At 58.3% G+C, this 115343-nt stretch carries 84 protein-coding genes, 1 tRNA gene and 7 pseudogenes (1 of these 92 running past the window's edge); 56 read left to right on the top strand and 36 right to left on the bottom strand.

Translation table 11 applies throughout. The features are described 5' to 3' along the window. Together BF12_RS0109610 and BF12_RS19510 are read right to left on the bottom strand one after the other, a co-directional pair. Positions 1 to 531 carry the 5' portion of an ion transporter gene (locus tag BF12_RS0109610; RefSeq protein WP_024952088.1) on the bottom strand. 480 nt of this gene lie to the left of the window's left edge, so 531 of the gene's 1011 nt are visible here — the first part of the coding sequence; its start codon is at positions 529 to 531; the stop codon falls past the left edge of the window. 105 nt (positions 532 to 636) lie between these two features. Further along, positions 637 to 1617 carry a CYTH domain-containing protein gene (locus tag BF12_RS19510; protein WP_024952087.1) on the bottom strand — a complete coding sequence of 327 codons (981 nt, stop codon included), beginning with the start codon at positions 1615 to 1617 and terminating at the stop codon, positions 637 to 639. A 489-nt stretch (positions 1618 to 2106) separates the two neighbouring features. Between BF12_RS19510 and BF12_RS0109600 the strand changes: the two genes are divergently transcribed. The 6 genes from BF12_RS0109600 to glrR all read left to right on the top strand — a co-directional run bounded on the left by BF12_RS0109600 (position 2107) and on the right by glrR (position 10386). After that, entirely contained in the window at positions 2107 to 2787 is a 681-nt protein-coding gene (locus BF12_RS0109600) for a TIGR00153 family protein (RefSeq protein ID WP_024952086.1), read from the top strand. Between the two features lie 40 nt (positions 2788 to 2827). Next, the gene (locus tag BF12_RS0109595; RefSeq protein WP_024952085.1) at positions 2828 to 4111 is read left to right on the top strand and encodes an inorganic phosphate transporter; all 1284 of its coding nucleotides are present in this window, start codon (positions 2828 to 2830) and stop codon (positions 4109 to 4111) included. A 212-nt stretch (positions 4112 to 4323) separates the two neighbouring features. Continuing rightward, positions 4324 to 5634 (top strand): amino-acid N-acetyltransferase, encoded by a 1311-nt coding sequence (gene argA, locus BF12_RS0109590; RefSeq protein WP_024952084.1) that lies wholly within the window; start codon positions 4324 to 4326, stop codon positions 5632 to 5634. A 1122-nt stretch (positions 5635 to 6756) separates the two neighbouring features. Continuing rightward, a complete protein-coding gene (locus tag BF12_RS0109585) occupies positions 6757 to 8286 on the top strand; it encodes a sensor histidine kinase (RefSeq protein WP_024952083.1) in 1530 nt (509 codons plus the stop codon). 44 nt (positions 8287 to 8330) lie between these two features. After that, positions 8331 to 8897, top strand: a complete 567-nt coding sequence (locus tag BF12_RS0109580) for a hypothetical protein (protein WP_024952082.1) — start codon at positions 8331 to 8333, stop codon at positions 8895 to 8897. A gap of 121 nt (positions 8898 to 9018) precedes the next feature. Next, positions 9019 to 10386 (top strand): two-component system response regulator GlrR, encoded by a 1368-nt coding sequence (gene glrR, locus BF12_RS0109575; RefSeq protein WP_024952081.1) that lies wholly within the window; start codon positions 9019 to 9021, stop codon positions 10384 to 10386. 156 nt (positions 10387 to 10542) lie between these two features. On the opposite strand, the gene xseA is transcribed toward glrR, so the two are convergent. The 4 genes from xseA to BF12_RS0109555 all read right to left on the bottom strand — a co-directional run bounded on the left by xseA (position 10543) and on the right by BF12_RS0109555 (position 15004). Next, positions 10543 to 11922: an exodeoxyribonuclease VII large subunit gene (gene xseA / locus BF12_RS0109570; protein ID WP_024952080.1), complete on the bottom strand. Its 1380-nt coding sequence runs from the start codon at positions 11920 to 11922 to the stop codon at positions 10543 to 10545. Between the two features lie 134 nt (positions 11923 to 12056). Beyond that, positions 12057 to 13559, bottom strand: a complete 1503-nt coding sequence (locus tag BF12_RS0109565; RefSeq protein ID WP_024952079.1) for a tripartite tricarboxylate transporter permease — start codon at positions 13557 to 13559, stop codon at positions 12057 to 12059. An 18-nt stretch (positions 13560 to 13577) separates the two neighbouring features. Then, positions 13578 to 14018 (bottom strand): tripartite tricarboxylate transporter TctB family protein, encoded by a 441-nt coding sequence (locus BF12_RS0109560; protein ID WP_024952078.1) that lies wholly within the window; start codon positions 14016 to 14018, stop codon positions 13578 to 13580. Further along, on the bottom strand, positions 14015 to 15004 hold the full coding sequence (locus BF12_RS0109555) for a Bug family tripartite tricarboxylate transporter substrate binding protein (protein WP_024952077.1): 990 nt from the start codon (positions 15002 to 15004) through the stop codon (positions 14015 to 14017). The genes BF12_RS0109560 and BF12_RS0109555 overlap by 4 nt, the downstream gene beginning before the upstream one ends. A gap of 194 nt (positions 15005 to 15198) precedes the next feature. On the opposite strand from BF12_RS0109555, the gene BF12_RS0109550 reads away from it, so the two are divergent. The 7 genes from BF12_RS0109550 to BF12_RS0109525 all read left to right on the top strand — a co-directional run bounded on the left by BF12_RS0109550 (position 15199) and on the right by BF12_RS0109525 (position 25492). Beyond that, complete coding sequence (locus BF12_RS0109550) at positions 15199 to 15873, top strand: response regulator (protein WP_024952076.1); 675 nt, start codon at positions 15199 to 15201, stop codon at positions 15871 to 15873. Continuing rightward, entirely contained in the window at positions 15870 to 16706 is an 837-nt protein-coding gene (locus tag BF12_RS22805; RefSeq protein ID WP_248623663.1) for a sensor histidine kinase, read from the top strand. Before BF12_RS0109550 ends, BF12_RS22805 begins: the two co-directional genes overlap by 4 nt. Further along, positions 16703 to 17272 (top strand): sensor histidine kinase, encoded by a 570-nt coding sequence (locus BF12_RS22800; RefSeq protein WP_248623662.1) that lies wholly within the window; start codon positions 16703 to 16705, stop codon positions 17270 to 17272. Before BF12_RS22805 ends, BF12_RS22800 begins: the two co-directional genes overlap by 4 nt. Then, positions 17265 to 18362, top strand: coding sequence for an ABC transporter substrate-binding protein (locus BF12_RS0109540; RefSeq protein WP_024952075.1), 1098 nt, complete (start codon positions 17265 to 17267; stop codon positions 18360 to 18362). Before BF12_RS22800 ends, BF12_RS0109540 begins: the two co-directional genes overlap by 8 nt. A 368-nt stretch (positions 18363 to 18730) precedes the next feature. Further along, on the top strand, positions 18731 to 20200 hold the full coding sequence (guaB, locus tag BF12_RS0109535; RefSeq protein ID WP_024952074.1) for an IMP dehydrogenase: 1470 nt from the start codon (positions 18731 to 18733) through the stop codon (positions 20198 to 20200). 137 nt (positions 20201 to 20337) lie between these two features. Further along, a complete protein-coding gene (gene guaA / locus BF12_RS0109530) occupies positions 20338 to 21912 on the top strand; it encodes a glutamine-hydrolyzing GMP synthase (RefSeq protein WP_024952073.1) in 1575 nt (524 codons plus the stop codon). A gap of 241 nt (positions 21913 to 22153) precedes the next feature. After that, positions 22154 to 25492, top strand: coding sequence for a VPA1262 family protein (locus tag BF12_RS0109525; protein WP_024952072.1), 3339 nt, complete (start codon positions 22154 to 22156; stop codon positions 25490 to 25492). Between the two features lie 258 nt (positions 25493 to 25750). Here the strand turns inward: BF12_RS0109525 and BF12_RS0109520 are convergent, their stop codons facing one another. The 3 genes from BF12_RS0109520 to BF12_RS0109510 all read right to left on the bottom strand — a co-directional run bounded on the left by BF12_RS0109520 (position 25751) and on the right by BF12_RS0109510 (position 28604). Then, positions 25751 to 26380: a hypothetical protein gene (locus tag BF12_RS0109520; protein ID WP_024952071.1), complete on the bottom strand. Its 630-nt coding sequence runs from the start codon at positions 26378 to 26380 to the stop codon at positions 25751 to 25753. Beyond that, positions 26377 to 27570 carry a DUF3500 domain-containing protein gene (locus BF12_RS0109515; RefSeq protein ID WP_211242420.1) on the bottom strand — a complete coding sequence of 398 codons (1194 nt, stop codon included), beginning with the start codon at positions 27568 to 27570 and terminating at the stop codon, positions 26377 to 26379. Before BF12_RS0109515 ends, BF12_RS0109520 begins: the two co-directional genes overlap by 4 nt. A gap of 143 nt (positions 27571 to 27713) precedes the next feature. Further along, positions 27714 to 28604 carry a pseudouridine synthase gene (locus BF12_RS0109510; RefSeq protein WP_024952069.1) on the bottom strand — a complete coding sequence of 297 codons (891 nt, stop codon included), beginning with the start codon at positions 28602 to 28604 and terminating at the stop codon, positions 27714 to 27716. Positions 28605 to 28851: 247 nt separating this feature from the next. On the opposite strand from BF12_RS0109510, the gene BF12_RS0109505 reads away from it, so the two are divergent. Further along, the gene (locus BF12_RS0109505; protein ID WP_156941160.1) at positions 28852 to 30147 is read left to right on the top strand and encodes an FAD-dependent oxidoreductase; all 1296 of its coding nucleotides are present in this window, start codon (positions 28852 to 28854) and stop codon (positions 30145 to 30147) included. A 55-nt stretch (positions 30148 to 30202) separates the two neighbouring features. Here the strand turns inward: BF12_RS0109505 and BF12_RS23695 are convergent. The 4 genes and pseudogenes from BF12_RS23695 to BF12_RS0109490 form a co-directional block, all read right to left on the bottom strand. Continuing rightward, positions 30203 to 30966: pseudogene (locus tag BF12_RS23695) on the bottom strand (AAA family ATPase). A 43-nt stretch (positions 30967 to 31009) separates the two neighbouring features. Then, the gene (locus BF12_RS22355; protein ID WP_211242419.1) at positions 31010 to 32371 is read right to left on the bottom strand and encodes an AAA family ATPase; all 1362 of its coding nucleotides are present in this window, start codon (positions 32369 to 32371) and stop codon (positions 31010 to 31012) included. A 229-nt stretch (positions 32372 to 32600) separates the two neighbouring features. Further along, the gene (locus tag BF12_RS0109495; RefSeq protein WP_024952067.1) at positions 32601 to 32915 is read right to left on the bottom strand and encodes a hypothetical protein; all 315 of its coding nucleotides are present in this window, start codon (positions 32913 to 32915) and stop codon (positions 32601 to 32603) included. A 502-nt stretch (positions 32916 to 33417) separates the two neighbouring features. Next, complete coding sequence (locus BF12_RS0109490; protein WP_024952066.1) at positions 33418 to 33840, bottom strand: hypothetical protein; 423 nt, start codon at positions 33838 to 33840, stop codon at positions 33418 to 33420. A 326-nt stretch (positions 33841 to 34166) separates the two neighbouring features. Here BF12_RS0109490 and BF12_RS0109485 point away from each other — a divergent pair, with 326 nt between their 5' ends. Continuing rightward, positions 34167 to 34607: a hypothetical protein gene (locus tag BF12_RS0109485; protein WP_024952065.1), complete on the top strand. Its 441-nt coding sequence runs from the start codon at positions 34167 to 34169 to the stop codon at positions 34605 to 34607. Positions 34608 to 34965: 358 nt separating this feature from the next. Here the strand turns inward: BF12_RS0109485 and BF12_RS0109480 are convergent, their stop codons facing one another. Then, positions 34966 to 36453 (bottom strand): hypothetical protein, encoded by a 1488-nt coding sequence (locus BF12_RS0109480; RefSeq protein ID WP_024952064.1) that lies wholly within the window; start codon positions 36451 to 36453, stop codon positions 34966 to 34968. A 940-nt stretch (positions 36454 to 37393) separates the two neighbouring features. On the opposite strand from BF12_RS0109480, the gene dbpA reads away from it, so the two are divergent. From dbpA to BF12_RS22210, 3 genes are all read left to right on the top strand, one after another. After that, positions 37394 to 38794: an ATP-dependent RNA helicase DbpA gene (gene dbpA / locus BF12_RS0109475; protein ID WP_024952063.1), complete on the top strand. Its 1401-nt coding sequence runs from the start codon at positions 37394 to 37396 to the stop codon at positions 38792 to 38794. Positions 38795 to 38997: 203 nt separating this feature from the next. Beyond that, positions 38998 to 39570 (top strand): GNAT family N-acetyltransferase, encoded by a 573-nt coding sequence (locus tag BF12_RS19495; protein ID WP_024952062.1) that lies wholly within the window; start codon positions 38998 to 39000, stop codon positions 39568 to 39570. 202 nt (positions 39571 to 39772) lie between these two features. Beyond that, complete coding sequence (locus BF12_RS22210; protein WP_169734518.1) at positions 39773 to 39940, top strand: hypothetical protein; 168 nt, start codon at positions 39773 to 39775, stop codon at positions 39938 to 39940. A gap of 258 nt (positions 39941 to 40198) precedes the next feature. Here BF12_RS22210 and BF12_RS0109460 read toward each other — a convergent pair whose 3' ends face one another. Further along, on the bottom strand, positions 40199 to 41557 hold the full coding sequence (locus tag BF12_RS0109460; RefSeq protein WP_024952061.1) for an MFS transporter: 1359 nt from the start codon (positions 41555 to 41557) through the stop codon (positions 40199 to 40201). Between the two features lie 529 nt (positions 41558 to 42086). Here BF12_RS0109460 and BF12_RS0109455 point away from each other — a divergent pair. The 3 genes from BF12_RS0109455 (at position 42087) to BF12_RS0109445 (ending at position 44734) form a co-directional block, all read left to right on the top strand. After that, a complete protein-coding gene (locus BF12_RS0109455; protein ID WP_024952060.1) occupies positions 42087 to 42710 on the top strand; it encodes an ANTAR domain-containing response regulator in 624 nt (207 codons plus the stop codon). Positions 42711 to 42765: 55 nt separating this feature from the next. Then, positions 42766 to 43908, top strand: coding sequence for a CmpA/NrtA family ABC transporter substrate-binding protein (locus BF12_RS19490; RefSeq protein WP_051510896.1), 1143 nt, complete (start codon positions 42766 to 42768; stop codon positions 43906 to 43908). A 205-nt stretch (positions 43909 to 44113) separates the two neighbouring features. Then, positions 44114 to 44734, top strand: a complete 621-nt coding sequence (locus tag BF12_RS0109445) for a TetR/AcrR family transcriptional regulator (RefSeq protein ID WP_024952059.1) — start codon at positions 44114 to 44116, stop codon at positions 44732 to 44734. Between the two features lie 142 nt (positions 44735 to 44876). Here the strand turns inward: BF12_RS0109445 and preA are convergent, their stop codons facing one another. From preA to BF12_RS0109425, 4 genes are all read right to left on the bottom strand, one after another. Beyond that, entirely contained in the window at positions 44877 to 46241 is a 1365-nt protein-coding gene (gene preA / locus BF12_RS0109440) for an NAD-dependent dihydropyrimidine dehydrogenase subunit PreA (protein WP_024952058.1), read from the bottom strand. Further along, positions 46241 to 47614, bottom strand: coding sequence for an NAD(P)-dependent oxidoreductase (locus BF12_RS0109435; RefSeq protein WP_024952057.1), 1374 nt, complete (start codon positions 47612 to 47614; stop codon positions 46241 to 46243). Before BF12_RS0109435 ends, preA begins: the two co-directional genes overlap by 1 nt. Positions 47615 to 47762: 148 nt before the next feature. Continuing rightward, positions 47763 to 49205 carry a dihydropyrimidinase gene (hydA, locus tag BF12_RS0109430; RefSeq protein ID WP_024952056.1) on the bottom strand — a complete coding sequence of 481 codons (1443 nt, stop codon included), beginning with the start codon at positions 49203 to 49205 and terminating at the stop codon, positions 47763 to 47765. A gap of 132 nt (positions 49206 to 49337) precedes the next feature. After that, positions 49338 to 50240: a nitrilase-related carbon-nitrogen hydrolase gene (locus BF12_RS0109425; protein ID WP_024952055.1), complete on the bottom strand. Its 903-nt coding sequence runs from the start codon at positions 50238 to 50240 to the stop codon at positions 49338 to 49340. A gap of 685 nt (positions 50241 to 50925) precedes the next feature. Between BF12_RS0109425 and BF12_RS0109420 the strand changes: the two genes are divergently transcribed. Next, on the top strand, positions 50926 to 52443 hold the full coding sequence (locus tag BF12_RS0109420; RefSeq protein WP_035159736.1) for an NCS1 family nucleobase:cation symporter-1: 1518 nt from the start codon (positions 50926 to 50928) through the stop codon (positions 52441 to 52443). A 122-nt stretch (positions 52444 to 52565) separates the two neighbouring features. On the opposite strand, the gene BF12_RS0109415 is transcribed toward BF12_RS0109420, so the two are convergent. Then, a complete protein-coding gene (locus tag BF12_RS0109415; RefSeq protein WP_024952053.1) occupies positions 52566 to 53459 on the bottom strand; it encodes a LysR family transcriptional regulator in 894 nt (297 codons plus the stop codon). Between the two features lie 169 nt (positions 53460 to 53628). Here BF12_RS0109415 and BF12_RS0109410 point away from each other — a divergent pair, with 169 nt between their 5' ends. The 11 genes and pseudogenes from BF12_RS0109410 (at position 53629) to BF12_RS0109365 (ending at position 67492) form a co-directional block, all read left to right on the top strand. Then, positions 53629 to 54738, top strand: coding sequence for an S-(hydroxymethyl)glutathione dehydrogenase/class III alcohol dehydrogenase (locus BF12_RS0109410; RefSeq protein ID WP_024952052.1), 1110 nt, complete (start codon positions 53629 to 53631; stop codon positions 54736 to 54738). Between the two features lie 59 nt (positions 54739 to 54797). Then, positions 54798 to 55661 (top strand): S-formylglutathione hydrolase, encoded by an 864-nt coding sequence (gene fghA, locus BF12_RS0109405; RefSeq protein WP_024952051.1) that lies wholly within the window; start codon positions 54798 to 54800, stop codon positions 55659 to 55661. Between the two features lie 583 nt (positions 55662 to 56244). Further along, a complete protein-coding gene (gene gbdR, locus BF12_RS0109400) occupies positions 56245 to 57405 on the top strand; it encodes a choline metabolism transcriptional regulator GbdR (RefSeq protein WP_035159756.1) in 1161 nt (386 codons plus the stop codon). A gap of 360 nt (positions 57406 to 57765) precedes the next feature. Next, positions 57766 to 58536, top strand: coding sequence for a monofunctional biosynthetic peptidoglycan transglycosylase (mtgA, locus tag BF12_RS0109395; protein WP_051510894.1), 771 nt, complete (start codon positions 57766 to 57768; stop codon positions 58534 to 58536). 393 nt (positions 58537 to 58929) lie between these two features. Next, positions 58930 to 59943 carry a dipeptidase gene (locus BF12_RS0109390; RefSeq protein WP_051510892.1) on the top strand — a complete coding sequence of 338 codons (1014 nt, stop codon included), beginning with the start codon at positions 58930 to 58932 and terminating at the stop codon, positions 59941 to 59943. Positions 59944 to 60029: 86 nt separating this feature from the next. Further along, positions 60030 to 60566 carry a DUF5943 domain-containing protein gene (locus BF12_RS0109385; RefSeq protein WP_024952047.1) on the top strand — a complete coding sequence of 179 codons (537 nt, stop codon included), beginning with the start codon at positions 60030 to 60032 and terminating at the stop codon, positions 60564 to 60566. Positions 60567 to 60787: 221 nt separating this feature from the next. Continuing rightward, a pseudogene (gene dgcA, locus BF12_RS19485) lies at positions 60788 to 62865 on the top strand (dimethylglycine demethylation protein DgcA). A 35-nt stretch (positions 62866 to 62900) separates the two neighbouring features. Continuing rightward, entirely contained in the window at positions 62901 to 63809 is a 909-nt protein-coding gene (locus BF12_RS23135) for a DUF3483 domain-containing protein (protein WP_156941159.1), read from the top strand. Between the two features lie 202 nt (positions 63810 to 64011). Beyond that, positions 64012 to 65106, top strand: a pseudogene (locus BF12_RS23130) ((Fe-S)-binding protein); the annotation flags it as partial. Further along, on the top strand, positions 65103 to 66569 hold the full coding sequence (locus BF12_RS0109370; protein WP_024952046.1) for an electron transfer flavoprotein subunit alpha/FixB family protein: 1467 nt from the start codon (positions 65103 to 65105) through the stop codon (positions 66567 to 66569). The pseudogene BF12_RS23130 and the gene BF12_RS0109370, both read left to right, overlap by 4 nt. Before the next feature lie 47 nt (positions 66570 to 66616). Then, positions 66617 to 67492: an adenine nucleotide alpha hydrolase family protein gene (locus tag BF12_RS0109365; RefSeq protein ID WP_024952045.1), complete on the top strand. Its 876-nt coding sequence runs from the start codon at positions 66617 to 66619 to the stop codon at positions 67490 to 67492. A 143-nt stretch (positions 67493 to 67635) separates the two neighbouring features. Here the strand turns inward: BF12_RS0109365 and BF12_RS21150 are convergent, their stop codons facing one another. Next, a complete protein-coding gene (locus tag BF12_RS21150) occupies positions 67636 to 68370 on the bottom strand; it encodes a DUF4174 domain-containing protein (protein ID WP_084488052.1) in 735 nt (244 codons plus the stop codon). A gap of 458 nt (positions 68371 to 68828) precedes the next feature. Here BF12_RS21150 and BF12_RS0109350 point away from each other — a divergent pair, with 458 nt between their 5' ends. After that, positions 68829 to 69221, top strand: coding sequence for a DUF4168 domain-containing protein (locus BF12_RS0109350; protein ID WP_024952042.1), 393 nt, complete (start codon positions 68829 to 68831; stop codon positions 69219 to 69221). 126 nt (positions 69222 to 69347) lie between these two features. On the opposite strand, the gene BF12_RS0109345 is transcribed toward BF12_RS0109350, so the two are convergent. Beyond that, positions 69348 to 70922, bottom strand: a complete 1575-nt coding sequence (locus BF12_RS0109345; RefSeq protein ID WP_024952041.1) for a BCCT family transporter — start codon at positions 70920 to 70922, stop codon at positions 69348 to 69350. Between the two features lie 392 nt (positions 70923 to 71314). On the opposite strand from BF12_RS0109345, the gene BF12_RS19470 reads away from it, so the two are divergent. The 5 genes from BF12_RS19470 to BF12_RS0109330 all read left to right on the top strand — a co-directional run bounded on the left by BF12_RS19470 (position 71315) and on the right by BF12_RS0109330 (position 76473). After that, a complete protein-coding gene (locus BF12_RS19470; RefSeq protein ID WP_248623661.1) occupies positions 71315 to 72754 on the top strand; it encodes an NAD(P)H-dependent oxidoreductase subunit E in 1440 nt (479 codons plus the stop codon). Then, positions 72715 to 73077 (top strand): NADH-ubiquinone oxidoreductase-F iron-sulfur binding region domain-containing protein, encoded by a 363-nt coding sequence (locus BF12_RS22790; protein ID WP_248623660.1) that lies wholly within the window; start codon positions 72715 to 72717, stop codon positions 73075 to 73077. Before BF12_RS19470 ends, BF12_RS22790 begins: the two co-directional genes overlap by 40 nt. A gap of 2 nt (positions 73078 to 73079) precedes the next feature. Next, the gene (locus tag BF12_RS19465; RefSeq protein WP_248623659.1) at positions 73080 to 75590 is read left to right on the top strand and encodes a molybdopterin-dependent oxidoreductase; all 2511 of its coding nucleotides are present in this window, start codon (positions 73080 to 73082) and stop codon (positions 75588 to 75590) included. A 26-nt stretch (positions 75591 to 75616) separates the two neighbouring features. After that, entirely contained in the window at positions 75617 to 76096 is a 480-nt protein-coding gene (locus BF12_RS22785; protein WP_248623658.1) for a molybdopterin dinucleotide binding domain-containing protein, read from the top strand. 137 nt (positions 76097 to 76233) lie between these two features. Next, entirely contained in the window at positions 76234 to 76473 is a 240-nt protein-coding gene (locus BF12_RS0109330) for a hypothetical protein (RefSeq protein ID WP_024952040.1), read from the top strand. 180 nt (positions 76474 to 76653) lie between these two features. Here BF12_RS0109330 and BF12_RS0109325 read toward each other — a convergent pair whose 3' ends face one another. Beyond that, positions 76654 to 77289: a flavin reductase family protein gene (locus tag BF12_RS0109325; protein ID WP_024952039.1), complete on the bottom strand. Its 636-nt coding sequence runs from the start codon at positions 77287 to 77289 to the stop codon at positions 76654 to 76656. A gap of 991 nt (positions 77290 to 78280) precedes the next feature. Next, entirely contained in the window at positions 78281 to 78610 is a 330-nt protein-coding gene (locus BF12_RS22205; protein ID WP_169734517.1) for a hypothetical protein, read from the bottom strand. 47 nt (positions 78611 to 78657) lie between these two features. On the opposite strand from BF12_RS22205, the gene cyoA reads away from it, so the two are divergent. From cyoA to cyoE, 5 genes are read left to right on the top strand one after another with little or no spacing between them, the layout of a single operon-like run. Then, positions 78658 to 79656: a ubiquinol oxidase subunit II gene (gene cyoA / locus BF12_RS0109315; RefSeq protein WP_024952037.1), complete on the top strand. Its 999-nt coding sequence runs from the start codon at positions 78658 to 78660 to the stop codon at positions 79654 to 79656. 3 nt (positions 79657 to 79659) lie between these two features. After that, a complete protein-coding gene (gene cyoB / locus BF12_RS0109310) occupies positions 79660 to 81669 on the top strand; it encodes a cytochrome o ubiquinol oxidase subunit I (RefSeq protein ID WP_024952036.1) in 2010 nt (669 codons plus the stop codon). A gap of 2 nt (positions 81670 to 81671) precedes the next feature. Continuing rightward, the gene (cyoC, locus tag BF12_RS0109305) at positions 81672 to 82298 is read left to right on the top strand and encodes a cytochrome o ubiquinol oxidase subunit III (protein WP_024952035.1); all 627 of its coding nucleotides are present in this window, start codon (positions 81672 to 81674) and stop codon (positions 82296 to 82298) included. Further along, on the top strand, positions 82295 to 82624 hold the full coding sequence (gene cyoD / locus BF12_RS0109300) for a cytochrome o ubiquinol oxidase subunit IV (RefSeq protein WP_024952034.1): 330 nt from the start codon (positions 82295 to 82297) through the stop codon (positions 82622 to 82624). Before cyoC ends, cyoD begins: the two co-directional genes overlap by 4 nt. A gap of 13 nt (positions 82625 to 82637) precedes the next feature. After that, entirely contained in the window at positions 82638 to 83492 is an 855-nt protein-coding gene (gene cyoE, locus BF12_RS19460; protein WP_035159735.1) for a heme o synthase, read from the top strand. A gap of 92 nt (positions 83493 to 83584) precedes the next feature. On the opposite strand, the gene gbca is transcribed toward cyoE, so the two are convergent. Continuing rightward, entirely contained in the window at positions 83585 to 84868 is a 1284-nt protein-coding gene (gene gbca, locus BF12_RS0109290; RefSeq protein WP_024952033.1) for a glycine betaine monooxygenase oxygenase subunit, read from the bottom strand. Between the two features lie 392 nt (positions 84869 to 85260). On the opposite strand from gbca, the pseudogene gbcB reads away from it, so the two are divergent. After that, positions 85261 to 86360, top strand: a pseudogene (gene gbcB, locus BF12_RS19455) (glycine betaine monooxygenase reductase subunit). A 192-nt stretch (positions 86361 to 86552) separates the two neighbouring features. After that, positions 86553 to 88093: pseudogene (gene nhaC / locus BF12_RS19450) on the top strand (Na+/H+ antiporter NhaC). Between the two features lie 563 nt (positions 88094 to 88656). Here nhaC and BF12_RS0109270 read toward each other — a convergent pair. Continuing rightward, positions 88657 to 89547 (bottom strand): AEC family transporter, encoded by an 891-nt coding sequence (locus BF12_RS0109270; protein WP_024952031.1) that lies wholly within the window; start codon positions 89545 to 89547, stop codon positions 88657 to 88659. Positions 89548 to 89874: 327 nt separating this feature from the next. Here BF12_RS0109270 and glyA point away from each other — a divergent pair, with 327 nt between their 5' ends. The 6 genes from glyA to purU all read left to right on the top strand — a co-directional run bounded on the left by glyA (position 89875) and on the right by purU (position 97804). Then, a complete protein-coding gene (gene glyA / locus BF12_RS0109265; protein WP_024952030.1) occupies positions 89875 to 91185 on the top strand; it encodes a serine hydroxymethyltransferase in 1311 nt (436 codons plus the stop codon). Between the two features lie 93 nt (positions 91186 to 91278). Next, positions 91279 to 92529 carry a sarcosine oxidase subunit beta family protein gene (locus tag BF12_RS0109260; RefSeq protein WP_024952029.1) on the top strand — a complete coding sequence of 417 codons (1251 nt, stop codon included), beginning with the start codon at positions 91279 to 91281 and terminating at the stop codon, positions 92527 to 92529. Positions 92530 to 92554: 25 nt separating this feature from the next. Beyond that, entirely contained in the window at positions 92555 to 92923 is a 369-nt protein-coding gene (locus BF12_RS0109255) for a sarcosine oxidase subunit delta (protein WP_024952028.1), read from the top strand. After that, a complete protein-coding gene (locus BF12_RS0109250; RefSeq protein ID WP_024952027.1) occupies positions 92920 to 96015 on the top strand; it encodes a sarcosine oxidase subunit alpha family protein in 3096 nt (1031 codons plus the stop codon). The genes BF12_RS0109255 and BF12_RS0109250 overlap by 4 nt, the downstream gene beginning before the upstream one ends. Then, entirely contained in the window at positions 96008 to 96709 is a 702-nt protein-coding gene (locus tag BF12_RS0109245) for a sarcosine oxidase subunit gamma (protein ID WP_051510890.1), read from the top strand. The genes BF12_RS0109250 and BF12_RS0109245 overlap by 8 nt, the downstream gene beginning before the upstream one ends. A 219-nt stretch (positions 96710 to 96928) precedes the next feature. After that, on the top strand, positions 96929 to 97804 hold the full coding sequence (gene purU, locus BF12_RS0109240; RefSeq protein ID WP_035159734.1) for a formyltetrahydrofolate deformylase: 876 nt from the start codon (positions 96929 to 96931) through the stop codon (positions 97802 to 97804). Between the two features lie 124 nt (positions 97805 to 97928). Here the strand turns inward: purU and fhuB are convergent, their stop codons facing one another. The 9 genes and pseudogenes from fhuB to BF12_RS0109190 all read right to left on the bottom strand — a co-directional run bounded on the left by fhuB (position 97929) and on the right by BF12_RS0109190 (position 112051). Beyond that, the gene (gene fhuB / locus BF12_RS0109235) at positions 97929 to 100067 is read right to left on the bottom strand and encodes a Fe(3+)-hydroxamate ABC transporter permease FhuB (protein WP_084488051.1); all 2139 of its coding nucleotides are present in this window, start codon (positions 100065 to 100067) and stop codon (positions 97929 to 97931) included. Beyond that, positions 100054 to 101079 carry an iron-siderophore ABC transporter substrate-binding protein gene (locus BF12_RS0109230; RefSeq protein WP_024952023.1) on the bottom strand — a complete coding sequence of 342 codons (1026 nt, stop codon included), beginning with the start codon at positions 101077 to 101079 and terminating at the stop codon, positions 100054 to 100056. Before BF12_RS0109230 ends, fhuB begins: the two co-directional genes overlap by 14 nt. Then, positions 101076 to 101842, bottom strand: a pseudogene (locus BF12_RS19445) (ABC transporter ATP-binding protein). The gene BF12_RS0109230 and the pseudogene BF12_RS19445 overlap by 4 nt, the downstream one beginning before the upstream one ends. Before the next feature lie 85 nt (positions 101843 to 101927). Beyond that, positions 101928 to 102500, bottom strand: coding sequence for an RNA polymerase sigma factor (locus BF12_RS0109220; RefSeq protein WP_024952022.1), 573 nt, complete (start codon positions 102498 to 102500; stop codon positions 101928 to 101930). Between the two features lie 225 nt (positions 102501 to 102725). After that, entirely contained in the window at positions 102726 to 105419 is a 2694-nt protein-coding gene (locus BF12_RS0109215) for a GNAT family N-acetyltransferase (protein WP_024952021.1), read from the bottom strand. Beyond that, a pseudogene (locus BF12_RS19440) lies at positions 105416 to 106970 on the bottom strand (lysine N(6)-hydroxylase/L-ornithine N(5)-oxygenase family protein). The gene BF12_RS0109215 and the pseudogene BF12_RS19440 overlap by 4 nt, the downstream one beginning before the upstream one ends. Beyond that, positions 106963 to 108651, bottom strand: coding sequence for a pyridoxal phosphate-dependent decarboxylase family protein (locus tag BF12_RS0109205; RefSeq protein ID WP_024952020.1), 1689 nt, complete (start codon positions 108649 to 108651; stop codon positions 106963 to 106965). The pseudogene BF12_RS19440 and the gene BF12_RS0109205 overlap by 8 nt, the downstream one beginning before the upstream one ends. Before the next feature lie 360 nt (positions 108652 to 109011). Then, on the bottom strand, positions 109012 to 111144 hold the full coding sequence (locus BF12_RS0109195; RefSeq protein WP_051510888.1) for a TonB-dependent siderophore receptor: 2133 nt from the start codon (positions 111142 to 111144) through the stop codon (positions 109012 to 109014). Between the two features lie 211 nt (positions 111145 to 111355). Beyond that, positions 111356 to 112051, bottom strand: a complete 696-nt coding sequence (locus BF12_RS0109190) for a hypothetical protein (RefSeq protein WP_024952017.1) — start codon at positions 112049 to 112051, stop codon at positions 111356 to 111358. A gap of 342 nt (positions 112052 to 112393) precedes the next feature. Here BF12_RS0109190 and BF12_RS0109185 point away from each other — a divergent pair. Next, positions 112394 to 112470: transfer RNA gene (locus tag BF12_RS0109185), tRNA-Ile, on the top strand. Positions 112471 to 112626: 156 nt separating this feature from the next. Here the strand turns inward: BF12_RS0109185 and BF12_RS0109180 are convergent. Continuing rightward, a complete protein-coding gene (locus BF12_RS0109180) occupies positions 112627 to 113184 on the bottom strand; it encodes a PRC-barrel domain-containing protein (RefSeq protein ID WP_024952016.1) in 558 nt (185 codons plus the stop codon). 523 nt (positions 113185 to 113707) lie between these two features. Here BF12_RS0109180 and BF12_RS0109170 point away from each other — a divergent pair. From BF12_RS0109170 to BF12_RS0109160, 3 genes are all read left to right on the top strand, one after another. Next, positions 113708 to 113938: a hypothetical protein gene (locus BF12_RS0109170; protein ID WP_141103641.1), complete on the top strand. Its 231-nt coding sequence runs from the start codon at positions 113708 to 113710 to the stop codon at positions 113936 to 113938. Between the two features lie 512 nt (positions 113939 to 114450). Beyond that, positions 114451 to 114771 carry a hypothetical protein gene (locus BF12_RS0109165; RefSeq protein WP_024952014.1) on the top strand — a complete coding sequence of 107 codons (321 nt, stop codon included), beginning with the start codon at positions 114451 to 114453 and terminating at the stop codon, positions 114769 to 114771. Positions 114772 to 115043: 272 nt separating this feature from the next. Then, complete coding sequence (locus tag BF12_RS0109160) at positions 115044 to 115271, top strand: hypothetical protein (RefSeq protein WP_024952013.1); 228 nt, start codon at positions 115044 to 115046, stop codon at positions 115269 to 115271. Positions 115272 to 115343: the final 72 nt, after the last annotated feature.

Raw genomic sequence — 115343 nt, 5'->3', positions numbered from 1 at the left:
CTTGCGCCGGCTACGTGCCAACGCCTCTATCAGCATGCGGCCCTCGCCGACAAAGGCCATCAGGCGTAGCACGCGGAACAGTCGCAGTACGCGCAGTACGCGCACGACCAGCAGTGCCTGTGCACCGGGAATCAGCAGCGATAGCCACGTCGGCGCAATGGAGAGCAGATCGAGCAAGCCGTAGAAGCCTTTCGCCCAGGTCCCGGGATGCTTGAGGCAATAAAGGCGGACGGCGTACTCCAGAGTGAAGATGATCGTGAAGGTCCATTCCAGAATGTTGAACAGTTCGCCGTGCTGCGCATTGAGGGAGGGGACACTGTCGAGCATGACCACCGCGACACTGGCGAAGATCATGATGATCAGGCCGATATCAAAGGCCTTGGCCGCCGGTGTGTCAGATTCGAATATCCAGTGGAATAGCCGGGCGCGAAAGCGGCCAGTGGCGGGCTCGAAACCGCTGGTACGTGTCGGTGACGTCTCGACATGCGAGGTGCCGCCATACTGGTTGGCCGGGCCTTGACGCTCTGGCATGGCAAAATCCTTCAGTCACCGCCGTGCTATTTGCACGGCGGAAGAATAAGAGAAGCGTGCCTCCACGAGTAAGTGGAAAGGAGCGCGGGAGGTTGTCCAGAAAGATCAGTCGCGCAAGGCAGCCAATAGCGACAGGCTGTGTTGACCGAAGGCGAGGGTGGCCCAGGTAGTCTCTGTGCCCGTGCTCTGCTCCAGCGCTTCGACGAGTGCTACAGCATGGATGTGCCCATGGTGCTGGCTGACGGCCAACCGTGACGCCAGTGCCGACACGGCGGCGAGCGCATGGGCCAGCCAGCGCTCGCCATCCTGAGATTGTCGATCGGCATGCGCATCGAGAGCATCTATGGCGGCGGCAAGCAGGGCGCGGAGGTCTGTCGTGTCCAGAGAACGTTCGTGCCAGTCGTTATCCCGCAGCGCCGCACCGCGTTGAGCTTTGCTGGCATCTGCCGGGCGTAGTGCCAGTCGACTGGCCAGTGCATCCGCCAGCGTCCACAACACTGCTTCACGACTCTCGATCGGCAGCTGGTCGTTGCCGGTCAGTTCAAGCTCCAGCTCCTGAATCGCGACCTCACGGCCCTCAACCTTGACGGCACCGAGATCGAGGGCCAGTTCGACGCCCACGCTGCCCCCGGCGACCGCGACCTCTATCTGCCAGGCATGGCGTTCGAAGTCAGTGCTGAAGGTCGGTGATAGGGCGTGAAGTAGCTGTTCACGCGAGGGCTCGTTCAGCGCTTGTAGCGGGGGGAGCGCACGCAGCCCATCGAGGTCGAGAGTGGCCTGATCCTCGGGTAGCGCCCATTCCCACTCGCCACGTGAATGCAGTCCGCCGTGACTCTCGCCACTGGTCTTCAGGGTTTGACGTAACGGGGCGTTGCTATCGGCGTCTGTGCCGCTACGCCGGAGACGCAGTGCCATGCGCGCACGTTCCAATGCATGTTCGGGGGTATCGAAATAGGTATTGGCCAGCCAGCGGCGCTTGGGCGTGAGGCCAGTGAGCTCGGGAATGCTGGATAAGGTTTCCAGTAAGGACAGGCGATCAACGACCGGCTGCGATAGCGCGAGCTTGAGTTCAATTTCCTGGGCCATGACGGGGCTCCGCAAACAAACAATAGAAAAGAAAATAGGGGGTGCTGATGGCAGACCCGACCCGAGAAGCCGCGCGATGATGCGCTGGCGGATAAACATCGAGTAAGCACCTAAAGGTGCCCATGGCGTTCATGCTCGCGCCTGACTGATGGCAAGGCAAGCATGGCGAGCGTTCTCTGCCCCAGCGTCTGTGGCAGAAGACGTCATGAATCATGAGTCAATGACGATGTGATGGCGACACGATGGCGTGGATTGCCTGCCAGTAAGGCCTTGGTTATATTAGTAAGCGATGTGATATGCGAGTGACTGAAGGTCCCGCCGATGCACGACAATCTCTCCTCGGAGTCGTTCTGACTCCTCTCCCGCTGCCGCTGATGTTACGAAAATTACAACAGCATGGCGGCGTTGTGACGCCATGATGAAAGTGATGTGATCACTTCACAGCCTTTGCTACACTCCGCGCGTCAATCCTTAACGCCGACGGCCACTATGGTAACGACTAACCCTTTTTCTTCGATGTTCGGGCGCTCGCCTTTCAAGGCGCTGCACACCCACATCATCAAGACCGACGACTGCGCCAAGCATTTGCTGACATTCTTTGACGCCTGTGAACAGGGCGACTGGGATCAGGCGGCCAGCATTCGTCAGACCATCAGTAAGCTTGAGCGTGAAGCCGATGAGCTGAAAACACAGTTACGGCTCAATCTGCCCAACTCACTGTTCCTTCCGGTGTCGCGTTCCGACCTCCTCGAGCTGATCCATGTCCAGGATTCCATCGCGAATGTCACCAAGGACATCGCCGGTATCATGCTGGGTCGCCGCATGCAGATTCCTGAAACGCTGGTGCCCGCCATGCGTATCTATCTGAAGACTGCGGTGGAGTCGGTTTGCCAGGCGCGACGTGCGCTGGGTGAGCTTGAAGATCTGGTTGAGTCCGGTTTCGGGCGCAACATGAGCGTGCTGGTCGAGAAGCTGATCAACGAGCTGCATGAGCTCGAGAAGCAGTCAGACGAACAGCAGGTCGAGATCCGGCAGACGCTGTTCTCTCTGGAAGCTAGTCTGCCTCCGGTCGACGTTGTCTTCCTTTACAAGATTATCGACTGGGTTGGTGATGTCTCCGACCAGGCTGAAAAAGTCGGTACCCGACTGCAGATCCTGATGGCGCGTTAAGCGCTGTCAGGACGTCCTGCCATCTGCTCAAGAGTTCCCTATGTCCATCATTGCTCAATACGGCGATGTCCTCGTCATCCTGGCCTGTGTGTTTGGTTTCTTCATGGCATGGGGTGTCGGTGCGAATGATGTTGCCAATGCCATGGGTACATCGGTCGGTTCCAAGGCCATTACCATCAAGCAGGCGATTCTTATCGCCGTCGTGTTCGAATTCCTCGGGGCCTGGCTGGCGGGCGGTGAAGTTACTGACACCATCCGCAAAGGCATCATTGATCCCGCCCTGTTGATCGAAAATCCGCAATATCTGGTCTATGGCATGTTGGCCTCGCTGCTCTCGGCGGGTATCTGGTTGTTGATTGCCTCGATGAAGGGTTGGCCTGTTTCCACCACGCATTCCATCGTCGGCGCCATCGTGGGCTTTGCCGCGGCAGGTCTGGGCGTGGATGCGGTGCAGTGGGACAAGGTCGGGCAGATCGCCGCCTCCTGGTTGGTCTCGCCGTTGCTGGCAGGTTCCATTGCCTTCGTGCTGTTCAAGTCCGTGCAGACGCTGATCTTCGATAACGAAGACCCGTTCGCGGCTGCGAAACGGTACGTGCCGATGTACATGTTCCTGGTTGGCTTCATCATTGCGATGGTGACGCTGGTCAAGGGGCTCAAGCACGTCGGGCTGAATCTGAACTTCGAATCCAGCCTGCTGCTGTCCATCGTCATCGGTGCCATCGTCATGGGTATCGGGGTGTTGATGGAGCGCAAGGTGGCACGCTCGCGCCTTTCAGAGAAAAATCGCGCCACGGGTGATGATTTCGACTTCAGCGGTGTGGAGAAGATCTTCGGCTTGCTGATGATGTTCACCGCGTGTGCGATGGCCTTTGCCCATGGCTCCAACGATGTGGCCAATGCGGTTGGTCCGTTGGCAGCCATCATCAGCGTGGTGGACTCTGCTGGCCAGATCGGCGCCAAGGCGAGCATGCCGTGGTGGGTCCTGGTGCTGGGCGGCGGCGGTATCGTCTTCGGTCTAGTCACCTATGGTCGCCGTGTCATTGCGACCGTCGGCTCCGGCATCACTGAACTGACACCGTCGCGTGGCTTTGCGGCCACACTGGCCGCCGCTTCTACTGTGGTACTGGCATCTGGCACTGGCTTGCCAATCTCCACCACCCACACCCTCGTCGGTGCGGTGCTGGGGGTAGGTCTGGCACGCGGCATGGCAGCGCTCAACCTGCGCGTGATCGGTACCATCGTCATGTCGTGGCTGATCACTCTGCCGGCAGGCGCTATCCTGTCGATCCTGTTCTTCTTCATGTTCAAGGGCATGTTCGGCTAAGCCGACCTATGCAAATGAAGTCAGACAGCACGCAGTGATCACGACAAGAAAGGCGGCCTTCGGGTCGCCTTTCTTGTCTCTAGCCATCGATATCAGGGGCGCTGCTCGCGGTGCAGGCGGCGGCGCTGATATGATGAGTTGATGATGGCGGCCGTGTCGTGGGCTGATCCATTGTCATCCTTTTCCCCTCCCTCCTGTACTGGAGCTGGCTCTTGAACACGCGTTTCCCCTTCGCGGACTGGTTTCGCAATTCCTCGCCTTACATCAACGCTCATCGTGGGCGGACCTTCGTCATTCTGATTGAGGGCGATGCCCTGTCATCTTCACGACGAGCACAGCTGATTCAGGATCTGGCGCTGTTGCACACGTTGGGCGTTCGACTGGTGGTGGTGTTCGGTGTCAGGCCACAGGTGAGAGATGCGCTGGAAACCGCAGGTATCGAGGCAGAGCGCCATCAGGGGCGCTGGATAGTCACGCGGGACATCCTGGGTCATCTGGAGCAGCAGGTCGCCACGCTGCGTCTGCGCCTGGAGGCCAGTCTGTCGCTGGGTCTTCCCAATACGCCACTGCATGGCGTCGAGCTTTCTGCTGTCTCGGGCAATTTGGTGATGGCCAAGCCGCTGGGTGTACGCCATGGCGTCGATTTTCTTCACGGTGGCGAGGTACGTCGCGTACGCAGTGAGGCCATTCAGGGGCTGCTCTCTCAGCAAGCGATTGTCGTGCTGCCGCCGCTGGGCTTTTCCAGCACTGGCGAGGTGTTTGATCTGGACGCCGCCGAGGTCGCCGAGCATGCGGCAATCGCACTGGCGGCAGACAAGCTCATCCTGCTGGGCGAGGGCGAGGGCCTATTGGGTGATGACGGAGAATTGCTGCGTCAGCTCAATCCTGATGAAGCTGCGGCGCTGGCACCACCACGTGAAGATGATAGCGAGTTGTCACGCCATCTGGCTGCCGCATGTGGCGCCGCACGGCATGGCGTTGGGCGTACGCACCTGCTGAGCTGGCGTGACCGTGATGCGCTGTTGGGCGAGCTATTCACCCGTGACGGTATTGGCACGATGATCACCCGGCAGGGCTATGAGCAGTTGCGCAAGGCACGCCTTGAAGATGTCGGCGGCCTGTTGGCGTTGCTCGGCCCCCTTGAGCAACGCGGTATTCTCGTTGCCCGCTCCCGCGAGCGACTTGAGCATGAAATCGATGACTACGTGGTGCTGGCGCGCGATGGCATGATCATTGGCTGTGCAGCATTGCATATCAGTCGTGATGCCCAGATGGGCGAACTTGCGTGTGTCGCCGTGCACGATGACTACCGGCGCGGCCAGCGGGGTGAGCAGTTGCTGGCCGATATCGAGTTACGCGCGCGCCGGGCGGGGCTGACTCGGTTATACGCGCTGACAACGCACACTGTGCACTGGTTCATCGAGCACGGCTTCGTGTCTGCTGTGCTGGAAGACTTGCCGCCCATGCGCCGTGAAGCTTACAACTCGGCACGTAAATCCAAGGTGTTGCTCAAGACGCTGTGAAGAGGGAGGCGCTTCTTTTGCCTCGCTTGCCTTGCTTGCACCCGGCATGTGCTTGCCTTCCTGCCTGAGGAAGGTGGAGTACTTGCCGGGTGTTTTTCGTTGTGAGATTGCACTTTCACGACGGTAATCTTGCAATGTCTTGCAAAGGAGACGCTATAAGGTACTGATATTTAATCTATAATGGCCAAAACCTATATATGTGTTGTCATTTTGCGACGAAAAGCAGGGCGAAAATGTCTCAATCACGAGGAAGCGCGCGATATGACAGACAACGTGGTCATGTGTTCTTTTTAACATATTGATTTTTAATGTATTTTACGTTTTATGGCACGTTGCTCGCTATATACGTTGTGAGCAAGAGTTAGTGGCCGTGTAATTAGCCCTTTCTCGGGTCTTACAGCGATGACGGTACTCACTACCCTGTGCGCTCCGTGATCGCTGACAGGCCAAGCGTCTGCTCCACGCGATGTGTGACTTCAGGTTGCGATGAGACAGGTACGGCCCTTCGCGGGCAAGGAAAGTATCTTGAGGGCACGGACGCCCGGGCATGGATGCCCGATACCGGATGTGGTGGCTGTTTGGATATGCCGCCATCATCTTCAGATCAAGGTTGATGCTTTCAGTGTGGATCAAGCACAAGTCATTGAAGTGCTCTGCTGATCGAAAGCCTCAACGAGTAGCATTGTGATGTGTTGCCCCCTGCTTCACATCCGATAGGGAGCGCGGACCTTGTCCGTCGTGAATGTCGGTTAACCTGGAACGACCACCAGGTGACATTCTTTCCTCCCGGGCCTGACAGGCAGACCACCTGACAGGCCCACCAATCACAACGCGTCTCTAGAGACACGTTGTGATGACTGACCCTTCAGTTCCCTGCGTACTTGGGCCGGCCCTGCCGGCCCTCTTTTTTTGCGCGTCTCGCTGTGCGTCTAACGACGATGGGTCATTGGCATCATCCTTAATACCGGTCGTGAGGCTGTCTGTCTCGTGGCAGTGTAATGATTTAAATCAGAATCATATTTATTAACGAACTGGCAACCGCGATGGAAGCTGGCGAACTCTGGTATTCTTGGAAGACGTGATTCGATGATGACCACCCCTTTCCTGCATAGAGTTCTCTCAATGGCCTCCACGGTGTCACGACGTTGGCGTCCCCGCTCTCTGCCTCAGCTAGTGCTGATGGCCTTCCTTGTGGTGATGCTGCCGATCGCAGTCCTTATGTTCCAGGCGGGACAAGCGCTATCAGAACTGTCGGAACTTGCCGACGTCAGCGCCCGTCAGGCAGTTGACCAGACTCGGCGTGCCCGTACGCTGACCAATCTCGCCGTCGAGATGGAGCGTAGCGCTCGCCAGTACGCCGTACTGGAAAATCCCGACCTGATGAAAATCTATGCCGACAAGGCCAGCGCTTTCCGTGAGCTGCTGGACGCACAGGCGCGTCTGCTTGGTGAGGGAGACCCGCGCGTCAGTGAGCTGAAAGGCACTCTGTCGGAACTGGAGCGCATGCCCGAGATGAGCGTGGCGCAGGTCAGTAGCCATCTGGGGGACTTTGGCCCCTTCTCGATACAAGCCAGTGGTTTGCTCAATTCCACCCGTGAACTCGTCGATGCCCGTATCGAGGGTATTCGCGCGCGTGCGACTCAAGTCAAAAGTCAGTTGTGGTGGCAGACAGCAGCGCTGGTCTCTATCAGTTTGATGCTGATGCTGTTCTTTACCTGGTTGATCATTCGCCCCATCCGTCAGCTGGAACGTCGGATCAATGGCCTGGGGAGTGGTCATGACAGTGAGCGGCCGGTCGTGATCAAGGGGCCTGCCGAACTGGTGCAGCTGGGTGAGCGTCTCAACTGGTTGTCGATGCGCCTTGATGAACTGGAAGAGCAGAAGCAGCAATTCCTGCGTCACATGTCGCACGAGCTCAAGACGCCATTGGCCAGTATCCGCGAGGGTACCGGACTGCTGATTGATGAAGTGGCAGGACCGCTGAGTCCGCATCAGGCAGAAATCCTTGGACTGCTGGACGATTCCAGCAAGGAATTACAGAAGCTTATCGAGCAACTCCTCGACTATAATCTGTTACAGCATAATCAAGGGCTTGAAAGAAGCCGCTTTGATGTCCATGAGGTCTTCAAGGAAGTACTGGCCAAGCATCGGCTGGCACTGGAAAAGAAAGGCATGAAAGTGCATCTTCCGCCTGCCAGCTTGAGCTGGGATGCTGACAGGCCACGCACGGGACGCATTCTCGACAACCTGATTTCCAATGCCATTGCTTACGGCGAAGATGGTGGCGATCTGTGGCTGAGAGCGCGCAAGGAGCGCCGTCAGCTGGTCATCGAGGTCGCCAATAGTGGTGAGCCGATTGCCGACAAGGATCGCGATCACCTGTTCAAGCCTTTCTATCAAGGCGCGGTGAAGCGTAAAGGGCCGCTCAAGGGCTCTGGCATTGGTCTTTCGGTCGCTGCTGATAGCGCCCGTGCCCAATTTGGTCAATTGGTGCTGATAGACGATACCAGAGCGGATGTCTGTTTCCGGCTGACATTGCCCACACTGGCTCGTTCGCTGCCGTCAGGGGAGGGTAGCGAGCATGATCTGCCGCCAGGCACCCATGTTGCCAATGATGATCATCCGTCATTACCCCCTATCCATACCACATGAAATGACACCAATGAGTGCCATCAAACACGCAAGGAACTGAAGTAATGAAGGGTCAACGACTACTGATGGGCCTTACCGTTTTCATGCTGGTCAGTACGCTCAGTGCCTGTGGAGCCCTGTCAAATATCACCTTGCCGGGCACTGAGTCCGCGGCGGTGAGTCCTGATGTGAAGAACAGCTGTCTTGGCGCCGGTGGCTTGCCGGACTTCATTGAGGAAGACTGCCTGCTGGATGAATGGGTTGCCTTCTCCCTGCAAGCGCAGCGTGGTAACAGCGACTGGCGTCGAAACACGCTGGAGCAGCTGGAAGGCACCCGTCACGATCGTCGTCTCGCACGCGCAGTGCTGTTGAGCTGGGGTGACGAGTCGGACTGGAAGCATGCATCCGACCTCTTCAAGGCCGATCTGCCGACGGCACCGAGTCGTCTTCAGCCGCTGCTGCGTCAGTGGCTGAATGGACTTGAGGAGCGTCGTGACCTGATTGTTGAGCGTGACAAGAGCGATAGTGCTCGCCGCAAGCTGAGCGCCGATAATGCTCAGCTCAGCAAGAAGCTCGAAGCATTGACTGCCATCGAGGAATCGATCAATTCTCGCCGCCAGAGCACGCCCTGAAGTCTCAGCGGCTGCCTCTGGCCACGATCTGTCATCGGCCCCTTCGGCTAGATGACGCAAGACTGTGCGGGCCTGATGGCTGGTTGTCCCCAAGCCGTCAAGTGACGCAAGGAGAGTTAGTGTGAAATACGCTCAAGCGCATATTCTGCTCGTTGATGATGATGCGAGCCTGCTCAAGCTGCTCGGCATGCGTCTCGAAAGTCGTGGCTTCAAGGTCACTACCGCTGGGAGTGGCCGTGAGGCGCTTAATCGTCTCGAAACTGCACGTCCTGATCTGGTCCTGTCCGACCTGCGAATGGATGAGATGGATGGCATGGCCCTGTTTGGCGAGCTGCAAAAGCGTCAACCGGGCATGCCGGTTATTTTGCTGACGGCGCATGGTTCGATTCCAGATGCCGTCAGCGCGACACGCCAGGGGGTGTTCAGCTTCCTGACCAAGCCGATCGACAAGGATGAGCTGTTCGCGGCCATCGATGAAGCGCTGGCACAGGCGCCGCCGGTCAAGGAAGGCGATGATGCCTGGCGTGCAGGTATCATCACGCGCTCCCCGCAGATGGAGCAGATTCTCGAGCAGGCGCGCATGGTCGCGGCCTCGGATGTCAGCGTGCTGGTCACGGGCCCGTCCGGTTCCGGTAAGGAGCTGATGGCCAAAGCGATTCACAATGCCAGCCCTCGCGCTTCCAAGCCGTTTGTCGCCATCAACTGTGGCGCACTGCCGGAGCAACTGCTGGAAAGCGAATTGTTCGGGCATGCCAAGGGCTCATTCACTGGTGCCGTCAGTGCGCATCAGGGGCTATTCCAGGCAGCAGATGGCGGCACCCTGTTCCTGGATGAAATCGGCGATATGCCGTTGGCGCTACAGGTCAAGTTGTTGCGTGCGCTGCAGGAGCGTCAGATTCGTCCGCTGGGGTCGACCACTTCGATTGCCATCGACGTGCGCATCATCTCGGCCACGCACCGCAATCTCGATAAAGCGATGCATGACGGCGACTTCCGTGAGGATCTCTACTATCGCCTCAACGTGGTCAATCTCAAGCTGCCAGCTCTGCGTGAGCGTGCCGAAGATGTGCCGCTACTGGCCAAGTACCTGATCAATCAGGCCGCTGCGCGTCACAAGCCTTTCGTGAAGGGCTTCTCGCCGGAAGCGCTGAACCTGCTGGCGTCCAGCGCCTGGCCGGGCAACGTGCGTCAGCTGGTCAACGTGGTCGAGCAATGTGTCGCGCTTACCAGCTCCTCGATGATTCCAGAGGCGTTGGTCTCTCAGGCGCTGGCCGCAGAAGAGAATGCACTGCCGTCCTTCTCCGAGGCACGTGCTGGCTTCGAGCGCAGCTACCTGATCAAGGTGCTGAAAATCACTGAAGGCAATGTGACTCAGGCTGCGCGCATCGCGGGGCGTAACCGCACCGACTTCTACAAGTTGTTGGGTCGTCACGACCTCGAGCCGGGCGTCTTCAAGCCGGGCGCCGAACAGGGCCCGCCTGACTTCTAGGTTTAACGCGCCGCTTCTTGCAAGCCCACGCGCGAAGGGCCTGAGCCAGCAGCAGCTTGACGTGTCAGTGGAAAAAAGCCCATGAAAAAGCCCCGTTACCTGTTCAGGTAGCGGGGCTTTTTTCGGTCTGGCAGCGCATCAGTGCCGATCAAGTGCTCAGGGCTTTGGCTTGAAGCGGCGTTTGACCTCCACTGCCAGCCGACCTTCTCCGAGCCGGATCGACAGCATCTCGCCGGGCTGGGTCTGATGCGCGGCGCGGATGACCTCATTGCCTTTCTGCTGCGCCCGCGGCGGGCTTTGTGAACCGACACGCTCGACAATCGCATAGCCACGCCCGAGCACATTGAGTGGACTGACTGAATTCAGCGCGCGCATGGCCGCTTCCAGCCGCTCGCGATCCGCTGCCAAGCGACGTGGCAGGGCAGTGTTGAGGCGCGGCGTCAGCATCGCCAGTTGCTGACGATGACGCTGGATATCACGCGCGGGACTGGCCTGCTTCAAGCGCCGCTCCAGCTGGGCCGCTTTCTCCTGTTCACTCAGCAAGCGCTGACGCAGGGCAGTGTGCAGGCGGCGCTCCAACTCACTGGCACGTTCACGTTGTAGCGTCAGGTCGCGTGCCGGATGGCGCAGGCGTGAGCGAGCATGATCGAGACGCTGTGCAGCCTGGTCGAGCAGGGCACGTTGAGTGCGCCACAGTCGTTGGGAGAGGGCATCCAATTGATGCGCCAACGCGCGCTGATCGGGGAACAGCGCCTCCGCGGCAGCTGATGGCGTAGGCGCACGCAGGTCGGCAGCCAGCTCGGCCAACGTGGTGTCGGTCTCGTGGCCGATGGCCGCGACCACCGGCAGGCGCGAATGGAAGATGGCGCGTGCCAGATGCTCATCATTGAATGCCCACAAGTCTTCCAGGCTGCCGCCACCACGAGTGATCAGCAGTGCATCGCAGTCACTGTCACGATTGGCCATCGCCACCGCGCGAATCAGTTGTGGCACCGCTTGCGGTCCCTGTACTACGACGGGCAACACGCTCAGATGCGCTTGCGGCCAGCGTTTACGGGTCACGGCGATCACATCCTGCAGCGCCGCACCGGTCGCCGAGGTGATCACACCCAGATGCTGCGGCGGATAAGGCAGGGTACGCTGATTGGCAAAGATACCCTCGGCTGCCAGCTGCTCCCTGAGTCTTGCCAACCGCGCCAGCCATTCACCCAGCCCCGCCTGCTGCAGCGCCTCGACAATCAGCTGATAGTCGCCGCGTGCCTCGAACAGCGACACCTTGGCGCGGACACGGACACGATCGCCATCCTTCGGCTTCTCGCGTAGAAACTGGGCGCGACTCTTGAACAGCGCGCAGCGCACCTGTGCGCCGTCATCTTTCAGCGTGAAGTAGCAGTGACCAGAGCGCGGCTGCGAAAAGCCTGAAATCTCACCCTCGATCCACAGCTCGCCCAACCCACGCTCCAACAGGCGCTTGGCCTCGCGGTTGAGCTGAGTCACGCTGATGGCGTTGGCGGCAGAAGAAGGCGGTTCGAACACGCGCGAATCCTTGAGTGGAGGGCTGGACGGAAGAGAGCGCCATGATGCCACAGGCGACTGGCTTGCCACCAAAAAGCCCCCGGCCTCTTGAACGAAGGCGGGGGCTTGAGTGACTGCCAGCAGGTGTGTCCTGATCAGGCAGTCTGTGCCTTGCGCTTGCTAAGGCGTGACAGCAGAAAGGGCACGAGTATCAACAGCAACGAGGCGGCCCACAGTCCTTGCGAGATACCAGATTGCCACAGAATGTTGGTGTCGCCACCACTGATGGCCAGTGCTCGGCGCAGGTTTTCTTCCATCAGCCCGCCGAGCACGAAGCCCAACACGATGGTGGCCAGCGAGAAGTTGAGCTTGCGCAGCAGGTAGCCAAGGATGCCGATGCCCAGCATCAGGTAGATGGCACCCATGTCCGAGTGCAGCTGATACACGCCGACGAAGGACAGGATGACGATGCCGGGCACCAGTGCCCAACGCGGGATGGTCAGTACGCGCGCGAAGAAACCCGCCAGCGGCAGATTGAGCAGCAGCAGCACGATGTTGCCGATATAGAGTGATGCGATAAGGCCACCGGCCACTTTCGGATGTTCGCTGAACATCATCGGGCCCGGCGTGATGTTGTAGAGCATCAGTGCGCCCAGCAGCACGGCAGTGGTACCAGAACCGGGAATGCCGAGTGTCAGCATCGGCACGAAGGAACCTGCTGCCGAAGCATTGTTGGCCGCCTCCGGGGCGGAAAGTCCGCGCATGTCACCGGTGCCGAAGGTGTTGTCCTTGTCACTGATGCGTTTTTCGGTGGTATAGGCCACGGCCCCTGCGACCGAAGCACCGGTGCCCGGCAACACGCCGATCAGAAAACCGATCAGGCTGGAGCGCAGCATGGCGCCCTTGCAGTAGAGAATTTCCTTCATGGTCACGAAAACGCGGCCTATGACGGGCAGCTCGCCTGTCTTGCCGTGTTGCAGTCGGCTTTCCAGCATCAACAGAATCTCGCTGATCGCGAACATGCCGATGATCAGCACCACGAAGTCGATGCCGTCGTAGAGGTCGGGGATATCGAAGGTGAAGCGCTGGATGCCGGTGCCGGAATCGACGCCGACGGTGCCGATCAGCACGCCGAGAATGGCGCCCAGCGCCGTCTTGACCGGGTCCTTGCCCATCATCACCGACATGGACGCGAAGGCGAACACCATCATGGTGAACAGTTCCGCCGGACCGAACTGCACGGCCACCGTGGCCAGCAGCGGGGCGAACAGGGTCAGACCCAGGATCGCAATGCTGGCGCCGACGAAGGAGCTGATCGCCGAGATGCCCAGCGCCGGCCCGGCCAGTCCGCGCTTGGCCAGCGGATAGCCATCCAGCGTGGTCATGACGGCGCTGGCATCCCCCGGCACGTTGAGCAGGATGCTCGACATCCGGCCGCCATATTCGGCGCCGGTATAGATACCCGCCAGCAGAATCAGTGCCGATTCCGCCGGCAGGCCGAGGGTATAGGCCAGCGGCATCAGAATGGCGATGCCGTTGATGGGGCCGATGCCCGGCAGGGCGCCGAACAAGGTGCCCAGCAGTGCGCCACTGAAGGCCAGGCCAAGGTTGAGTGGCGTCAGTGCGACGCCAAAGCCCTGGATGATGAAATCAAACATGAGAAAGCCCTCTCGGAATCAGGAAAACCACAGCCCGGTCGGCAGCGAGATTTCCAGCACGGCGGTGAACAGCACATAGCTTGCGCCGGCCATCAGTACGCCGGTCACGCCGGCGGCGCGCCAGCTGGCACCGAACAGTCGTGCGATGGCGGTGATGGCGGCGACGGCTGTGATGGGGTAGCCGAGACGCACGAAGAAGAAGGCGAAGGCGATCAGGATCACCATCACCAGACCTAGCTGTAGCATCACGCTGGCCGATGGCCAGTCACCTTCCGGGCCGGGGCGCAGGATCAGCACCAGCGAGAAGATGGCCATCAGGATCGAGAGACCGATGGGAAAGGCCTTGGGGCCTACCGGGTCGTAGGCGAAGGGCACTTCGATACTCAGGGACTGGGCGACGATGAACGCCGCCAGTCCCATCAGGGCGAAGCCCAGGATGCGATCGGCGGCGATTTTCATTGGGTCAGACCTACTTCTTGGGCGAGAGTCTTGAAGTCGGTGATCTGCGCTTTCACGTACTGATCGAAGTCAGGGCCGAACTTCTGGATCGGAAACAGACCGCGAGCTTCACGAATCTTGGCGAATTCAGGCTTCTCGCTCAGCAGCTTGAGGCGCTCGACCCAGGTGTTGTAATCAGCATCGCTGACATCCTTGCCCATGTAGTACCCGCGCCAGATTGGCCAGGTCACGTCGTAGCCCTGTTCGGTGGCGGTGGGAATATCAGCGAAGGCCCCTGGCACGCGTTCTTCCGACAGCGCAGCCAGCACCCGAATCTTGCCGCTGGACAGCTGTGACTGAAGCTCGGAAAGGTCGCCGGTATACACCTTGATGTGATTGCCCAGCAGGGCTGCCAGCGCTTCACCGCCACCCTCGAAGGACACATAGCGCAGCTTGCGCGGCGAGACATCGATCGACTTGGCGATCAGTGCCGCCTTCATCCAGTCCTGGCTACCGATGGTACCGCCGGCGCCGAAGGGGATTTCGCTCGGATGTTTCTTGAGGTCGTCCATCAGCTCATCCAGTGTCTGCCACGGAGAGTCGGCATTCACGACCACGGCGCCATAGTCGACACCCAGCGCACCGACCCAACGCACGTCATCGGCGGTGAACTTGCCGAATTTACCCAGCGCCAGATTGACGGCGGCGCCAGTGCTGGCGGCCACGATCAGGTTCGGATCGTCGCTGCGTACTCCGATGACATGGTTGTAGGCGACAGCGCCGATACCGCCCGGCATGTAGGTCACCATCATCGGGGAATCGATGACGCCGGTTTCCAGCAGGCCATTGGCAGCCAGGCGGCAGGTCAGGTCATAACCACCACCCGGTTTGGCGGGGGCGATGCACTCGCTTCTGTCAGCGGCCATGACTGGCAATGACAGCAGGCTGACGGTGGCGATGGCCAGCGGTGCTACGAGGGCGGCGGCGAGACGTTTTGTGGATGGCATGGTGTGCTCCTGATGCGTCTTGTTGTTGTCCAGATTGTTTTTTGTCCACAGAGCGCCTTTTGCTTTATGTTCAAGGCGAAAGCTGGCGCTCTTGTGGTGATGCATCGCGAATGCTGAGGCGATGAAGGCATGGTAGGAGCGCGACCTTTCATCAACCTGTCAGATTTCCCTAACCCTCATGAGACATTCGACGCATGCGCCTGCTAGTGATTGAGGACGATCCCCTCATTTCCAGCGCCCTGGAGCGCAGTCTTTCTGCGTCGGGATTCGCGGTGGATACCTTCTCAAGCCTGGCCTCGGCCCGCGATGCTGCGCGTCAGGGTGGCTTCGATCTCGTGCTGCTCGATCTGGGCTTGCCGGACGGGCAGGGCATGGAATTGCTGGCAGAGCTACGCCAGCGCGGTGATCTCACGCCGGTGCTGATCATCACTGCCCGCGATGGGGTGGATGACCGCGTGCGCGGGCTGGATCTCGGCGCCGATGATTATCTGGCCAAGCCGTTCTCGCTGGTGGAGATGGAAGCGCGCGTGCGTGCGCTGCTGCGGCGCAGTCAGGGGCGCAGCGACAACAGCATCCGCTTCGGGCCACTGACGATGTCCTCTGCCGGTAGCGGCACCTTGACCCTGCAGGACGCGGTGCTGGACCTGCCCCCGCGTGAGCGCCGCCTGCTGGAAAGCCTGATGCTGCATGCCGGCAAGGTGGTGTCGCGAGAAGTCATCGAGGGCAAGGTGTTCGGCTATGGGGAGGTCGGCTCCAATGCGCTGGAGGTGTATATCAGCCGCCTGCGCAAGCGGTTGGCGGGCAGCGATGTCCAGATTCGCACCCTGCGTGGGTTGGGCTATCGCCTCGAGATGACAGGCGCCGGATGATCATCCAGGGCAAGCTGCGCAATCGTCTGCTGGGCTGGCTGATGAGCATGATGCTCATCGTCGGCGGCCTGCTGTTGATCGACGCCTGGGTGACCAGTCAGCGCTCGGCGCAGCGCGCCTTTGACAGCCAACTGGAAGATGCCTTGCTGGCGATGTCAGAGGCCATCCAGTGGCAGGACGACATGCCGCGCATCATGATGCCGCCCGCCGCGCTCAGCATTCTGTCGACCCGCCATCAGGAGCGCGTCTTCTATCGCTTGATTGATGACCAAGGGCGGGTGCTGGCCAACAATCTCGACATCCCCCTGGCGAGCAAGCTCAAGCGCGAAGCCAGAGAGGGGGATGTCTGGCTGGATACCGACTACCAGGGCGTGAAGTGGCGACTGCATGCGCGCAGCGTGCGCTCTGCCGGTTGGGAGCGTCAGTTTCGCGTGCAGATCTGGGTCGGCCACACCACGGAGGGGCGCGAGTTGCTGGCGCGCGATCTCTTGATCCGTGCGGTAGGGCGAATACTGGTGATGGGGCTGTTGGCGGTCGTGATGATCTTCATCACGCTGCGACTGGCGCTCACGCCACTCAAGCGGCTGCGGGATCAGCTGCGTCGCCGACAGTCGCAGGATGCCAGTCCGCTCTCCGGTAGCATGCCTGAGGAGATGCGCGAACTCGTCGATACGCTTGAGCAACTCTTCCATCGTCAGGGGGCGTCGCGTGATGCCTTGCTGCGCTTCACGGCGGATGCCAGCCATCAGCTGCGCACGCCCTTGGCGGGGGTGCAGAACGTGGCGGAGTTTGCCCTGCAGAGCCGCTCTCCTGATGAGTGGCATCAAGCTTGAGTGACATCCATGCCAGTGCCGCACGTACCAGTCGTCTGGCGGGCCAGCTCTTGAATCTCACCCGTCTTCGCCATCTGGCATTGCCCGCCGAACACGAGGTGGTGGAGCTGAGCGCGCTGCTGCGAGACGTCGTGCTGGAGTGGGCAGAACGCGACATGGCGCTTCAGCATGACCTGGGGCTGGCGTCGCTCCCCGATAGCCCGATCAGCGTGCTGGGCGAGGAATGGGCGCTGCGGGAATTGATCGGCAACCTGATCGAGAACGCGCTGCGCTATACGCCCGCCGGCAGTGAAATCACGCTGGGACTGACGCTGGAGACTGACAAGGTTGTGCTGTATAGCGAAGACAATGGGCCGGGTGTTGCCCCCGAAATGCTGGAACGGCTGTGTCAGCCCTTCGAGCGCGGCGGGCGTCAGGACACCGAAGGCTCAGGGCTTGGGCTTGCCATCGTCGAGACCATTGCGCAGCGTCATCAAGGCACGCTACAGGTGAGCAATCGTCTTGAGGGCGGCTTGCACATCAGCCTGACGCTGCGGCAATTGCCGACAGGAGAGGCAGATGCATAAGCGCAAGCCGGGACAGCGACTGACCGTTCAGCTGGTGATGAATCTGTTGACGAGGCTATTGATGCGCCTGTTGATAAGCCTGCTGGTGGGGGGCATGGGGATATCGACAGCCTCGGCAGCCTCGCGACTGGTGATTGAAGCAGCACTCGATCAACAGGTCGCGACGCCGCTGCTGACGGCCTTCTCGCAGCAACATCCCGAGTTCGAGATCGACTATCGTGACCGCACCTCGATGGGCGTCCATGCCCTTGCCGAGCAGACTGCCCCCGGTGCCGACATCATCATCAGCTCCGCCATGCCGTGGCAGGTGGCGCTGGTGAATCAAGGGCTGGCGCAGCGACTCGACAGCGACGTCGCTCGGCGATGGCCGGCATGGGCCAAGTGGCGCGATGAAGTCTTCGCCTTCACTTTTGAGCCCATCGTGATGGCCTATCGGCTGGATCTGGCGGGCAAGATGCTGCCGCCGTCTTCGCATGCTGATGTGCTGCGGTTGTTGACCGAACACGCAGACACCCTGTCAGGGCGCGTTGCCGCCTATTCGCCCTCCCGGAGTGCGCTGGGCTATGTGCTCTATCTGCAGGACTCGCGCTACTCCGGCCGCTTCTGGTCGCTGGTCGAGGCGCTGGGGCGCGTCAATGCCACGCTTGAGACCAGTACGCAGCGCATTCTTGAAGGGCTCTCCGAGGGGCGTTATTGGCTGGGCTATAACCTGCTGGGGTCGTATGCGTTGCAATGGGCGCAGTCACATCCTGAAGTCATCGTGCAGATGCCCTCTGACTACGCGCTGATTTCGATGCGTACCGCGTTCATTCATCGCGATGCACCGCATCCGCAAGCGGCACGTACCTTTCTGAATTTCCTGCTCAGCCGCGCAGGCCAGCATGTGCTGGCGGGCGAAACACCGCTTTTCAGCATTCGCAGCGATGTTCTTGGCCCCTTCACCGCGCAATCACTGCGCGATCAGGTCGGTCAGCGCCTCTATCCGCAGCCGTTGGACGCCTCCTCGCTGAGCATGCTGGATGGCTCGCGCCGGGCGGACTTTCTTGCCCGCTGGTTCAATGCCTACTCGGGGGGCGCGCCAACCCCTTGACGCATGAAGGAGGCGAGCTTGAGCCCGAGTCTTTGCCTTTGAACCTGACTCTTGAGGCCAAGCCCCTGGCGGCGCTGATGGTGCCGCTCGCAAGCTGTCGTGCCATTGCACCAGGCATGAATCGAGAGCGTATTGAGGGAGTATTGAGACCCCCGATGGCGCCGCCACACTTGACCAATCGGTTAGTGTCGCGGCGTTCGGGATTTTCATTTCCATAGCGTGCGACGTTTGTCTGCAGGGATTCATATGAGCTATAATGGGTCATTACCTCTCGCAGCACCGCAATATCCGTAGTCATGGCGCCTGTCACTCAGGCCCTGCACTGCGGCTTTCGCGCATCCCTCACAAACTGCTACTGGGCGTTCGACATGCTACGTATAGCGCAAGAAGCTCTGACGTTTGATGACGTTCTTCTCGTCCCCGGCTACTCCGAGGTCCTCCCCAAGGACGTCAGCCTGAGATCCCGTCTCACACGTGACATCAGCGTCAATATCCCACTTATCTCTTCCGCGATGGATACTGTCACCGAAGCTCGCCTGGCCATTGCGATGGCTCAGGAAGGCGGTGTCGGCATCATCCACAAGAGCATGAGCATCGTCCAGCAGGCGGCGGAAGTCCGCAAGGTCAAGAAGCACGAGAGCGTCATCGTGCGTGACCCGGTCACCGTCAGCCCGAAAGCCAAGATCCAGGACCTGCTGTCAATGTCCGCGGAACACGGCTACTCCGGCTTCCCGGTCGTTGAGGGTGAATATCTGGTCGGCATCGTCACTGGCCGTGACATGCGCTTTCAACCGGATCACAGCGATACCGTCGCCGGTATCATGACCGGCCGCGACAAGCTGGTGACCGTGCTTGAAGGTACGTCACTGGACGAAATCAAGGCCAAGCTGCAGGAAAGCCGCATCGAGAAGATGCCGGTCGTCGATGACGAATTCCGCCTGCGTGGTCTGGTCACCGTGCGCGACATCGAGAAGGTCAAGGCCTACCCGAACGCCGCAAAAGACAGCAACGGCAGCCTGTTGGTTGGCGCCGCTGTCGGCACCGGCCCGGAAACGCCGGATCGCGTTGCCGCACTGGCCGAAGCCGGCGTTGATGTCATCGTCGTCGATACCGCACACGGCCATTCCAAGGGCGTGATCGAGCGCGTCGCCTGGGTGAAGCAGAACCATCCGAAGATTCAGGTCATCGGTGGCAACATCGCGACCGCTGAAGCCGCCATCGCGCTGGCCGAAGCTGGCGCTGATGGCGTCAAGGTCGGCATCGGCCCGGGTTCCATCTGCACCACGCGCATCGTCGCGGGTGTTGGTGTGCCGCAGATGAGCGCTGTCGCCAATGTTGTGGCTGCCATGGCCAAGTACGACGTGCCGGTCATCGCCGATGGCGGTATCCGTTTCTCCGGTGACATCGCCAAGGCCATCGCCGCAGGCGCTAGCATCGTCATGATCGGTGGCCTGCTCGCCGGTACTGAAGAAGCGCCGGGCGAAGTCGAGCTGTTCCAGGGTCGGACCTACAAGGCCTACCGTGGCATGGGTTCCATGGGCGCCATGTCCCAGACCCAGGGCTCCAGCGATCGTTACTTCCAGGACAAGAATGCCGGCGTCGAGAAGCTGGTCCCGGAAGGCATCGAAGGCCGCGTGCCCTACAAGGGCATGATGAGCGCCATCGTGCACCAGCTGATGGGTGGCCTGCGTGCCTCCATGGGCTACACCGGTAGCCAGACCATCGAAGAGATGCGCACCAAGCCTGAATTCGTGCAGATCACCGGTGCCGGCTTCGCCGAATCCCACGTCCATGACGTGCAGATCACCAAAGAAGCGCCCAACTACCGGCGCGACTGAAGCACAGCGAAGCGCGACGTGAAGCGGGAGCCCTAGACGGGTTCCCGCTTTGCTTAGGGTTCCGGAAGTCTCGGCCCCTCTCGTGCTCCCTCGCAGCTCCGAAGCGGGTCTCACGACTCCCCAATGAGAGACTGAAGATGCAAGACATCCATTCCCACAAGATCCTGATCCTCGATTTCGGTTCTCAGTACACTCAGCTGATCGCACGTCGCGTGCGTGAGCTGGGCGTGTTCTCCGAAGTGCGTGCCTTCGACATCACTGAAGAAGAGATTCGCGAGTACAACCCCAACGGCATCATCCTTGCCGGTGGTCCGGAATCCGTGACCGAACTTGATTCGCCGCGTGCCCCGCAGTGCGTGTTCGAGATGGGTCTGCCGGTATTCGGTATCTGCTACGGCATGCAGACCATGGCCGAGCAGCTCGGCGGCAAGGTCGAAGGCTCCAACGTGCGTGAATTCGGCTATGCCCAGATTCGTGTCGATGGTGACTCCGCGCTGTTCAGCGGCATCAAGGACCACCTGGATGACGAAGGCCGTCCGCTGCTTGACGTCTGGATGAGCCACGGCGACAAGGTCGCCCAGGTGCCGGAAACCTTCACGGTCACCGCCTCCACCCCGAGCTGCCCGATTGCCGCCATGGCGTGGGAAGAGAAGCAGCTCTACGGCGTGCAGTTCCACCCGGAAGTCACTCACACCCTGCAGGGCCAGCGTATTCTCGAGCACTTCGTGATCGAGATCTGCCAGGCAGAGCGTCTGTGGACACCGGCCAAGATCATCGAAGACCTCACCGATCGCGTTCGCGCTCAGGTGGGTGATCGCAAGGTGCTGCTCGGCCTGTCCGGTGGTGTCGATTCCTCCGTGGTCGCGGCGCTGCTGCACAAGGCCATCGGTGCTCAGCTGACCTGCGTCTTCGTCGACAATGGCCTGCTGCGCAAGAAGGAAGGCGATCAGGTCATGGAAACCTTCGCACGCCACATGGGCGTCAAGGTCATCCGTGTTGACGCTGAAGACCTCTTCCTCGGCAAGCTCAAGGGCGTCAGTGACCCGGAAGCCAAGCGCAAGGCCATCGGCAACACCTTCATCGAAGTGTTCGATGCCGAAGCCACCAAGCTCAAGGATGTCGACTTCCTCGCCCAGGGCACCATCTACCCTGACGTGATCGAGTCCGCCGCCAGCAAGACCGGCAAGTCACACGTCATCAAGTCCCACCACAATGTCGGCGGCCTGCCGGACGACATGAAGATGGAACTGGTCGAGCCGCTGCGTGAACTGTTCAAGGACGAAGTGCGCAAGATTGGCCTGGAACTCGGCCTGCCGTACGACATGGTCTACCGTCACCCCTTCCCGGGGCCGGGTCTGGGCGTGCGTATCCTCGGTGAAGTGAAGAAGGAATACGCAGATATCCTGCGTGAAGCCGACGCCATCTTCATCGAAGAACTGCACAACTTCGACTGGTACCACAAGACCAGCCAGGCGTTCGCCGTCTTCCTGCCGGTCAAGTCCGTCGGCGTCGTCGGCGATGGCCGTCGTTACGAGTGGGTCATCGCCATTCGTGCCGTCGAGACTGTCGACTTCATGACTGCCCGCTGGGCGCACCTGCCGTATGAGCTGCTGGAGAAGGTCTCCAACCGCATCATCAACGAGCTGGAGCACGTCTCGCGCGTCACCTATGACGTCAGCAGCAAGCCGCCGGCCACCATTGAGTGGGAATGATCGCCTGACGATCACCCCTCGCTGAGCTGACGCAGCGTTCTGTCTAGACAGTCTCTTGAACTGATCGAGACGAGAACGCAGCAAGCAAAAAGCCCTTCTGGCCATTGGCCGGAAGGGCTTTTTTGTGCCTTTTGAAAAAGCTCTATTGGTACTAGATAAAGTTTTATTAAATGAGTATATTTGATGATAACTTAATCTAAGATTATTTTATATTCTATTATAGTTTGGAGATTGTAAGCAAATGACTGCAGAATTAGACAGTATTGTTAAGGATAGTCGCCTTTCACGTTTATTTACTGCACAGAATAAGCCTTGTGCATTGCAGCTCTGGGTATTGGAAGTTGAATCCAGCCAGTCTTCCGAAACGCGCATAGTATACGGCCGAATGCTCCCATATTGTCATGTTAATAACAGTTGGTCTTGTAGTGATAATGATAAGAAATTCACTTTCGGAATATATAATGTGAAGCTAACCCGTCTTAATCTCTATATGAGTAGTATCCAATGTGAAAATATTTTAAGAAAAATGACTGAGGGGTGTTCTATTTCATCTATAAATAAAAGCATGGCTTTTGAATGCCAAAATAAAATAAATAGAAGATTCGGCCCTACTTGCCTTGATTATAATAATATTGTTTATCGTCCTGTCGCTTATTTGATGAACCGAGATGCATGCGAGAAGTGGGGGCTTTCTAGTCCTCATGGTGGAGCTAGTGCATTCAGTGCCTCAATTGTCCAAGGAAATAAAAAATCCTTATTTTGCTTAAATGATGAGTATAGTGCAGACTTAACAGACTTCGTAGTTAGAAAGTTAGATGAAGATACCGGTTTGGACTTTAGAAAAACAGATACTACACGCTTTGGAGATATTGAGTTATTAGTTTTTCCTACACTAAATGAATTTGAGCAGAGTTTATTAAATGTAGAATGGATCGACTCACCACCTGCTATCTCTGTTCGATTTGATCCGTTGCAGGTGCCTTCCTTTAGTAAAATTAATTTTCACTTGAGTATTGAAAACGATGGACAGGTTTTTTCATCGCTTATTGCTTCTGCTACATGTGATAATGAAGGTGTGTTTGAACATCAGTTTCAAGTGGATGAGAGCTTGAAAGAGCAGGCCGATAGTATAATTTTGGAAGTTTTTGGATATAAAAATGAGCACCCGAATGAGGGGGTTCTCTGTTGTAGATGGAAAGTGATGTACGTGCGGGAAGTAAATATTCATGGTCAATTAATGAATAAAGGCTCTAGTCCAGTTAAATTCGACTGGCTTGAAAAATCCACAAGGCCGGCTATGTCAGATCGCGTGAAAAATGCACTTAAGATCAACCATGGAGCCTCGAGTTTTGATAGTAAAATTGGTGGTAGAATTGCGGACCCTTGGGTTCCAGTGAACCGCGAGCTTGTTTCTTTATTTGCGCAGATTTATGCACCTAAGTCAGAAGGAAATTTTTTCCAGAAATGGAGTATGGGTAATGGAGAAGGAAGGTTACAATTTGTAGAGTGGTTTAAGTCACTATTGGCTAAGTATCAGAAAAATCAAATTGTAATATTCGATCCCTATTTCGAGACCGCAGGATTGGGACTTGTGATTATTTACGCGGCAATGAATTCAGATTATATTGTCTTTACGTCACTACCAAAGCCGACCAAGGGGGAAGGGGAGGCTCAGGATAAATGTAAAAATTCTACCTCAGGACGAGTCGATAATCTAATAGCGAGCTGTGAGCATAATAGTCATTTGCTAAGTAGATTTAAACTCCGTATATATGGTCTGAAAGAAGGGCGGCTACACGATCGTTACATTATGGTCATGGGGGAAAACGGGCTTCCCGTCGCTGGGTATCATTTGTCTAACTCCTTTCAAAAAGCGGCGGAAAACTTTCCCTTACTGATCACACCGATCCCAGCAGATGTTCTGCTTCAAGTAGAACAATATAAATCTGCACTGGTGAAAGAAGCAAAGGATAGCGATAGCCAGCTTGCCAGTAAGACTGAGAACCCCGCTATGCGGCTTCTCTTCGATTCTACGGCATTACCTTCAAAGTCTCGGCGCTACGAGCCTCTAAGCTTTATCGAAAAGCCTGAAGCAGGCAGCGTGCTCAGCGTTTGGTTCGGTGAAACTACCCTGAAGGATTTGAGTGGTGATCAGCTACGGTTGCAGATGACAGCATTAGGCTTGCTTAAAGATAATGCCCTCTCGCTGACAGATGGATTAAAAAACTGTATTCCCAAGCAAGAAGTCAGACATAATGACTTTACTCCAACATGGGAAGTGCTAGGCGAAATACTCGCACACTCCTCTATAGATGATATTAGATTAAGCTATCTCGAATACGAACTCGATTTTCTAGAATTTTTAAATGAATTTATTAAAAATTCGTTTGAGCGCGTGCATGATGATATAAATAGGGAGTTAGCAACGTTAGATGTTAAATTGTTTCACCAGTCAGTTGAAATGTTACTGCGCAGCTCTTATCGCACAAGCCACCTGATTCACCCTACGAAATACACGGCCCTAACTTGGTCTGAATACTTTGCCATCAGGTTCATGTGGTGGTACGCGCCAAGTTACTTGTTAGATATTGTCGAAGAACAGTCTTTTATTTTATTAGTTGAGCCCGTTGAGAGCGAAGCCGTTAGATTGTCTCTGTTAAGCCAGATTGTTAGTGAGATTTCATTGTCGATAGAATTTAATATTAGCAAAACTCAACTTGATAATCTTGTTCAAAAAAAACACGGCTTGCTGAGCTGGTTGGGCCTTAGCGCAGTCGAGCGACAGTTAGTTAAACAGGACGGGATTACCTCAGTACTATCGTTGCTAGAAGCTTTTCCAAGCCAGGAACGTGTGCGCGCACTAGGCTGGATGATACAGCATGTGGCCATGGATCCGAATAAAGAAAGAATTTTTAAAGATTTGGTAGCAGTGCTGCATGAAATGTTGCCAGAGGCAATCACCTTAGGTGAACTGCAGTGCTTGGTAGACTCTATGCGAGGCCATATGGGCCAATTGTCGTGGGCTGAACCCTGGTTATTCCGAGAAGTGGTTTTACCGTTGTTAAAGAATAAACGTGTCGTCATTGAAGATGCCTGTAATATTTGGATGCAGGAGCTGACTAGCATGTTGGGAACACTATCGAATAACCAGTCTTGCTTGTTTGAACGAGCTCGTGAAGGGCAGACGACTAATATTGCTTCTTATCTTTTTGCCTGCAGTAGCTCTGAGCAGCGGGAAGCTAGTCTGACTGTGATTAGTGAAATCTTGAACCGGCAACGTCGAATTTTGCAACAGCCACTTGCCAGCACTTCAGACTGGGCTCAGTGGGACTCTGCACTCAGAGTGTCGCTATGGATATTGGCCTTCGGTCGATGGAGTGAATTTTACTTGCGTGAATACGATGAAACAGATCAAAAGTTGGAGCAGCTAGTCTATGATGCATCAGGGCTTGCAATGCTTAGGCCGATAGAGGAATGGAAATCAGATCGCGTAGGCAAGCAGGACGAACTCGTTGCTTATCTGGATCAGGTGGAGGAGCTTTTAAGTAAAAATGATGTGCTTAAAGAGGACTACAAATAAATTATATTAAAATATCCAAAGGTTGCTGTATGGTGTTTTACAGAATTATTTTTGTTTTTTTATTTAATATTTTATAAAAGCGTTATCAATGCTTATAACTAAGTGGGAATGATCGCCTGACGATCCCCCCTCGCTGAGCTGACGCAGCGTTCTGTCGAGACGGTCTCTTGAACTGATTGAGACGAGAACGCAGCAAATAAAAAGCCCTTCTGGCCAATGGCCGGAAGGGCTTTTTTATGGGCACGATTCAGAGATCGCTTACCGCCTTGCTCGCTCCTGATTGGCTGGCGCCTGCCTCGCCTTGTGTAGATCGAGCCGGACGCCGTGGGCGGAGTGGAAGAAGCCGAAGCCGGCAATTGGGCGGGTGTCGCCGTCGGGAGTTTGCCAGTAGACATCGGCGCGGTGATTGCGGACTTCGTGCATCACGGCGTCGTATTTCAGCAGCAGTGAGTCCGGTTCGGGCTTTTCGGTCTTCACGTTCCATTCGGTGATGACCAGCACATAGTCGCCGAGTTGTGGCTGGTAGGTGGATGCGAGGTGCGCTCCCACAAGTTGCAGCGTCAGTGGCGTGTGATTCGCTGACAAGGCGAGGTGGTGACTGAGGTAGTCGCCGAGTTGGTCCACCAGTGGCTGCGGCAGGGGCTGGCCTGGTGTCTGCTCACCAAGGGCTGCCAGTGCCGGCGCGGCGATCAGCAGGTCTTCGCGGGGGAACTGGAGCGTGAGGTGCAGCGTGTCCTTCGGTTGCTGCTCGAATGTCAGCACGCTGCCGGGCAGGGCGTGGGCGTGAGCCGTCTCGATGAAGCCGCCTCCCGCCCCGCTGGCCCCATTGCCGAGGGAGATCACGGCAAGGGCGAGCAGGGCGGTGCGCCAGGAAACGCGCCGGCTCATTCGGTCTGGCCGCCGTAGTCGTCGGTGCGGTCCCGCCATACCGAGTGCGGATGGTTGCCGACCTTGTCGGTGGACTTGTTCGACTGCAACGAGAATTCGATCCACAGCGAGGGGCCGTGTATCCGCACGTAATCGTTCTCGGCGCTGACCTGCGGCGTGCCGGAGAAGCCGAGGTAGGTGTCCGGAAGCTCTGCGGTGTACTTCGCCATGTAGGCCTTGGCCTCCGGCGCGGAGATGTCGTCGACGTAGGTCTCGATGGCGGTGAGCAGCAGGGCTTGCTGGTCATCATCCAGCTCGGAGACGGGAATGCCTTCATAGCTTTCGGGGATGGCATCGTCGGCCTGGGGGCCAGCGAGGATGTCACGGTAGGTGCCTTCCAGTGTCGCCTCGGCCTGTTGATCCTCGGAGAGCGAGCTGAGCAGGGTGGCGAAGGCATCGCGTTCCTGGGTCAGCGGCTCGTTCACGCGTCCGTTCATCTCGAAATAGGGGAAGGGTTCCACGCCACGGAAGGAGGGCGTGGCACCGGCCAGCTTGCCATCGGTGTAGGTGTTGGCGAAGGCCATGTGGTGGCCGCCGTAGTACAGCTCCCAGGTGCCGGTCTCACCCGGTGTGCCGAGGAAGGCGAACTTGGTGTTGTAGGAGGAGTAACCGGCCTTGTAGTCGGTGCTGACGGTGTTGATGTAGTCATCGGCGTTGAGCGTCTGGATCATCTCGTCGAAGCCTTCATCCGGGGCCTTGCCGGTGGCTTCCATCATGATGGCTTTGACGAAGCCACGCTGCTTGATGTTCAGCTCGCCCAGCAGCACGCCGGGGCGTTTCGGGAAGGCACCGGCAGGCAGGTTGCTCCACTGCTCGGCCTCTTCGCGGGAGTAGTCATGTTGCAGATTCTGCAGGATATCGTCGTCGGAGATGTCCGCCTTGAGCAGGTCGATCAGACACAGCATGCGCTCATAACCGGGCGTGTCACCGCACTCGGCGGCGCTCTCGGGGATAGGCACACTTTCCATCAGGGTGCTGGTGTCGCCCATGCGCGTGCGCAGCGCTTCACTCAGTGCCTCGTCTTCAGCAGACATCGGCGGCGGGCCATCATGGCCGGGCGGCGGCCCATCTTGTCCTTGCTGAGCGAGGACGGGGAAGGAGAGGAGTGCGGCAAGCGCAGTTCCACCGGTCAACATGAGACGTCGGGACATCGATGTGCCTATTTTCTATGGGACAGGAGGAAAACCTTAGCCCGCCTGACGTCGAGCAGGAAGCCTTCGCCAGATGAATTCTTTGTGCACATGCCGCTGCCGGCATGTCGGCAGGCGGCGACGAGAATGGGCTTTATCTGGCCTCACGCCAGGCTCAGCTGGCCGTCGTATTCAAAGCGTCTCGGTGCCTGAGTCACCGGGTCAATGAACTCAAGTCCCCTGGAGAGCAGCTGCAAGGGGCGGGTGTAGTCATCCGGTGAGAGCGGCTGCAGCACGGGGTAGTAGCGATCATTCAGGATCGGCCAGCCGAGGGTCTGCATGTGCACGCGCAGCTGGTGGGTTCTGCCGGTGACAGGGTGCAGCTCGAACAACGCGCGGGTGCCCGTCTGCTGCACGCAGCGAATCACCGAGTGGCTGTTGGCGGCGCCTTCGGTGACGTGAATGCGAAAGCGCTGCTCGCTCTGCTCGAGGCGATTCTTCACCTCCCACTGCTGGCCGACAATGGACTCATCAGTGTGGGTCTCGGCGATGGCCTGATAGGTCTTGTGGATATTCCGCGACGTGAACAGCTCATGGTAGAGGTGGCGTGTGTCGGGATTGACGGAGCACATCACCAGCCCCGCCGTGACTCTATCCAGGCGATGTACCGCCTGCAGTGCCTCTATTCCGGTGCGCTGGCGCAGGCGCTGCTGCAGGCACTCGTTCACGTACAGGCCACCGGGCGTGACGGGCAGAAAGTGCGGCTTGTAGGCCACCAGAATGTGCTCATCCTGATAGAGGATTCGCTCCGCGAAGAGGATGCTCGGCTCGCTTGCCACCTCGCGGTAATAGAACACGCGCAGCTGCGGCTTGAAAGGGCACTCCGACGTGATCAGCGAGCCATCATCGCGATGCACCTTGCCCTCGGCCATGCGTGCTCGCCATGCCGTTTCATCAATCGCCGGAAACTTGAGCAGTAGATACTCCAGCACCGTCGTCACACCGGGATTGACCTGAGGCAGGCTCAGCTTGGAAGGGCGCGCGGAAATCGACATGGCGTGAGTCACACAGAGTGAGAGAACGGATGAGCAAGTGGCGAGACAGTCCCAGCTTGCCAAAGAGGCTGTCAGTGTAACCGAGTGATGGCGGGCACGTGGCGAACGGGCGAAGTCTGCCAGGGTTTTTCCTCTGGCATATGAATATGCGGCCTATCTAAAGAGCAATGGCCAAGTGGCACAGACGGTTTTACGCTGATGATACCGAGTGACGAGGCTTTCAAGCACGATCAAGAGGGAATAACGCATGGAGCATGACATCACCCAACCCATCACTCAGCTGCCAGTCGCCGTCATCGGGGCAGGGCCGATAGGGCTGAGCGCGGCGGTTCACCTGCTGGAGGCGGGCATTGAGCCCATCATATTCGAGTCCGGTGAGCAGGCGGGAGCCCACCTGGCGAGCTGGGGGCATGTGCGCATGTTCTCGCCGTGGTCCTACAACATCGATCCCGCCGCGGCGGCTCTGCTCAAGCAGACGGGTTGGAGGGAGCCGGAGCCGACGGCGTTTCCCACCGGCGCGGAGCTGCTGACGCAGTATCTGCAGCCGCTGGCAGCACTCCCGGCGATTGCCTCGCGCTTGCATACCCACTCACGCGTCACGCATGTCAGTCGTCAGCAGCATGATGTGTTGCGCTCCTCTGGCCGAGACGCCGCACCCTTCGTGCTGCGCGTGAGTGGTGCGAGCGGAAACCCGGCAGGAGCGCGCGATGTGCTCGTTCGCGCCGTGATCGATGCCTCCGGCACCTATCAAACTCCCAACGGTATTGGCGCGCACGGCATTCCCGCACTGGGTGAAATCGCGGCGGCCGACAGCATCGCCTATGGCGTGCCGGATATCACCGGCAAGGCGCGTGCGCAGTATGCGGGCAAGACCGTTCTCGTCGTCGGTGGTGGGCATTCTGCCTTCAATGCGTTGCAGGACTTGATCGCCCTGGCGGATGAGCATCCTGATACGCGCATTCTGTGGGGCGTGCGCGGCGCGACGATGGATAACGTCATCCGCTCGCCCGAGGACGATGAGCTGCAAGAGCGCCGAGCGCTTGAGGAGCGTATCCAGCAATGGTTGGAAGCGGGCAGATTCGAGGTAGTGACGAATCTCGCCATTGACGCGATTCATCACGAGGGCGGGCAACTCGTGGTGGAAAGTGGCGCGCAATATCTGCCAGCGGTAGATCGCATCATTGCCACCACCGGCTTTCGACCGGATCTCGCGCTACTCTCGGAGCTACGCGTCTCGCTGGACCCCGCCACGCAAAGCCCCGTGCGTCTTGCACCGCTGATCGACCCTAACCAGCACAGCTGTGGCTCCGTCCCTGTACACGGCGCAGCGGAGCTGGCCCACGCGGAATCCGGCCTGTATATCGTCGGCATCAAGAGTTATGGGCGCGCGCCGACCTTTTTGATGCGCACCGGTTATCAGCAGGTGACATCCGTCGTCGCCGCCTTGGTTGATCCTGAGTCAGTAACACCTGCACCTGTATGCGGGGCAGTCAGCAAGGCCGCCGCGAAAGACACCACCGCATGTGAGCCGTCCTGCGGGTAAGAAAATAGCTGTGGTACATAGCCACGGTTTTCTATTGTTTTATTGTTGATGATTATCAAGGTTTTTTTATTTTAGACATTGTTTTATAATGTTCTTCATATCCTGCATGTAAAAATAATAACCTAAGACCTTCTTTGAATTCAGTATAGTCGAATTCTTTAAAGTCAAATATGTTTTGGCCAAGCGAATGTGACTCGCGATTAATGTATCGTATAAAGGCATGAAATCTGTGATCTTGTAGCTCAGGTTTTTGAATAACATTGCTTAAATCGGATTTTTGAACAAAACTAAAGAAGTATTCAATTATGTTTCTCATGCAGTTTGCAATTAATGCGGATGGTTGATTCTCATCGTTAATTACACTCCAGTATGATTGGTAATCATTCTGTATTTCTTCATATTTCATTATAGAAATTTTGCTTTCTATGTTATTTTTTGTTATTCTGAATAGATTCTGGGTTTCTCTTCTCCTGTCGTGATTTGTGTCGGTCAATTCATAGAAGAAATATAGGCTATGGGTTAAAATAAATACCTGCTCAATAGACTTTGATTTAAAAAATCATTTTTTATTAATTGCCCTATATTGTAGACGTATATATGGGATAAGCTTGATACGGGATCATCTATAACGGCAATTTTACTTTTGTTGTTTTCAGTTGCTGTACTTTTACCCTTAAATATCTCTCTAAAGTATAGAAAGCTAATGATTGTTTTTTCACCCTCACTTAAGGAAGAAAATATTTTAGAATTTATGTCGTCCCGCACTAGCCTGTACAGATTTTCTTCATGTTTCTCTATATGAAACCCAGAAATTCCAATGTCTAATAGCCCTTGGTTAATGCTTAAGACGGCATCGTCTATGTTAACAGTAGCTCTTTGATGACTCTCTCTGTCTAGATTTTTTTTTGGACCTTAGCCTTTCATTATCACTATAAAGATTATTTTTAGATTCTATGGTCGCATTAATGGTTTTAAGGCTATCATTGTAGTTGCTTATTGTTTGATCATATTTTAATCTCATGATTTTCCAGAAATCAGATTTTATTATACGAAGCTCGGCTTCTGAGTTGTCTATTTTATTGTTATAAGTTGTTATGTCGTTGTTTATAATATCTATTATAGAATTGAGGGCTTTTATAGTAGATATGGTATCTACAGGTACGATGCTCAAGCTGGGGTTAGAGATCTTTTCGCTAATTAAATTTAAGTTATCATCTTCCGCTATTTTTAGCCTAGTATATTGTTCGTTAATATCTAAAATATATTTTTTTGTGAAACTGTTTTCTTTATAATAATCTATATTAGGATTGTTCGTGCAATCTGATCTGTATTTATCTCGGATAAGTTTTATTTTTTCTATATTACTCTTGTAAGACTCGTCGAAGTAGTTCCTTATATCATGAGTAAGTTGTTTCGTAATAGTTTCTGATTGACAAAAAGGGCATTTTTCTCCGTCGCTATTATCTAAGAATTTTAAACCATCATGTACCCAATCAGAATTTTTAAGTTTTAGAATCAGTGAAGACACTGGACTAGATTCACTTCCTATTATTATTTCAGATAAAAGATCTTTTTCACTATCATTAAGATTTGTCGGTTTGAATTTTTTTAAAGGGAAGTATTTAGTGACATCATCGCCGCTAATTGCGTTTGCTTCTTCTTTTAATTCGATAATTGTTTTGGCTGGTTCAGTATTAGGCAAAGGAATAGAGTTAAGATAATCAAAAAGGGTTGCCCTGCTTCCCATAGTACCTTGTAAACAGAACTCAAGCACTCTATCTCCTCCGGCATGGTTGGCTTTAATTTCCCAAGTTTTATTCTGACTATATTCCTTAAGTGTTGTGGATTTTTTTAACTCTTCGGCTATTTCTTTTTTTATACCAACCAATACCTTATCTAATGTTTCTAGTTCTAATGTTATTTGAGTAACTCTTTCTATAGCATCTTTATTTTCTTTAGATAAGCTGAATATTCCATTCAAAGTATCTTTTGAATAAAAATTTTCCTGTATAAAGCTTTGGTTATAGACAATTATCTTGCTGTCACTTGTATTTGAATTTGAGCAGGAGTTATATTTTATATCATCTTGTTTATGTAAGTAATTTGAAAAAGTACTTTTCCCAGTTCCATTTAATCCATATATTATGTTGATCTTCTTGTCAGTATATAATGTGGTTTTAGTCTTATAGCTGGCAGTGTTTTGTAAAGATATTTCAGTTATCATACATTTTTCCATGAATTTTGTTGAAGTTTAATGTGTTCTAGAAATCGATTAAGAGTAATTTGTAAATCATTTGTAGTGTAATTATTCAATTTAGTGTCATTATTATTTTTAATTTCGATTTTTAAAACAGTTATATAAAAAAGCCCCCTCAGCATAGCTGAGAGGGCTTTTTCATGCGTCATGCTGATCGCTTTCTTCCGCGAGTAGATCTGCCATTTTCTACTGAGATCTACAGCGGGTGCTGCTCTTCTGCGTAAAGCTCTGCCTTGGCGTCGCGTAGCACGTCTTCACATGCGCCGTGGTTGGCCAGTTGCATCATCAAATTCTGGCTAAGGGCGAAGCCCTTGCCCAGGCAGGTGTCTATCTCATCACTACTGAGTGCAGGGGTAACGTTACAGTCAATCTTCATTGTACGACTGCCGCTATCAACGCGGTCTGCCAGGGCGCGTAGCTTCCAGGCAAACTTCGTTAACCAGCGGTCGGTAGAGTCGGGGCCTTCGGTCACGTCGAGCGTGCACTGCCATTCAGGTTTGTAGACCTTCATGTAAACCTCCTCGGCTGGTCGTTTTCAATGATCGATCGTGATGTCTGCTCCGCGTGCTGTACTGGTGTCATGCGATAACTGATGCATTTTGTGCTTGATCATACTTGAGGGCTTGCCTCACGGGATGCTTCACATCCCAAGGTACGTCTTCAGAATACGAGTTTTGCGGCTGAGATACACCCACCGGCCAGTAAACGACTGATCAGCGCAGCGAATATCGATCATATTGAGGCGATGGTGAGGTAGCCCGCCGCGTCGCCTTGCGTCATTCATCAGCATTTAATGGCGAAAATGGCGTGGTTTTCTGCTTTTTATAGCGATTTGTGTGCCGTAGGCGGCGATAGATGGTGTCGGCTGAACGGTGGGATATTTCAGAAGGTTGAGCAATATCTCGCGTTATCCACAGCCGGTTGATGACATTTCTAGTGCTGTGTAAGGCTGTGATGCCTTGGAGGCGCTGATAAAAAGTCGTGTTACATCATGCTGGCATCCCGCGTATTGCTCAGCCTGCTGTTGTGCCATTTACTAGATATTCCAGCGCGATATGCAGCCAATCAAAGGTGTCAGGGCTGTGGGTGGCGGGCATGCCATCAGGTGTCGGCAGGTCGTGTGGTTGCTCGCCGAGCACATCCTCAACACAGCTCAATGTGATGCCGTGGTGGATGGCGAAGGCTTCCAGCTCCCCACTGGCTAGCCAGATTTCCTGTGCCACCGTTGGCACTGCACTTACCGCACAGGCATACGCGACGATATCGCCGTTGTCGCGTTCCGCGATGATACGTGTGGCGTGCGCCTGCAATTGCTCGTTCAGTAGTGGATAGCGTGATTCGATGGGTGTGTCGCGTGATGTGGCGCACGTGTCAGTCGTTGGCGAGTGCCCGGGATGAAAGCGTATCAGCGGTTTGGGAGGTGTGTCCGCAGGCATGAAAAGTCTCCGTAGATGATGACCGTGGAAGATGTCCGTGGAAGATGGAACATCGCTGACACCGTCCTCTGATGAGGTATTGGCAGCAGTCGCTAGCGCAGGTACCACAAGGGCAGCGCAAGAGGAGGTGTAAAGTCGCTCTTATCAATAGTGGCTTGCGCCAATCATGCAAAACGCGCAAATAATCTCTTGAATGGCTCTTTTTTCAAGAAATCTCCGCGAAAGTGAAACCAAGGTCACATGCTCTGCGTAGGTGAAAGGAAGTGCTGTACACGATGACTCCCTGTTGTCTAAAACACGCCTTTTTACTACTGGAGATAAACTGCATGAATCAGTATGCCTCACGAATTCGACTATCCCTGCTGTTGCTGCGTCTGGGCGTGTTTCTGGTAATGACGATGTGGACGTTGGACAAGTTCATCGATCCTGGTCATGCCGTCGGTATCTTTGAGAAATTCTATTCCGTGGCGGGTGTTGGCCACAGTATCGTCTATGTGCTCGCCGCCATCGAGATGGTGCTGCTGGTGTTGTTCCTCGCGGGTGTGAAGAAGACCATCACCTACGGTCTCGTGCTGATTCTGCATGCGGGTTCCACGCTTTCCGCGTTCAGCCTGTATTTCACACCTTGGGACAACCTGCTGTTCTTCGCCGCATGGCCGATGCTGGCAGCCTGTGTCGCGCTGTTCATGCTGCGTGATATTGATACCTGCTACACACTGGGTGGCAAGCAGGCGCGTTTGGCAGAAGAGACTGCTCTCGCGAAGTGATATTGACGCCTCGTGATCATGCTCGGCTGTGTTGATCGATGTCGATTCATCAGTGGCACTCCGGTTTTATCAGTGTGTTGCACCTGAATGTGATGTCACGTTGCATAATTGAGCATGATTAGCTTTGAGTGTCATGAAAGTTGAAGGTAAAAACGCCGCCATCCATAATAATCATGGATGGCGGCGTTTTTTGTTGGCATGTGAAAGTGATATCAGATGCCATGACTCATTATTGTTATCTTTTTGCTAAAAAATAATCACCTGATGATATCCTTTTTTACTTGATCTCATGCTGTTTCATCCGCCAGGCGTAACGACGGGAAAAGCATTACGTAAGCGACGATGAACAGAGTATCGACTAGATCATCGCTGGCCGCAGCGTGCCACTCAGCGCCGAGAGGGCCGAGGACAGGTCGCCGCCAGTGGCGTCTTCATCGGCCTTCGAGACGGCATCTTCGCTGCGCGGCTGCATGGCCAACACAGTGTCAGGTTCAGCAGTGCGCTCCATGATGGCATTCAGCGCATGCAGGCTGGCGTGGTGGTGGAACTGCCAAACGCCATAGATACGACCATCAAAGGCGGCTTCGCTACCCAGCGTCGGGTCTACCGCCAGGCCAGCGCCCAGCCCGAACAGATAGAGGCCGGTGAGAAGTCTGCCGTGAAGATCACGCGGATTGCCGTTGGCATCAGAATCCAGTCCGCCTTTTACCTCGCTTAGCGTTAGCGGTTGGTGCTCGGCATCCGTCATGCGCGGCAAGATAGGCTGATAGCCGTTGCACTGAATCACGATGGGTGAATCTGCCAGCGCTTCACTGGCCTCCAGCAGCCGTTGAGTCGGGCCTGGGCCTGTCTGAATCAAGCGAACATTCATCGCGCAGTCTTCCAGACGACCGGTGGCGAGAACTTCCTGGCCGATCGCCAATGCGCGATAGCGAAGCCCGCCAGAACGATTGATACGCCCACTGATTGGGCATACATCGCGTTCAGGGTCAAAGGTATAGCCAGCGGCCTGTGCTTCCTCGGCATTCTCGAAGAACAACCGAATCGGTGAGCGATGCAGTAGCGTGATTTCAGTGACGCGCGTATTGCCCAGTGCCGTCGCCAGCACATCCAGCATTGAGAAGGCGCTGTGCGAGCCTCCTATTACGCAGATACGTCCACCGCGGCGCAGACGCGGCAGCAACAGGCTGCGCAGCAACCCTTCTGGCATGCGCAGTAGTTCATCTCCGCTGTAGACGCGGGCGCGTGAGGAGAGAGAGAGACTCTGCCGGCTGAGGCTATCCATCAGGTATTCTGGCGACTGATGGCCACCCAGATTGAGTACCAGGTTGCGTGTCCGCACGCGCAGGGGGCGAGAGTCATGTCCCGGCATATGGGACAACGTCAGGATGTTGCAGTCATCAACACGCTGCAGCGCATCGAGACTGGTGCCGCACCAGAGCTCTGCGCCTGACAATGTGGTGATGTAGTCCAGCACCAACGCAGAAGCGGCTTCCAATAGCGCGCCGACTTCGTCAAGCGCGGGAGCGCTGAACGCCTGCGCGCGAATGCCTTCAAGGCGGGAGTCACCTTCAAGCGGAGCGAAGAATTCAGCCAGTGCCGGATCTCTCAGGCAGTCGAGAAAGACGTCGCCAACCGAATTGGCGGTAATGCGATATTCCCCGAGCCGCCCCGCTCCGAGACGTCCACCGGCAGGCGTGCCACCGGCATCGACAATCAGTAGTCCGCGTTGGGCCAGCTCAGGCAGTTGACCGTTTTTTAGCGCATTGAATAAAAAGCCCATCCCTGCAGGGCCTACGCCGGCAACGACGCAACCATATGTCGTTATGTTGGAAAAATCCTGCATGTCGTTTAGCTCCCTGAGTTGAATATTGCGTCATGTGTGCTGTCCGATGCGCAGATGAAAAGGTGCTTTCACTGTGATGCATGGGTAGCCGGCGGTTAGTGAATAGCTCCGCTCTATGAGGTGTTTCGTGTTGGTAATAGCGCATCGACACAATGACAGTCATGGGTCCCTATGCATGTCATTGGTGATGATGTCTTTATCGTAGTAGTGATATTAGCAACATCGATTTTTATGACCCGCTCTGCAATGGAGGCTTGTTTCACGGCCGACCGTTATCCGTAAATCAAGCAGGCATGTCGCTAGAGTTAAAGATTATAATTTCCGTAACACTTTGTTTGTTAATGAGAAAATACATAGTGAGACTATTTCATTGTCATTTTTATCGTTATTTTTCATCATTGCCCATGAACGCTATCATGCATGCGTGTCACGACATGAGTAGGTGATGTTATGACGAGTAATCTCATGATGCCGCTGTATTTCCATCATCAAAAAATGGCGAGCATGGAGGTAGAAACGTCAGTCTATCGGCATATCCAGCCATGCTGTCTTAACGTGATTCCCAAGCATGATGTCTGGATGGGGTGTTCAGACATGGTGCTAGAACGAGAGCGCGCGAAGTGATGACTGAAGATGCCAGTGACTATTTTGATGAATTAATAAGGATTAATAAATGACCTGTGTCACAAACAAAATACAGTTTGATTAAAACCATTATTTGGAGTGAAGCGCTGGATTTATATCTAATGCGAGTGGCTTATGTTTGAAGCATGGTTGTTTGATCTCTCTCCATCATGGATACGCCTATCTCGCTAGATGTTCTCATCAGTGCAACGCGCCGGTGCAACAGGCGTTGGAGAGCTGTCTCTGCTATGCTCTGCGCCCGCGCGCACCTGCCTGTTCGGCTCGTGATCGTTCATTGATCTGAAGGAATGTCCCCGTGACTGATGCCACCGCCACTTCTGCCTTTGCCACTTTGGCGCTGGCACCCGAACTGCTCAGCAATCTTGAAACGCTGGGTTATCACGAGATGACGCCTATCCAGGCGCAGAGTCTGCCTCTGATGCTGGAAGGGCGAGATGTGATCGCTCAGGGCCAGACCGGCTCTGGCAAGACAGCCGCCTTTGGCCTCGGCCTGCTGTCGCGCCTCAAGGTGTCTCGCTTCCGCGTGCAATCGCTGGTGCTGTGTCCGACGCGTGAGTTGGCGGACCAGGTCGCTGGAGAGATTCGTCGTCTGGCGCGCGGCATGCACAACGTCAAGGTGCTCGCACTGTGCGGTGGTGCACCGTTTGGCCCGCAGTTGGGTTCGTTGGAGCATGGCGCTCACATCATCGTCGGTACGCCAGGACGCGTGGACGAGCATCTGCGCAAGGGTAGTCTGAGCCTTGCCGAGCTCAACACGCTGGTGCTGGACGAAGCCGATCGTATGCTGGACATGGGCTTCGCTGAGGTGCTGGATGCCATCGTTGCCGAGGCGCCGGAAGATCGTCAGACCCTGCTGTTCAGCGCGACCTTCGCGGATAGCGTGCGTCCGATTGCCGAGCGCATGCTGCGTGATCCGGCCAGCATCGAAGTGGCCTCGACCCATGATGAAAGCAGCATTCGTCAGCTGTTTCACCGTGTGGCCGACAATGAAGCGCGCTTTGAAGCGCTGCGCATTCTGCTGCTCAAGTATCGTCCGGAATCCAGTGTGGTGTTCTGCAATACCAAGCGTGAGGCGCAGGAGGTCAGCGATGCGCTCAATGAGCACGGCTTCAGCGCGATGTCACTGCACGGTGACCTGGAGCAGAGTGAGCGTGACCAGACGCTGGTGATGTTCGCCAACAAGAGTGCGTCTATCCTGGTCGCCACCGATGTGGCGGCACGGGGTCTCGATATCGAAGCGCTGGATGCGGTGTTCAACTATGAGATCGCACGTGATCTCGATGCCCACGTCCATCGCGTTGGCCGCACCGGTCGCGCTGGCAGCTCTGGTATTGCCTGCACGCTGTATACCGAGAAAGAAGATTACCGCCTGACCAAGCTCGGTGAGTTCCTGGAACAGACGCTGACACCGGAGCCGCTGCCGTCCAAGAGCATGCTGACGCGCGAGCCTTTCTATGCCCGCATGGCTACGCTGCAGATTGACGGTGGCAAGAAGGACAAGCTGCGTCCTGGCGACATTCTGGGTGCACTGACTGGCGACGGCGGCATGTCCGGCAGCCAGATAGGCAAGATCAAGGTGCTGGCGCGCACGACCTTCCTGGCGGTAGAGCGCGATGTTGCCAAGACAGCGCTGGCTCAACTGATGAATGGCAAGCTCAAGGGTCGCTCCTTCCGCGCCCGTCGTCTCAAGAGCTAACCCGCAGAGGTCGAAAGACCTGCCGGGTACTGTTCAGAGATCTAATGTCTCTTTCGACCTTGAGATCACGCTTATCGATGCCCGCCTTCTTGGCGGGCATCGTGCTTTTTGAGCAGTAGATTGCACCTCGCTGCATATGCATCCGCTGGCTAATCTAAAGGGGAGTCGCCTTGATTGGCAGGGCGTTGACAGGGAGCTGACAGATGAGTGACAGCACGGCCGAGAATCTTCGCATTCGTGAAGAACGCACTTTTGATCATGAGCGGGTTTATCGCATTCATGAATCAGTTTTTGCCGGCCATCGCGAGGCATTGCTAGGAGAGCGGCTGCGTCATGGTGAGCAGGCGCAAATCTCTTTGGTGGCCGAACATGTCACAGACCCTGAAAGTGGTCGGCACCTCAGTGAAGGTGAGAGTCGTCTGTTGGGACATGTGATGGCCTCACGTGTTGCGCTATCTGGTTATCCCGATCGCGTGTTGATGGCATTGGCACCGCTGGCGGTATTGCCACAGCATCAGCGGCACGGCATCGGCAAGCGGCTGGTGATCTCTGCGGTCAAGCGTTGTCGTCTGTTGGGTGCTGGTGCCGTGGTCGCGGCCGGTCATGCCGATTTCTACGCTCACCTTGGATTCCATCCTGCGCGCCACTATGGCTTGTACTGCAATCATCATGATGTGCCCGGTGCCTTCGTCGCCTTCGAGCTAGTGTCGGGGTATCTGCAGGGGCTGGGTGGTGAAGTGCTGTTTCATCACAATTTCATGGGCCCTGATGTATAGCGGCATGATGGATGCAGGCATGTGCAACTCGGTGTTGCACAAGACTTGAAATCACAACCTGTTCGCTCCATATCACTGAGAGGACGGCGACAACACGACGCCGTCGCATCCATTTTACCCATTGCTGTGAAGGTCGCAGTAAAGGCCGTGGTGAATGTCACGGAGAGGGCCAGGCATTGGCCGACGACTCGAGGGAGAGATCATGAAGATCAAGACACTGGGTAGCACACTGATGATTGCCATGCTCGGCATTGGCGGACTGTCACTCGCGGGTTGTGAAGATGAAGGCCCGATGGAGAAGGCCGGTGAGAAGATGGATAACACCGTGGAAGAAGCGGGTGATAGCGTCGAGAACGCCACCGATAGTTAAGATGCGTGGCATGATGTTGCTCAGATAGTGGGCACGTCAGGCAGCATCAGAAACCGAGTCTCCCCATGGGGGCTCGGTTTTTTTGTGCCTGCTCTCCTGAGTCCCCCTGACGTGCCTCTGGTGATGACTGACGGTGCACTGCATTCAGTACGACAAAGCCCCTGTCTCTTGCGAGGCGGGGGCTTTGTCGTATCTGGAAGGCAGATGTTTATCCGGCAGCGTTTGATCAGGTGGACGTTCTACGCAGAGGAGGACGTTTTACGCAGAGGCGGGCTGCTGCGTAGAGTCTTGTTCGCGCTCAGAGACCGCCGCCTGATAGGCGCGGTCTTCCTCGGCCTCAGTGGCGGCGCTGAAGCGTACCAATAGCGCGAACAGCGAGATCACGATCACGCCCATGCCCAGATACATCAGGCCCTCTTGATAGCTCAGCTCCTCACTGCGGAACAGGAAGCCAGCGGCGACAGCACCGGCGTTGCCACCCGCACCAACGATACCAGCCACCGCGCCCAGTGCCTTGCGGTTGATGAACGGCACGATGCCGAAGGTGGCGCCTTCCGCCATCTGCACGAACAGGCTGAACACCAGCATGATGCCAATCGCCACGGCGAGGGTTTCCATCTGCGCGAAGCCGACCAATGCCACGCCCTCACATAGCAGCGCGATGAACAGCCAGCGCACGCGGCCCTTGAGGCCTGATTGACGGGCGAACAGATCAGAGAACACGCCGCCCAGGGTGCGCGCGAACAGGTTCATCAAGCCGAACAGCCCCGCGATGAGGCCGGCGGTGGCGAGATCGAGATCGAAGTGATCGAAGAAGTAGATGGCGGCGACGTTGTTGATGGTCAGCTCGACCCCGAAGCAAGCGCCATAGACGAGGAACAGGGCCCAGACACGGATGTCGCGTGCTGCCGCGCCGAAGGTGGCGCGCATGCTGTATTCCTTCTCCGCCTTGGGTAGCTCGCCACGTTCTCGCAGATCACTGAAGTTGCCGTCCGGGGCATCCTGAGTGAAGAAGTAGTACGCGATACCAGTCAGGAACAGCACGATGCCTGGCACCACCATCGCCAAACGCCAGCCGAGGGTTTGCTCAACGCCCAGCATCAAGAGGCCCGCCATGACCAGCGGCATCAGAATCTGGGTGGTACCGCCGCCGAGGTTACCCCAGCCCGCGGTAGTGGCATTGGCGGTGCCGACGACATTCGGGCCGAACATCACTGAGGTGTGGTACTGGGTGATGACGAAGGAGGCGCCAATGGCACCAATCGCCAGGCGGGCGAGGAAGAAGGATTCGAAGCTGTCGGCGAAGCCGATGCTCATCACTGGCAGTGAACCGAGGCACAGCAGCCAGGTGTAGGCCTTGCGTGGCCCGATGCGATCACATAACACGCCGATGGCGAGACGTACGATCACGGTGATCGCGACCGAGGCGATGATGGTATTGCCGATCTGGGTCTTGGTCAGGCCGAGGTCGTCACGCACCACCGCCATCAGCGGTGCAATGCCGAACCAGCCGAAGAAGCAGACATGAAAGGCGAACCACGACATGTGAAAGGCACGCATTTGCGGGGTTTTCAGGCTGAACAGCCGGATGCGGTTGGCCTTGTTGCGAATATCCATGAGTGCGGGCTCCTGATGCAGCGTCGATACCGAACACACGGTGAGTGCGTTCAGAGAATGGTCGAACGGCTGTTGAGAACAGCAGGGCTGCCTCGTCGTTGAGGTGCCGGGTTCGACGCACTCGTACTCATGGGAGCCTGGTCTACGTCATGGGCGTCACGATTCGAGAGCCAGATGACAGCACTCGCGTGACACTGTGTTTAACAAAGCAAGGACCGCGCCACTTGTGCCGGTAGTGACGGGGTAAGGCCAGCAATATCAATGAGTTGATGCTGAGTCATTGCTGTGTTTACCGCAGGGGCAGCCGCCATGAGCCAAGCGGCGTGCTCGTCTGCGGTGCGTGACGGTGCGATGGCGTACCAGTCTGGCGCACGATGATGGTGATCTAGCTGGCTTGCGTCATTGCTGTGCAGGGTAGGTGCGCGCAAAGCGCGCTACGGCATGGTTGCACCAGCATGCGGCACGATTCCTGCAACGTTCAGGCCATGTGGAAAAGTTGCCTGACACGTTCTGCCGAGGAAACCCTGACATGCCCGTGACTGTGCTGATCGTCGATGTCCGCAGCGAGCGTTCCGCCGCGCTGGAGCAGGCACTATTGAGTGCTGGCTTCGAGGTGGCGCTGCGTGTTGATGAACGCGAAGACCTGCATGCACTGGTTGAGCTGCATCAACCAGATGCCGTGATCATCGATGCCGACCTGCCCAGTCGCGATACATTGGAGCATCTTGGCCAGCTAGGACGCCGCTATCCCAAGCCGATGATCATGCTGGCCAGTGAGGATGCGCCGGATCTGGTGCGCGAGGCAGCAGGGGCGGGGGTGTCGGCGTATGTGGTCGATCATGTGATGCCAGCGATGGTGCGCACGATGGTCGAGGTCGCGATCACCAGTTTCGAGGCGCATCGTGCCTTGAAAGGTGAGCTCAACCGCACCCAGACGACCCTGGTGCAACGGCGCAGTGTCGATCGCGCCAAGGCGTTGGTGATGGAGAGCCGCGGGCTGGGTGAAGACGCGGCTTATCAGTATCTGCGCAAGACCGCGATGAATCGCCGCCTGGCACTGCACGAGCTGGCGGATGAGATGCTGAAAGCCACGCGTCGTACCGAGGGTGGCTGCTCTGGTGCTGGTTCAAGCGCTGGTTCGGGCCGGCATTGATTGATCACTGCTTGCGCCATTGTCTTTTATTACGTCTTTTCATGAGGTGTCTGTGATGCTCAGTGATGCACCCCTGAATGATCACCAGCTGACGCTGGGATTGATGCCGCTCAATGATGCTGCGCCCTTTGTGGTGGCTGAGCAGCTAGGGTTCTTCCAGGAGGAGGGGCTGTCGGTGACGCTCAAGTGGCAGCCATCGTGGGCAGCGCTACGTGATGACCTGCAGACCGGTGTCTTGCAGGGCGCGCAGATGCTGGCCTTGATGCCGCTGACGTCAACACTGGGGCTGGACGGGCGTGCGACTCCCGTCATCAGTGCCATGACCCTCAATCTGGGTGGCAATGCCATCACTCTGTCACGCGCGTTGATGACGCGGCTGGCCGAGGAAGGGCATGTGCTTGATAGCTCACTTGGCATTGCCTGCGCACTGGGCGAGCACGTCAGGCAGCGCCGCCAACGCGGTGAGGCACCGTTAAGGCTCGCGAGTGTGCATCCGTTCTCCTCGCACCGTTACCTGCTGCGCTATTGGCTGGCGGCGGGTGGGATTGATCCCGATTCACAGGTCGATATGCGCGCTGTTGCCCCTCCACTGATGGCGGCGCAACTCGCCTCCGGAATTCTGGATGGTTTTTGTGTCGGTGAGCCGTGGAATAGCCTGGCCAGCGCGCAGGGCATGGGGCAGGTGGTCGCGGGTAGTCATGACATCTGGCGCTTCGGGCAGGAGAAGGTGCTGGGGGTGCGCGAGGACTGGGCGCAGCAACATCCGCTGGCTCATCAGGCGCTGATACGTTCACTGCTCAGGGCTTGCGCATGGCTGGACCGCCCCGGCAATCGCCAGCAAGCCGCCAGTTGGCTACATGACGAAGGCCTGCCCGAGGTGCCACTGTCGGTCATCGCGCATGGGCTCGAGGATGTCGATGTCGAGCAGTCGGTCGAGGACTATCAGCAGGCCAACGCAGGCTGGACGATATTCCACCGCTACGCCGCCAATTTCCCGTGGCGTTCGCATACCCGCTGGTATGTTTCCCAGATGCAGCGCTGGGGGCACCTGCATGGCATCAGTGAGCATGATATCGCCGCGACACTGACACGCTGTGTAAGGCCGGATCTCTATCGGATCGCAGCGCGCAGTCTGGGTCTGGTCGTGCCAGCAGTCGATGAGCGTAGCGAAGGCAATCATCCCGCGCCTGGTGGCTGAGCGGTGAGGCGGGGCAGATACCGATGCCGGCAGATGGCTTTATCGACGGTGCTGTCTTTGAATGACAGGGCTCATCATTGAATCGCAGGGTGCGTGATTGGCAGGATTTCACAAGAAGAGGCCATGTGAAACCTGACTGCCCAGACATGTGGCCATATGGGTGTGATATTCTGAGGCCACTGTCAGTACTGCGTCAGGGGATCGCATGGCCACTCGCAAGTCTCAGATTCGCAAGGATAATGTCGGGCGTATTCTGCTCGCCGCCGAGAAGGTATTCGCACTCAAGGGCTATGTTGGCGCTAGCATGGTGGATATTGCCGCCGAGGTAGAGCTGCCCAAGTCGAATCTGCATTATTACTTCAGTACCAAGGAAGCGCTCTATCGTGCCGTGCTCGATGGCCTGTTGGCGCTGTGGAAGGAAGATGCACTGTGCTTCGAGGCCTACGACGACCCGCAGCTGGTGCTCTCCACCTACATTCGCGCCAAGATGATGCACTCGCGCCAGCGTCCTTACGGCTCCAAGGTATGGGCCAGCGAAATCATGCAGGGGGCGCCGGTGCTGGGTGAGGAGCTGACGATCTGGCTCGACGAGTGGGCCGAGATGAAGAAGTCGCGGCTGCGTAGCTGGATCGCTGAAGGCCGTATCGACAACGTCGATGCCTCCGCCTATCTGTACATGATATGGGCGAGTACCCAGCACTACGCCGACTTCGATCATCAGATTGCCGTACTCAATCGGGGGTGCGCGCTGAGTGATCGCGAGTTTGAGCAAGCGGTGCAGAATGTCACACGCGTGTTGCTGAAAGGCGTAGGGCTTTCTGCCTGAGGCGGACGATGATTACTCCTTGTGTTTAGCGTAAAGATAACGAAGTGTATTTCATGTTGTTTGTGATCACTCACAAGAAAGGGCTGCCATTGCTGGCAGCCCTTTTTGGTTTCCGGTCTTTTGACGCTCTCTCAGTGCCTTATCAGGCAGCGCGATGCGGGTTGCGCGGGTCTTCCATCCAGTTCATGTACGGCTTGCCGGTATCCTGCTCTTCCATGGTGATGCAGTTGTCCACCGGGCAGGTGATTTCACACAGATTACAGCCCACGCAGTCAGCGTCCTTCACCTCATAGCGTGCGGTGCCGTTGTCCTTGGCCAGATGCATGATCGCCTGATGCGAGGTGTCCTCGCAGGCGATATAGCAGCGTCCACAGCCAATGCATTTGTCCTGATCAATACGCGCGATCACCTGATAGTTCATGTCCAGGTGCTTCCAGTCGGTAGTGTTGGGTATCGCGGCGCGCGTGAAGTCATCGATCTTCTGATACCCCTTGCTGTCCATCCAGCGGCCCAACCCGTCCTTCATCTCTTCGACGATCCGGAAGCCGTGCAGCATGGCCGCCGTACACACCTGCACGCTGCCGGCCCCTAGCGCGATGAATTCCGCGGCGTCTTCCCAGTTGGAAATGCCGCCGATGCCTGAAATGGGTAGATTGGCCGTCTCTGGCGTGCGGGCAATCTCTGACACCATGTTGAGCGCGATAGGTTTGACTGCGCTACCGCAGTAACCACCGTGGGTGCTGCGCCCGCCGACGACCGGATGCGCAACCATGCGGTCGAGATCCAGATGGGTGATGGAGTTGATGGTGTTGATCAGCGAGACGGCGTCAGCACCGCCACGTAGCGCAGCCTGAGCCGGCAGACGCACATCGGTGATGTTGGGTGTCAGTTTGACGATGACCGGCAGTGAGCTGTACGTCTTGCACCAACGCGTGACCTTTTCGACATACTCCGGTACCTGACCGACTGCGGCGCCCATGCCGCGTTCCGGCATGCCGTGTGGGCAGCCGAAATTGAGCTCGATGCCATCACAGCCCGTCGCCTCGACCTGCGGCAGGATGGTCTTCCAGGCCTCTTCTTCGCACGGCACCATCAGCGAGACGATCAGTGCGCGATCCGGCCAGTCCTTCTTGACCTGAGTAATCTCGCGCAGGTTGATTTCCAGCGAACGGTCAGTGATCAGCTCAATGTTGTTGAAGCCGCTGACCTCACCATTCGGGCCATAGTGCGCGGAGTAGCGTGAGGAGACGTTCACCGCCGCCGGGTCTTCACCGAGCGTCTTCCACACCACGCCGCCCCAACCGGCCTCGAAGGCACGTACCACGTTGTAGGCCTTGTCAGTCGGCGGCGCACTGGCCAGCCAGAAGGGATTCGGCGAGCGGATACCGGCGAAGTTGATAGAGAGGTCAGCCTTGTAGCTGGCGACATGATCATTGCTGGCGGCATCGTTTGCGCCAGCGCCTGCAGGGCGGGCGTTATCTTCATTGAGCGGGGTATGAATAGTCATCAGGCGGCCTCCACCTTGAGCATCAGATCGTGATGGATGGCCTCGGCGGCCAACTTGCCGTGAGCGACAGCTTGAACGGTGAGGTCTTGCCCGCGCGCGATGCAGTCACCGCCGGCGTAAACGCCCGGCAGACTGGTGCGCAGCATGGTGTCAACTTCAATCTTTGCCCCGCTGCGCGCCATCCCTGCGGCATGCACGTCGCTCAGGCTGGCGTCGTCAAAGCCTTGCCCGATCGCGGTAAATACGCCATCGCAGGCAAGTGAGAAGGTCTCGCCGCTGTCGATCAGGCGGCCATCTTCAACACGGGTGCGCGCGAACTGCATGGCGCTGAGTTGACCGTCGGTATTGCTGTCGATGGCCAGCGGGCGCGCCCAGGTGTGAATCATCACGCCATTGGCACGCGCGATGTCCTGCTCGTGCGGGGTGGCGGACATCTGTGCTTCACCGCGACGATAGACGAGGTCTACGCTCTCGGCACCGAGGCGTTTTACCTGCACCGCAATATCGATGGCAGTGTTGCCTGCGCCGATCACCACCGCGTGTTTTGGCACCGCCAGTACGTTCAACTCGCTGCTCTGACGCAATACCTTGATGTAGTCCGTCGCCGCCATCAGACCGGGGGCGTCTTCGCCCGTCAGGCCCAGTGAGTGGCTGGTACCGAGGCCAAGGCCGAGGAAGACGCTGTCAAATTCACGTGTCAGCTCGGCAATGGCGAGATTGTCACCCAGGCGCTGGCCGTGGCGAATCTCGATGCCACCGATTTCGAGCAGGAACTCGACTTCACGGGCGGCGAAATCATCGGTCAGCTTGTAGCGGGCGATACCGTATTCGTTCAGGCCGCCGGCTTTCTCTTCAGCCTCGAAGATCACCACGTCATGACCGAAGCGCGCCAGACGATGCGCGCAGGAAAGGCCAGCAGGGCCGGCGCCGACCACGGCCACGCGGCGCCCAGTGTGGGCTGCCCGCGTGAAGGGGTGTGATTCAAACTTGGCATTATCCAACGCATGACGTTGCAGCAGGCCGATCAGTACCGGCTGGCACTCATCCCCCTGATTACGTACACAGGACTGCTCGCAGAGAATCTCGGTCGGGCAGACACGTGCACAGCTGCCGCCGAGAATGTTGGCATCGAGAATCTCGCTGGCGGCGCCTTCGAGGTTGTCGTCGTGAATACGGCGAATGAAGGTCGGGATGTCGATGCTGGTCGGGCAAGCCTTGATGCAGGGCGCGTCATAGCAATACAGGCAGCGTGCGCTCTCGATGATGGCCTGGCGCTTGCCCAGCGCCGGATGAAGATCGGTGAAGCGCGCACTCAGCGCCTCTTCCTCGAACCCCGCGGGGGTCCAATGGGAAGGAGATGAGGATGTCGTCACGGTGTGGCTCCTGCCCGCGCTCAGGCGCGCGGGATGATTGTTGTTAGTTGTTATCAGGCGGTACGTCATTGAGCGTGTTGAAGGTTGTTGCTTCAGTTCGGGCTGAGAAAGAGCGCAGCGCGTCAGGAGCGCTGCCAGATTAGGAGAATTAGCTGCGATCAACGGCAGTGACGGCATTCTGCTCGGCCCGCGCCTTGAGCTGATCGAAGACGCTGGGGTAGGGCGGGCGTTCGACATACTGGCCGTGGCCGCGGGTCGCGTGCAGTTCACCATCGCGCCAGGCCCAGTAGCCACGGCTGACGGTGTGGCGCGGGATGCCTTTGACGGTGCGACCCTCGAAGATGTTGAAGTCGATGTTCTGGTGGTGCGTCTTGGCGGAGATGGTGCGCTCGCCGTTCGGGTCCCACACCACCAGGTCTGCGTCGCTGCCGACGCGTATTGCGCCCTTGCGCGGGAAGATGTTGAAGATCTTGGCGGCGTTGGTGGAGGTCAGTGCGACGAAGTTCTCGGCAGTGAATCGCCCGGTATTGACGCCTTCATGCCACAGCATCGCCATGCGGTCTTCGACCCCGGCGGTGCCATTGGGAATCTTCGTGAAGTCGTCCTTGCCCATCTCCTTCTGCTCGGCACAGAAGCAGCAGTGATCAGTGGCAGTCGTCTGCAGATCACCGGACTGGATGCCGCCCCACAGCGCCTGACGGTGCTCGAGCGAGCGGAACGGCGGGCTCATCACGTGGCCGGCAGCGAACTCCCAACTCTTGTTCTGATAGACCGCTTCATCGATCAGTAGATGGCCTGCCAGTACCTCGCCGTAGACCGGCTGGCCGTGCTCGCGCGCGTAGCGGATCTCTTCCAGTGCATCGGCGGTGGAGACGTGTACCAGATACACCGGTGTACCCAGGGTGCCAGCGATGCGGATGGCGCGGCTGGCGGCTTCACCCTCGACCTGCGGTGGACGTGACAGCGGATGCGCTTCTGGGCCGGTGATGCCATCGGTCAGCAGCTTCTGCTGCAGGTGATAGACCAGCTCGCCGTTCTCGGCATGCACGGTGGGAATCGCGCCCAGCTCCAGACAACGCGCGAAGCTCGAGACGAGGGTGTCGTCCGGCGCCATGATGGCGTTCTTGTAGGCCATGAAGTGCTTGAAGCTGTTGACCCCGTAATCGGAGACCAGCGTCTGCATGTCCTGGCTGACGCTCTCGTCCCACCAGGTGACGGCGACGTGGAAGCTGTAGTCGCAGCACGACTTCTCGGCCCACTCGCGCCAGGTGTGATAGGCCTCCATCAGCGGTTGCTGGGGGGAGGGGATCACGAAATCGATGATCATGGTGGTGCCGCCGGCCAGTGCCGCAGCGGTACCACTCTGGAAATCCTCGCTGGCCACGGTACCCATGAAGGGCAGCTGCATGTGGGTGTGCGGGTCGATGCCGCCCGGCATCACCAGGCAGCCGCTGGCGTCGATCACCTCGCAGTCAGCAGGGACGTCGAGGTCAGTGCCGATGGCGCTGATGGTCTCGCCTTCACACAGGATGTCGGCGACATAGCGTTCTTCGTGGGTCTGGATGCTGCCGCCCTTGATCAGGATTGCCATGGGTCTCTCCCGGCCGCGCTGAGCGGCCTTCAAAGCTTTGGATGTCAGGTCGATTGTTGTTCTGGTCTTTCCAGCTCTGGTCTTTCCAGCTCTGGTCTTTCCATTCAGCTCAGCCCGGACTTGCTCAGCTCATTACTCGCCATCGGTGAGGCGGGTGTAGGCATCCGGACGACGATCACGGAAGAACTGCCAGTTGTTGCGCACTTCGCGCACCATCGACATGTCGAGATCGTGGATCAACAATTCGTCGTCAGTGGCGCTGGCCTGGGCTTCGATCTGGCCGCGCGGATTGACGAAGTAGGAGGAGCCGTAGAATTCGCCGATGTCCCACGGTTGTTCGCGGCCAACGCGGTTGATGGCGGCGATGTAACAGCCATTGGCGGCAGCGGAGGCGGGCTGCTCAAGCTCCCACAGGTATTGCGATAGCCCCGCGACGGTGGCGGAGGGATTGAAGATGATTTCTGCGCCGTTGAGTGCCAGTGCTCGCCAGCCTTCCGGGAAGTGGCGGTCGTAACAGATATAGACGCCGATGCGTCCGTAGGCGGTGTTAAAGACCGGCCAGTCAGACTTGCCGGGCTTGAAGAAGAACTTCTCCCAGAAGCCTGCCACCTGCGGAATATGTGTCTTGTGGTACTTGCCCAGGTAACTGCCATCGGCGTCGATCACGGCGGCGGTGTTGTAGTACACGCCGGTCTGCACCTCTTCATAGATGGGCACGATGATCACCATCTGGTGCTTCTTGGCGTACTGCTGCATCAGGGTGGTGGTCGGGCCTTCCGGTACACGTTCGGCGGCGGCGTACCACTTGGCATCCTGGCTTGGGCAGAAATAGGGCTGATTGAAGACTTCCTGGAAGCACAGGATCTTGACGCCTGCCTCACCGGCCTGGTCAATCAGCGGCAGGTGGGCCTCGTTCATGGCATCGCGAATCTGAGCCGGCTCGAGATCAGTGGAAACATTGAGCCCCATCTGGATGACGGCACAGCGTAATTTGCCAGCATCTTCGGTGTAGGTGATGCGGGAGTCGTTTGACATGTCTTCCTCATCGGGCGCTCAAGCGCCGGGTTGTTGTTGTATTTACTTCACTTCCATGAGTCTTTTACTCAGAAGATAACGGACATATTCGTGGGTTTATCTGGCGCAACGTACAGGAAATATCCAAGCACTTTTCAGGAATGATTCTCGATTAATAATCCTGTCTTGTCAGTCAGCTTACTGAACATTAGTCAGTGTTTAGAGGAACGGCAAGACGATAAAGGAATTAAATTCAATAATAGTTAACTAGTTGAATATAAAGGTGTTTTTATTTCTGTGACGCTTGATTTCACCACTGTGGTGCCATTTTTAAAAGCATGCACCTCATGTGATATTAATAAAAATCACTCTATTTTCAATGAGTTGAGTTGGTTTATTGGGGTATGTAAATAACGCGCCTTGCACCGCAATAGAACCTGACCATACTGACGAGTGTTGCCTGACTAACAACATGACATCACAAGCCCATCCAATGGTCGTAACCTTGGATAAATCTCACAAGCTGTCTGGATGGACAGGATTGATTTATGGGCGTTAATCAATGCTGCGGCATGACATTTGCCTGACTAAAGTGATGAAAGCGGCAGTGAGGGCAATTGAGGAAAGTAGGGAGGCATGCAGAGGGCATCACGAAGCACTGTCACGCGTTACCAACAATAACAACAGCTGAAACAGGTGAGGACTCATGGCCCCGACACAGACGCGCTCGCACATGGTGCGGAGCAACGAGGAGATGATCGAGCTGGTAGTGGCAGAAGATGTTGCCGCCAGTCCGCGTTATAACGAAGATATCGCGCCGACCAAGAGTGCCGAGCGAACCTGGTCGCGCTGGAATATCGCTGCCCTGTGGGTCGGCATGTCGATCTGCGTACCGACCTATACGCTCGGTGGCGTGCTGACGGCCTACTTCGGGCTGAGTGTCAGCGAGGCGCTAGTGACAATTCTGGTCGCCAATATCGTGGTGTTGATTCCGCTGACCCTCAACGCCTTTCCCGGTACCCGCTTCGGTATTCCCTTCCCCGTGGTGCTGCGCTCATCGTTCGGCATCATCGGCTCCAACGTGCCATGCATGATTCGTGCGGTGGTCGCGTGTGGTTGGTTCGGTATCCAGACAATGTTCGGCGGACTGGCGATTCATCTGCTGCTCTCGAGTCTCTCGGCAGACTGGAAGGCACTGGGTGGTGTCGGTGAGGTGATCGGCTTCTTCGTGTTCTGGGCGCTCAACCTGTTCGTGGTGATTCGTGGCGCGGAATCCATCAAGTGGTTGGAGACACTTTCCGCACCTCTGCTGCTGGCGGTGGGGGTGGGCCTGATGGTGTGGGCACTGCCGCATACTTCGATCAGCGAGCTGCTGGCTCAGCCGCCCAATCGTCCTGAGGGCGATGGTGTGGCGAGTTACTTCATGGCCGGTCTGACCGCGATGGTCGGTTTCTGGGCCACGTTGTCACTCAACATTCCTGACTTCAGTCGCTATGCCAAGAGCCAGAAGGACCAGATCGTCGGTCAGATCATCGGTCTGCCACTGACGATGTTCTTCTTCGCGGCCTTGGGTGTGGTGCTGACGGCGGCTTCCAGTTCGCTGGTTGGCGAAACCATCTCGGATCCGGTCAACCTGATCGGACGTATCGATAGTCCGGGTTGGGTCGCTATCGCCATGGTGCTGATCATCATCGCGACGCTATCGACCAACACCGCCGCCAATATCGTCTCGCCGACCAATGACTTCCAGAACATCGCCCCCAAGTTCATCAATCAGACGCGTGGCGTGCTGCTCACCGGTCTGGTCGGCGTACTGCTGATGGGCTTCGAGCTGATCAAGAAGATGGGCTGGATCGAGTCGGATGTCAGTCTCGAGAGTCTCTATTCCAACTGGTTGCTGGGCTATTCGAGTCTGCTGGGCCCCATCGCCGGCATCATGATCGTCGACTACTTCGTGATCCGTCGCCAATCCTTTGATTTGCCGGCGTTGTATCTGGATGGCGGTACCTATCCGGCCTTCAATCCGGCGGGTTTCATCGCCTTCTTCGTACCGGTGGGCCTGACGATGATCAGCTTCTCGCAACCTGCGCTGTCCTGGTTCTACGACTACGGCTGGTTCACGGGGTCGTTGCTGGGCGCGCTGGTCTATTTTGTTTCCAGCAAGCTGTTGGACAAGGCGCCATCGGTGGTGCTGCCGGCAGCCGGTAGTCCAAGGGCATATTGACTCGAGGCCGAGGGCGTATTGAATCGAAGTCATGACCAGGTGGAGGCGGTAAAAGAAGATACGGGGCTGCCGATTTGGCAGCCCCGTATCTTTGCTGGCAGGTCAGGCTCAGCTCTGTTCAGTCAGCTCGGCAGCGCAGAGGTACGGCCTTCAAAGCGCTCGACCATGAAGTCGACGAACTGACGCACCTTGGGCGACAGATGGCGATGGCGGGGATAAACGATCCACACGCCAGTGTCGCGTACCTGATAGTCGTCGAGCACTGCAATCAGCTCGCCACTCGCGAGATGAGGGGCCACATAGTAATCAGGCAGCTGGGCCAGGCCGAGGCCCTTGAGCGCCGCATCCAGTAGCGCTGGCCCTGAATTGGCCTGCCAGCTGCCACTGATACGTACCTCGCGACGTTGTCCCTCGACCTCGAACAGCCACTCACGCTTGGAGCCCGCCAGGCAACGATGGCTGGAAAGCTCGGCCAGCGTATGCGGGCGCGGCGCGCGCTGGAAATAGTCATGCGAGGCGATCACGTACTCGCGCCGATCGACCAGTCGCCGCGCGATCAGCGAGGAATCCTTGAGCACGCCCATGCGAATGGCGACATCGTAGCCTTCATCGATCAGCTCCACCGGACGGTTGGTGAAGTGCATCTGTACCTCAAGCTGGGGATGCTTGAGCTGAAAGTCATTGACCAGTGGTGCCACATAACGCTCACCAAAGGTGGTGGCGCTGGTCAGTTTAAGCACCCCGCTGGGGCGAGCATGGAAGTCACCGATGGCTTGTTCTGCGGCGCGAAAACCGTCAAAGAGATGGTGGCAGTGCTCGTAATAGACCTGTCCAGCATCGGTCAGGCGCGTCTGGCGCGTCGTCCGATAGAGCAGCTGAGTGTCGAGCTGAGCTTCCAGCTGGCTGATAAGTCGACTGACATGTGAGCTGGAGACCCCGAGATGACGGGCCGCACCGGAAAATGAACCGATTCTGACGACTTCCACAAAGGCTTCGATTCGGTCCCAGCGCTGCATGCCCGCTCCTTGGTCACTGTTGTTGTATGGCAATAATCATCTGAGTGTTGGCGACTTAATCCGGCCATGCTGACAGCGTAGACTGTGGGCCATGCCAAGCCGTCACACTCTATTGTCCTGAGCTGATGACGGTCAGTTTACCGTTATTGTTGCTCTCTAGGAGATATTGATGAAATCACGTGCTGCGATTGCGCTGGAAGCCGGCAAGCCGCTGGAACTGGTCGAGATTGATGTCGATGGGCCGAAGGCTGGCGAAGTATTGGTGCGCATCGTCAATACTGCCGTTTGCCACACTGATGCCTTCACCCTGTCGGGTGCGGATCCCGAAGGTCTGTTTCCTTCCGTGCTAGGCCACGAAGGTGCGGGCATTGTCGAGGAAGTGGGTGAGGGTGTGACGAGCCTGGTGCCGGGCGACCATGTCATTCCGCTCTATACCGCTGAGTGCGGCAAGTGCAAGTTCTGCCTCTCCGGCAAGACCAACCTGTGCAGTTCGGTGCGTGCGACTCAGGGCCGTGGCCTGATGCCGGACGGAACCTCGCGCTTCTCGCTGGACGGCAAGATGCTGCACCACTACATGGGCACTTCTACCTTCTCTGAATACACCGTGGTGTCGGAAGTCTCACTGGCCAAGGTCTCCAAGCAAGCACCGCTGGACAAGATCTGCCTGCTGGGCTGTGGTGTCACTACGGGTATCGGCGCGGTCATGAATACCGCCAAGGTCGAGCCGGGCGCGACTGTCGCCATCTTCGGCCTCGGTGCCATTGGCCTGGCTGCGATTCAGGGCGCGGTGATGGCCAAGGCCTCACGCATCATTGCCATCGACCTCAACGAAGACAAGTTCGATCTGGCGCGCAAGTTCGGTGCCACCGACTTCGTCAACCCAAGCAAGCTGTCCGTGCCGGTGCAGGAAGCCATCGTCGAGATGACTGATGGCGGCGTCGACTACTCCTTCGAGTGCATCGGTAACGTCAACGTCATGCGCGCCGCGCTTGAGTGCGCTCACAAGGGCTGGGGTGAATCCATCATCATCGGCGTGGCCGGTGCTGGCGAAGAGATATCCACCCGTCCGTTCCAGCTGGTGACCGGGCGAGTCTGGAAAGGCTCCGCCTTCGGTGGCGTCAAGGGCCGCACCGAGCTTCCGGGTTATGTCGATCGTTACATGAATGGCGCGATCAATCTGGACGACTTCGTCACGCACCAGATGCCGTTCGAGAAGATCAATGATGCCTTCGACCTGCTGCATGAAGGCAAGTCGATCCGTACCGTCCTCAGCTTCTGATTTTTGACGTTTCTCGTGCTGTGAACCATGAAAACGGCGCTATCAGAAAGGAGAGTACGATGACCGCGACCGAACAACTCGAGCTGGTCAGTGCCAACAAGGTGCATGGCGGCTGGCTCAAGCGTTACCGTCACCGTAGTGGCAGCCTGGACTGCGATATGGTGTTTGCCATCTATCTGCCGCCGCAGGCCGAACAAGGCCCGGTGCCGATGCTGTGGTGGCTGTCGGGGCTGACCTGCACCGACGAGAACTTCATGCAGAAGGCCGGTGCTCAGCGCATGGCCGCCGAGCTGGGCATTGCGCTGATCTGTCCGGACACCAGTCCGCGTGGCGTGGACCTGCCCGGCGAAGACGAGAGTTATGACTTCGGCAGCGGTGCCGGCTTCTATCTCAATGCCACCCGTGAACCGTGGGCGCGCCATTATCGCATGTACGACTACGTTACCGAGGAGCTGCCCGCGCTGGTCAAGCGTCACTTCCCGGTGGATGGTGAACGTGAGTCCATCTCCGGTCACTCGATGGGCGGTCACGGGGCGCTGATCTGTGCACTGAAGAACCCGGGCCGTTATCGCTCGGTGTCGGCCTTTGCACCGATCGTCAATCCGTCCGCCTGCCCGTGGGGCGAGAAGGCCTTTTCGGGCTATCTGGGCGATGACCGCGCCCAGTGGGCACAGTGGGATAGTTGTGAGCTGGTGAAGCGGTCGCGTGAGAGCGGCGCTTCACGTCAGGAGCTCTTCATTGATCAGGGCGAGAATGATCAGTTCCTCGACAATGAGCTGATGCCTGAGCGTCTCGAAGCCGTATGTGCTGAGCACGGTCATCCGCTGATCCTGCGTCGCCATCCCGGCTACGACCACAGCTACTTCTTCATGGCCAGCTTCATCGAGGAGCATCTGGCCTACCATGCCAAGCATCTCCTGTAAGAGATGCTGCGTGAGTAGAGAGCGAGAGAGCACTACGATAGAAAATGCGTGAAAGATGAAAACGACAGGCCCCGCTTCGGTATCACCGGAGTGGGGCCTGTCACTTTTTTGTGACAGGAAGGCGTGAAATAGCCTAATCACGAGCAAAATTTATGCTGCGAGAACAGTAGCCAATCACACCGTTATTCTGTGCTGTACGGCAACGATGATTTGCTGCACAGCGGCGATTTAAAGACTGCGTGTCGGATAGCCGATGGTTTACTGTCGAGAGGTGGACAACGCACGACGTCCAAGCAGTGAATTGCGACACCCCTGACGTTATCGAATCGCTTGAGGTCGTATCTTAATCTCGAGAGTGCGTTCTGATAATGATCGTCGCCGCTGCTGGAACTGCCCCGTCATCAAGTCAGTTCCCTGCTGAGTGCCAATAATGACAATATCGCAGACCCCCGAAGGCACCAGTAGTTTGGGCGAGAGCACTTGATGCTCCGGTCTGCAACTCAGGCAGATTAGAAGAAGGAGTTCCCCCATGGCACTGACCAGTGGCCGCTTCGACAGCGCATATAACCGTTCTCAGTCCGGCATGGCATCGGACGCCCGTCAGCCTCAGACCATCGGCTTCTTGTTGCTCGACAGCTTTACACTCATTTCGCTGGCGTCGGCGGTCGAGCCACTGCGCATGGCCAATCAGTTGGCGGGGCGTGAGCTGTATCGCTGGTACACCTTGACGCTCGAAGGTGCGCCCGTGCGTGCCAGCGATGGGTTGCAGGTGACCCCGGATATCTCCACCGAGTTCTGCCCACCGCTGGACATGGCAATCGTCTGTGGCGGTGTCGGCATTCAGCGTGCAGTGCAGCGTCCGCACATCAGCTGGCTGCAGGCGCAGGCACGTGGCGGTCGCCGTCTCGGTGCGGTGTGCACCGGCAGTTGGGCACTGGCACAGGCGGGACTGCTCGAAGGCCATGAGACCAGCATCCACTGGGAGTGTCTGGCGGCCATGCAGGAGGCCTTCCCGCGCGTGCCGCTGACCACGCGGCTGTTCTCCATCGACCAGGAGCGTGCCACCGCCTCTGGGGGAACTGCACCAATGGACATGATGCTGACCATGATTGGGCGTGAGCATGGCCGTGAACTGGCTGCCGGTATCTCCGAAATGTTCATCTGTGATCGCGTACGTGGTGAGCAGGACCAGCAGCGCGTGCCGCTCAAGCATGTGCTGGGCACGACCCAGCCCAAGTTGCTGGAAATCGTCGCGTTGATGGAGGCCAACCTGGAAGAGCCGATTGGTCTCGATGAACTGGCCCACTATGTGGATGTTTCGCGCCGCCAACTGGAACGCCTCTTTCAGCGCTATCTGCACTGTTCGCCGTCGCGCTACTACCTCAAGCTGCGCCTGACGCGCGCCCGCCAGCTGCTCAAGCAGACGGCGCTGTCGATCATCGAGGTGGCCTCAGCCTGTGGTTTCGTCTCTACGCCGCACTTCTCCAAATGCTACCGCGAGTACTTCGGGATGCCGCCACGCGACGAGCGACTGGGTAGTGAGCGCGGCACGAGCGTCATGGAAACGGCATGTCGTGCCGATGGTGATCATCGTCTGTCAGGTATTACCAGCCTTGAGGGGCTGCTGCACTCTGCGATTGGCAAGTCTTCACTGCATGTCGCCAACGAGGCGCCGGTCTCGTCAGCCATCCTGGCGCTGGCCAATGCGCGCGGAGAGCCGACCTACGCCAGCGTGCGGATCTGATCATGCGCAGCTGGCCGCACTACGCAAACTGAGCTGTGCAGGCTAAGTCGTGAAGGCCAGCCGTGCAGGCTGAATCGTAATCCCAACGCCTCGTCCCTTTGTGGTCGGGGCGTTGTCGTTTCCAGATGATGGGTCTGCCTCTGGTACACTCGCTCGGATCGTCGTACGCCATACTGAGCATTCACGACGACAAGTGCTGATGATGGCAGGCGTTGATCTCGGCAAGTGTTAATGACAAGGACGCGTGATGACACGCGCGACAGGGGATGGCGAGGGATGGCTCGAGGACAGACAAACAACAGCGACCAATCGGCAGGTGCACGGCGTGGGGCAATACGTCGGACGCCGGCGGCCATATCCATGCGACCCATGGAACGCCTGCGCTGGCTGATGCTATGGGTGCTCAAGATCACGGGCTGCTGGATGGTGGCCTGTGTCGGCATCGTCGTATTGCTGCGTTTCATGCCGTTGCCGCTGTCGATGGTGATGGTCGAGAAGTGGAGCTATGCCATGTTCTCGGGCCAGCCTGTGGCCTTGCAGCATGACTGGGTGTCAGCCAGTCATATCTCCAATAATGCGCGGCTGGCGGTGATTGCGTCGGAAGACCAGAAATTCCCTGATCACTATGGCTTCGATGTCGACCAGATCGTCAAGGCGATTGATGCGCGTCTGGCGGGGGAGCGGCTGCGTGGTGCCAGCACCATCAGCCAGCAGACAGCCAAGAACGTTTTTCTATGGAACGGGCGTAGCTGGGTACGCAAGGGGTTGGAGGTATGGTTCACCATTCTGATCGAAGTGATCTGGCCCAAGGAACGCATCCTTGAGGTCTATCTGAATGTCGCGGAATGGGGGCCGGGCGTGTTCGGGGTCGAGGCAGCTGCTCAGCATCATTTCAATACCGATGCGGCGAGTCTTTCGGCCTATCAGGCCAGTCTGCTGGCGGCGGTGCTACCTAACCCGATCCGTTTCAATGCCGGTAAGCCGTCGGCCTATATCCAGCGTCGCGCCAGCTGGACACGTCGTCAGATGAACAACCTCGGCATGGGCTATCTCAAGCGCCTGGACCAGCCGCGTGGCTGGTTGAGCTGGGAACTGCTGCCATCTCTCAAGGAGCTGTCGCCTGCGCGCTAGCCCATGATCTAGCCTGAAACGTTGAATTGATGACTTCACATGAAGCGCTGACGTGAAGGGTTGATCTGAAAGCCCTGATCGAACAACGACAACGCCCTGCCTTCGTTCTCGCATTCCTGCGAGTCACCGAGGACAGGGCGTTGTCGCTTCTGGAGCCAGGGTGAGGCGGTGATGAATGCGTCGGTATGAGGGGAAACTAGACAAGCACGAGACAAGAACGACAGTCGTGACGTGATCCGACAGCCGCGCGTCGCATCTGGCGTCAGGAGGTGAAGAGGGCAGGACTATGCTGGCGGAGTCTGCCGGTCATCGTGTGATTCCGGAGGCCCTGTCCGCCGGGTACGGACAGTGACCTGACTTTCTGATCCGCCTGCCCAGCGCCGGAGTGCCACGATGTCTGACTTAACCACTTCTCCCTTCGGCGGGTCCGATGCGGCCCGCGCCATCCACGACGACAGTATCGTCATCGACGGTCTGGTGATTGCCAAGTGGCAGCGCGAGCTGTTCGAGGACATGCGCAAGGGTGGCCTAACCGCAGCCAACTGCACCGTCTCGGTATGGGAAGGCTTCCAGGCGACCGTCAACAACATCGTCAAGAGCAACCAGCTGATTGCAGAGAGCAGTGATCTGGTGATTCCGGTGCGCACGGCCGCGGACATTCGTACCGCCAAGGCCGAAGGCAAGACCGGCATCATCTATGGCTTCCAGAATGCCAATGCCTATGAAGACCAGATCGGCTATGTCGATGTCTTCAAGCAGCTCGGCGTAGGCATCGTGCAGATGTGCTACAACACCCAGAATCTGGTCGGTACCGGCTGTTACGAGCGTGATGGCGGTCTGTCCGGTTTCGGGCGCGAGATGGTCGCCGAGATGAACCGCGTCGGTGTGATGTGTGATCTCTCCCACGTCGGCTCCAAGACCTCCGAGGAAGTCATCCTCGAATCGAAAGTCCCTGTCTGCTATTCCCATTGCGCGCCCTCCGGTCTCAAGGATCACCCGCGCAACAAGTCCGATGCCGAACTGCGCTTCATCGCCGAGCACGGCGGGTTTGTCGGCGTCACCATGTTCACTCCCTTCCTCAAGGCCGGCGTCAACGCCACGGTCGACGACTACGTCGAGGCCATCGAGTACGTGATGAACCTGGTCGGTGAAGATGCCATTGGTATCGGTACCGATTTCACCCAGGGCCACGGTCAGGACTTCTTTGAGTGGCTGACGCACGACAAGGGTTATGCCCGTCGTCTTACCAGCTTCGGCAAGATCGTCAATCCGGAAGGTATCCGCACCATCGGTGAGTTCCCCAACCTGACTGAGGCACTCCTGCGTCGCGGCATGAGCGAGCAGCAGGTGCGCAAGATCATGGGTGAGAACTGGCTGCGTACGTTGGAAAACGTCTGGGGCGGCTGAGCCTTATTCCCTCTTCTTTTTCTCTTTCTCTCTTTCAGTGCTTCCTTTTACATCCCCCTTTTCTGACCCCTAGTGAGGATACCGATATGAGCAAGATGGCCCCTGAACTGCCGATCGAAGTGGATAGCGAGACTGGCGTCTGGACGTCCGATGCACTGCCGATGCTGTATGTGCCGCGCCACTTCTTTATCAACAATCATGTCGCGGTGGAAGAGGCGCTGGGCGCAGAGAAGTATGCCGAGATTCTCTACCACGCCGGCTACAAGAGCGCCTGGCACTGGTGCGAGAAGGAAGCCGAACTGCATGGCCTGGTCGGCGTGGAAGTCTTCGAGCATTACATGAAGCGTCTGTCGCAGCGCGGCTGGGGCCTGTTCATCACTGAAGAGATCGATCTCGAGTCAGGGACCTGCAAGGTGCGTCTTGAACACTCCTGCTTCGTCTATCAGCAGGGCAAGACCGGCACCAAGCTTGAGTACATGTTCACCGGCTGGTTTGCGGGTGCGATGGACCAGATTCTGGCCGCGCGTGGCAGTGAGCGGCGCACCGTCGCCGTCCAGACCCAGAGCGGTGGTGAGGAAGGCTGTGATGTCGGGTATTTCGAGGTCGCTCCCGGAACAGTGTGACGTTTTCACATCAGCCACTCTTGTGGCATCTCATCACGTTTCATCACGACATCTCGCATCATCCGCTTCTGCACGGCTATTCGCGGACATCATCCATAACGATAACGTAACGCCTGAGTGTCGCCTTCCCTGACAGGCATGACGCCTGACTCATTCCTTGCTGATGGAGAGTCAGGCGTCCTTGCAGAAGGCGGCATTCCCCCCGGCGAGGAGCTTTCACCATGGCATTCGACGCACTCTTCCAGCCGATCGAGATCGGCAAGCTGACCATCCGCAACCGCGTCGTCAGTACTGCCCACGCCGAGGTGTATGCCACCGATGGCGGCATGACTACCGATCGCTACGTGCGCTACTACGAAGAGAAGGCCAAGGGGGGCTGTGGCCTGTGCATCTGTGGTGGCTCCTCGGTGGTCTCCATCGACAGCCCGCAGGCTGGTGGAGCTCCGTCAATCTGTCGACCGACCGCATCATCCCGCATTTCCAGAATCTGGCCGATGCCGTGCACAAGCATGGCGGCAAGATCATGATCCAGATCACCCACATGGGCCGTCGCTCACGCTGGGACGGTTTCGACTGGACCTCGCTGATGTCGCCGTCCGGTATCCGTGAGCCGGTGCACCGCTCCACCTGCAAGACCATCGAGGTGGAAGAGATCCAGCGCATCATCGCCGACTTCGCCCAGGCGGCGCGGCGTGCCAAGGAAGGCGGCCTGGATGGCGTCGAGCTGTCCGCCGTGCACCAGCACCTGATCGACCAGTTCTGGAGCCCGCGCGTCAACAAGCGCACCGATGAGTGGGGCGGCAGCTTCGAGGGCCGCATGAAGTTCGGTATCGAGGTGCTCAAGGCGGTGCGCGCCGAGGTCGGTGACGACTTCGTGGTCGGCATGCGCATCTGTGGCGATGAATTCCATCCTGATGGCCTGTCTCACGATGACATGAAGCAGATCGCGGCCTATTACGACGCCACGGGCCTGCTCGATTTCTTTGGCGTGATCGGCTCCGGCTGTGATACCCACAACAGTCTCGCCAACGTCATTCCCAACATGTCCTACCCGCCGGAACCCTTCCTGCATCTGGCCTCTGGCATCAAGGAAGTCGTGTCGATTCCGGTGATCCACGCCCAGAACATCAAGGACCCCAATCAGGCCGAGCGCATCCTGGAAGGCGGCTATGTCGACATGGTCGGCATGACCCGCGCGCACATCGCTGATCCGCATATCATCGCCAAGATCAAGATGGGCCAGCTCGACCAGATCAAGCAGTGCGTCGGTGCCAACTACTGCATCGATCGTCAGTATCAGGGCCTCGACGTGCTGTGCATCCAGAATGCCGCCACCTCGCGGGAATACATGGGCCTGCCGCACGAGATAGAGAAGACCACCGGTGCCACGCGCAAGGTCGTCATCGTCGGCGGTGGCCCAGCAGGCATGGAAGCGGCCCGCGTGTGTGCCGAACGCGGCCACGACGTGACGCTGTTCGAGGCCAAGAGCGAGCTGGGTGGCCAGATCACCACAGCCTCCAAGGCACCGCAGCGGGATCAGATTGCTGGCATCACGCGCTGGTATCAGCTGGAACTTGCACGCCTGAAGGTCGATTTGCGTCTCGGCACGCGTGCCGATGAAGCGACCATCCGCGACCTGCGCGCTGACGTGGTGATTCTCTCGGTCGGCGGACGTCCGTTCATGGACCAGTTCGCGTCCTGGGGCTATGACGAAGATCCGGCCAAGAGCCTGATCGTCTCCTCGTGGGATGTCCTCGATGGCAATGTCGCACCGGGCAGCAATGTGCTGATCTACGACAGCATCTGCGAATTCTCTGGCGTGTCGGTAGCCGACTATCTATCTGACAAGGGCGCCAAGGTCGAGATCGTCACTGACGACATCAAGCCTGGCGCCGCCGTGGGTGGCACGACCTTCCCGACCTATTACCGCAGCCTGTACGCCAAGGAAGTCGTGATGACCTCCGACATGGTGCTGCATGAGGTCTACCGCGAAGGCGATGGGCTGGTGGCGGTACTCGAGAACGAATACACCGGCACCTTGGAAGAACGCGTCGTCGATCAGATTGTGGTCGAGAACGGCGTGCGCCCCGATGAAGCGCTGTACTACGCCTTCAAGGAAGGCGCGCTCAACAAGGGCCAGATCGACGTTGAGGCGCTTTACGCGATCACCCCGCAGCCGTGCTTGAGCCAAGCCACTGACGGTGACGACTACCTGCTGTTCCGTCTCGGCGACTGCAATGCACCGCGCAACACCCACGCCGCCATCTACGACGCCCTGCGCCTGTGCAAGGATTTTTGATCGCGTCGTCTGACACGTAGGTGGGAGGTTTGACCATGAATGAAACAGTCTTGAGCGAAACCGTCTTGTCGGTGTTGATCTTTGCCGCCTTGGCGCTGGCCGCCATCGGCGCGGTCAAGCGTATCGGCATGTGGCGGCAGGGGCGGGCGGATGCCACGTCGATGAGTGTGGGTGAGCTGATCGCAAGCCTTGCGAAGATACCGCGCCGCTATGGGGTGGACCTGCATCACGTGGTCGCGCGGGATCGCTACATGGCCAACACTCACGTCGCCACTGGCGGTGGCTTCGTGGCGGCGGCGCTGCTGATGGTAGTGGTCTACGGCTTCGGCATCGACTCCGCCTGGCTGGGGGGGCTGTTGCTGCTGGCCAGCGGCGCGATGTTCGGTGGCGCGCTGTTCGTGCGTCGCCGTCGCCTCGATCCACCGGCACGCCTGTCGCGTGGCCCGTGGATGCGCCTGCCCAAGAGCCTGCTGGTGTTTTCGGCCAGCCTGTTCGTGATGAGTCTGTCACTGGTGCTGCCGGAAGGCGTCGGCGGCATGATCTCCGGCGGTATCGTCGGGCTGGTGCTGGTGGCCGGGATTGCCTGGGGGTTGCTCGAGATGATCGTCGGCATGACCGGTGGCGGCTCGCGCATCACCGGGCCGATGAAGCATGCCTTCGCTGGCGCGCTGCACCTGGCCTTCCATCGGCGTCCGGCACGTTTCAGTACCCGCGACAGCGCTGGCATCCGCGACAGCGCGCTGCTGCCGCTGGACCTCACCAACCCCAAGGCACCGTTGGGCGTCGGCAAGCCTGCCGACTTCAATTGGCGTCAGTTGCTGGGCTTCGATGCCTGTGTGCAGTGCGGGCGTGTGAAGCGGTGTGCCCGGCGTCGCGGCCGGTCAGCCGCTCAATCCCAAGAAGCTGATTCAGGACATGGTGGTCGGCATGGCGGGGGGCAGTGACGCCGCCTACGCCGGTTCTCCCTATCCGGGCGACGAGCCGAAGCGTGCTGTCGGTCAGCATGGTGGCGGCCCGCAGCAGGAGATCGTCGGGGCATCGCCGTATGCTCGGCCGGCAGGTCAGGCAGCGTCTTCCGGACCGATCCAGATCAAGGCGGCGCAGGACGCTTCTGGGGCGAAAAGTGACTCTGACAAGCTGATCCACGAATTCAAGGTGCTGGTCGAGCCAGAAACCCTGTGGGCCTGCACCACCTGTCGTGCCTGTGTCGAGGAGTGCCCGATGATGATCGAGCACGTCGATGCCATCGTCGACATGCGTCGTCACATGACGCTGGAGCACGGCGCGACACCGGGCAAGGGCGTCGAGGTGCTCGACAATCTGATCGCCACCGACAACCCGGGCGGCTTCGCGCTCGAGGCGCGTCTGCATTGGGCGGCAGACCTGAACCTGCCGCGTATCGCCGAGGTGCAGGCGGCACGGGAAGCGGCGCGTGATCCGCGTCCCGTGGAAGCGCTGCTGTGGCTGGGCGATGGTGCCTTCGACATGCGCAATCAGCGCACGCTGCGTGCCTTCGTGCAGGTACTGCGCGCGGCCAAGGTCGACTTCGCCATCCTCGGTGCCGAGGAGCGTGACAGCGGAGATGTCGCACGCCGTCTGGGTGATGAGGCCACTTTCCAGTCGCTGGCCAAGCGCAACATCGAGACACTGTCGCACTATCGCTTCGCGCGCATCATCACTTGTGATCCGCACAGCTTCCACGTACTGGGGCGCGAATACGCCGCCTTCGGGGGCGACTATCTCGTCAATCACCACACCAGCTACATGAACGAGCTACTGGCGGCCGGCCGTCTGAATCTGGATGGCGACAAGCTGACCCATCTAGGTTCCGTCACCTGGCACGATCCCTGTTATCTAGGGCGTTACAACGGCGAATTCGAAGCACCGCGCACACTGCTGGCAGCATTGGGGCTGGAAGTGCGCGAGATGGAGCGTTCCGGGTCTCGTTCACGCTGTTGCGGCGGCGGCGGCGGGGCACCGGTGACGGACATTCCCGGCAAGCAGCGGATTCCGGACATGCGCATGGGCGATGTACGTGAGACGGGCGCCGAGGTGGTTGCGGTGGGCTGCCCGCAGTGCACCGCGATGCTGGAAGGCGTGGTGGCGCCGGCTGGTGAAGCCGAACCCCAGGTGCTGGATCTGGCAGAACTGATGGCGCGTGCACTGGTGCTGACGGGACCTTCGTCCAGTGACCCCAAGGCATCGATGATACCTCAGGCGGATACGGAGGTAGCGGCATGACCACTCATCGTGACGAACACTCAGCTCTACCGCGGCGTAATCCGCGCCTGGAGCAGCAGGCGCGCAATCGCCTGCATCCTGAGCATCTCACTGCCTTGATGGCGCTCGGCAAGGGAGCCGTTGGCCCTCAGGAGCGCTGGCTTGGACCGAAGGGCGTGATGCGCCGCAATCCGCATGTCGGGCACTTCATCGCCACCAATGGGCGCAAGCGTTTCGATCGCAGTGGGCGCACCGGGCCTGCCGCGGCGGGCGCTGGAAATTCAGCGGTTGCGGTCAAGGCAATCGTCCTGCCGCTGATCGAGATCGAATCTCCCGCCTTCCTGATCGCGGTGGTGCCGGACATGACCAGTGGTCGGATTTCGAGCCACGACCGCGATGTGCTTGGCCTGGCGCGCCAGATTGCCGATGCCGACCCCGCCCATCAGGGCGCGGTACTTGCCGTTACCTTCGGCACGCTGCGCGATGGTGGGGATGAGTCTGATTCAGCAGGACTCGGCGCAGCAGGGGTTGATCGCTGGATGCACTTCAGTGACACGCTGCATGACGGCTACGCGCCGCTCACGCAGCTGGCGGAACTGGAAGCCATTGATGGTGAGCTGTCACCACGGCTATGGCTGTTGCCGGAGTCGCGTACTGGCGGTGGTGAGCGGGGACGTCGACTCGGTGCGCGGCTGCTGTGCAAGGGTGATGCTTCGGTGCGCCCCAGCGGCAATGTCTATCAGCTCGATGGTGATCTGGCAGCGGTGGGACGTGGTGAGTGTGAACAGCTCTCCGTCACTGGCCGTAGCGGCAATGGCCAACAGGATCTGACGCGCCCGCTGACGCGTATTCTGCTCTGTGAGGCTGAATGCGCCGAACCGGTCGAGGATGTGCGCCATGCGGCAATGCCGCTGATGCTGGAGGATGAAGAACGCACAGCGGCCAACGATGGCAGCGCCGTCATATCGTCGCCATTGATCGAAGACCTGGGGCCGGTAGCGGTCGATCCTTCCGCCATCGCGCTAGGCGAGGCCGAATTCATTCTCTCGGCGGGCAACGGTATTCGTGACTGGGATGGCTTCCATCATGCCGCGCAGGTGCTCGGCGCGACCGAAGGCGCCTCGCGCGTGGCAGTCGATGACGGCTTCATGCCGCGTGCCCGCCAGGTCGGTGCCACCGGTACCTGGGTAACGGCACGTGTCTATGTGGCGGTGGGTATCTCAGGCGCCATCCAGCATCTGCAGGGCATTCAGCGCTGCGACAAGGTGGTGGCGATCAATCTCGACGGTGGCTGTGACATGGTCAAACGTGCCGACCTATCGGTGATCGGGGATGCCGAGGCGATTCTGGCAAGCCTGTGTCAGCAGCTTGAGGCAGCACGCGGACCATTGTCGGATGCTGATCAGGTTGATGCACTGGCGTCAGGTACCGCATCAGCGGCTTCTTCCGTCACATCGGCATCGCTTGCGGCCAACGCAGCCTGATATTGCCCGGGACTGCCTGAGGTGGTCAGGAGGGTAAGGAGAAACGCATGAATTCAGTCAATCAGTCTGCTGCACTCGGTCAGTCTGCTGCGCTCAAGGTCGTCAGTCTGGTGTCACTGGGTCAGCATCCGGTGTCAGGGCGCCTGCGGCGTGCCGAGCAGGATGCGCGCGCGCTGGAGCTGTGCTTGACCCTGTCACGTCAACAGCCCGAGGGGCAGGTGAGCGTAAGTGCCTGGCACGCCAGTGGCGAAGAGATCATGACGGGGAGCGAGCAGGACGTGGCACTGCGTGGTTATCTGGGCATGGGGCTGGAGGCGCTGACGCTGGTCACGCCTCGCGCCTTGCAAGATAAAGCCGCCGAGCGAGTCGTCGACGTGTGGCCGTTGCTCGCGGCACGACTGCGTGAGGAGGCCCCGCAGCTGGTGGTGTGCGGTGGCCAGAGCGAGACAGGTGAGGGGAGCGGTTTACTCCCACATCTGTTGGCGGAGAGTCTCGGCTGGCCGCTGGTCGAAGGACTGGTCGAGATCGAGAGTTGTGATGGTGAGCATCTGACAGCGTTGCAGGCATTGCCGCGTGGCCAGCGCCGTCGACTCAGAGTGCGGCTACCTGCGCTGGTCAGTGTGGATAGCGCCGCGCCGGCTGCGCGTCAATCGGCCTTCGGGCAGGCACGGCGCGGGTCACTGGTCAGGGTCGAGACTGGGGACGCTGCGCACGATAGCGTGGCCGAAGCCTTCGCCATAACACCAGCGCGTAAACGACCCAAGCGCCTCAAGCGCATCAAGGCCACCAATGCGCGTGACCGTTTCAAGGCCGCCGCTGCTAAAGCCGAAGGTGGCGGTGGCAAGCGTCTGGAAGGCGTGAGTGCCGAAGAAGGGGCTGGCGAGATTCTCAAGTTGCTCCGTGAGGAGGGCGTTGTGCGTTAAGGCGCTGGGCAACCAACTTTCAGCGCTCGCTGCGCTACAGCAAGGCATATCCGCAGAAGATAGAAAGCCCCTGACAGCATCTTCGCTGTCAGGGGCTTTTTGTTTAAGGTGCCATTGATTTCCGCTTGATCTACCGGCTCTGTCTACTCGCTTTTCTGCCACTGCCAGTCTTCATCGCTCAATGGCTCGGGCGCGCTGTGTTCTTCCGTAGCTTGTGACGGTGATGCAGCGCGAGAGTTCTGGCTGGATTCCCGCTGGCGCATCGGCATGTTATCGATCACCTGGTAGATCTGGCCCGGTGAGACGAAACCCTCCTGCTGCATCTTCTTGCCGCCGTCCTTGCCCATCAGGATGACGGTAAAGGGCGCGCCTTCGCGCAGCTGCATGGCATCACGCAGGGCGCGAACCTCCTCGAAGCTCATCGGCACGCCATCGTGGATACCGCGTGTGCCCATCAGGCTATAGAGCGTTACATCACGTTGCTGCAACTCGCCGCGCGTGGCGCGTAGCTCATCTCTCTGGCGCTGCAGATCACGGTCCTGCTCGTCTGGCGCGACCAGCACCAGTGAGCGGCGGTTCCAGGTTTCACCGAGCAGAGGGTTGGCGGCCGGATCGACATTGGCAGCCGTAGTGGTCGTCACTACCGTCTCGGGAGGTGACGGTGGTGGCGGCGCGCCGGCTGAGGTTTCGGTGGGGGCATTCAGGTCAGCGTCTGAATCCAGCAAGCTGATCGCGTGGGCCTGAGGACTGATGAGCAGCAGCATGGCCAGCAGGCTGGAGAAGAGCAGTGTTCCTGCATGCCGCGATGCTGGCGGAGATGACAGGAAAGATGAGAAGCCGAGCAAAGAGAGTGGTGAGGAAAGAGTGTGTGCGGACATATCAGTCCTCCGACAGCGGCGATGTTGTTAGGAGATGCATTCAGGTGCACAAGGATACGAGGTGTCGTGTGGCATGGGTCTATCGTAAGCCTATGTCAGTCTGCGGGAGTTTGCTGCCCATCAGTGCGCGGTTTGTGTGGTACTTGGCTGGGCTATATATCATGTGAAAGTGAAGGCGTGGAGAGATATCAGCATCGTTTTGCAGCAGTTTCACGAGCGGCATGAAGAAAATTTGGCAGAAAGTTCGGCAGAAAAACGAATGTCTTTGTATGGGTATACAGGTTTTGAAACCCCTGCCATGAGCGGCCTCGCGTATTTTGCGTTGCTTTAATGCGACGAATGTATCGCGAATGATTCAAAGTGATTTCAAAGCTTTACATGAAAAATTGAACATCCGGCCGAGGCTTCCGTCTGAGTTAGGGTAATCACTTATTGACGATCAATGACTGGAGGCTGCAATGAAACGGATGACTGCATACATGACGGCTGCCCTGATTTCTGCGGGCATGATGTCGGCACCGGCGTTCGCTGCTGACGCACCGGCTCAGGGTCAGGCACCTGCACAGGCAACACAGGCTCAGGCCAGTGACTTCTCTGATGCGCAGCTGGAACAGTTCGCTGCTGCCTCTCAGGAAATCGCTCGCATCTCTCAAGACTTCGCCGGCAAGCTTCAGAAGGCCGACGACGAAACTGCCAAGCAGAGCGTCCGTCAGGAAGCCAATGATGAGATGGTCGGTGCGGTAGAAGACTCCGGTCTGGAAGTTGCCACCTTCAATTCCATCGGCCAGGCGGTTCAGAACGATCCGACGCTGATGAAGAAGGTGCAGAAGCTGGCTCAGGAAAACTCCTGATCCAGTAGGGGTGACGTTCGGGTCACCTACTGAAAATGCCGCCCCCGGTTACCGGGGGCGGCATTTTTTTTGTCCGTGCTTTATGAAACGTTATTTATAAAGGCATGAGACTTGCGCGTTCACGCCTCAATTGGCGTTGAGGCTTAGCTCCTGCTTCTCCCACAGCAGACCACGGAACAGTGAGTAGCACATCACCAGTAGTACCAGCGTGAAGGGTAATCCGGTCGCGATGGCACCTGCCTGCAGTGATCCGAGGGCAGCACTACCGCCACCATAGAGCAGTGCACCGGCAATCAGACCTTCCATCGCAGCCCAGAATACGCGCTGACTAATGGGAGCATCTACCTTGCCACCGGCGGTGATGGAGTCGATCACCAATGAGCCGGAATCTGAAGAGGTGACGAAGAACACCAGTACCAGAATGATGGCGATGAAGGAGGTCACGCCCGAGAGCGGTAGGTTGTCGAGCATCTGGAACATCGCAAGCGACACGGAATCGATGCCGCCAGCCAGTGAACCGACGCCATTGACCGCCTGCTCAAGTGCGGTACCCCCGAACACTGACATCCACAGGATGGTGACAAGGGTGGGCACCAGCAGAACCGCGATCACGAATTCACGCACGGTACGGCCGCGCGAGACGCGTGCGATGAACATGCCGACGAACGGGGACCAGGAAATCCACCATGCCCAATAGAAGACCGTCCAGCCGTGGAACCAGCTTTCGTCAGGGCGATCGATCCAGTTGGAGAGTGGCAGGATGTACTCGGCATAACTGAGCGCAGTGGTGCCGATGCCTTTGAAGATGGCGAGTGTCGGACCGACGACGATGACAAAGGCGATCAGTACGGCGGCAATGATCATGTTGATGTTGGAGAGCAGCTTCACGCCGCCATCCAGTCCGCGACTGACCGAGTAGATCGCGATCAGCGTGACCAGAATGATGATCGCGATCTGGGTCGGTAAGCCGGCACCGATGCCGAACAGGTAATCCAGGCCGGACGCTGCCTGGGCAGAGCCTAGTCCCAGAGACGTTGCCAATCCGAAGATGGTCGCCAGTACGGCCAGGATATCGATGATATGCCCCATCCATCCCCAGGTACGCTCACCGAGAATCGGGTAGAACGCCGAACGGATGGTCAGCGGCAGTCCCTTGTTATAGGTGAAGAACGCCAGCGATAGTCCGACTACTGCATAGATCGCCCACGGGTGCAGGCCCCAATGATACATGGTGGCACCGAGTGCAGCGCGTGCCCCTTCGGGGGTGCGTGGCTCGACGTTCAGTGGCGTGCCGTACCAGTCGGTGTAATAGGCCACCGGCTCGGCGACGCTCCAGAACATCAGACCAATACCCATGCCCGCCGCGAACAGCATCGCGAACCAGGAGTGGGTGGAGAACTCTGGTGTTGCCTTTTGCCCGCCAAGACGCAGCTTGCCCACCGGATGGACGACCAGCAGTAGGCAGAACAGCACAAAAATATTACCGGCAATCATGAACAGCCAGTCGCCATGACCGATGGACCACGCTTTGGCACCGCCCAGTGCAGTCTCGGCATCTCCCGGAAATAGAATGGCAAACAGAATAAAGCCGACAATCAGTACGGCACTGATCGCGAAGACAGGGTTGTGAACATCAAGACCCATGACCTGGACATTGTCCTGGCCGATCTCGTAGTCCGTGTCATACGGATTCGATGACATGTGGATACCTCATGTTGTTATTGGTCGCGCTGTCATCCTGGAGGGGTTCCGACAGGGTCGGCCGCCATCAGGCGAAGAGTCTGGCAGTCTGATTGTGAGAGTCATTTCCTGTGGCAAGTTAGCTGGGTACGACACCTGCGTAGTCGTGGCTGACACAGAAGCGCTTTCAGGCTTTGATGCGGTTGCTGCATCAGTGTGTGCTTTGTAAATTGCAATCTACAGTGAGGAATGTCGGCGTTACTACGCTTTCGGGTCTGTTACCTGACAGGCCACTGTCCTGCTGGACAGTGGCCTTGCATGCCCGAGCCAATCGACGCTTACGTGACTAATGCAGTCGCCACGACTGCAGCCTCCTTGCATCACCACTATTAAAACAACGATGCGGTGCCGCCATGACGTCAGTGATCACTCCCCCGCCGGCTGTAGCCGGTCGTCGCCGTTCGCGCAGTCAGCTGCGCGGTCGCCCTGTTGAATCCGAGGCGCTGGCCGAGATACAGCAACTGCTGGCCGATAGCCCGCCGCAGCGTGACCTGTTGCTCGAATATCTACATGACCTCAATGACCATGTGGGATATCTGACGCTGCGTCATCTGCGTGCACTTGCCGAGTGGATGCGTCTGCCGATGGCAGAGGTCTACGAGACGGCAACCTTCTATGCCCACTTCACGTTGGTGCGGGATGGCGAAACGCCGCCGGCGGCGCTGACGGTACGTGTCTGTGATTCGTTGTCCTGTCAGCTGGCAGGTGCCGAGACACTCCGTGCCGGGCTTGCCGAGGGACTCGATCCTGCTGAAGTGCGTGTGGTGCGTGCACCCTGCATGGGGCGTTGTGATAGTGCGCCGGTGGCTGAGGTCGGCCATTACCATCTTGGTCAGGCAAGCGTCGCGGGCGTCAAGGCCGCGATTGCAGCAGGACATGTACATGCAGATCCCGCCACGAGCCTCGACTATCCAAGTCTGGAGGCGTATCGCGCGATGGGGGGCTATGGCCTGCTCGACGCGCTCAGGGCGGGCGAGGTGGCCATTGATGATCTGGCGAAGATGATCGAGCAGGCGGGGCTGCGTGGACTCGGCGGTGCTGGCTTTCCGACCTTCCGCAAGTGGGGCTTCGTGCGTGCCGAGGCGGGGCCGCGCTACTGCGTGATCAATGCGGATGAAGGCGAGCCTGGCACCTTCAAGGACCGCTACCATCTGGAGCGAGAACCGCACACCTTCCTGGAAGGTGCACTGGCCAGCGCACACGTCATCGACGCCGAAGGGCTCTACATTTATCTGCGTGATGAGTATCCGACGCTGGGTCTTGCGCTGCGTGAATGCATTACGGAGCTGGAAGTGGCAGGCGTCGTCGCGTCCGGTTTCATCCATCTACGCCGCGGCGCTGGCGCCTATATCTGTGGCGAGGAATCGGCACTGATCGAGTCGCTGGAAGGCAAGCCGGGCAAGCCTCGGCAGCGTCCGCCCTTCGTGGCGCAGTGCGGTCTGTTCGGACGGCCGACGCTGGTCAACAACGTCGAGACGGTCTACTGGATCGCGCGGCTGCATCGCGAAGGCATCGAGAGCTACGTCAATGTTGGCCGGCATGGACGCCAGGGGCTGAGAAGCTTTTCGCTGTCAGGTCGCGTCATGCGGCCGGGCATGTATCTGGCACCGGCCGGTATCACGCTCAATGAGTTGGTCGAGGAATACGGTGGCGGCATGGCAGCAGGACACCGTCTGTTGGCGTATCTGCCGGCGGGGCTTCCGGCGGAATTCTGCCGGCCAGCAAGGCCGATATTCCGCTGGATTTCGACACCTTGCAGGCGCATGGCTGCTTCATCGGCTCGGCGGCGGTGATGGTGCTGTCGGATCAGGACGATCTGGTCGCGGCGGCACGCAATCTGATGACCTTCTTCATGGATGAGTCCTGCGGCCAGTGCACACCGTGTCGGGTCGGCACTCAGCAGATGCTGGCAGCGCTCAGCAGCGATCAGTGGGACGAGACGCTCTTGACGCGGCTCTCGCAGGTGATGGTAGACGCCTCCATCTGTGGGCTGGGGCAAGCGGCACCGAATCCGGTGTTGGGACTACTCAAGGATTTCCGAGGGGAGCTTGCGGCGCGCGGCGTACAGCTGATCGCCTCAACCGGTGCGCCTGCTGCGATGAGAGGTGACGCATGAACATGCCAGCGAAAGACTGCGCCGATCAGGCACGTGATGACGGCTTCACGATCACACTGGATGGCGTGGACATCACCGTCTGGCCCGGTGAAACGCTATGGAAGATCGCTCAGCGCAGCGGCGAGATCATCCCGCACCTGTGCTACAGCGAGGCGCTGGACTATCGCGCTGATGGCAACTGCCGCGCCTGCATGGTCGAGATAGAAGGCGAGCGTACGCTGGCGGCCAGCTGCATTCGAGAAGCGCGCCCAGGCATGGTGGTGCGCAGCGCCAGCTCTGAGCGAGCCGGTGCGGCCCGCGCGATGGTGGTCGAGATGTTGGCCGCGGACATGCCGGCAGAGCAGGTGAACCCTGATGTCAGCAGTCACTTCATGGCGACTGCCGCGCAGCTGGGTGTCGATGTCGGGCGTGCCCGCGAGACTCTGGGAGGCGCACGCGAGAAGGTCAGCACATTGCTGGGAGCAACGGCAGAGGAATGGTTGCCGTCGACCGTCAATGCTCATGACCACTCGCATACCGCGATGGCGGTCAATCATGACGCCTGCATCAGCTGTGGCCTGTGCGTACGCGCCTGTCGTGAGGTGCAGGTCAATGATGTGATCGGCCTGGCGGGACGCGGCAGCAACACCCGTATCGTGTTCGACCTCGAAGATCCGATGGGCGACAGCACCTGCGTGGCCTGCGGCGAGTGCGTTCAGGCATGTCCGACGGGGGCATTGATGCCAGCGGTGCAGGTCGATGCGCAGGGGCATGGCGATAGCGCCGCCGTGGATGACAAGATCGCCTCGGTCTGTCCCTATTGCGGTGTGGGCTGCCAGCTGGAATACCAGGTCAGTCGTGGTACTGGCGAGGTGCTGTTCGAAGAAGGGCAGTCGGGTGCGACGTTGGCGGATGCGCAGTCTCAATCGCTAGCCTCGGGGCAAGTCAAGCAACATCATGGCGCTGCGTCGCAAGACCCGCGATTGGACAACATCATCGCCGTCAGTGGTCGCGATGGGCCGTCCAACCGCGGGCGGCTATGCGTCAAGGGTCGTTTCGGCTTCGATTATCCGCGCCATCCGGAGCGTCTGATCCGGCCGCTGATTCGACGCGCTGGCGTGCCCAAGGGGCTGGACCCGACTTTTGATCCCGCGCATCCGCTGAGCCACTTCCGTGAGGCCAGCTGGGATGAGGCCCTCGAAGTCGCGGCCCAGGGACTCATGAGCCTCAAGCGAGCGCATGGCCCCGATAGCCTGGCGGGCTTCGGCAGCGCCAAGTGCACCAATGAAGAGGCGTGGCTGTTCCAGAAGCTGGTACGTACTGGCTTTGGCTCCAACCATGTCGATCACTGCACACGGCTGTGCCATGCAAGCTCGGTGGCAGCGCTGATGGAAGGTGTCGGTTCCGGTGGCGTCAGCGCCTCCTTCATGCAGGCTGAACAATCGGATCTGATCGTACTGACCGGCTGCAATCCCGGCGTCAACCATCCGGTCGCGGCAACCTTTTTCAAGCGCGCCGCCAAGCGCGGAACCCGTATCGTGGTGATCGATCCGCGTGGGCTGGCACTGCGTCACCATGCGCATCGCTCGGTACAGTTCACGCCGGGGGCTGACGTGGCGTTGTTCAATGCGATGCTCAATGTCATCGTCAGTGAAGGGCTGGCGGATCAGGACTATATCGCGGCCCACACCGAGGACTTCGCGGCGCTGGCCGAGCATGTTGACGCACTGACACCCGAGGCAATGTCACCATTGTGCGGTGTGGCTCCCGAAGAAATTCGCGCCGTGGCCCGCGAGTATGCAACGGCCAAGCGCGCGATGATCTTCTGGGGCATGGGTATCTCGCAGCACACTCACGGCACTGACAACGCACGTTGCCTGATTGCACTGGCGCTGGCCTGTGGTCATGTCGGTCGCGAGGGTACTGGCCTGCACCCGTTGCGCGGTCAGAACAACGTTCAGGGCGCTTCGGATGCCGGCATGATTCCGATGGTCTTCCCTGATTATCAGCCGGTCGGCGATGTGGCAGCGCGCGAGCGACTGGAAGCGCTGTGGGAGGCGCCGCTATCCGCTACGCCAGGCCTGACGGTGGTGGAAATCATGCACGCCATTCATGCCGGTCAGATTCGCGGCATGTACATTCTTGGTGAGAATCCGGCGATGTCGGATCCTGATCTTGATCACGCGCGCAGTGCACTGGCACAGCTTGAGCACCTCGTGGTGCAGGACATCTTCGTCACCGAGACAGCCCAATTCGCCGATGTCATCCTGCCGTCGTATGCCTGGCCGGAGAAGGACGGCAGCGTTACCAATACCAATCGCCAGGTACAGCGAGGGCGTGCGGCGTTGCAGGCACCGGGTGAGGCGAAACCGGACTGGTGGATCACGCAGCAGATTGCGTGTCACATGGGACTTGAGTGGCATTACGCTGGGCCTGAAGAGATCTATGCCGAGATGCAGCAGGGCATGGATTCGCTCGATAACATCGACTGGGCACGTATTTCTCACGAAGGGTCGGTGACTATCCCTGTCTGACGCCGGATGGAGAAGGGGAGGATGTGGTGTTCGGCGAGGGCTTCCCGCGCGCCAGCGGTCGGGCCCGCTTCGTGCCGACCTGGCCCACGCCGCCGGATGAAACACTGGATGCCGACTATCCAACAGTGTTGACGACGGGCCGTCAGTTGGAGCATTGGCATACCGGCTCTATGACGCGTCGTGCACGGGTGCTGGACAACCTTGAGCCATCTGCGGTCGCGACGCTCAATCCGGTTGAGCTTGAGCGGTTGGGCATTGCTGCCGGTGAGCCGCTTAGCATCACTACGCGGCGCGGTCAGATCACGCTTGCGACGCGTGCTGATCCGCTGACGCCAGCGGGGATGGTATTCGTACCATTCTGCTACGCCGAAGCGGCGGCCAATCTGTTGACCAATCCCGCACTGGACCCGGTTGGCAAGATTCCCGAGTTCAAGTATGCCGCCTGCTATCTGACAAAGCCGAAAGCCTCTGCGATGCCGGAGTCACCGCCGGTCGCAACGGCGTGAATTCACATGTCACTGACGCTGTGTGATACGCAAGTTGCGTGAGTGTCTGTCCACAATGAAGGCAGCAGCATCAGCTATGCTCAGACAGCGGGACTTCATGCAGAAGCGCCCGCAGTCTCCACGGAGGAGGAAAGACGATGATGATAGTGGACCTGATCGATCAGCATGACTTCCGTGAGCGGCTGGTGGCATTGGGCGTTCGAGTGCCAGAAAACGCATGCCCAGATACCTGCGCGCGTATGGCGCTGACCAAACATGTGGAGGTTGGCGTGCCTGGTCTGCAGGAGTTGGTGCGCGAGTTGGTGCTGAAATCGGATGTGATGTTGCCGTCGGTACGTCAGGCATTGGACAAGTACCTGCTACCCGGGCTGCGCTAGTCGTTAGACGCTGGCGATGTGATGAAGAAAAGCAGGCATGAAGGTAGAGCATCCCTGCATGAGAAAAGAGGGCCTGTCAGCTGACAGGCCCTCTTTTGGTTTTTTACCACGGTGGCACTGGTGTTCATGTTGCTGAGGCTTGGATTACTGTCTCTGATGCTGCTGGTCTCTGATGCTGCTTTACTCTGGGCGCTCCAGACTGAATAGGCTATCGGTGCGCGCATAGTCACTACCTGCCATGCGTCCCACAGCCTTTAATACCTCGTTGTCGACGTGACGTCCGTCCCAGACGCTGGGATCTACGTGTATGACGATGACCTCTGCCAGCACAAGGCTTCCTGCCAGTGGTTGATCGCCAAACGAGATGATGTCGCGAAGATGGCAACCGAAGGCAATGGGGGCCTCAGCGACGCGCGGCACCTGCAATGGCGGCATGGCGATCTTATTGAGCCCCGCGTGGCTGAATTCGTCACCTTCCGGTGCCAGGCTCGCGCTGGTGGCGTTGAGTGCTTCGCTCAATGCCTCACCCCCGATATGCACGATGCATTCACCGACCTCACGAAGGTTGTTCAGCGTGTCCTTGGTCTGGCCATCGCCGTTACGTAGCGGACTAAAGGCCAACACTGGCGGATTGACGCTGGCGATGGTGAAAAATGAGAAGGGCGCTAGATTGGCATTGCCGGTGGCGTCTATCGTCGAGACCCACGCGATAGGACGAGGCGCAACACTGCCGGAGAAGAGGCGGTAGAGAGACCCAGCGGGCAGCTGGGCGGCATCGAGAAGTGAATCCGCAGCGAGGGGAGAGTGATCAGTCATGGGTAGTGTCTCTTGCGTGAAAGGTTATGTCCCGGGGGTTAGCAGCGTGCATCGTCGACATACGGTGAGAGCCATGCCAGCTAAGGCTGTCAGGTAGCTTCTATAGCACCATGTGGACATTTTTCCTCGCGATCAATGCGAGATGCCTGTGTCAGGACGTGGCTGCTGCACGATGAAATAAAGATATTGCACTGCAAAGACGTATCTTGCAGGGAGATCATGCTGATCAGGTTCATCGGTGGTCTGAGGCTTATGGTATATAAAAGGATTTCAGAAAATCGCGAAGATCATCAGCAAGATTCTTGGTGTGGTCAATTGTCGCAGGTATTGACCTTTTCCCAAGATGTGATTTTCGGTACCTCTATCGAGTATGCCTCCCATGAGTATAAAGCTGGTCTAGAGAGGCACTGAGTCGTACTTTTGTTGCATTACGGTATTTTTTTAGTAATCAGATGGTTTTTATTTGTGTATTTTTGATTCTTGAATTTTTTGATTCATCTGATGGAAAGGTGGCAGATATCCATAAGTGAAGAACAAAAAATGGTCTTCTATTGTCAGGTTGTCCTCGTCTGATACGTTAAATATAAATGGTAGGGTTGCGTAATTGTGAATGATTTGAGGTGTTTCTGTGCACATCGATACCTCATGTTGATAGGAGTGCATGTGGAGTATTTCTGTGAATGATGATGATGAATGTCAGAAAAATGAACGACGATTTCACTCTGCTATCATGCTTCTAGAAGGGTGGTCTAACGTGTTGATTGTTACGTGATGAAGCTGATGCTGGAAATATGAAAGTGCGAATAACTAGCATAATATTTCTAAAATAGGCTTTTTGTTGGCTGCAAGCTCCTTTATTTATGGATTTATTGGATTTTTCGTCTACTGGGTGGCGATCATGATAAAGGGTGTGCGGAAGGGCGTTATCTTGAATTGTTCGTCCGCAATATGGTGATTCTTCTGGTCATCAAGTAGGTGAGTGGAGTGATCGTCAGAAAAGATAAAAAAAAGGATTGGCGATCTGCCGGTCAGGTGAGAAACGGGCGCTAGCCAACATCATTTGTGCTGCCGACGGGATCAGAAGGCAATCTTCTGACTTTAACCCGCGGTGAGAGAGGCGGCTGCCATGTTTGGCTATCCATGATTGATCCGCGCAGCAGGAAGTCATTCGTTTGCTGCTGCGCCTGACTGCGTCATCCTGCCCCGTAGTCATCCCCCCTGCCTTTTCACTATCCTGTGCCCCGCCTGCGGGAAATCTTCTGATTTCGTTCGAACGATCGACGACTTCCTGTTGGTCATTTCTTCGAACGCTGTGTTCCACATGTGGGCTCGTCATGACGTCATGGCGTGTTCCAACGAGGTCGTGAGATGAGAAAAAGCCTAATGCGGGGGGCTCTGCGGGGACTCCCTATCCTCGCGGGATTATTGATGTTGTCCGGCTGTGACGCCGTACTCTTCGATCCCAAGGGGCCTATCGGTGAATCCGAAAAGTCGCTGATTCTGACAGCTACCTACCTGATGCTCGTGGTCGTGATCCCGGTCATCTTCATGACGCTGTGGTTCGCCTGGCGCTATCGCGATACCAAGCAGAGCAAGGCGACCTATACGCCCAACTGGGCGCATTCCACCAAGATTGAGGCTGTGGTGTGGGGCATTCCCTGCCTGATCATCCTCGCCTTGGGCATCCTGACCTGGAAGAGCACGCATGAGCTGGACCCGCGTGCCGAAATCGTCGACGGCGGTGAGCCGATCGAGGTTCAGGTGATTGCGATGGATTGGAAGTGGTTGTTCATCTATCCGGAGCAGGGCATCGCTACGGTCAATGAACTGGCCATGCCGGTGGATCGCCAGGTGCGCTTCCACATCACTTCCGAGACCGTGATGAATTCGTTCTTCATTCCACGCCTCGGCAGCCAGATCTATGCAATGGCGGGGATGGAAAACCGTCTGCACCTGATCGGTAGCGAAGTGGGTACCTATGACGGTATCTCCGCGAGCTACAGTGGCGCCGGCTTCGCCGACATGCACTTCAAGACGCATGTCATGAGCGAAGGCGATTTCGATGCGTGGATCGAGAAGGCACGTGGCAGCAGCAAGGTTCTCGATGACGCGGGCTATACCGCGCTCAATGAGCCGAGCGAGAACGTTGCCCCGACCTTCTACGGCCAGGTCAAGCCGCACCTCTACCAGCAGATCATGGCGCCTTACATGGACGGCATGGAACTGGGCATGAGTGATAAGCAGATGGGCGACATGAAGATGAGTGGCAAGAAGATGGACCACTCAGCCCACAAGATGTCCGGCGACGAGATGTCTGGTGACGATATGTCCGGCCACGCCGAACCTGCGATGGCAACCGAGGAATAAGCAATGCTTGGAAAACTCACATTAGAGGCGATTCCGTATCACGAGCCGATCATCGTGATCGTGCTCGCGGCGGTAATCCTCGGTGGTGCAGCCCTTGCCGGCCTCATCACCTATATGCGCAAGTGGACTTACCTGTGGACCGAGTGGCTGACGTCTGTCGACCACAAGAAAATCGGCATGATGTACATCATCGTGGCGCTGGTGATGCTGTTACGTGGCTTCTCTGACGCTATCATGATGCGCTCCCAGCAGATGCTGGCCTCTACCGGTGGTGAAGGTTATCTGCCGCCAGAGCACTACGACCAGATCTTCACTGCCCATGGCGTGATCATGATCTTCTTCGTGGCGATGCCGTTCGTCATTGGCCTGATCAACGTGGTCGTGCCGCTGCAGATTGGCGCGCGTGATGTGGCGTTCCCGTTCCTGAACTCGCTGAGCTTCTGGCTGTTCGTGGTCGGTGTCATATTGGTCAACATCTCACTGGGTCTGGGTGAGTTTGCCAAGACAGGTTGGTTGGCCTATCCGCCATTGTCGGGGGCCAATTACAGTCCCGGCGTCGGCGTGGATTACTGGATATGGTCGTTGCAGATATCGGGTGTCGGTACCCTGCTGACGGGTGTCAACTTCGTCGCTACCATCCTCAAGATGCGTGCACCGGGCATGAGCCTGATGAAGATGCCGGTCTTTACCTGGACTGCACTGTGCGCCAACGTCCTGATCATCGCAGCGTTCCCGATCCTGACCGCGACCATCGCGATGCTGACGCTTGACCGTTATCTTGATTTCCACTTCTTCACCAATGATCTTGGTGGAAACATGATGATGTACGTCAACCTCATCTGGGCCTGGGGCCATCCTGAGGTGTACATCCTGGTGCTGCCGGTCTTCGGTGTGTTCTCCGAAGTCATCGCCACCTTCTCCAAGAAGAAGCTGTTCGGTTACACCTCGCTGGTGTGGGCGACCATCGTCATCACGATCCTGTCGTTCGTCGTCTGGCTGCACCACTTCTTCACCATGGGTGCTGGCGCGGATGTGAACGCCTTCTTCGGTATCGCGACGATGATCATCTCGATTCCGACAGGCGTGAAGATCTTCAACTGGCTGTTCACCATGTACCGCGGTCGTATCGAAATGACCTCTCCGGTGCTGTGGACTCTCGGCTTCATGGTCACCTTCACCATCGGTGGCATGACCGGTGTTCTGCTGGCCGTGCCGGGCGCGAACTATGTCCTGCATAACTCGCTGTTCCTGATCGCCCACTTCCATAACGTCATCATCGGCGGTGTGGTCTTCGGCGCGATGGCTGGTATCACCTACTGGTTCCCGAAAGCGACCGGCTTCATGCTGTGTGAGAAGTGGGGCAAGCGTTCCTTCTGGTTCTGGATCGTCGGCTTCTATCTCGCCTTCATGCCGCTGTACATCCTCGGCTTCATGGGCATGACCCGTCGTCTGCAGCACGTCGACAATCCGCTGTGGGTTCCGTATCTGGTCGTCGCCTTCATCGGTGCCGTCCTGATCCTGATCGGTATTGTCTGCACCGTGATTCAGATCGTGGTCAGCATCAAGAATCGTGATCAGCTGCAGGACACCACGGGCGATATCTGGGGCGGTCGTACTCTGGAGTGGAGCACCACTTCTCCGGCACCGTTCTACAACTTCGCTCACGAGCCGCAGGTCAAGGAACTCGATGAGTTCTGGGAAATGAAGGAACGTGGACACGAGGAAGCGGCGAAGAAGCCGTATGCCCCGATCCACATGCCGCGCAATGCTGCTGCCGGTGTCATCATTTCTGGCTTCAGCCTGATCTTTGGCTTCGCACTGATCTGGCACATCTGGTGGCTGGCCATTGTGGGTCTGGTCGGCATGATCGCCAGCTTCATCGTGCGTTCCTTCAACTACGACACCGACTACTACGTGTCTGTCGAGGAAGTCGAGCGTGTCGAGCGTGAGGGCCGCGAACGTCGCAGCCTGCCCGGCGCCCGTACACCGACTGACACAGTGGTTCAGGGGTAATCATGGCGAATAATGCAATGACATCTCATGACGGGGCGCACGACGCCCATGACGATCACGAGCATCACGATGCCAACGGCCTGAAGGTCTTCGGTTTCTGGCTCTATCTGCTCAGCGATTGCATCTTGTTCTCGATGCTATTCGCAGCCTATGTGGTGCTGAGCCAGGCGTATGCCGGTGGCCCGACGGGTGCCGAGATCTTCGAGCTTGATTTCGTGCTGGTCGAGACCGCGCTGCTGCTGGCATCGAGCTTCACCTATGGCCTGGCAATGCTGGGCATGAACCGCGGAGACAGCTCCGCGGTGATCAAGTGGCTGATGATCACCTTTGTCTGTGGTGCGGGCTTCATCGCGATGGAAATCTATGAATTCCATCACTTGATCGTGAATGACATGGGCCCGGATCGCTCTGCGTTCCTGTCTGCCTTCTTCGCGCTGGTCGGTACCCACGGGTTGCACGTGACTGTCGGTCTGATCTGGATGGCGCTGCTGATTATCCAGGTCAAGCAGAAAGGCCTGACAGAAGCCCATCGTGGTCGCCTGATGATGCTGAGCCTGTTCTGGCACTTCCTGGATGTTATCTGGATCTGTGTCTTTACCGTCGTCTACCTCACGGGAGTGATGCTATGAGCCATTCCAATGACCATCACAACGACAGCCATGGCAGCGTCAAGCAGTATGTGATTGGCCTGATTCTGTCCATTATCCTGACGATCATTCCTTTCGGCATGGTCATGCTGATGGATGATCCGGGTGTTGGCGTGATCTGGGCCATCTTTGGCTTCGCCATTGCTCAGGTATTCGTGCAGCTGTATTTCTTCCTGCATCTGGACGGCTCCAAAGAGCAGAGCTGGAATGTGCAGGCACTGCTGTTCACCCTGGTGATCGTGGGTATCGTCGTTGGCGGTTCCCTGTGGATCATGGTTGAGCTGAATCAGAACATGATGCCCATCTGATAGCGTGAGCCTGATGATCAAGGACTACCTGCGTACCACCAAGCCGGGCATCATCTTCGGCAACCTCATCACCGTCAGTGGTGGGTTCTTCCTCGCCTCTGGTGGTGAGGTGGACTGGGCGCTGTTCCTCGCCACCCTGATAGGGGTGGCGTTGATCGTGGCCTCGGGCTGTGTGTTCAACAATTGCATCGACCGTGATATCGACCGTCACATGGCGCGTACCCAGGGCCGTGCTCTGGTACAGGGCACTGTCTCGTTCAAGGGCGCATTGACCTTCGGGGGTGTGCTCGGGTTGGCCGGCTTCTGGTTGCTGGCCGCGATGACCAATCTCATGGCAATGATTGCCGTGGGATTGGGCTTCGTGATCTATGTCGGCGCCTACAGCATGTGGCTGAAGCGTGGTTCGGTGTATGGCACCCTCATCGGCTCACTGTCCGGCGCTGCGCCGCCAGTGGTCGGCTACCTGGCTGTTACCGGCCAGGTGGACATGGGGGCGCTGCTGTTGCTGATTATCTTCAGCATGTGGCAGATGCCGCATTCCTATGCGATTGCCATGTTTCGTGTCGATGACTATCGGGCTGCCAATATTCCGGTTCTGCCGGTCGCGCGTGGCATGGAGTATGCCAAGCGTGTGGTGATTGGCTACATCGCCGGCTTTCTCCCAGTGTCGCTGCTGCTGACACTGTGGGGCTATACCGGCATGTGGTACCTGGTAGTGGTAACCATCGCATGTGGTTGGTGGTTGTATCTGGCAGTGTGGCGGCTCAAGGGGCAGTCTGATGCTTCCTGGGCCCGCAAGTTGTTCGGATTTTCCATCATTATCGTGATGGCACTCAGTCTGATGATGAGCCTGGATACCCAGTTATAATCCAGTGATAGATGTACGAAAAAGCCCGCCACCGGATAACCGGTGGCGGGCTTTTTTATGTCGCTATTTTTGTGTCCAAGTCAGGCCAGCCGTCACGCCAGTTGCAGGTGTTGCGGCTGTGCATCGCTCAGAGCCGCTTCTATCTGCTCGGAGTACCAGTCCACGAAGTCCACCACACCGAACTCGTAGGTTGAGGAGTAGGGGCCGGGTTGATAGGCCTGAGAGTTGATGCCGCGCTGGTTCTCCTCTGCAAGACGACGATCCTGGTCGTTGGTGGCATCCCACACCTTACGCAGGGTATCGAGGTCGTAATCCACGCCTTCGACAGCGTCACGATGTACCAGCCACTTGGTGGTCACGCGGGTCTTCTGAGCGCTGATCGGTTCGACGCGGAAGACTACTGCGTGATCGCCCATGAAGTGATTCCAGGAGTTGGGCAGATTGAGGATACGTAGCGAGCCCATGTCAGCACTCTGCAAACGCCCCATCAGCTTCTGGCTGGCGACGCGACCATCCTGGGTCATCGAGAACGTGCCTTCCAGCAGCGGTGTACGTGTCATGCGGTTACGGCGACCGAAGCGTACCAACTGATATGGCACCTTCTCGGCATCCCAGTCGGCTTGCTTGCGTGCGACTAGCTCTTTGTAGGCCAGAGTGGCGCGCGGGTCATCAGTATCATCGAATTCCTGTAGCGAGTTCAGCAGCTCCGGGTGCGCGCCATTGCAGTGATAGCACTCGCGGTTGTTTTCCACGACCAACTTCCAGTTGGCATCCTCGACGATGGAGGAGGTGCACGCCACCTTGGTGTTCTCCATGTCATAAGGCTTCAAATAGAATTCGAGTGTCTTGAAGAACGGCTCGGCATTGGCAGGTTGCTGGGAGAGATTGATGAACAGCATGCCACCTGCACAGCGCACATGGACCGGATGCAGACCGAACTCCTTGGTGTCGAAGTCCGTTCCCATATCGGAGCCGGCAAACAGCAGGCGACCGTCCAGCTCATAGGTCCACTGATGGTAGCCGCAGACCAGCTTGGCCACCTTGCCGCGCTCGCTGGTACACAGGCGTGAGCCACGATGACGGCAGACGTTGTGGAAGGCATGAATACTGTCGCCATCACCGCGCACGATGATGATCGGATTGGCAGCCACGTCCAGCGTCATGAAACTGCCCTTGGCGGGTATTTCACTACTGACCCCGACAAACAGCCATTCCTTGGCGAAGATCTCTTTCATGTCGAGTGCGAACAGCCGTTCGTCGTTATAGAAGGGCTGCGGCAGGCTGAAGCCGGCTCGCCGTTCACTCAGCAACCGCGCGGCGGCCTCACGTACTGCCTGCTGTTGCTGGTCCTGAGCGTGTTCCAATAGATCGCTCATCGCGTTGTCCTCGCACGGTCGATAGGCGGCGACGTGTCGCTGCCATCAAGAAGTCAGGAAAGAGTCTGGAGCAGACTGGTTGTTTGTGGGGCAGCCGCAGGGTCTTTGGGACGATTCGCCGCACATTGGTGGAGTGTGGCTGAGGGCGGCATTTGTCCAATGCCTGCCGACGACTCTCAATGACGTATTTCCGACGCATTGATGAGGTATTCGATAAAGAGGGTTTTTTCTGCCGCTAGCGGAGACCACAGGCATGTTTTTGTCGTGGAGGGATAAACGGTCTGGCGGGCGTGATTCGACAATCTGCTGCATGTCCCGCCGTTGGCCGCGCGTACGGCGCACTACTTCAAGAATCGATAAGCCCAAGAACAAGCGAGGCCTTCATGAGCGTGATCCCTAGCAATTTCAATCCGGTAACGACCCAGACCTGGAGCAATGGTCGTCACCGTGTACGCTGCGTGAAGGTCATTCAGGAAACCTGGGACGTCCGTACCTTCTGCTTCATGGCCGAACAACCGGTGATGTTCTTCTTCAAGCCAGGGCAGTTCGTGACCCTGGAGCTGGAGATAGACGCCCAGCAGATCATGCGCTCCTACACCATCTCAAGCTCACCTTCGGTGCCCTACAGTTTCTCGATCACCATCAAGCGTGTGCCGGGCGGTCTGGTATCCAACTGGTTGCATGACAACCTCAATGAAGGCGACGAGCTGGCAGTACATGGCCCGGTCGGCAACTTCAACTGCATCGACTATCCGGCCGAGCGCTTCCTGATGCTGTCCGGTGGGGTCGGCATCACGCCGCTGATGTCGATGGCGCGCTGGTACTTCGATACCAATGCCAATGTCGACATCTCCTTTGTGCACAGTGCGCGCAGCCCGCGCGACATCATCTTCTGGCGCCAACTCGAGTTCATGGATTCCCGTGTGCCGGAATTCAACATGCACATCATCTGCGAGCGCTTCGAGACCGGCCAGACCTGGTCTGGCTATCGCGGCTATCTGACCGAACCGATGCTGGAGATGATCACGCCAGACTTCATGGAGCGTGAAATCTTCTGTTGTGGCCCGACGCCCTACATGAACGCGATCAAGAATCTGCTGCGCCAGCGTGGCTTCGACATGAGCCGCTATCACGAAGAGTCCTTCGGAGCGACGCCGGTCGAGGTAGAAGAAGACGCTATCGAGCAGGCGGAACAGGCCGAGGTGCTGGCTGAGGAGATGGACCGCTCCGATCTGACCCGCGTCGAGTTTTCCGCCACCGGCAAGTCGGTGCAGATCGCACCGGGTGAAACTGTCCACGCGGCGGCTGCCAAGCTCGGCCTGCACATCCCCAAGCCTGCGGCATGGGTATCTGCGGTACCTGTCGCGTGCAGAAAATCTCCGGTGAGGTTGCGATGGAGCATAACGGTGGCATCACGGATGAGGACGTCGCCGAAGGCTTTATCCTGTCCTGTTGCAGCGTTCCCAATGGCGATGTGGTGATTGATTACTGAGCTATCCCTGCTCGGTGATAGCTCAAATGATGATCAACATCAGACTAATGGCATTGAGTGTCGGACTCTGCTCGCGCTCTTATTCTCAGAACTGTCCTTGCGTGTCGTATTCAGGCGGCTGAATGACGCAGGCAATCACTTTTCAATACCCGAGTCGACATAGCGTGGGCGTACAACAAGTACAACTCACCGATGGAGAACATAATGACTCGGGATTTGATGACCCCTCAGCGGCCGTCCCTCGTGATGGCCTGCCTACCGATTGTGGCCACGCTAGCCGTATTGGCACTGCAGCTGTTCGTGTTTGGTGAATTCACACCTCATGTACCGCTGGTCTGTGGCGTGGCAATGACGGCAATCATCGGTTGGAAGCTGGGACACGGCTGGTCAGCGATGGAAGAGGGCATGATGCGCATCGTGCGCGTTGGACTACCTTCCATCGCCATCCTCATCCTTGTCGGCATGACGGTGGGTATCTGGATCGCCTCCGGCAGTGTGCCGATGATCATCTACTACGGCCTCAAACTGATCTCACCGGAGTACTTCCTCGCGGCGGCGATGCTGTTGTGCGCGGTAGTCTCCGTGGCATTGGGTACCAGCTGGGGGACGGTCGGTACGGTCGGTCTCGCCCTGATGGGGATTGGTGCAGGTTTCGGCATTCCGCCGTGGTGGACCGCCGGTGCCGTGGTCTCCGGAGCCTTCTTCGGTGACAAGGTCTCGCCGTTATCTGATACCACCAATCTGGCGCCTGCCGTCACCGGCGTTAACCTGTTTGCGCATATCCGCAACATGATGCCAACCACCATTCCTGCGATGCTGATTGCGCTGGTGATCTATCTGGTGGCGGGCAACCTGCTGGCCGCTGGTCAGACGCTTGATCTCGAGCGCATCACGGCCATTACCGAAGGCCTGGCCGGTAACTTTGAATTCAATTTCTGGGTGCTGATGCCGCCGCTGCTGGTGATGGGACTGGCGATTGCACGCATGCCGGCATTGCCAGCGTTGTTTGTCGGAGTCGCGGCGGGTGCCGTCGTGGCCTTTGGCGTGCAGGGTGAGGCGGTCAAGGCGTTGTTCGGCTATATGCAGAGTGGCTACACCTTGACTACCGGTGTCAGCGAGATCGATACCCTGCTCAATCGTGGCGGCATCATGTCGATGGCGTGGGTCATTCTGTTGGTGATGATCGCGCTGGCGTTTGGTGGCCTGCTGGAAGTGATCGGCTGCCTTGAATCGTTGTGTGCTGCGGTACTCGTCAAGGTGCGCGGCATCTTTGGTTTGCAGTTGGCGGCTAGCTCGACGGCGGCACTGACCAACGTCATCGCGGGAGATCCCTATCTCTCCATCGCCTTACCAGTCGCATGTATGCGCCGGTCTTCCGTGGCGAGGGCTATTCGACGCTCAACCTGTCGCGCTCTCTTGAGGAAGGCGGCACGCTGATCTCGCCGTTGATTCCCTGGAATGCGGGTGGCGCAGTGGTGATCAGCTCGCTGGGATTGGTGGTCAGCGGTGGCAGTCTGGAAGGGCTGCTGTATATCCCGTTGGCGTTTGCCTGCTGGCTGTCGCCATTGCTGGGTCTGCTTTACACCCTGTTCGGACGCTTCATTTTGCGTGCCGATGATGCTGAGCGGGCCGAGTGGGCTGACAAGGGACATGCTGTCATTTCGCTTCAGCAGCTGAGAGATCAGGCGTCGGTGAAGGCAGGAGGCGTGGCGCCTGTGCGGCCTGAGGCCTGATGAATGTGGTCAGCGTGGCATCAGTATTATGGTGTTTTATGCTCAGGCCTATAGGTGAATCAACTCGCGCCAGATGACGGTGCAAACCATGTGGAGCGATCGGTAGTCTCAAGGCTACGCTTCATGTGTTGCCACAGGGAAGGCTACGTGCAGGGAAGGAGATCGCCTCGGGGGATCCCGAATAGCGGCACGGGTACCAGTATCCGGCGCCATGGCTGAAAGTCTTCTACCTGCACACCCCTCAGCTGCATCTTGAGAGCGAGGGACTTCCTCGTCAGGTTAGGGTCTGCCACTACAGGCCCGAATTTGTCAGAAATGGGCGATATCAAGACAAGGGAACGGTGTGTCATCTCCAGGCCGGGGGACGACGCCAGACAATAACAAGGCTATCTGCAATATCAGGAGGTACCGCGCTGTTCAAGCGTGACAACGGCTTCATCACGTCACCCTTGCATCGCCGTAGTTTCTGGCAGGAAAACGTCCCACGACCACGCAAGCCTCAAGCTGCGTGGTTTTTTTATGTGCGCGTGTTGGTGGGCAGTGATTCAGTGTGTCAGCACCATTCAGTTGGCCATCGCACCAAGCGTAGCGAGTAACGCCGGCAGATAGATGAACGCAGCGAGTGTTGAGCAAAACACCAGCGTGGCGACGTATTCAGGCTCGCGGCCTGCCTTCTGCGCAAACATGTAGTTGTAGACCGCGACTGGCATGGCCATCTGCATGATCAGCACGTTCAGCGCTAGCGGCGGCAGCCCTATCAGGCTACCGATGGCCCAGGCGCTGGCAGCAGCAAAGGGGATGCGCAGTAGGCTGAAGCCCACGCCAGCGGCCAGGTTTCTGACACGGATATTGGCCAGCGAGACGCCAAGGGTGATCAGCATCAGCGGTACGGTGAAGCCGGATATCAATTCCAGGCTGTTGCCGATGAAGCGTGGCATGTGGACATCGCTGAGCAGCATGACGGTAGCGACGATACTGGCCCAGATGGTCGGCGAGCGAGTAATGCTGCGTAACGGATTGCCTCCGGTACTGGCGAGCCAGGCCCCAAGACTGAATTGCAGCAGTGACATGGTGACCATGATGGTGATGGCGTAGGCAAAGCCGGCCTCGCCGAAGGCATACAACGAGACCGGCAGACCCATATTGCCAACGTTGGAGAACAGTAGCGGGGCGACAGCCACCTTCCATGGCTTGCCGATCAGGCGCGCAAAGGGCCAGCTGAGCGCCAGCAATAGTCCCATCACGGCAAGTGTGGCCAGTCCGGTGCGCAGGAAGCTGGTGTTGTCGATCTCTGCGCTGCCCAGTGCATTCAGGATCAGCGCAGGGGTACCGATGTACAGCACTAGCTTGGTGACGAAGGCCATCGGATAGTCATGGCCTAGACGCACCCAGAAGAAACCGATGGCTGCGCCACACAGCACCGGTGCCATCACCGCTAGCAGTTCCATCAGCATCAACTCATCTCCCGTCCATTTTGGTATCTGGCCTGACCCTGCCAGCCGTCACGCGCGCCTGCGTATTTTCGCATATGCCGTCCTAGCATACCTGCGTGCATGGCTCGGGGTGTAGCGCTCTACGGCCCGCATGACTGCCAGAGGACACGCTTCAGCGCGAGCCAATGTCGCATCTGCGCACGCATGTCGCATTCGCACTGCGTCGTGACGCTGACAAGCAGTTAGTGGTGAGTGGGCAGGGCTAGTATCGGGGCAAGCTCATGATCCAACAGATCGCGATCAACAGCATGCATTCCAACAACAACGCCCGATAACCGGAGGCGCGTAATGTCTCAGCAACATGGCTACACCCGTGATGACCGACTGGCCAGACTCGACCCTGCACTGGCCGAGGCCATTCTCGAAGAGACCGCGCGTCAGGAAGCGCATATCGAGCTCATCGCCTCCGAAAACTACGCAAGTCCGCTGGTGATGGAAGCCCAGGGCAGCCAGTTGACCAACAAGTACGCCGAAGGCTATCCGGGCAAGCGCTACTACGGTGGTTGCGAGTTCGTCGACAAGGTCGAGACGCTCGCCATCGATCGCGCCTGTGCCTTGTTCGGGTGTGATTACGCCAACGTGCAGCCGCACTCCGGCGCCCAGGCCAACGCCGCTGTCTTCATGGCGCTGGTGTCGCCGGGCGATACCATTCTCGGCATGAGTCTCGCCCACGGCGGCCACCTGACTCATGGCGCGGCGCCCAACTTCTCCGGCAAGCATTACAACGCCATCCAGTATGGCCTCACCGAGAGCGGCGAGCTGGACTATGAGGAGATGGAACGCCTGGCACGCGAGCACAAGCCGAAGATGATCATCGCGGGCTTCTCGGCCTATTCCCGCGTCGTCAACTGGCGTCGTTTCCGCGACATGGCGGATGAGATCGGTGCCTGGCTGATGGTCGACATGGCGCACGTAGCCGGCCTGGTCGCGGCGGGTCACTACCCGAGTCCGATCCCGCATGCCCACGTCGTCACCACGACGACACACAAGACGCTGCGCGGACCACGTGGCGGCTTGATTCTCTCCGCCAACGGCGACGAGACGCTGTACAAGAAGCTCAATAGCGCCGTTTTCCCGGGCCAGCAGGGTGGTCCGTTGATGCATGTCATCGCCGCCAAGGCCGCGGCCTTCAAGGAAGCGATGAGCCAGGACTTCGTCAGTTATCAGGCCCGCGTGATCGACAACGCCCGCGTGATGGCCGGTGTCTTCATGGACCGCGGCTATGACGTCGTCTCCGGTGGCACCGATGACCACCTGTTCCTCGTTTCTCTGATCCGTCAGGGCCTGACTGGTAAGGATGCCGATGCCTCACTAGGTCGCGCGCATATCACCGTCAACAAGAACAGCGTGCCGAATGATCCGCAGAGCCCGTTCGTCACCTCCGGCCTGCGCATCGGCACACCGGCAGCGACCACGCGTGGCTTCGGAGAAGAGGAATGTGAGGCGCTGGCAGGCTGGATCTGTGACCTGCTGGATGCACTGTCGACTGGCGAGAGCGACAAGGTCGAGGCCGACGTTCGCGCTAAGGTCGAAGCCGTCTGCGCACGCTTCCCGGTCTATTCCGGAGCATCTGTGGCTGAAACGGCCGCCCTGGCCTGATAGCGAGATACCGTCATTCATAAAAACGACAAGCGGCGCACGTGACCCATCATCACCACGTGCGCCGATATAAAGTTTCAGGAGGGGTGGCAAATGCAGCGTTACTCGGGATTCGGGCTGGTCAAGCATGCGCTCAGCCACCATGAGCATTGGCAGAAAGTCTGGCGTAGCCCAGAACCCAAGAAGGAATACGACGTCATCATCGTCGGTGGCGGTGGGCATGGCCTGGCCACGGCTTACTATCTAGCCAAGGAACATGGCATCACCAACATTGCGGTGATCGAGAAGGGATGGCTGGGTGGCGGTAATACTGCGCGTAATACCACCATCGTGCGTTCCAACTATCTGTGGGACGAGTCTGCAGCGCTCTACGAACACTCCATGAAGCTATGGGAAGGCCTGTCACAGGACCTGAACTACAACGTCATGTTCTCCCAGCGCGGCGTGCTCAATCTGGGCCACACCCTGCAAGACATGCGTGACATCCAGCGTCGTGTGAATGCCAACCGCCTTCAGGGCATTGATGGCGAAGTGCTGGATACCCAGCAGGTGCAGGACCTGGTGCCGGCAATGGATTGCTCCGCTAGCACACGCTATCCGGTGCTCGGTGCTTCTTGGCAGCCGCGTGGTGGCGTCGCGCGTCACGATGCCGTGGCCTGGGGCTTCGCACGTGGTGCCGATAGCCTCGGTGTTGATCTGATCCAGCAGACGGAAGTCACCGGCTTCCGCAAGCAGGATGGCGCCATCGTTGGCGTGGAAACCTCGCGTGGCTTCATTGGTGCCAAGCGCGTTGGCGTCGTCACTGCCGGTAACTCTGGTGTGATGGCCGAAAAGGCGGGCTTCCGCTTGCCGCTGGAATCTCATCCGTTACAGGCGTTGGTCTCCGAACCGCTCAAGCCGATTCTCGATACCGTGGTGATGTCCAACCACGTGCACGGTTATGTCAGCCAGTCTGATAAAGGCGATCTCGTGATTGGGGCCGGTATCGATGGCTATGTAGGCTACGGCCAGCGTGGTAGCTATCCGACGATCGAGCATACCGTGCAGGCGATCATCGAGCTGTTCCCGATCTTCTCGCGCGTGCGCATGAATCGTCAGTGGGGCGGTATCGTCGATACCTGTCCGGATGCTTGTCCGATCATCTCCAAGACACCGGTCAAGGGACTGTTCTTCAACTGCGGTTGGGGGACGGGTGGCTTCAAGGCCACGCCGGGGTCCGGCAACATCTTTGCCTGGACACTGGCCAAGGGCCGCGCTCACCCGTTGGCTGAGCCGTTTGCCTACGACCGCTTCAATAGCGGCAAGCTGATCGATGAACATGGCGCCGCTGGCGTCGCGCACTGAACCTGCCGTCAGGAGACGACCGACCATGATGCATATCTTCTGTCCCTACTGCGGCGAGCTGCGCGAGGAAGAGGAATTCCACGCCAAAGGTCAGGCGCATATCGAGCGCCCGATAGAGCCGGAAGCCTGTTCCGATGCCGAGTGGGGCGATTATCTGTTCTTCCGCAACAACCCGCGCGGTATCCACCATGAGTTATGGATTCACGCAGTGGGCTGTCGCAAGTATTTCAACATTACGCGCCACACCGTGACCTACGAAATTCTCGAGACCTATCGCATGGGCGAGCAGCCTGGCATTACGGCCGAGACACTCGCCGCTGAGCAGCTAGCACAGTCAGCTGCAGCATCCGCTGCCAGCTCGACGACTCAACAGACAGGAGACGCGCGGCCATGACCGAGACACGTACACCCTCACGCCGCACCTCCTCCGGTGGTCGCATCAATCGTGAAACATCGCTGAACTTCACCTTCAATGGCAAGCGTTATCAGGGCCTGGCAGGCGATACCCTCGCCTCGGCCTTGATGGCCAATGGTGTTGATGTGCTCAATGCCAGCTTCAAGTACGCCCGCCCGCGTGGTCTGGTCGCGGCCGGTGCTGAAGAGCCCAATGCCATTCTGCAACTGGGTAGCACGGAGTCGGGCCAGGTGCCTAACGTGCGTGCCACTCAGCAGGCGCTGTATGACGGGCTTGAAGCGCATGCTGTCAGTGGCTGGGTCAAGTCTCAGAAAGATCTGATGAGCCGCTTCCTGCCGCAGGTTGGCAAGTTGGGTGGCAAGTTCATGCCGCCAGGCTTTTATTACAAGACCTTCATGGCTCCCGCGTCATTGTGGATGACCTACGAGAAGTACATTCGCAAGGCCGCTGGCCTTGGACGTTCACCGCTCGAGAATGATCCGGATATCTATGATCACCTGCATCAGCATACTGATGTGCTGGTGATCGGCTCTGGCCCTGCTGGCCTGTTAGCCGCGCTGGTCGCTGCACGTAGTGGCGCCCGCGTCATCCTGTGTGATGAGCAGGAAGAGCTGGGTGGTTCGCTGCTCTCCATGTCAGGTGACTGCCTCGATCAGACACTCGATGGCCAGCCGGCCAGCGAGTGGCGTGATGCCGTGCTGGCGGAACTTGCGGCCTGTGACGACGTACTGCTACTGCCGCGCACCACCGCCAATGGCTATCACGATCACAACTTCGTGACGCTGCACGAGCGCCGTACCGAGCATCAGGCTGATATCGCACCCGTCAATTCACGCGGCGCACGCCAGGCACGTTCGCGTCTGCACCGTGTACGTGCGCATCGCGTCATCATGGCGACCGGCGCGCATGAGCGGCCGTTGGTCTATTCCCACAACGATGTGCCGGGCAACATGATTGCCGGCGCTGTCACCACCTACCTCACTCGTTTCGGTGTGGCGGCGGGCGACAAGCTGGTGCTGTCGGTCAACAACGACCACGCCTACCGCGCGGCGCTGGCTTGGAAGGCGGCTGGTCGTGACGTGGTCGCCATCGCTGATGCACGCTCTGCCCCGAGCGGTGCTCTGGTCGAGGCGGCACGCGCGGCGGGGATTCGCATCATCACAGGTGCTGCAGTGATTGAGGCCCGGGGGGATCGTCGCGTCACTGGCGCCCGTGTGGCTGCCATCGATATCGATGGTTTCAAGGTCACTGGTGAAGTGGAAGAGTTGGTCTGTGACACCATTGCCAGTTCCGGCGGCTACAGCCCGGTAGTTCACCTGGCGGCGCATACCGGCGCACGACCGGTGTGGAGCGACGAAGTGCATGGCTTCCTGCCAGCACTCGGCGCGCCGATGCTCAAGGGCTTTGATGCCTGTGGTGCAGCCAATGGCAGCTTTTCGCTCGAAGACGTGCTGGTGGCGGCCTATGCCAGTGGTGTCGCGGCGGTAGAGGCCTGTGAGTACCCCGTGGCAGACACCATAGTGCCGGCGGTATCAGCATTGGTCGAAGCGCCGATGTTGCCGTTGTATCAGGTGCCGCATGACAAGCCGACCGCACGTGCGCCCAAGCAGTTTGTTGACCTGCAGAACGATGTCACGGCGGCCGGTATCGAACTTGCGACTCGAGAAGGCTTCGAGTCCATCGAGCACGTCAAGCGCTACACTGCGATGGGCTTCGGCACCGATCAGGGCAAGCTGGGTAACGTCAATGGCATGGCGGTCGCTGCCCGTTGTCTCGGCCAAACCATCCCTGATACCGGCACTACCGTGTTCCGTCCCAACTACACGCCAGTGACTTTCGGCGCCATCGTCGGCCGTCACTGTGGTGCGCTGTTTGATCCGATGCGCTACACCGCCATGCAAGAGTGGCACGTGGCACAGGGCGCGAAATTCGAGGATGTCGGTCAGTGGAAGCGCCCGTGGTACTACCCGCAGGGCAGCGAAGACATGCACGCTGCGGTTGAGCGTGAGTGCCTGGCCGTGCGTGAGAAGGTGGGTGTACTGGATGCATCGACCCTGGGCAAGATCGATATCACGGGTCGTGATGCCCGTGAGTTCCTCAATCGTATCTACACCAATGCCTGGGCCAAGCTAGCGGTGGGCAAGGCGCGCTATGGCCTGATGTGCCACGACGACGGCATGGTGATGGATGATGGGGTTACCACCTGCCTGGCGGAAGACCACTTCCTGATGACCACCACCACCGGTGGTGCGGCTGCGATCCTCGAGTGGATGGAGTTGTGGCACCAGACCGAATGGCCGGAGCTGGACGTGCAGATGACCAGTGTCACCGATCACTGGGCGACTCTGACCGTGACGGGCCCTGAAGCACGTGCGCTGGTTGGTGAGCTGACGGACATCGATCTCGATCGTGACAACTTCAAGTTCATGGAAGTTCGCGAAGGGATGATCGCTGATATTCCGGGCCGTATCTTCCGTATCTCCTTCACTGGCGAGCTGTCCTACGAGCTCAACGTGCCGGCCAACTATGGCCAGTACGTGTGGGAGACGCTGTTTGCCAAGGGCGAGAAGTACGGTTTGACGCCTTACGGCACTGAAACCATGCACGTGCTGCGTGCCGAGAAGGGCTTCATCATCGTCGGCCAGGACACGGATGGTTCGATGACACCGGAAGATCTGGGCATGCAGTGGTGTGTCGGCTACAACAAGCCGTACTCGTGGATCGGCAAGCGCGCACTGACGCGTCCGGACACGCGTCGTGATGATCGTAAACAGATGATTGGCCTCATTCCCCGTCGCAAGAAGGCCGGTGATGAGCGCATCGTGCTGCAGGAAGGCGCGCAGATCGTCTTTGATCCTGATCACGCCATCCCGATGCCGATGGTCGGCCATGTCACGTCCAGCTATTACAGCCCGACGCTGGGTCATGGCTTTGCACTGGCAGTGGTGAAAGGCGGTTCGGCACGTATCGGTGAGACGGTGTTCCTGCCGCAGGCGGATGGCAGCACGCTGGAAGCTGAAATTACCGCACCTGTGTTCTACGACAAGAAGGGAGCGCGCCAGAATGTCTGATGCCACCACACTCGATCCTCAGGCGGTCACTGATGCCGATGCCGCTACTCGCTCACAGACGTCAGTGATTGATCAGCGTCCTGCGTTGGACGTTCATTTACAGACCGCGCGCTCGCCGCTGGCGCATCTATTCACAGCCCGTGCTGATGCCAATGCGGGTGTCGTACTGGAAGAGAAGGCCTTTCTTGGCCACCTGATGCTGCGCGGTGACCCCGCACAGTCAGGCTTCGCCGAGGCTGTCGAGGTAGCGCTGGGACTGGCACTGCCACTCACGTCGTCAACGCTCAACCTCAATGATGCCGGTGTTTCGATCCAGTGGTTGGCGCCGGATGAGTGGCTGATCATTGTACCGGGAGAAGAGGCATTTGCTTTTGAGCAGGCGCTGCATGAGCAGCTTTCCGGCCGCTATCAGGTCGTCAATGTCAGTGGTGGCCAGACGGTGGTTTCGCTGAGCGGTGCTCAGGCGCGTCAGGTGCTGATGAAGTCGACGCCGACGGATGTTCATCCGCGTGCCTTCCCGGTCGGACGTGGTGTGCCGGCAGTGTTCGCCAAGGCGACTCTGATCCTCCGACATGTCAGTGCGAAGGAGGGCGAGAGTGAATTCGAGCTGGTGATTCGCAGAAGCTTCGCTGATTACCTCGGCCGTTGGTTGCTGGATGCCAGCGAAGAATTCGGGGTCTGTATCAAGGCCTGAATGCCAAGCCCACCACGGGTGTGAGATGCACGCATGATCAACCTATGAGGCGGGCTTCAGAAATACTGAAGCCCGCCTCATGAATACTGGTTTGTCACTTTCCGTGTCAGCTGTAACGCTGTTGTTTCAGCTGCTATCTCAGCTACCATTTCGCTGGAACGTGATACGGCCTGGAACTGACGACACTCCAATAACACTGATGACAACAGGCGCCTGCGCATGCGTGATACCTGGATTCTGACCGCTCAATGCCCGAGTCGCATCGGTACCGTCGATGTGGTGACGCGTTACCTGCGTGAGCAGGGCTGCTATATCACCGAACTAAGCTCCTTTGATGATCGTCTCTCCGGGCGCTTCTTCATTCGCGCCGAGTTTCGTCCGCAAACCGAGCAGGGTGCGCTAAGCGAAGATTTTGATGCCAGTGCCTTCGAGGAAAACTTGATCACGCGCGCTGCTGATTTTGATATGGACGTTAGCCTGAGTGCGCCGGATGAGCGCATGAAGGTCGTCATCATGGTGTCGCGTTCCGATCATTGTCTGAATGATCTTCTCTACCGCCATCGCATCGGTCAGCTGCCGATGGACATCACGGCGGTGGTTTCCAACCACCCGGATATGGCGCCGCTGGCCGAATGGCACGGCCTGCCGTATCACCACTTCCCGATCACGCCGGATACCAAGGCTGAGCAAGAAGCGCAGATATGGCAGGTGGTGCAGGAGACGGGCGCAGAACTGGTGATTCTGGCGCGTTACATGCAGGTACTCTCCAGCGACATGTGTGAGAAGCTCTCGGGTCGTGCGATCAACATCCATCACTCGCTGCTACCGGGCTTCAAGGGCGCACGGCCCTACCATCAGGCCTACGACAAGGGTGTGAAGCTGGTCGGTGCGACGGCTCACTATATCAATGACGACCTCGATGAAGGGCCGATCATCACCCAGGGGGTCGAGACGGTAGATCATGCTCATTATCCGGAAGACCTGATCGCCAAGGGCCGTGATATCGAGTGTCTGACGCTGTCACGAGGCGTGCGTTATCACCTGGAGCGCCGTGTCTTCCTGCATGACAGGCGCACGGTGGTGTTCGGCAATTGAGAGCGGTAACTGAAAGACGGAAATTGAGCGTCTTGCCGTTGGACCGTTCACTCTGACACACGAAAGCGCGCACTGAGGTCGCGGGCTTTCGTGTGTCAGAGTGCTTGTTCGTAGCGTAGCGCTATCAGCTGGGCTTTCTCAGACTCCACAGGAAGTAACTCCCGCCGATCAGCGAGGCCATCAAGCCAGCCGGAATTTCATACGGGAACAGCAGCTGACGTCCTAGCCAATCGGCCAGCACCATCAATAGTGCGCCGCAGAGTACCGCACCCAGCATGTGATCACGTGCACGGCTAAGCCCCAGTAGTCGCGCCAGATGCGGCGCCAACAGGCCGACGAAGGACAGTGGGCCGACGATCAATGTCGCGAGTGCCGTCAGCAAGGCCACGATACCCAGCAGGCTCAGGCGTGCCCGCAAGACACCGATGCCCAGCGCACTGGCGCTGGCAGCCCCTAGCGGCAGGATGTCGAGCCAGCGCGCCAGCGGACGCAGCATCAGTACGCTGATGATGGCCAGTGCCAGTACCGTGACGGCGGCAGATAGCCCCACGTAGTAAGTAGAGCCAGATAGCCAGGCCAGAATCTGTTGCCCGCGCGGATCACCGTCAGCGAGGATGATGCCGCGTACTGCCTCATAAAGCGCGGTGATCGCTACGCCACACAGCAGTACGCGCTCTGGGATGAAACCACTCCTGTGATTGAGCAGCACCAGCAGTATCAGACACAATGCCGCGCCGCCGACGCCCGCGCCCAGCAGCGTCAGCTGGCTGGCACCTGGTACCAGTAACAGCGTCAGCATCAGTGCGATGGCGGTGCCGCCGCTGATGCCGAGAATCTCGGGACTGGCCATCGGGTTGTTGGTCAGGCGCTGCAGTAGCGTGCCGGACAGTGCCAGCAATATTCCCGCCCCTGCGGCCGCCAGTACGCGGGGCAGGCGCCAGTCGAGTATCGACACATTCCCGTGCAACCAGGCACCGTCGAGTGTCCAGCCCTCCGCCGTATTGCCACTGATCAGTGCCAGCAACAACGCCAGTAGCACCCCGATAGCCAGCAAGGCGTGCAGTCTGGTGGGCTGCGGATGACGTCGGACAAGCGATAGTCCTCCACTGATTGGCCCTGCCCCCTGCGTCATCTTCAATCGCGGAATCAACCACAGCAGCAGCGGTGCGCCGAGCGCCGCGGTCATCGCACCGGTCGGAATCAGGTTCGGCAGCAGGCCATCGAGACTGGCGACAACCAGATCGGTCACGGCCAATAGCAGTGCCCCAAACAACGGTGCCCACAACAGGCGCTGACCAAGACGTCGCGCGCCCATCAGGCGCACACAGGCCGGGGCGGCCAGACCTATGAAGCCAATGATGCCCAGCACGCTGACCACGCAGGCGCTCAGGAACACCGCCAGCCCCAGGCTCATCAGACGCAGCTTGCGCAGCGAGACGCCCAGGCTTCTGGCGTTGGCCTCGTCGAGATCCAGCACTGCCAGCGGGCGCATCAGCAGCAGTGCGAGCAGCATGCCCGGCACCAGCCGAGTGACCAGCGTAATGACGCCGTCCCAGCTGTTCTGTGCCAATGAGCCTGCGCCCCATACCAGGGTGCCGTGCAGTGCTTCCTGATTGAACAGCAACAGCACCATGCCCAGCGCGCCGATATAGAGATTGATGACCAGTCCCGCCAGCACGACTATCGTCGGCGTCATGCCGCGCGCCCAGGCCAGTGCGAATACCAGTCCCATCGCGACCATGCCGCCGATCAGCGCAACCCATTCACGGCCCAGCTGGAAGCCGCCGTCTGTCATTCCGTTCTCAGCCACGCCGGTACCGGTCATCAGTGCTGGCGCAAACAGCGTCGCCAGCATCATCGCAAGGCTTGCACCGCTGGCCACCCCCAGTGTGGTCGGCGCGGCAAGCGGATTACGCAACACCTGCTGCATCAAGACGCCCGCCATGCCTAGCGCACCGCCTGCCAACAGCGCGCAGATCATGCGTGGCCACCAGCTGACATGTGCCACCAGCTGAGCGGAAAGCAGGGCGCTGTTCGCCTGAGAGAGGTTGGCGGTCTGGTCAAACTGAGGGGCAGACCACAGTGCAGTCAGTCCCTGCAACAGGCTCAAGCCATCGCGGGTCAGCGCATGGCTGCCCAGTATCAGCAGGGCCAGGCCCAGCAGGCTGCACGCGACCCCAGGAGTCAGGCGGCGCGCACTCGCGTGAGTGAGGGCGGTGTGATCAGAGGGAGAGCCGTTCGTCGCGTGATCAGTGATCGCCATCTGTCTGTCCTTGAGTGATCTCGGTATCAGGGCGGGTCAGGAGGCGCTCAGCCAGCATATGGGCAAAGCGATTGGCCGAGGGCAGGGCACCGAAGCTCCACACGGGCGGCAAAAATAGTGGGGCAGACGCGCCACTGTTTTCACGTACGCCGGGCAGTGCCTGCCAGAGACCATTGCGCGCCAAGCCTTCACGCCCACCGGGCGGCAGCGGTTCGACCACGACCATGCGGCCCTTGAGTGTCACCAGCTTCTCGAGGCTGACGGTGGCAAAGCCCCAGGCATTGGTATCACCTTGCCAGGCATTGGCGATGCCCAGTCGCTCAGTGACGGCCTGAAACAGGCTATTGTTGCCAAAGACGCGCACGTGGCGATCATCCATGAATTGCACCATCAAGAGTGGCATCTGAGCCTGTTGATTCTGGGCATCCTGCTGATGCAGCGCCGCATTCACGCCAGCCATGTAAGTCTCGCTGGCGCGAATCAGCTGTTCGGCCTGTGACTCACGATGGGTCATCTTGCCTAGCTGGCGGGTCGCCTCCACCAGCGTCTGCCAGGTGTCGGTGTCGGGCGTGTAGAGAGGAATGCTGGTGACGGGCGCGATGGATGACAGGCGTGGAGTCAGACTTGCGAGCATCGGGCTGATCAGGATGTCGTCGGGTGCAAGGCGCGCGAGTTGCTCCAGATTCGGCTGGGTACGCAGGCCCAGATCACGTGTGCCGGTGGGCAGCTCGGGTTGATCGACCCAGCTGCGGTAGGTCTCTACCTGACCGACGCCGATGGCGCGTACACCAAGGCCAGTGAGCGTTTCGGCCAGCGTCCAGTCCAGTACCACGACAGGACGATCGACGAAGCCTTCTGGCGTCGGAGTGAGAGGTGTCGCCGCCATTGCTTCCGTGGCCGCTGCCGTAGCGGTGCCTGCCACGCCCAATAGGCTCAAGGCCACCAGGCTCGTGAGCAGGCTTGTCATCAAGGGCCGGAACACTTTCAGCGGTGAAAGCCAACGCTGCATCATATCGGCACCGCAATCTGGTGGGCACTTTGCGGTGGCGCGATGATCTGCATCTCGACGCCATAGATGGCCTTGAGCGTGGTGGGATTCATCATCTCGCTGGGTGGCCCCTCTGCCAGTACGCGTCCGCCATGCAGGGCCACCAGTCTGTCGCAGTAGCGGGCCGCCAGATTGATATCGTGCAGCACGATGACGATGCCCAGTCCGAGCGTATGGCTCAGATGTGAGACCAATTCCATTACCTCGATCTGATGCGCGATATCCAGTGCGGCGAGCGGTTCATCCAACAGCAGATAGCGACTGCCCTGCGCCAGCAGCATCGCCAGCCATACGCGCTGCGCTCGCCGCCAGACAGGGTATCGACCTGCTGATCAGCGAAGGCTTCGGTATGGGTCAGCGCAATGGCGCGGTCAATGGCGGCTTCATCCTCTGCGCCCGGACGGCCGAGCAGGCCATGCCACGGGTAGCGCCCGAAGCCGACCAACTCACGACCTGTCAGTGTGTCAGCAGCCGGAAGGTGCTGTGGTAGATAGGCCACGGTACGGGCAAATTCACGATTGCCAAAGTCCGCCAGTGGACGATCATCCAGTGACAGGCTGCCGGAGGTCGGCGTCATCTGGCGGGCCAGCAGTTTGAGCAGCGTCGACTTGCCGGAGCCATTGTGGCCGATCAGCCCGTGAACCTGTCCCGGAATGAAGTCGAGTGCTTGGGTCTCCAGCAGGCAGCGTTGGCCGAGTGCAAAGCGGAGGTGATCGAGAGTGAACATTAGGGCGTCCGTCGTCCGTATCCGAGGCAGTGCTTGAAGGTAAATACCATGAGCTGGCCAGTGACTGAGTCGGTGGTATCGCGCATCAGGTACGCTCCGGCCATTCACTGTGATAGATGCTGGCGGCGGCCAGTCGTGTTGCACAGTGTTGCTGTGCTTGCTGTACATAGCGGCCGGCCATGCGCTCTGACACTGACAGGCGCTCGCTGATCTCGCGCTGGGTCATGCCGTCTATCCGGTACCAGGTCAGTGCCTGCCGAACATGCACAGGCAACTCGGCCAGCGCCCCGTTGATGACTTGCAGCTGCTGGCGGTGTTCGAGACAGTCCTCTGGGTCAAGATGTGCTGCCGCCACGGGTTCTCCTTCGATATCAAGCTCCTCGAAGACGGGCGCACGCGACTGGCGTCGGTGATGATCGATGATCAGATTGCGCGCAATACGGTATAGCCACGCACGTGGGCTTGCTGGCCAGTCACGCGTGGCGCGCAGACGCAAGTAGATGTCCTGACAGAGGTCTTCCGCCAATTCACGCGACGCCAGTTGGCGCGTCAGAAAGCCGATCAGCTCCTGGCGATGCTCGGAGAACAGCTGGTCGAGAGATCGCTCTTGAGGCCGATCTTGAGGCCAGAATTCTTGAATTGGCGGGGAAGGGAACATCCACGACTCGCAATGAGAACTATCGTGACGGGGCCATAATAGTATTGATGTTGCGAATCATTATCAATATGTAGATGTCAGGCACACCTTTGACCGCCCCCATGCGAGACAGGGGCGGTCAAAGGTGTGTTGGAAGGTGAGGGCCGTGCTCTGCTGACCGCGATATCGAGGCAGATATCGCGGTCAGCCGCAGGCACGTCACTATTTAGCGCATCGCGTCACTGTCTAGCGGCGAGCGAAAGCCGCGATGGGATTGTCCAGTTCACCCTTGAGCTGCAGCGCGCCCGACGGATCGGTGAGATCAACCATCTGCTGGTTGTTGCGCAGCTGGAGACGATTGAGGCATGACAGCGTGAAGCGCGGCGCGAACATGTCGTGGCGGGCGAACTTGTCGGCCATCTCCGGGTGCGCATCCTGGTAGTCATGGATGCAGGCTGCCACGCGTGACCAGAAGGCGTCTTCCGTCATCACCTGCTCGCGGACCAATAGCGGCACCGCAAAACGGAAGATGCAGTCGAAGACATCGGTGAGCAGCGACAGGATGCGGATGTCTTCCGGCACCTCGACGATCAGGCGCTCGACGCCTGCTGGCAATTCCAGCGCACGAGTCTCGTCAGTGGCGAACAGCGCAGCTTCTTCCGCGATATCCTTCATCAGCGCACCACAGGGCACACCATTGCGCAGGCGTAGAATCAGGTTCTCACCATGCGGCATGAACACCAGATCATGCGTGAAGTAGCAGTGCAGCAGCGGCGTCATGTAGGCCGTAAGCCAAGCGTCTATCCATGCGTCGGCACCGATGCCGGAACGCTCGATCAGTGCTGGCAGCAGTGCCTTCTCGTCGTTGTCGACATGCAGCAGCGCGGCCATGGTCATCAGGCGCTCGCCGTCTTCCCTGACGTCTTCCGGACTTTCGCGCCACAGGCTGGCCAGCATCTTGCGATAGCCCACGGCGGCAGGATCAGCATCTTCCAGTACATCATCCCGATAGCCGATGGCGGCGACTTCACGCATCAGACGGAAGCCCCAGCGTTCAAAGGCCGGGTCAGCATCGACCAGCCCCTGTAACCACTGATTGATGACCGGCGTAGCGCGCATGTAATACGGCGACAGGCCACGCATGAAGCCCATGTTGAGAATCGACAGCGCGACCTTCACGTAGCGGCGGCTCGGCTGGTTGCGGTTGTAGAGCGTGCGAATCGATTGCTGAGCCTGATAGCGGTCTTCGCCAAGCCCCAGACAGACAATGCGCTGGCTGGCGAGCTCACTGGCGAAGGTGATGGCTAGCTTGTGGCTCCACTGCCACGGATGTACCGGCATCAGCAGGTAATCTTCGGCCGCCAGTCCCTGAGCGCTTAGTAGTCCTTCCATACGCGCTAGCTCTGCTGCACCCAACTCTTCTTCCAGAAGGCGACGCGGGTCGAGGTCGTCGATGGCGGAGTAATGCGCGTTATCGCGATGTACGGCCAGCCAGACCAGTGACAGCGGTTGGGCGGCTTCCGGCGCGTAAGCGCGGTAGTCGAGCGCATCGAAGCCCATGCGGCCATTGTTGGCCACGAAGCACGGATGGCCTTCGCTCATTGCGGATTCGAGTGTCTGGAAGGAGGCACCGGCCAGCACACGTGCTGACTGATTCTCGCGACGAGCGCGATCACGCTTCCAGGCGCTGGAGGACAGCGTCGCACTGACTTCTTCGAGATAGACCGGCAGCAGACGCGGCGGAATCTCCAGCACCTCGTTGAGCTCCAGAATCAGTTCACGGGCATCCAGTGGCAATGATTCGCCTTCAGCATCCAGACGTTGGATCGAGGCGGCATCGATCAGCCAATGATCGAGCTGAAAGCGACGTGCCACGAAGCGATATTCCACGGCGCGACGGCTGACGGGAGTCTTTCCTTGCTCCACGGCGATCGGCAGGCGGAAGTGATGCCAGCCGTCGGTAGTGCGTGAAGCGTTGCGAGAACTGCCATCATCGGCACACTGCGGATGAATCAGCCGCTCGTGGCTGAATTCGGCCAGCGCCTTGCGCACGAGCAGGCGATTGGCATGCTGCCAGTCGTCGCTAGCCAGGTGGCTACTGGCGGCAGAGGGGCGTGCCGCCAGAGTGACGTCCAGTCGCGGGCTACGGCTAGCCAGTGCCGCGCGGAAATCTTCTGCGGTGCAGAAGCACAGACGTGCCGGCTTGCCATCGAGATCCAGCGGGCCGTGATCGACAAAGCCGACTGCGGCATTCAGCGGATGAATGGCGGTATTGCGGCTGTCGGGTTCGACCGCCACGCGAGTGACCGGGCGGACTGCCTCACCGGTATCCGCGGCGTGCTCGTCGCGGAACTGGCCCGCGAAGACCATCGCCATGATCGATTCGATCACTGCACGTGAAAAGCCACTGATGGCGGGTTGGTCATCGTTACGCGGTGCGACGAGGAAGTGCATGCCGAAGTCACCGGGTTGCACGTCATAGTGCTTGCCGAGCGGGTCATGTGCTGGATCATACAGCTCGATCAGAAATGCCGGTTGATCGTTGTAATAGCCCATCCAGCCCTGTGCGTGGGCGCTGTTCTCAAGATCTTGATAGAAGTCATGCTTGGTGGTCAGCAGGTCATCACTCATGCCCCAGAAGCTGGCACGTGCGCCGCTGGTCCATTCATCCACCAGCGCCATGTCGTCGGCGAGATTCAGTGGGCGCAGCGCGAATTCCGCTCGCTCCGGCGTGCTGTCATCCTGCGGCTTGCGCAGGCGCGCCTGGGCCTGTTCGAGCTCCACCGAGCGGCGTGAAAAGCAGGTCGTCGCGGCAGGCATCAGCAGATCAATATGGGGAGGCGTGACCGACGCATGCGCGCCGAAAATCTGCTGAGCCGGTTCTGCCGCGCTATGGGAAGTCGTGCCACGAGTCGTGGTGATATCAACAGGCATGTTCATGCGGTGGTCTCCCGGTGCTGCGGTGCGGCGGTGCTTCCAGCAGTGATGGAGGCAGTGGAAGCGGATGTGTCAGAAGAATCAGGAACGGAGGTGGCGGTTTGGAGGTCCGTCTCGCCATAGGGCAGATGTGACGCTGAAAGCGGCGTAAAGCCATTGCCGCTGCCGGGTGCGCCGAAACTCTGGAAGGCGATGCGACGTTCGATGGCATACACCTCACGACCGGTGATGGCGCGCAGGATGCAGCTGTTGCGATAGCAGGCCATGCCCAGGTCCGGGGCGGCCAGCGAGTGGGTATGCAGCTCGGCGTTCTGGACGAAGATCTCGCCGGCAAAGGGCGACTGGTCACCTTCATTGCCTTCGGCGTCTGCGGTGCTCTGCGCGTCGACGGCGTAGAAGCGCCCGACGGCGTAGCGGCCTTCGGCGTCACGACGGATGCGTGATTCGATGCTCTTCAAGAAGGGCGGGGCGACGTAGTGGTAGCCGGTGGCCAGTACCACGGCGCTGGTGTCATGACGCCAGGCTTGCTGCTGTTCGCGCTGATAGAGCCCCAGGCTGAAGTCGCCATCGGCGCTCTCGCGAGTCAGCGAGGTCAGCTCGGTGTTGGTCATCAGGGTGGTGGGCACCACGCTGCAGCTGCTTGGCGTAGAGGGTGTTGTAGATCTCGTCGATCAGCTCGAGATTGATACCCTTGTAGAGGCCCTTCTGGGTCGCCAGCAGGGTGTTGCGCTGTTCGCGCGGCAGGGCATGGAAGTAGTCGATGTAATCCGGTGACGTCATCTCCAGCGTCAGCTTGCCGTATTCCAGCGGGAAGAAGCGCGGCGAGCGCGTGATCCAGTTGAGCTGGTAGGCGTGCTGGTCGATCTCGCGCAGCAGGTCGAGATAGATCTCGGCGGCGCTCTGACCGGAGCCGAGGATGGTGATGGCCGGCTGGGACGTCAGTTCGTCCTTGCGCGCCAGGTAGTGGGCGTTGTGGCACACGCGACTGCCCGCCACCGGCACCTCGCTGTGTACCGCATCGGCAGCGCCGGGCAGATACGGCTGGGTGCCGGTGCCCAGCACCAGCTTGCGAGCACGATAGACGAAGGCTTCCTGGGTGCTGGGGCGAATGCCGCGTACCACGTAGATGTCGCCGACATGCTGGATGTCCTGGACGTCGTGATCGAAGCGCAGGCTGGTCAGCTCGCGCGCCGCCCACTGGCAGTACTGGTTGTACTCGCGGCGCAGCAGGAAGAAGTCTTCGCGGATGTAGAAGTTGTAGAGCTTGTCATGCAGCTTCAGGTAATTGAGGAAGCTGAAGTGGCTGGTCGGGTCGGCCAGCGAGACCATGTCCGCCATGAAGGGCGTCTGCATGCTGGCGTCTTCCAGCAGCATGCCCGGGTGCCAGTCGAATTCGGCCTTGCGCTCCAGGAAGACACCGTTCACGTCCTCCAGCGGCTCGCTCAGACAGGCGAGGCTCAGGTTGAAGGGGCCGATGCCGATGGCGACGAAGTCGAGCACCTCATTGCGCGTTTCAGCTGTGTCGGTGACGTGAGGAGTCGAGGTGTCATGCATGACGGCTTTCCTTTGCTTCTGTGGTGTGGCTGCGACGGCTGGCGGCGGGGGCATCGGCCAGTGCTGCGGCGTGGCTTGCCTGGGCCGTGGTGCTGATGGCGAGATGATGCTCCTTGACCAGCGCCTGACCATGCTGGCGGATCAGCTCGACTACCGCGGCGATGTCGTCGCGGGTGGTGTCCGGGTTGAGCAGCGTGAACTTCAGATACTGACGGCCGGAGACCTTGGTGGCGGCGACGATGGCTTCCCCGCTGCGCGACAGGCGCTTGCGGATCTCGCGATTCAGGGCGTCCCACTGTGCATCGCTGAGGGTGTCTTCGTTGGCGTCATGGAAGCGGAACACCAGGGTGCTGAGCTCCGGGGCCTGAACGACATCGATGTCCGGTGCCGCCGCGAGCAGCTGATGGCCCTCGCGAGTGAGGTCGATCACGCAATCGAGCATGTCGCCGAGGGCATCGGCGCCCATCAGGCGCAGTGTCAGCCACAGCTTGAGCGCATCGAAGCGGCGCGTGGTCTGCAGGCTCTTGTTGACCTGATCCGGCGTGCCTTCGCGGGCCTGAAGCTCCGGGTTGAGGTAGTCGGCGTGGTAGGTGACATGGCGCAGCTGGGTGCGATCACGCACCACACAGGCACTGCAGCTGACCGGCTGGAAGAAGGTCTTGTGGTAATCGATGGTGACGGAGTCCGCCATCTCGACGCCCTTGAGCCAGTGACCGTGGCGACGCGAGGTGATCAGACCGCCGCCGTAGGCGCCATCGACGTGGAACCAGATGCCACGTGCATGACATTCACGGCCGATGGCCTGCAGCGGGTCGATGCTGCCGAAGTCGGTGGTACCGGCGGTCCCGACCACGGCCATCGGAATCAGGCCTTCCGCGCGCGCCTTGTCCAGTGCCTCACGCAGGGCTATCGGGTCCATGCGGCGACGCTCATCCACGGCGACCGGCACGACGGCGTTGTGGCCGAGGCCGAGCAGGGCACAGGCCTTCTGCAGGCTGAAATGGCTGATGCCGGAGGCGAAGACGCGCAGGCGCCCGGCTTCCGGCGGCAGGCCGTGGGTCTGGTTGCCGGGGTGGTTGGGCAGCTTCTCGCAGACCGCGTCACGCGCCAGCAGCAGCGCCATCAGGTTGGATTGGGTGCCGCCGCTGGTGAAGATGCCGTCGGCGGTCGGACCCAGGCCCAGACGTTCGGTGGTCCAGTCGATCAGACGCTGCTCGATCAGGGTGCCGCCGGCGCTCTGATCCCAGGTATCGAGGGAGGAATTGATCGCGCCGAGCAGGCTTTCCGCCCAGACACCCGGCAGCACGACCGGGCAGTTGAGATGCGCGATATAGCGTGGGTGATGGAAATAGACGGCATCCTTCAGGTAGAGCGACTGGAGCTCCTCCAGGCCCGCTTCCAGATTCTCGAGGGGCGTCTCGAGATCCAGCTCGGCAAAGGCCGGGCGCAGGGCTTCCGGGGTGATGCCGCTGAAGGGTTGCTGAACGTTCTCGAGCTGTTCGGCGACCAGACTGCTGATGCGTTGCATGCCGGCCTGCCAAGCATCCATGTTGGCAGGTGAGAACAGGGCGGCGCTGGGTGAGCGGGACAGGGAGCTCGCGGCGGCAGCGGCCTGGGGGCCAGACGCGGGGGATCCTGCAGCCGCGCCATAGGTGGCGGCGGAATCATGAAGGCTGTGCATTACATAACCTTATGCGAATGTTCGCAGATAAAGACTTGGAAGAGACTCGCAGCCAGCCAGGGCAGGTGGCACAGGTGCGAGGACCAGTCAGGACATTCATCAAGTGCCGCGTGATGCGGTCATTGTTGTTGATAAAGCAGTTGATAAAGCGGTTGGCGCGGTCAGTCACGCCTGCCGTGGGCATCGGCAGAGAGTGAGTCGTCACCGAGCGCCCTGTGTCGGGCAATCTCGGTGTCATGTGCGGTACACGCCAGAGGTATCAGACGATGAGTGATTCAGGGCGATGGTGCCGGCGACATCCTTGCCGCCGGCGGGTCGTGCGGGTCGATTCAGAATCGACGGACTGCGGACGTGTCGGAATCAGAAATCATAGGTCAGGGTCGCGGTCACGCTGCGCTCGGCACCGTAGTAGCAGAAGTCGGTGTTGTAGCAGGAAGCGATATATTCCTTGTCGAGTAGATTACTGACATTGAGTTGTACGCTGGTGCCGGTCCAGCCGACCTGACTCAGGTCATAGCCGAGCACGGCATCGACCAGCGCGTAGTCCGGTACCTTTTCGGTATTTTCGGAATCCGCCCACATGTCGGCGTAGTAGCGAACGCCGAGACCCGCATTCAGGCCGGTCAGTGGGCCTTCGTTGAAGGCGTAGTCACCCCAGACGCTGACCTGATGCTTCGGTACCTGGTTGGCATCGTTGCCTTCGGTGCCATCTTCGGCCTTGGCGTAGGTCACGTCGGTGTAGCTGTAACCGGCCTGCAGCGCGAAGTTGCGGGTCAGCTGGGTGCGGGCTTCCAGTTCGAGACCCTGGGACTCGATTTCACCGTAGGACGTGTAGTAGTCGTCTTCCGGGTCCTTGGAGGCCACATTCTCCTGGTTGATGCGGAACAGCGAGACGCTGTACTGATCGCGCGTGCCGTTGGGCTGGTACTTCATGCCGACTTCCACCTGCTTGCCGGTGGTCGGGTCGAGCAGGTCACCGTCTTCGTCGGCGTAGGAGTTCGGCGAGAAGGAGGTGGAGTAGCTGATGTAGGGCGAGATGCCGTTGTCGAAGCCGTAGATCAAGCCGATACGGCCACTCATCTCGTTGTCGTTCAGCTCACTGGTGGTGTTGTAGTCGCGATCGGTATTCTTGATGTTGACCCAGTCCTGACGCAGACCGGCGGCCAGGTTCCAGCGGCCCCAGCTGAGCTGATCCTGCAGGTAGACACCGGTCTGATCCAGTTCACGCTTCTGGTTCTCGGTGGCATAGATGGAGACATCGGCATCACTGCTGCTAGTGACATCCAGCGAGCTGGCGGTCCCGTATTCCCAGTCCACGTCGTTGGTACGGGTCTGATAATCGGCACCGAACAGCAGGGTGTGATCGATGTCGCCGGTGGAGAAGCGGGACTCCAGCTGGTTGTCGACTGTCCAGGCACGCAGGCTTTCCTCGCCACCGGAGTAGTAGCGGGTCAGCTCGGTATCCGAGGCCCAGCCGTAGGCGTAGACCTGCTCGAGATCCACGTCGGATCTCAGGTAGCGGAATTTCTGGCGCGCGGTGACATCGTCATTGAAGCGGTGCTCGAAGTCATATCCGAGCATGCGTTCGGTGCGATCGAATTCCTCGTAGTCCTCGTCGCCTTCGTAGAAGTCGTTGCCGAGCTTGATGCCGTCGTGGCTCACCACCGTGCCTTCGTAGGGGAGGCCTGAGTGGTAGCCGCCTTCCGGGTCCTTCTGGAAGTAGCCCATCAGGGTGACGGTGGTGTCGTCGGTGACATCCATGGTGATCTGCGGCGAGAAGGCATAACGCTCTTCGCTGACGGAGTCGACCTGGGTGTCTTCGGCGCTGGCAAGGCCGGTCAGGCGATAGGCGATGCGCTTCTCGTCATCCAGCGGGCCGGTGAGGTCAAAGGCGGCGCTGCGCTCGTTGTCGTCACCGACGGTGAAGCGTACCTGGCCGGAGTCCTGGAACTCGGGGCGCTTGGACTGCATCGCGACCAGCCCCCCCGGGGAGGAGCGGCCGTAGAGGACGGAGGACGGTCCCTTGACGACTTCGATGCTGTCGAGGAAGTAGGGGTCGATGGTCATCGAGCTGTAGGAGCCCGAGTCACCCATCAGCTTCAGACCATCCAGGAAGGTGTTGCTGACACTGCCATCGGAGAAGCCGCGCAGGACCAGATAGTCATAGCGGTTGGAAGCACCGATCTGATTGGTGAACACGCCCGGCGTATAGTCAGCGGCACGCTGCACCGTCTCGGCGGCGCGCTTGTCCATGTCTTCACGTGTGATGGTGGAGACGGCCTGCGGCGTTTCCAGATAGCTGGTATCCGTCTTGGTCGCCGCCGTGGTGGTGACCGTCATGGTATCCAGCTGCTCATCCTGAGCATCTCGGTGGTCGGCTGCCACGGCCTGTCCTGCCAGAGGTAGGCTCAGCGCAATCGCTAGTGTCAGCGGGTGCCGAGGCAGAGAGAGCAAGGGAGACCGATGTGGATATCGCGCAGCGGAATTTGTCATGAGGTGTGATGTTCCATCGTGAATGACGTTTATGCGAATGCTTCTTGTTTGGTCTTCGCTCCTGTGGGTAGACGAACGATCAGCCGCTTTCTGAACCATGAATGAGAATTATTTTTGTTTTTATGAAAAAAGCCGCCCTGTGGGCGGCTTTTCGATGCGTGATGAATGTGCGTTATCAGCATATCCATCAGAGGTGTTTCAACAGCAAGGCTTACTGATCAATCATTTCACCCTGCAGAGTGACGGGGATATCACCGACCAAGGTGCCGTAGCCCAGTAGCCCAAGTAGAGTGCTGCCAATCTGGTTCTTGCCGACCGCCGAACTGTCCAGTGCCAGCGGCTCGGCATTCTCGAAGCTCAAGTGAGTCGCATCCATTCGCGTCACATCGAGCGGTAGAGTATCGCGATGGGTGCGATTGCCATCGGTGGCGGTGAAAGGCACTTGCATGCGGTTCGACTCACCCGTCTCAAGAGCAGCCAGTGCCACAGGGTCGAGGTTCAAGGTAAGCGTCGCTAGACGCATTTGACTGACGCCCGATAGCCACGGCGGTAGTTCACCGACCTTATCGAGCAGATCTGTCTGGCTGACACTGAGCGGAATAGTCAATTTTCCGTCATCACCCACGGTGCCACTAAGGCCTCGCAGATGATGAATGTGCTCCACATTCCCTTGCGCGCCTTGTTCAGTCAGCGTGGCGGTGGCGCCGCTGGTGGCAGGGACTAGTTGCCAGGCGGCCTGACTTGGCAGGCTGATGCCGATACTGCTCATGGCAAAGACCAGTGCGGCCGCCTTGAAGGGGGCGCTAAGCTTGCTATGTCTATTACCGTTCATGCTGAAGAACCCTGCCGTACGTCGGGCAAGGCGTTTGGTGAAGTATGACGTCCAACGAGAAAAGGGAAATGACATGGATGACTCCTGATAGCCAAGCGCTGATGAGGGCAAAGCCCATAGGTGCGCATTGAGACATTGGACACGCAGGAAAGACAAGGGTTCGCGCATCAAGCGGATGGATAAGGCCTTGGTGTGTCGAGATAGATAAGGAAGGCGCATGTGATTGGCGGGGTAGAGGGTGGTGCAAGAGACGAGACAGAAAGATGGCCTGTGGAATGGCTGAGGCAGACAGTCTCGTGAGAGACAGTGATAAATCGAGATAGGGTAAAAAAGAGGCCTAATGAAGAAATTGGCTATGTTGTTGAGTTTTCGGGCTTTCCTGAGGCTTTCGCTTTCGCTATCATATTCGCGCTGTACGGGCCCATAGCTCAGTTGGTTAGAGCACTCGACTCATAATCGATTGGTCGCAGGTTCAAGTCCTGCTGGGCCCACCAAGTGTTTCGGCTTACCTCGATAAGCCAGAAAAGTCGCCAACGGCGGCTTTTTTTGTACCTGTACGATGACAAACGCCCCGCGCAAGAAGCGTCGGGCGTTCGATAATCACTGCTTCTTGGTATGGCGGCAAACGCTCATTTCAAGAATGAAGTGGGTTACTGAGCATCGTCGGTCATCTTGTCTTCAGCGTCATTGGCTGAGCCACTGATGGCGTTACCGGCAGTAGTCAGCGCATTGGCTGTTGCTGCGCGAGTATCCTGCCATGCGCTGGAGGCCGTGTTTTTGGTCTCGTCCCACGCGGCGGCTGCGCTCTTTCGGGTGTCCTGCCACCAGTCCGTCGTGTACTGCGGCTGCTCTTTGAATTGTGACTCATCCATGCTGACGTGGATGCGATATTCCAGAGTCTCGGGGTTATCACCCTGCTCTGTTTGAAGCGTGAACTTGCCAGCTTGTACCACGTATTGTTGCTCATTCAGGCCTAACGCTTCATCGCTTTCGACGACCAGCGCTGCAACCTGCATGTTGTCATCCAGCAGAATGTCTTCGACTTCCCCGATGATCTTGCTGTCATCATTCTGTAGATAGACCTCTGCATCCATCAGCTCATCTGCGGAGTAGAGTCCCTGCGGGCTGGCCATGGCCAAGCCGGAAGTGGACAGCAGCGTGGTCGCGGTGATCGCACCCAGTATCTGTTTGCGGTTCATCTTGCTCATGCCGTACTCCTTGCGTACTTGTGAATCGGTGTTCCCTTGCCGGACGCTTTTCTGTCTGGCGTGGGTGGGTCGCCATGAATCACGACCATGCAGACTAAGATTCCGTCGTAGCCGACAAGTTTCAAGGGATGGCAAAAAAAGTTATACGGCAGTGGTGCAGAAAAGGCAGTGATGAGGCCGCTGATGGCACGCCCTGGTAAGCATCCCTATCGACGCAAACACAGGATTAAACAGCAGCGATACTGATGATGATCTTGCATGGCATGGTCTGAGCGTGACCGACAGGCATGTCGTGATGAGTCATTGGGCGCACCATGACGCTGTCGTTACGTTCTGCAACGCACAAAAACTTGTACATGAGTGGGAAAGTGTCTAACTTTGTCGATGTCGGAGTGCCGTTATCATCAATGTAAAAGCACTTTCCTCACCATGTCACTTGGTGAGGGCACTGGCAGGGATGCACAAGCCTTTAGCAGTAATGGTCATCAAGGGTTTCATCAAGGATCCAACGGAGGGCATCGAGATGAATACACTACGCAAGGTTCCCATGGAGTGTTCGCGCTGTGGCAGTAACCGAGTTCACCTCGACGATAGCCCCGCTGATGACGACACCGTAAGTTGCGCGGAATGTGGCGAGTTTCTTGGCGTGTGGTTCATGCTGCGTGATCGCCTTGAGGCCAATGCTCGCAAACGTGCCATGATTGATCCTGCGCTGATGGCGGACAAGGTGATGAAGCAGCTGGATGCTAAATAGAGCTATGCAGGAAGAACATGATGCTCGGTGCTCAGGCGAGCACTGACGATGGTAGATGCCAAGGCCCAGATAGAACTTCGTGATACCGCTGACGACTGTTCAGCGTCCTGGTTGACCCGCGGTGAGCACTGGCTCCCGTTTATGGTCCCACTCTGCCTGAGAGTGTTTTCCCGTCCCTTGTGGTCGGGATTTTTTTGGCTTATCGCATGGTGTGGTGCTGGAAAGCAGAAATTCCGGCGAGATATCTGGCTGCCGTTTGATCCTTGTCATTAGGTGGAGTGTTATCTAATTGTAAGATTGCGCTGTCAATATCATGCCTGTCTTGAGCTTCGGTAATTAGGTGTTTATATGGCGATTTATCAATTACCTGCAATATCTAACATAAAGTGCAATGGAGTCTGTGGCCTTGTGTCTCCATTATGCGCACGCAACCTGATCCATGCCTTCATGTTTTCTGCGTCGAGAATCTGGTCATGACATCGTTATATCTTGCGCCGAAAAGGAGTTCGCGCATGTTTTCCCCTTCAGTTCCGACCCGTAGTGGTCCCCAGTGCCCGGAATGCAATGAAGCATTGGATTGGCCGGCTCGTGATCTTCCCGAGGAGCACATCTTGAAGTGTCCGAATGGGCATGCATTATGCTCGATGGGAGATTTTCGGCTCGCCGCACGTGAGATGGCGCTTCAGGAAGAGTTTCGCCTCACGCGTGATGGTGCCAGGTCTCATGCACAGCGTCGTGCGGTGGATTGCCCAGCCACACGTGTGCCCAGTATGAACAGCCCATGCATGAACCAGACGAGCGACTCATCTACTGAAAGTATCAGTGCTGCCTGATGGTGTACTTCCCCTGGAATGATGGAACATTCTGAAAGACCCCGGCACACGTGCCGGGGTCTTTGCGTCATGGAGATGGGTGAGCCATGTCGCTCATAACTTATGAGTAAAGTCACGGGATAGGAGCTGAAGGGTTGCAAGCCAATGGGCTGCCCCCATGTCTTTGGCAGACGTCATGATGTTCAATGAATGACAGGTGATCAATGACTGGCGATAGGCCGATGGTCGTCGTGTTGTCAGAGTAGTCCAGGCACTGTACAGGAGAACGTTTCATGCCAGATATTTCCGAGGAACTACGTATTCCCAAGCCTTGCCCCAGCTGTGGCAGCCAGCGTGTAAGGGTCTCGCAGGTACACAATCCGGATGACAAGGTCTTCTGTGTGTCCTGTGGTACTTATGTTTGCTTATATGCCGATGTAGCAAAGATGCGAGAGGAGGGAGCAGGCAGTGAGGCGGAAGAGCTGCTGGAGCAGGCAGCGAATAGAGGTATGAAGAAGTAACGCCTCCTTTTGGCGCTATCTGTCCCCGAGGTTAGCCAGCCACCTTGGTTGACTGACCTTGTCCCACAAAAA

Source organism: Cobetia crustatorum (assembly GCF_000591415.1).
In the GTDB taxonomy this organism is placed as follows: domain Bacteria; phylum Pseudomonadota; class Gammaproteobacteria; order Pseudomonadales; family Halomonadaceae; genus Cobetia; species Cobetia crustatorum.
The sequence above is the reverse complement of the archived record's forward strand: the minus strand, read 5'-3'. Positions and strand labels throughout refer to the sequence as shown.

Coding starts and splice junctions, on each gene's coding strand:
- glyA (WP_024952030.1), top strand. CDS start 89,875: ATGTCTCAGCAACATGGCTACACCCGTGATGACCGACTGGCCAGACTC.
- BF12_RS0109260 (WP_024952029.1), top strand. CDS start 91,279: ATGCAGCGTTACTCGGGATTCGGGCTGGTCAAGCATGCGCTCAGCCAC.
- BF12_RS23135 (WP_156941159.1), top strand. CDS start 62,901: ATGAATGAAACAGTCTTGAGCGAAACCGTCTTGTCGGTGTTGATCTTT.
- BF12_RS0109600 (WP_024952086.1), top strand. CDS start 2,107: ATGGTAACGACTAACCCTTTTTCTTCGATGTTCGGGCGCTCGCCTTTC.
- BF12_RS0109165 (WP_024952014.1), top strand. CDS start 114,451: ATGTTTTCCCCTTCAGTTCCGACCCGTAGTGGTCCCCAGTGCCCGGAA.
- BF12_RS0109330 (WP_024952040.1), top strand. CDS start 76,234: ATGATGATAGTGGACCTGATCGATCAGCATGACTTCCGTGAGCGGCTG.
- gbca (WP_024952033.1), bottom strand. CDS start 84,868: ATGAGCGATCTATTGGAACACGCTCAGGACCAGCAACAGCAGGCAGTA.
- BF12_RS0109480 (WP_024952064.1), bottom strand. CDS start 36,453: ATGCAGGATTTTTCCAACATAACGACATATGGTTGCGTCGTTGCCGGC.
- BF12_RS0109350 (WP_024952042.1), top strand. CDS start 68,829: ATGAAACGGATGACTGCATACATGACGGCTGCCCTGATTTCTGCGGGC.
- BF12_RS0109490 (WP_024952066.1), bottom strand. CDS start 33,840: ATGCCTGCGGACACACCTCCCAAACCGCTGATACGCTTTCATCCCGGG.
- cyoC (WP_024952035.1), top strand. CDS start 81,672: ATGGCGAATAATGCAATGACATCTCATGACGGGGCGCACGACGCCCAT.
- hydA (WP_024952056.1), bottom strand. CDS start 49,205: ATGGCAATCCTGATCAAGGGCGGCAGCATCCAGACCCACGAAGAACGC.
- BF12_RS0109455 (WP_024952060.1), top strand. CDS start 42,087: ATGCCCGTGACTGTGCTGATCGTCGATGTCCGCAGCGAGCGTTCCGCC.
- cyoE (WP_035159735.1), top strand. CDS start 82,638: ATGATCAAGGACTACCTGCGTACCACCAAGCCGGGCATCATCTTCGGC.
- BF12_RS0109585 (WP_024952083.1), top strand. CDS start 6,757: ATGGCCTCCACGGTGTCACGACGTTGGCGTCCCCGCTCTCTGCCTCAG.
- cyoA (WP_024952037.1), top strand. CDS start 78,658: ATGAGAAAAAGCCTAATGCGGGGGGCTCTGCGGGGACTCCCTATCCTC.
- BF12_RS0109540 (WP_024952075.1), top strand. CDS start 17,265: ATGCATAAGCGCAAGCCGGGACAGCGACTGACCGTTCAGCTGGTGATG.
- BF12_RS0109425 (WP_024952055.1), bottom strand. CDS start 50,240: ATGTCAAACGACTCCCGCATCACCTACACCGAAGATGCTGGCAAATTA.
- BF12_RS22355 (WP_211242419.1), bottom strand. CDS start 32,371: ATGATAACTGAAATATCTTTACAAAACACTGCCAGCTATAAGACTAAA.
- BF12_RS0109415 (WP_024952053.1), bottom strand. CDS start 53,459: ATGCAGCGCTGGGACCGAATCGAAGCCTTTGTGGAAGTCGTCAGAATC.
- BF12_RS0109220 (WP_024952022.1), bottom strand. CDS start 102,500: ATGTTCCCTTCCCCGCCAATTCAAGAATTCTGGCCTCAAGATCGGCCT.
- BF12_RS0109195 (WP_051510888.1), bottom strand. CDS start 111,144: ATGACAAATTCCGCTGCGCGATATCCACATCGGTCTCCCTTGCTCTCT.
- cyoD (WP_024952034.1), top strand. CDS start 82,295: ATGAGCCATTCCAATGACCATCACAACGACAGCCATGGCAGCGTCAAG.
- BF12_RS0109325 (WP_024952039.1), bottom strand. CDS start 77,289: ATGACTGATCACTCTCCCCTCGCTGCGGATTCACTTCTCGATGCCGCC.
- BF12_RS0109495 (WP_024952067.1), bottom strand. CDS start 32,915: ATGAAGGTCTACAAACCTGAATGGCAGTGCACGCTCGACGTGACCGAA.
- BF12_RS0109390 (WP_051510892.1), top strand. CDS start 58,930: ATGTCTGACTTAACCACTTCTCCCTTCGGCGGGTCCGATGCGGCCCGC.
- BF12_RS0109180 (WP_024952016.1), bottom strand. CDS start 113,184: ATGAGCAAGATGAACCGCAAACAGATACTGGGTGCGATCACCGCGACC.
- BF12_RS0109215 (WP_024952021.1), bottom strand. CDS start 105,419: ATGAACATGCCTGTTGATATCACCACGACTCGTGGCACGACTTCCCAT.
- BF12_RS19465 (WP_248623659.1), top strand. CDS start 73,080: ATGCCAGCGAAAGACTGCGCCGATCAGGCACGTGATGACGGCTTCACG.
- BF12_RS0109365 (WP_024952045.1), top strand. CDS start 66,617: ATGAATTCAGTCAATCAGTCTGCTGCACTCGGTCAGTCTGCTGCGCTC.
- BF12_RS0109505 (WP_156941160.1), top strand. CDS start 28,852: ATGGAGCATGACATCACCCAACCCATCACTCAGCTGCCAGTCGCCGTC.
- BF12_RS0109420 (WP_035159736.1), top strand. CDS start 50,926: ATGGCCCCGACACAGACGCGCTCGCACATGGTGCGGAGCAACGAGGAG.
- BF12_RS0109230 (WP_024952023.1), bottom strand. CDS start 101,079: ATGATGCAGCGTTGGCTTTCACCGCTGAAAGTGTTCCGGCCCTTGATG.
- BF12_RS0109270 (WP_024952031.1), bottom strand. CDS start 89,547: ATGCTGATGGAACTGCTAGCGGTGATGGCACCGGTGCTGTGTGGCGCA.
- BF12_RS0109250 (WP_024952027.1), top strand. CDS start 92,920: ATGACCGAGACACGTACACCCTCACGCCGCACCTCCTCCGGTGGTCGC.
- guaA (WP_024952073.1), top strand. CDS start 20,338: ATGCAAGACATCCATTCCCACAAGATCCTGATCCTCGATTTCGGTTCT.
- guaB (WP_024952074.1), top strand. CDS start 18,731: ATGCTACGTATAGCGCAAGAAGCTCTGACGTTTGATGACGTTCTTCTC.
- BF12_RS0109385 (WP_024952047.1), top strand. CDS start 60,030: ATGAGCAAGATGGCCCCTGAACTGCCGATCGAAGTGGATAGCGAGACT.
- purU (WP_035159734.1), top strand. CDS start 96,929: ATGCGTGATACCTGGATTCTGACCGCTCAATGCCCGAGTCGCATCGGT.
- BF12_RS0109370 (WP_024952046.1), top strand. CDS start 65,103: ATGACCACTCATCGTGACGAACACTCAGCTCTACCGCGGCGTAATCCG.
- BF12_RS0109525 (WP_024952072.1), top strand. CDS start 22,154: ATGACTGCAGAATTAGACAGTATTGTTAAGGATAGTCGCCTTTCACGT.
- cyoB (WP_024952036.1), top strand. CDS start 79,660: ATGCTTGGAAAACTCACATTAGAGGCGATTCCGTATCACGAGCCGATC.
- BF12_RS0109560 (WP_024952078.1), bottom strand. CDS start 14,018: ATGAAAATCGCCGCCGATCGCATCCTGGGCTTCGCCCTGATGGGACTG.
- mtgA (WP_051510894.1), top strand. CDS start 57,766: ATGCGACCCATGGAACGCCTGCGCTGGCTGATGCTATGGGTGCTCAAG.
- BF12_RS19490 (WP_051510896.1), top strand. CDS start 42,766: ATGCTCAGTGATGCACCCCTGAATGATCACCAGCTGACGCTGGGATTG.
- BF12_RS22210 (WP_169734518.1), top strand. CDS start 39,773: ATGAAGATCAAGACACTGGGTAGCACACTGATGATTGCCATGCTCGGC.
- BF12_RS0109555 (WP_024952077.1), bottom strand. CDS start 15,004: ATGCCATCCACAAAACGTCTCGCCGCCGCCCTCGTAGCACCGCTGGCC.
- BF12_RS0109460 (WP_024952061.1), bottom strand. CDS start 41,557: ATGGATATTCGCAACAAGGCCAACCGCATCCGGCTGTTCAGCCTGAAA.
- BF12_RS0109580 (WP_024952082.1), top strand. CDS start 8,331: ATGAAGGGTCAACGACTACTGATGGGCCTTACCGTTTTCATGCTGGTC.
- BF12_RS0109515 (WP_211242420.1), bottom strand. CDS start 27,570: ATGTCCCGACGTCTCATGTTGACCGGTGGAACTGCGCTTGCCGCACTC.
- BF12_RS0109345 (WP_024952041.1), bottom strand. CDS start 70,922: ATGTCATCGAATCCGTATGACACGGACTACGAGATCGGCCAGGACAAT.
- BF12_RS19470 (WP_248623661.1), top strand. CDS start 71,315: ATGACGTCAGTGATCACTCCCCCGCCGGCTGTAGCCGGTCGTCGCCGT.
- BF12_RS22805 (WP_248623663.1), top strand. CDS start 15,870: ATGATCATCCAGGGCAAGCTGCGCAATCGTCTGCTGGGCTGGCTGATG.
- BF12_RS0109520 (WP_024952071.1), bottom strand. CDS start 26,380: ATGAGCCGGCGCGTTTCCTGGCGCACCGCCCTGCTCGCCCTTGCCGTG.
- BF12_RS19495 (WP_024952062.1), top strand. CDS start 38,998: ATGAGTGACAGCACGGCCGAGAATCTTCGCATTCGTGAAGAACGCACT.
- BF12_RS0109170 (WP_141103641.1), top strand. CDS start 113,708: ATGAATACACTACGCAAGGTTCCCATGGAGTGTTCGCGCTGTGGCAGT.
- gbdR (WP_035159756.1), top strand. CDS start 56,245: ATGGCATCGGACGCCCGTCAGCCTCAGACCATCGGCTTCTTGTTGCTC.
- BF12_RS0109550 (WP_024952076.1), top strand. CDS start 15,199: ATGCGCCTGCTAGTGATTGAGGACGATCCCCTCATTTCCAGCGCCCTG.
- BF12_RS21150 (WP_084488052.1), bottom strand. CDS start 68,370: ATGTCCGCACACACTCTTTCCTCACCACTCTCTTTGCTCGGCTTCTCA.
- BF12_RS19510 (WP_024952087.1), bottom strand. CDS start 1,617: ATGGCCCAGGAAATTGAACTCAAGCTCGCGCTATCGCAGCCGGTCGTT.
- BF12_RS0109160 (WP_024952013.1), top strand. CDS start 115,044: ATGCCAGATATTTCCGAGGAACTACGTATTCCCAAGCCTTGCCCCAGC.
- fhuB (WP_084488051.1), bottom strand. CDS start 100,067: ATGGCGATCACTGATCACGCGACGAACGGCTCTCCCTCTGATCACACC.
- BF12_RS0109255 (WP_024952028.1), top strand. CDS start 92,555: ATGATGCATATCTTCTGTCCCTACTGCGGCGAGCTGCGCGAGGAAGAG.
- preA (WP_024952058.1), bottom strand. CDS start 46,241: ATGACTATTCATACCCCGCTCAATGAAGATAACGCCCGCCCTGCAGGC.
- BF12_RS0109245 (WP_051510890.1), top strand. CDS start 96,008: ATGTCTGATGCCACCACACTCGATCCTCAGGCGGTCACTGATGCCGAT.
- BF12_RS0109410 (WP_024952052.1), top strand. CDS start 53,629: ATGAAATCACGTGCTGCGATTGCGCTGGAAGCCGGCAAGCCGCTGGAA.
- BF12_RS0109510 (WP_024952069.1), bottom strand. CDS start 28,604: ATGTCGATTTCCGCGCGCCCTTCCAAGCTGAGCCTGCCTCAGGTCAAT.
- fghA (WP_024952051.1), top strand. CDS start 54,798: ATGACCGCGACCGAACAACTCGAGCTGGTCAGTGCCAACAAGGTGCAT.
- BF12_RS0109445 (WP_024952059.1), top strand. CDS start 44,114: ATGGCCACTCGCAAGTCTCAGATTCGCAAGGATAATGTCGGGCGTATT.
- BF12_RS0109205 (WP_024952020.1), bottom strand. CDS start 108,651: ATGCACAGCCTTCATGATTCCGCCGCCACCTATGGCGCGGCTGCAGGA.
- BF12_RS0109565 (WP_024952079.1), bottom strand. CDS start 13,559: ATGTTTGATTTCATCATCCAGGGCTTTGGCGTCGCACTGACGCCACTC.
- BF12_RS0109485 (WP_024952065.1), top strand. CDS start 34,167: ATGAATCAGTATGCCTCACGAATTCGACTATCCCTGCTGTTGCTGCGT.
- BF12_RS0109190 (WP_024952017.1), bottom strand. CDS start 112,051: ATGTCATTTCCCTTTTCTCGTTGGACGTCATACTTCACCAAACGCCTT.
- BF12_RS0109595 (WP_024952085.1), top strand. CDS start 2,828: ATGTCCATCATTGCTCAATACGGCGATGTCCTCGTCATCCTGGCCTGT.